We start from the raw sequence: 112,706 nt of genomic DNA, 5'->3' as shown, positions 1-112,706 counted from the left end.
CTCGTCGACCGGGTGGCCCCCATCCTCGTCTTCCTCGTGGCCATCACCCTCGTCGCCGAGATCTGCGACCTCGCCGGGCTCTTCGACGAGGCCGCCCACTGGGCCGCGCGTCTGGCGCGGGGGCGGGTCGAGGTGCTCTGGCTGCTCGTCGTGGTCCTCGCGGTCTGCTCGACCGTCGTGCTCAGTCTCGACACGACGGCGGTGCTGCTGACCCCGGTGGCCGTGACCGTCGCCCGGCAGGTCGGGGCGCCGCCGCTGCCCTTCGCCATGACGACGCTCTGGCTGGCCAACACGGCCTCGCTGCTGCTGCCGGTCTCCAACCTGACCAACCTGCTGTCGTTGCACCCGTTCGCGCACCTCGGCATCTCGACCTGGGGCTACCTGCGCCTGCTCGCCGCCCCGTCGGTCGCGGCCGTCGTGGCCACCGTGGCGGTGCTGTGGCTGCTGCACCGGCGCGAGCTGCGGCTGCGCTACGAGGCCCCGCCCCGGGCTCAGCCCCACGACCACCTGCTCATGGTCATCACGGCCTGGACGTGCGGCGTGCTGGCCGTCGCGTTCGTCGCCGGCGTCCAGCCCGCGCTCGCCTCGGTGCCCGCTGCGCTCTTCCTCCTCGCCGCCACGTACTGGCGCGCCCCGGAGCTGCTGCGCCGCATCCGGATGCCGTGGCTGACCGTCCTGGGCATCTGCGTCCTGTTCGTCGTCGTCGACGCGGCTCTCCGCGCAGGTCTCGAGGGCTGGCTGCGCACGCTCGTCGGGGCCGGCACCGGCGTCACCGACCTGCTCCGGGTGAGCGGCCTGGGCGCGCTGGCCGGGAACGGCATCAACAACCTTCCCGCCTACCTCGCCGTCGAGCCCACGGTCGCCGACTCCCCGGCCCGGCTCGCGGCGCTGCTCGTCGGGGTCAACACCGGCCCGATCGTCACCCTGTGGGGCTCGGTGGCCACCCTGCTGTGGGCCCAGCGGTGCCGCTCGGCGGGGCTGGCCGTCGACGCAGGGCGGGTGGCCCGCACCGGCCTGCTGTGCGCGGTGGTCGTCGTCGCGGTCACGACACTGACGCTCGCCGTCACCGCCTGAGCGGCGCCGCCCAGCTCCCGCCAGCCGGGGCCCGGCAGGCTCCCGTCGGCCGGACGCGGAACCGCAGCCGGCACGCGGGGGTTCAGCCCAGGGCGCGACGCAGGTCGTCGACGAGGTCGCGGACGTCCTCGAGGCCGACCGAGACCCGCAGGACACCGTCGGTGATCCCCACGGCGGCCCGCGCCTCCGGGGCGAGGCGCCGGTGCGTCGTCGTCGCCGGATGCGTCACGAGGGACTTGGAGTCGCCGAGGTTGTTCGAGATGTCGATGACCTCGAGCGCGTTCATGAGCGCGAAGGCCTCGTCCTTGCCGCCGTCGATCTCGAAGGTGACGACGGTGCCCGCCGCGAGCATCTGTCGCTTGGCGAGCTCGTGCTGCGGGTGCGACTCGAGGAAGGGGTGCACGACGCGCGTCACCCGCGGGTGGGACTCGAGGAACCGGGCCACCTCGAGGGCGCTGTCGGCCATCCGCTCGACCCGCAGCGACATCGTCTCCAGGCCCTTGACGAGGACCCAGGCGTTGAACGGCGACATGGACGGTCCGGTGTGCCGCATGAGGTTCTGCACCGGGCCGTCGATGAACTCCTTCGGCCCGAGCACCGCGCCGCCGAGCACGCGGCCCTGGCCGTCGATGTGTTTGGTCGCCGAGTACACGACGATGTCGGCGCCGTGCTCGAGCGGCTTGCTGAAGACCGGCGTGCCGAAGACGTTGTCGACGACGACCTGCGCACCGGCCGCGTGGGCCAGCTCGCTGACGGCGGCGATGTCGACGAGCTCCTGCATGGGGTTGCTCGGCGTCTCGAAGAAGACCGCCGTCGTCGGCTCGGACAGCGCCTCCCGCCACTGGTCGAGGTCGGGGCCGTCGACGAAGACCGCCTCAACACCCCAGCGTGGGAGGATCTCGTCGAGGATGACGAAGCACGAGCCGAACAGCGCCCGCGAGGACACGACGCGGTCGCCCCGGCCGAGCAGGGCCGCGAGCGCGACGAACACCGCCGACATCCCCGACCCGGTGGCGAAGCACGCCTCGGCGCCCTCGATCTGTCGCAGCCGCTCCTCGAACATCGCCACGGTCGGGTTGCCGTAGCGGGAGTAGACGAAGCGGTCGACGTCACCCTTGAACGCCGCCTCGGCGTCCTCGGCGGTGTCGTACACGAAGCCGGAGGTCAGGAACAGGCCCTCCGAGGTCTCCTCGAACCCGCTGCGGGACAGACCCCCTCGCACCGCAAGGGTGTCCGGGCGCCAGTCCTGGCGCACCTCTCCCGCGGTGATCTCGCTCATCCCTGCACCCACGGCAGGCCCGCGACCTTCCACCCCGAGACAGCGCGGTGGCGCTGCTCGTCGTGCGGCCCCTCGAAGCCCTCGAGGACGTTGTAGGAGCTGCTCCATCCGGCCGCGGTCGCCGCCTCGGCCGCCGCGACGGAGCGCACGCCGGAGCGGCACAGGAAGTACACCGGGCGGTCCTTGGCGACCCCCGCCGCCTCGAGCTCGCTCGTGAAGGCGTCGTTGACCCGGCCGTCGGGAAAGCGCTGCCACTCCACGCGGAGCACCTCCTTGTCGAGCTCGCCGAGGTCGGGCAGCCCGACGTAGGTCCACTCGGCCCGGGTCCGCACGTCGACGAGCACGGCCCCCGGCTCGTCACGCAGTGCGTCCCAGGCCTGCTCGGGCGTCACGTCACCGGCATAGCTCATGCGCCGACTATCGCACGCGGTCCGTCAGGCGAGATGGTCGGTCCGATTGGTGAAAGCCACCGACGCCGAGCCGTCCTCCCACACCTCGACCGCCGAGAGGCTGCCGGGCGCGGTCGCCAGGGCCCAGAACCGCTCCGTCGGGGTGGCGAGGACCTCCGCGAGCACCGAAAGGACACCGCGGCGCGAGGTGACGGCGACGACGGTGCCGCCCTCGGCCGCCAGCTCGCGGTAGGCCTCACGGACCTGGGCGTCGGCGCCCTCGCCCGGCGCGGTGCCGTCCCAGGCGGCGGTCACTGCGACCGACGCGTCGAGGGTGGTCGCCACCGCCTCGGCGAGGCGGCGCGCGGTCGGCTCGGCCGAGCCGACGACACGCGCGTCGGCCCCGACGAGCCGCTGCACCGCCCGGAGGACCCGCGGCTCCGCGCCCTCGTCGTGCGGCACCTGGACGAGCAGCAGCCGCAGCGGACGCGTCGCCGCGCCGACCACAGCCCCGGGAGACACGGGAGCCACGGGAGCCACGGTCGAGGCCACCGCCTCGGCCGCGTGGACGGCGTGGTCGAGAAGCTCCGAGCCGTCGGCGCCGTCGCCGCCCGTCTCGCGGACGCGCCGGACGCTCCTGCCGTCCATCGCCTCGTTGCTCAGGGCGTCGGCGGCCTTGTTCCTCTCACGCGGCACCCACTCGAACTCGACCGACCCACCGGCGTCGACGATGCGCCTCACGACGTCGCGGGCCTCGAGGGCGAGCCGGCGCATGTCCTCGTGCTTGATCTTCCAGCGACCCGACATCTGCTCCACGACGAGCTTGGAGTCCATGCGCGCGACGACCCGCGGCCCGCTGGCCAGGTCGGCGGCAGCCGTCAGCCCGGCCACGAGACCGGAGTACTCGGCGACGTTGTTGCTCTGCCTGCCCAGCGGCTCGGCCAGCTCGACGAGGACCGCGCCGGTCTCGACATCGCGGACGAGGGCGCCGTAGCCGGCGACACCGGGGTTGCCCCGCGACCCGCCGTCGGCCTCGACGACGAGGCGGCGCCCGGAGCTCGCGCTCACCGGCGGCTCACCGATCGGCTCACAGGCCCGACTCGGCGGTGCGCACCATGATGCGTCGGCACTCCTCGCAGCGGAGGACCTCATCCTGCGGGGTGCTGCGGATGCGGTCGAGGTCGACCCGGTTGAGCTCGAGCCGGCAGCCACCACACCGGCGGTGCGAGATCGCGGCGGCCGCCAGGCCACCGCTCGAGGCGCGGATCTTCTCGTAGAGGCTGACGAGGTCGTCGCCCACGCCGGCCACGACGTCGGCGCGCCCACCTCCCACCTTCGACGCCTCCGCGTCGAGCTCGGCCAGCGACGCGTCACGCTCCGCCTCGAGCCGTGCCAGCCCCTCGGCCACCTCGGCGTGCCGCCGCTCGAGCTCGGTGACGCGGGCCGCGAGGGACTCGGCGCGCTCCATGACCTCTATCTCGACGTCCTCGAGCTCGGCCTGGCGGCGCGCCAGGGAGGTGAGCTCGTGCTGGAGGGCCTGCAGGTCCTTGGCCGAACCGTGGCCGGCGTCGAGCCGCGACTGGTTGCGGGCCGCCCGGTCGCGCACGAGCTGGACGTCCTGCTCGGACTTGGTCAGCTCGCGCTGGACGTCGTCGGCCGCGGTACGCGCGTTGACGACCTCGGTCTGGAGGGCACCGACCTCCCGCCGTGCCGCGTCGACGGCGGCCAGCTGCGGGAGGTTGGCCTTGGCGTGCGCGATCTGGTCCAGGCGCGTGTCGATCGCCTGCAGGTCGAGCAGGCGCCACTGGCGGGACGGGTCGGCTTTCAGGACGCACCTCCGGGATCGGTCCGGTCGCGGGCGGGGCCCGCGTCCGGGTGGGCTCGGTTGGCACCGACGACGAAGGTCCACGGCTCGGTGCGCAGAGTCGAGAGTCTGCCCACGACCCTAGTCGGTTCGGCACCGGGGGTCGGGTCCTCCCCCAACGCCCGGAGGACCCGCTCCCGGGCGCTCGCCAGCCACAGCGACTCGGTGGCCCAGTGGCCGGCGTCGACGAGGTACGGGGCGCCGTCGCGAGCCTCCTCGCGGGCCTCGAGCACCGGGTGGTGACGCAGGTCGGCCGTGACGTACACGTCGGCGCCCGAGGCGCGGACGGCGTCGAACTGGTCGTCCCCGGAGCCGCCCATGACGGCGACCCGGTGCACGACGGCGTCGGGGTCGCCGCTGACGCGCACGCCCCCGGCGGTCGGGGGCAGGACCTCGACGAGCGACTCGGCGAACGCCCGCAGCGACCGCGCGACGGGCAGCTCGCCGACGCGTCCCGCATCGCGCCCGCCGACCTGGGTCAGGGGCCGCTGGCTCGTCAGCCCGAGGGCGTCGGCGAGCACGGTCGACACCCCCGGGTCGGCGACGTCGGCGTTCGTGTGGGCCACGTAGAGGGCCACGCCACCGGCGAGCAGCGCGGTGACCGAGGCGCCCTTGGCCGTCGTCGTGGCCACCGAGTGGACCCCGCGCAGCAGCAGGGGGTGGTGGGTGACGAGGAGGTCGGTCTCGCACGCGACGGCCTCGTCGATGACGGCGAGCGTCGGGTCGAGCGCGAACATCATCGTGCGCACCGGCTGGTCGAGGTCGCCCGTGACGAGGCCGACCCGGTCCCAGTCGGCGGCGGTGTCCGGCGGGTAGAGCGACTCGAGGATCGCGACGACGTCGCGCAGCGTCACGTCAAGCATGTGGGCCCGGCCGGGATCGAACCGACGACACCCGCGGTGTAAACGCGGTGCTCTACCAGCTGAGCTACAGGCCCCCGCCCGACGCGGACGGTGTCCTGCCGGGCGGCCGTCAGCCTAGCGGGCCGAGGCGCCCGACGTGTCCGACGCACGGGACGTGTCCGACGCCCGGGACGCGTCCGTCGCGCGGGACGCGTCCGTCGCGCGGAGCGCCGCGACCGCCCTGCGGTACTCGCGGAAGTCGCGGCCCTGGCCGATGCCGCGCACCTCGGACCACACGACGCGGCCGGAGCGGTCGAGCAGGAACGTCCCCCGCAGGGCGAACCCGTCCTCCTCGCTGAAGACCCCGTAGCGGCGCGCGACCTCCCCGTGCGGCCAGAAGTCGGACAGGAGCGGGAAGAAGTGGCCCTCGGCGTCGGCCCACGTGCGCAGCGTGTACATCGAGTCGCAGGAGACGGCGAACACCTGGATGTCGTCGGTCTGGAAGTCCTCGAGGCCGTCGCGGATCTCGCGCAGCTCGCCCCGGCAGATGCCCGAGAACGCCGCCGGGTAGAACACGACGGCGGCGTTCTTGACGCCTCGCACCGAGGACAGGCTGATATCGACCCCGTACTGGTCGACGAGCGTGAAGTCGGGGGCGAGGTCGCCGGGGGCCACGGGGGCGGACGCGTGGAGCGATGGCGCGTTCGTCATGCCACCGAGTGTCCCACCTCGTCGTCCCGCCTCGTCGGGGACGCCCACGCAGCACCCTCGCGACAGCCCCTCGCCACCGTCGGAGGCGTGGGCGTCCGGTCGAGCGGGGGCTGCACGCCACAGCCGCCGACACCGACGTTCAGCGGCGCGGGCCCTTCGGCGGCATGAGCCGTGAGGCGGTCCAGTTCGTCGCGACGTTGACCTGCCCTCCCGTGACGAGGCCCGCCGTCGACGCCGCCTCCTCGACGACGCTGGCGTCCGCGTGCCCGGGCCGCCCCGCCTTGGGCGTCAGGAGCACGACGAACCCCTTGTCGAAGAGCTTGGTGAGGGCATCGACCATGAGGTCGACGAGATCCTCGTCGCCGTCGCGGTACCAGACGATGACACCGTCGGCGCCGTCGTTGAAGTCCTCGTCCTCGAGCTCGGTGCCGATGACGTCCTCGATCTCGAACCGCAGGTCGTCGTCGACGTCGTCGTCATAGCCGAACTCCTGGATGATCTGCCCTTTGGCAAATCCGAGCTTGCTGAGGGACGCCGCTCCCGCGGTCGCGCTCACTGTCACCGGTCCTCTCGGTCGTTGGGCCCGTCCAGGTGGCGCGGGCCGGTCGTGCACATGGCGTGCGGGTCGGGCAAAGGTCGAGCAGAGGTCGAGCAGGGTGGGGCGGCAGGCGCTCCCGCACCGGTACCAGTCCATCCGGTCCGACCGTACCGCGCAAGGCGCGGTGGACGCGCACAACGCGGGACAACGCGCCCGTCGGTGGCCCCAGCCGCCGCGTCCCACAGCCGGACCCGGGTGTGACGGCCACCACGGATTGGTGGAGGATGGGTGGGAGCCCCGCTACGGCCGACCGGCCGCGAGCGCGGCGACGCGACGAGAAAGGACCCACGACGTGGCTTCCGAGGCCGGCCCGATCCTCAACGGCATCCCCAGTCAGCTCCCGGACATCGACCCCGAGGAGACCCAGGAGTGGCTCGACTCGCTCGACGCCGTGCTGGACGAGAAGGGCCGTACGCGAGCGCGGTACATCATGCTCAAGCTCATCGAGCGGGCCCGCCAGCAGCAGGTCGGGGTGCCGTCCCTGACCGCGACCGACTACATCAACACCATCCCGCCGGAGCGCGAGCCGTGGTTCCCCGGCGACGAGGACGTCGAGCGCGAGTTCCGCCGCTACATCCGCTGGAACGCCGCGGTCATGGTGCACCGCGCGCAGCGTCCGGGCATCGGTGTCGGCGGCCACATCTCGACGTACGCGAGCGCCGCCACGCTCTACGAGGTGGGCATGAACCACTTCTTCCGCGGCAAGGACCACCCCGGCGGCGGCGACCAGGTGTACTTCCAGGGCCACGCCTCCCCCGGCATGTACGCCCGCAGCTTCCTCGAGGGCCACCTCAGCGAGGCCGACCTCGACGGCTTCCGCCAGGAGAAGAGCCACATCGTCGACGGCAAGATCCGCGCCGTCCCGTCCTACCCCCACCCGCGCCTCATGCCGGACTACTGGGAGTTCCCGACGGTGTCGATGGGCATCGGCCCGATGAACGCGATCTACCAGGCGCAGTTCAACAAGTACCTGCACAACCGCGGGCTCAAGGACACCAGCCAGCAGGACGTCTGGGCCTTCCTCGGCGACGGCGAGATGGACGAGCCCGAGTCCCGCGGCCTGCTCCAGCTCGCGGCCAACGAGGAGCTCGACAACCTCACCTTCGTCATCAACTGCAACCTGCAGCGTCTCGACGGCCCGGTGCGCGGCAACGGCAAGATCATCCAGGAGCTCGAGGCGTTCTTCCGCGGCGCCGGCTGGAACGTCATCAAGGTCGTCTGGGGACGCGGGTGGGACCCGCTGCTGGCCGGCGACCGTGACGGCGCGCTCGTGCACATCATGAACCAGACGAGCGACGGCGACTACCAGACCTTCCGCGCCAACGACGGCAAGTACGTCCGCGACCACTTCTTCGGGCGCGACCCGCGCACCGCCAAGATGGTCGAGGACTGGACCGACGAGCAGGTCTGGTGGGACCTCAAGCGCGGCGGCCACGACTACCGCAAGGTGTACGCGGCCTACAAGGCGGCGCGGGAGCACACCGGGCAGCCGACCGTCATCCTCGCCAAGACGATCAAGGGCTACAGCCTCGGCTCGCACTTCGCCGGCCGCAACGCCACGCACCAGATGAAGAAGATGACGCTGGACGACCTCAAGGCCTTCCGCGACAGCCTCCGCATCCCGATCACCGACGAGCAGCTCGAGGCCAACCCGTACCAGCCGCCGTACTACCACCCCGGTCCCGACAACGAGGTCATCCGGTACTCGGTCGACCGCCGCGCCAAGCTCGGCGGCACCCTGCCGAGCCGACGCGTCCGCTTCGAGACCGTCAAGCTGCCCGGTGACGAGGCCTACGCCCAGGTGAAGAAGGGCTCGGGCAAGCAGGAGGTCGCCACGACGATGGCCTTCGTGCGCCTGCTCAAGGACCTCCTGCGCGACAAGGAGTTCGGCAAGCGGATCGTGCCGATCATCCCCGACGAGGCGCGCACGTTCGGCATGGACGCGTTCTTCCCGACGATCAAGATCTACAACCCCAACGGACAGAACTACACGCCCGTCGACGCCGAGCTCATGCTCGCCTACCGCGAGAACGAGCAGGGCCAGATCCTGCACCTCGGCATCAACGAGGCGGGTTCCCTCGCCGCGTTCACGGCCGCCGGCACGTCGTACGCGACCCACGGCCAGCCGATGATCCCGGTCTACGTCTTCTACTCGATGTTCGGCTTCCAGCGCACCGGCGACTCCATCTGGGCGGCAGCCGACCAGATGACGCGTGGCTTCCTCATCGGCGCCACCGCCGGCCGCACGACGCTGACCGGTGAGGGTCTGCAGCACGCTGACGGCCACAGCCCCCTCCTCGCCTCGACCAACCCGGCGGTCGTGCACTACGACCCGGCCTTCGGCTACGAGATCGCGCACATCGTCCAGGACGGCCTGCATCGGATGTACGGCGAGGGGCGGACTCCCGAGGAGTCCAACCTCATCTACTACCTGACCGTCTACAACGAGCCGATCGTGCAGCCGGCCGAGCCGGAGAACGTCGACGTCGAGGGCATCCTCAAGGGCATGTACCGCCTGTCCGAGGCCGACACCGAGGGCTGGCAGCACACCCCGGCGCGCGCACAGCTCCTCGCCTCGGGCGTCGGGGTGCCGTGGGCGCTCGAGGCCCAGCAGCTGCTCGCCGACGACTGGGGCGTGGCTGCCGACGTCTGGTCGGTGACCTCGTGGAACGAGCTGCGCCGCGACGGCCTGGCCGCCGACGCGCAGGAGTTCCTCGGCCCGGACGGCGCGCCGGTCAAGCCGTGGGTCACCCAGTGCCTCGAGGGCACCGAGGGCCCCGTCATCGCCGTGTCGGACTACATGCGGGCCGTGCAGGACCAGATCCGCGAGTGGGTCCCCGGCACGTACGCCTCGCTCGGCGCCGACGGCTTCGGCTTCTCCGACACCCGCCCGGCCGCGCGCCGCTTCTTCCACATCGACGGCCCCTCGGTCGCGGTGCGGGCGCTGCAGCTGCTGGCCAAGGAGGGCCGGATCGACGCCGACATCCCGGCCAAGGCGGCCGACAAGTACCGGCTCGACGACGTCACGGCCGGCACGTCCGGCAACGCCGGCGGCGAGAGCTGACGCTCCGACTGACCGACGCCGGTGGCCCGGTCCCCATGCGGGGGCCGGGCCACTGCGCGTCCCGGCGTCGTCGACCGTACCGATCGGCCGCGCGCCCCTCCCGACGTGCCGCGCTTTGCGGTACGCACTGCGCGGGCCCACGCCGTCCGTGCCCCGAAGCACAGGCCGTGTTCCGTCAGGCAGCCCGTGCGAGGGCGTCGAGGACTCGCCGGCGCACGCGCTCCGGGTCGTCGAGGTCCGACCAGATCAGCCGGACCACCGTCCAGCCCTCGCGCCGCAGCGCGTCCTCGCGCTGCTTCTCCTCGAACAGGGTCTCGCGGCGGCCGTCGGCGTACTTCACGGCGCCGTCGAACTCGACGAGCACGCGCGACCCGATGATCCGGAAGTCGGCCCGGTAGCGGCGGCCGTCCGCGACGACGTCGACCTGCGGCTCCAGCTCGAACCCGAGTGCCCGCAGCACGTAGGCCGTCCGGCTCTCACCGGGTGACTCGTGCCGCCCGTCCGCCTGCGGCAGGGCCGCGCGCACGGGCCCGACACCCGTGTGGTGGCGCAGGTCGGCGACCGCACCGGCCAGCGCGTCGGGCGTCACCAGGGCGGCGCGCAGGGCGGCGTCGGCCGGGACGAGCGCGCCGAGGGGGCCGCTGAGCAGTCCCGCCTGGACGATCGCGTGCGCGAGCGGCATCGCGACGGGCCGGTTGCCGTCCCGCCCGGGTGAGCCGAGCCGCACCTCGCCCACGGCCCGATGGACCACCAGCCCCGGCCTGCGCACGCTGACGCTGCGTCCCGCCCCCGCAGCATCGCCTCGGCGTCCGCCGACGGCTGACGTGAGGTGCACCGTGCGCAGATCGGCGCCGAACGTCGGGAGGCGTCGACAGAGGAGCAACGAGTGGTGGCTGATGACCGCGCGCGAGCGGAACTGCCGTCCCAGCGCGAGCGCCGTGAGGCGATGCACCTCCTCGGCCGTCGGCGAGGCCTCGGCGACGACGGCGTACCAGCCACGCGTCAGTCGGATGACCTCACCTCGACGGCACAGGCGGGTCAGTGCATGCCGGTCGACACCGATGCGGTCGGCATCGCCGGTGGAGAAGATGCCGTCCCGGGCCACGAGTCGCAGATCCATGCCACGACCGTGGGCCCGGTGCCGGACGGTGACCACCGCGGGGTCCGCCGCTGTGGATCGGGTGTGGACCGGCGCAGGGGGTGTGGACGGCGGGCCGAGCCCGGGTTGGTGTCAGCAGCCGGCCCGCGTGCGACGGGCTGCGTTTCGGGGCAGGTCGCGTCGGTTGCCCAGCAGTGCCTGCCCCGAAGCACAGCGGATGCGACGCAGGCCCAGCCCGCGCCGGCCCGCAAGCGGCATCGCGATTGGATAGGTATGCGCGCCTGTGCATATACTTGCACGCGTGTCCAAGGTACTGACCTCCCTCCCTGTCGGTGAACGCGTCGGCATCGCCTTCTCCGGTGGCCTCGACACCTCGGTGGCCGTCGCGTGGATGCGTGAGAAGGGCGCGGTGCCCTGCACGTACACGGCCGACCTCGGCCAGTACGACGAGCCGGACATCGGGTCGGTCCCGGGCCGCGCCGGCCAGTACGGGGCCGAGATCAGCCGCCTCGTCGACTGCCGCCAGGCGCTCGTCGAGGAGGGGCTGTCGGCCATCGCCTGCGGCGCCTTCCACATCCGCAGCGGTGGCAGGACGTACTTCAACACGACGCCGCTCGGACGCGTCGTCACCGGCACGCTCCTCGTGCGGGCGATGCACGAGGACGGCGTCTCGATCTGGGGCGACGGCTCGACCTTCAAGGGCAACGACATCGAGCGGTTCTACCGCTACGGCCTGATGGCCAACCCGCAGCTGCGCATCTACAAGCCGTGGCTCGACGCCGACTTCGTCACCGAGCTCGGCGGCCGGCACGAGATGTCCCAATGGCTGACGGCCCGAGACCTGCCCTACCGCGCGTCCGCGGAGAAGGCGTACTCGACCGATGCCAACATCTGGGGCGCCACCCACGAGGCCAAGACCCTCGAGTTCCTCGACGAGTCCATGGAGGTCGTCGAGCCGATCATGGGCGTCCGGTTCTGGGACCCCGCGGTCGCCATCGAGCCCGAGGACGTCACGATCCGCTGGGAGCGCGGCCGCCCGGTGGCGGTCAACGGGGTCACCTACGACGACCCCGTCGCGCTCGTCATGGAGGCCAACGCGATCGGTGGCCGCCACGGACTCGGCATGAGCGACCAGATCGAGAACCGCATCATCGAGGCGAAGTCGCGCGGCATCTACGAGGCGCCGGCCATGGCGCTGCTCCACCTCACGTACGAGCGGCTCCTCAACGCGATCCACAACGAGGACACCATCGCCAGCTACCACGCCGAGGGCCGACGCCTCGGTCGCCTGCTCTACGAAGGCCGCTGGCTCGACCCGCAGTCGCTCATGCTGCGCGAGTCGCTCCAGCGCTGGGTCGCCAGCGCCGTGACCGGCGAGGTGACCGTGCGCCTGCGCCGCGGCGACGACTGGTCCGTCGTGAACACGACCGGCCCGGCATTCAGCTACCACCCCGAGAAGCTGTCGATGGAACGCACCGAGGACGCCGCGTTCGGGCCCGTCGACCGCATCGGCCAGCTGACGATGCGCAACCTCGACATCGCCGACTCGCGCGCCAAGCTCGAGCTCTACGCGTCGCAGGGCCTGCTCGGCTCCGATGCCACCGACCTCGTCGGCGAGCTCGCGCCGGGTGGAGCGCAGGCCATCGCCGCCAACCCGGCGGCGGCCGATGTCGACGAGCTGGACGAGGCGCTCGACCGCGCCGCGATGGAGTTCGGCACCGACTGAGTAGGGTCCTCGGTCATGGAGCCGACCGACGCGATGACCGACCGCGACACCGTCGACGCGCAGTACGCCGGCACGGACAACCTGCGCACCCGCCGTGCCGTGTGGGGGCCAGGCCCCGAGGGCGTCTCCCCCGTCGACGTCCTGCTCAGCTCGGTCGTCGCCGCCCGGCCCACGAAGGTCATCGAGATCGGTTGCGGCACAGGTCAGTTCGCCCGCTCGGTGCTCGACGCGCTGCCGGGCGTCGACTACCTGGCCACGGACATCTCGGCGGCCATGGTCGACGCCACGGCGGCGCTCGGCGTGCCCGCCCGCCGGCTGCCCGCCGCCGACCTCCCCTTCGCCGACGACACGTTCGACGCCGCGGTCGCGGCGTGGATGCTCTACCACGTGCCCGACCTCGACGGCACGCTCGCCGAGCTGCGTCGGGTCCTTCGCGACGGTGGCCGGCTCAGCGTGGCGACGAACGGCGAGGAGCATCTCGCCGACCTCCTCCGCGAGGCGGGTGGTGAACCGCTCGTCACCCAGCTCACCGCCGAGAACGCCGAGGAGACGCTGTCGCGCCACTTCCGGCACGTGTCGCGACGCGACGTCGAGACGCGGGCGACCTTCGCGGACCACGCTGCCGCGAGGGCGTACCTGTCCACCTTCGACCCCGACCTGGCGGCCTCGCTGCCACAGTTCGAGGGACCGCGCTCCTACGCCGGGCGCTCCTGCATCCTCACCGCGCGCTGATCCCGCGCCCGGGCGTTTGTGACCGCCGCACAAAGCGCCGGTCCGACGCGTCCTAGGCTGACGCCGTGACCGAGCGACCCGGGCAGCCGAGCGACGCGACGACGCGTACCGTCGAGCGCAGCGCCGGCGAGCTCGCGACCCTCGCGGCGCGCCGGATGGAGGAGAACCTCGGCTGGTACCGACGCCTGTCGGCGCAGGAGCGCTCGCAGGTGGGCCTCGTGGCCCAGGCCGGCATCTCGCAGTTCATCGCCTGGTTCCGTTCCGAGGGGCACGCGCCGTCGGCGATCTCGATCTTCGCCAACGCGCCGCAGGAGCTGACGCGGTCGGTCAGCCTGCGCCAGACCCTCGACCTCGTGCGCACGGTCGTCGACGTCGTCGAGTCGCACGTCGGGACGCTCGCCGGCCCCGGCGACGAGCAGCTGCTGCGCGAGTCGGTCCTGCGCTTCTCGCGCGACATCGCCTTCGCCGCCGCCGAGGTCTACGCCGGCGCGGCCGAGGCTCGCGGCGCGTGGGACGCCCGGCTCGAGGCGCTCGTCGTCGACGCCGTCCTGCGTGGGGAGGCCGACGACTCGATGCAGTCGCGGGCCACGGCCCTCGGGTGGGGCGAGGTGTCGCACGTGACGTTCGTCGCCGGCACGACGCCGGAGGGCCGAGGGGGCACGGTGCCCGCGGTCGACGACCTGCGCCGCGCGGTGCGCAAGGAGGGCGTCGAGGCCCTCGTGCTCGTCCAGCGGACCCGGCTCATCGCCGTCGTGGGCGGCACCCGCGAGCCGCTCTCGGTCGTCGGGGCGGTGGCCGACCGGTTCGGTCCCGGGCCGGTCGTCGTCGGTCCGACCGTGCCGCACCTGTTCGCGGCGGGGCGATCGGCACGCGCCGCCCTGAGCGGGCTGTCGGCCGCCGCGGCCTGGCCCGACGCCCCCCGCGTCGTGGAGTCCGACGCCCTCCTGCCCGAGCGGGCCCTCGCCGGTGACCAGAGCGCTCGCCGCATCCTCGTCGAGCGGATCCACCGACCGCTGCGCGGCGCCCAGCAGGCGCCGCTGCTCGCGACGGCAACGGCCTACCTGGACAACGGCGGCAGCCTCGAGGCCACAGCCCGCACGCTCTTCGTGCACCCGAACACGGTCCGCTACCGCCTGGGGCGCATCGGGGACGCCACGGGGTACGACCTGACGACGCCGCGCGAGGCCTGGGCGGTGCGGATCGCCCTGGCCCTCGGACGGCTCGCCTGACAGGAGCGTGCGAGCCCGCCACCGCGACGCTCGGCGGGCGGCAGGCGCGAGCACGCCGGGCGCCCGTGTCTCCTTGGAGGTATCCTCCAAACATTCGCGGCCGAGTTGGTGACATTCGGTGGCGGGGTCCTGACCGGTAACCGGGAAGTGTTGGACACGTGCTAGCGATCGTCTGCCCAGGACAGGGCTCACAGACCCCCGGCTTCCTCTCCCCCTGGCTCGAGCTGCCGGGCCAGCGCGAGCTGCTCACGGCGCTCGGCGAGGCGGCGGGCACCGACCTCGTCGCCCACGGCACCGCGTCGGACGCCGACACGATCAAGGACACCGCGGTCGCCCAGCCCCTCATCGTCGGAGCCGGCCTCACGACCCTCGCCGCACTGCTCGAGGACACGACGCTGCCGACCGGGACCGTCGTCGCCGGGCACTCGGTCGGCGAGTTCACCGCTGCCGCCGCCGCGGGCGTGCTCGCCCCGACCGAGGCGATGTCGCTCGTCGACGTCCGCGGCCGCGCCATGGCCGAGGCCAGCGCGGTCACGCCGACCGGGATGGCCGCCGTCCTCGGTGGCGATCCCGACGAGGTGCTCACCGTCCTCGAGCGCCACGGCCTGACCCCCGCGAACATGAACGGCGCCGGGCAGGTCGTGGCTGCCGGCACCCTCGAGCAGGTCGCGGCGCTGCGGGACGACCCGCCCGCCAAGGCCCGCGTCATCCCCCTGCAGGTCGCCGGCGCCTTCCACACCCGGCACATGGCGCCGGCCGTCGACGCCCTCGCCGCCCGCGCCGCCGAGGTGACCGCGGCCGACCCGTCCGTGACGCTCCTGTCGAACGCCGACGGCGCCGCCGTCGGCTCCGGCGCCGACGCGCTCGCTCGCCTCGTCGACCAGGTCAGCAACCCGGTCCGCTGGGACCTCTGCATGGAGACGCTGCTGTCCCTCGGCGTCACCGGCCTTCTCGAGCTTCGCCCCCGCGGGGACGCTCGTCGGCCTCGCCAAGCGCGCGATGCGCGGCGTCGAGACCCTCGCCCTCAAGACGCCCGACGACCTCGAGCCGGCGCGCCGGATGATCTCCGAGCACGGCGCCGGCTCCGGCACCGCGGACGCCTCCGCCCACGAGGCCGCGTCCGTCACGCCGACCGCCGACGCCGGCTCCTCCGCGTCCTGACCCCTCGTCCCCCGACCACAGAGAAGGCACCGTGACCACCGCACCCGGCACCGCACCACAGCCCAAGGGGACCGGCACCCTCGTCGACGCCGGCGGCGCCCGCCACTCCCGGATCCTCGGCGTCGGCGCCTACCGCCCGGCCCGCGTCGTCATGAACGCCGAGATCGTCGACAAGATCGACTCGAGCGACGAGTGGATCCGTGAGCGCTCCGGCATCGTCAGCCGGCACTGGGCGGCCGAGGACGAGTCGGTCATCGACATGGCCGAGCACGCCGCGCGCCAGGCCCTCGAGCACGCCGGCGTGTCCGCCGAGCAGATCGGGTTCGTGCTCATGGCCACCGTGACGCACCCGTACCAGACTCCGGCCGCCGCGCCCGAGCTCGCGTCGCGGCTCGGCTCCACCGCTCCGGCCATGGACATCTCGGCCGCGTGCGCCGGCTACTGCTACGGCGTCGCCGTGGGCAGCGACATGGTCAAGGGCGGCTCGGCCGACTACGTCCTCGTCGTCGGCGTCGAGAAGCTGACCGACTTCACCGACCCGTACGACCGCGGCACGGCGTTCATCTTCGGCGACGGCGCCGGCGCCTGCGTCATCGGCCCGAGCGAGACCCCGGGGATCGGCCCCACGGTGTGGGGCTCCGACGGCACCCAGCGCGACGCCATCACCCAGAAGCAGGCGTGGACCGACCTGCGCGAGTCGTGGCAGGACGCCCAGGCCGACAAGAACGCCTGGCCCGCCATCGGCATGGCCGGCCAGACGGTCTTCCGGTGGGCGGTCTGGGGCATGGCGCCCGTGGCACAGCAGGCCATCGACCGCGCCGGCATCAAGGCCGACGACCTCGACGCCTTCATCCCGCACCAGGCGAACATCCGCATCATCGACGCCATGGTCAAGCAGCTCAAGCTGCCCGCCGACATCCCGGTGGCCCGCGACATCGTCACCACGGCCAACACGTCCGCGGCCTCGATCCCGATCGCGACGACGCGCATGCTCGCCGAGCAGGAGATCCCGAGCGGCGGCCTCGCGCTGCAGATCGGCTTCGGCGCGGGCCTCGTCTACGCGGCCCAGGTCGTCGTCCTGCCCTGACCCAGCTCCCGCCGGTCCCGACGGGTCATTCGGGCCAACGGAACGACACACGGATCCCAACCACAAGGAGCAGACAGATGGCTCAGTCCGAGCAGGAGATCCTCGAGGGTCTCGCCGAGATCGTCAACGAGGAGACGGGCCTCGACACCGAGTCCGTCGAGATGGACAAGTCCTTCACCGAGGACCTCGACATCGACTCCCTCTCGATGATGACGATCGTCGTCAACGCCGAGGAGAAGTTCGGCGTGCGCATCCCGGACAGCGAGGTCAAGAACCTCAAGACGGTCCGCGACGCCGTCACGTACATCTCGAGCGCCCAGTCCTGACGCGGACGGCCGGTCGGGAGACCGACGGCCCACCCGCTCCCCGGGAGCCGCGTCGTGGCCGGGCCGACGAGCTCGGCCCGGCCACGACGGCCGGCCGCCACATCCGCACCGCATCCCCGCTGCACCCCAGCACCACGTCCGACCCGAACCCGGGTCCCCGTACCAACCGCAACACCCCGACTCGACAGGAGCACGTCACATGACCTCCAATCGCGACCGACGCGTCGTGGTCACCGGTCTCGGCGCCACGACGCCACTCGGTGGCACGGCCACCGAGACCTGGGAGGCCCTCCTCGCGGGGCGTTCCGGCGCCCGCCCGATGGACTTCGACTGGGTCGCCAAGTACGAGCTTCCGGTCACCTTCGCCGCGACGATCGCCAGGAAGCCCGAGGAGGTCCTGGCCAAGGTCGAGACCCGGCGCCTCGACCCGTCGAGCCAGTACGCCCTCATCGCCGCGCGCGAGGCGTGGGCCGATGCGGGCAAGCCCGAGGTCGACCCCGAGCGGCTCGGTGCCGCCGTCGGCTCCGGCATCGGTGGCGTCTGGACGCTGCTCGACCAGTGGGACAACCTGCGCGAGAAGGGCCCCCGTCGGGTCTACCCGCTCGCCGTCCCGATGCTCATGCCCAACGGGCCCGCGGCCGCCGTCTCGCTCGACCTCGGCGCGCGCGCCGGTGCACACACGACCGTGAGCGCCTGCGCCTCCGGCGCCGAGAGCATGGGCTACGCCATCGACATGATCCGCACGGGTCGCGCCGACGTCGTCGTGGCCGGTGGCACCGAGGCCGCGGTCCACGCGCTGCCCATCGCGGGCTTCGCCGCCATGCAGGCCCTCTCGACCCGCAACGACGAGCCGGAGAAGGCCTCGCGCCCCTACGACACGGGCCGCGACGGCTTCGTGCTCGGTGAGGGTGCGGCCGTCATCGTCCTCGAGTCCGAGGAGCACGCCAGGGCCCGTGGCGCGAGGATCTACGCCGAGCTGGCCAGCGTCGGCATGTCGGCCGACGCGCACCACATCACCGCTCCCGAGCCCAACGGGTCCGGCGCCGCGCGCGCGATGCGCTACGCCGTCGAGCGCGCCGACCTGGCGCTGTCCGACATCATCCACATCAACGCGCACGCGACGTCGACACCCGTCGGCGACGTCGCCGAGTACAACGCCATCAAGCGCGCGTTCGGCGACCACACCGAGAACCTGTCGGTGACCGCGACGAAGTCGATGACCGGACACCTGCTCGGCGCCGCCGGCGCCCTCGAGGCCGTCATCACGATCCAGTCGGTCCACCACCGGCTCGTGCCGCCGACGATCAACCTCGACGACCAGGACCCGGAGATCCCGCTCAACGTCGTCACCGGCGAGGCCCAGCAGCTTCCCGACGGCGACATCGCGGCCCTGAACAACTCGTTCGGGTTCGGCGGCCACAACGTCGCCCTCGCGATCCGCAGCATCTGAGCGGAACCGCTTGCACGAGAAGGCTTGCACGAGAAGGCCCCTCGCCCGTGGTCAGCCACGGACGAGGGGCCTTCCGACGTCACGGCCGGTGGCCGGGGCTCAGCCCTCGACCCGGCCGGGTCAGCCCTTGACGCAGAGCAGCGTCGTCAGGCGGGCGACGACCTCGACGAGCGAGTCCGGGCCGCAGGCCTGGGCCGGCTGATCGTGCGAAGCTGCTCGAGCGCCGCGAGCTCGACCTCGGCGGGGTCGGCCCACATGAGCGTGGAGGCCTGCGCGCCCGGGAGCGCGACAGGGAACGGGGTCATCGTCGTCCTCTCTTGTGCGGGGCGGTGGTGCGAGCGGCGGCGCCGGCGTCCGGGGCGTCGCCACGGCGGGGAGCCGCGGTGAGGGCGCCCTCCATGACGGTCTCGCGCGCGAAGTGCAGCTGGACGCGCGTCGGCACGTACGGCTGCCAGCGCAGCGGCATCCCGGCCTCGTCGGGCGTCCGGTCACCCTTGCGGGCGTTGCACGGCTCACAGGCGGCCACGGCGTTGGCCCATGACGTCGCACCACCGCGGGAGCGAGGCTGGACGTGGTCCATCGTCGTGGCCGTGAACCGTCCGCAGTACGCGCACCGGCCGCGGTCGCGCAGCAGCACGCCGTCGCGCGAGTACGTGGCCCGGGTCCGCGAGTAGAGCCACTTCTGCTCGACGTAGCGGACGAGCCGCACGACGAGGGGCACCCGGTACGGGCCGAAGCGGTCCGTGTCGTGCTCGGTGACCGGCGTCGCGACACCGCGCCAGATCATCGCGATCGCGTGCCGCACGGTGACGCGGTGCAACAGCGTCTCGTCGGCGTTCCACACCTCGACCTGGGTCATGGCGGGGCCTCTCCTTCCGTCTCGTGCCGGTCGTGCTGGGACACAGGCAAAGAGCCGCCTACCGGAACATCCGGTGGCGGCTCGTGGCGCGGGAGCGGTCAGGCTCGTGGCACGTCGGCGAGGACGCTATGGGGATGCTCGTGGTCGGCCTGTGGGCTGCCGTGGCGACGCCCACCCGTGAACGGGTCGGCCACCTCGACGAGGCACCCGTGGTGCTTCGCGTCGGTGGGCAGACCCGTGGCCATGTCCGGTCCTCTCCTCGTGTTCGTGGTGTTGCGGTTGTTGTGTGAATCGTCGCACGACTCACGCGTGCACGTCAGGATTAGACGTGCGGCGCCCGACGATGGCGCCGGGCCGGCGCCTCGGCGCGACAGTGCTTTCAGGCCTGCGGCCGGGCCACGGCAGCCCACGAGCGTGCGCGACGAGGGCGCGACGAGGGCGCCACGAGGGCCCGGGAGCACGAACCTCCCGGGCCCTCGCCGTCCCGCCGTCGCCGCGCTGGAGGCCGCGGCCTGCGAGAGGCACTCGGCGCAGTCTCGGCGTCAGCCGACCTTGTGCAGCCAACGCACGGGCGCCCCGTCCCCGGCGTAGCGGAACGGCTCCAGCTCCTCGTCCCACGGCACACCGAGGAGCAGGTCGATCTCGTCCTGGAGGGCCTCGGCGTCACCACGCGTACGCAGGACCGCCTCACGGAGCCGGTCCTCCTGGACGACCGCGTCCCCGGAGACCGAGGTCATCGCGTGGTGGATCCCGAGTCGGGGTGTGTACGACCACCGGGCGCCGTCGCAGCCCGCCGACGGCTCCTCGGTGACCTCGTACCGGAGCCCGTCCCACCCCCGCAGGGCGCTGGCGAGCGCAGCGCCGGTTCCGGGAGCCGCGGTCCACGACAGCTCGGTGCGGACCATCCGCGGCGCGGCGGGCTGGGCGATCCAGTCCAAGGCGACGCGGTGGTCGAGCACTGCCTCGATGGCCCACTGGATGTGCGGGCACAGCGGAGCGGGCGCACCGTGGATGAACACGACACCGCGCGTGACCGTTCGCGGCATGACGACAGACATCCGAACCTCCTCCAGTTGCAGGGACGTCTTCCCCAACGCCTGCCACCGGGAGCCGGAACCGTCGTGCGCTCGTGCTCAGTGTCCGATATGTCTGATGTGGTGATGCTCAACGCCCCTGCCAGGGGGACTCGCCCATTGTGCCCCAGGAGACCCACCGGCACCAGCACTTCCACGAATCGGACGATTCGGGCACCTGCACCGCTCAGGAGCCGGCCGGCACCCCGGGAAAGAGGATGACGTCCCCGTCGCGGACCTCGATCCGGTGCGTGGCGACCGGCCGCGTCGCCGGCAGGCACATCGGACGCCCGTCCGCGAGGCAGAAGCGCGTGGCGTGCAGGGGGCACTCCACCTCCCCCGCCTCGACCCAGCCCTCGGCGAGCGAGGCGTCCTCGTGCGAGCACGTGTCGTCGAGGGCGTAGTACGTCCCGTCGTCGTCGCGGAACAGCGAGATGGGCTCGTCCGTGCCGGTGAGGTCGGTCCCCAGGAGAAGAGCCTCACCCGGCTCGACGTCCTCGACCGCCGCCACGCGGATGCCCTCACTCATGCGCTCTCGTCCCTCGGTGCTCGCGGGCCGGACGCCGTCGACGCCCGACGGGAGGCCGGACGCCGTCCCGCGAGCGAGCCTAGAGGGTCACCGGTGGCGGCCCGCGCGCGCACCGCGCACGCGCACCAGGGGCCGGGTGGGCGCGGCCGGCTCGCTAGACTCCGACCCGACCCCGGCGCTCCCCCGAGCCCACCGGGTCCCGGGGCAGTAGCTCAGCCGGTCAGAGCAGCGGACTCATAATCCGTCGGTCCAGGGTTCAAGCCCCTGCTGCCCCACGTCGGCGGCTGCAGGACTCCGTGCGGACGACCACGGGCCTGGCCAGGACGTGGCCGTCCGCGCGCCGGTGGTCAGCGGCCGGTGGCGGCGATGTAAACCGACGGGTTGCCGTTCGGGTTGAGCAGGACGGCTGGGGCGAGGCAGCGCGGTGGCAGGCTGACGTGGGCGTCGATGACCGCGTCCCCGGTGGCCGAGAAGGGCACGGTCGCCGTCGGCGGCAACGCGCTGCCGTTGCACGCCACGGTGGCCGACAGCCGTGGCACCGGGTTGACCCCCGTCGTCGGGATGATGAGACCCTCGACCTCGACGTGGAGGTCGCCGTTCGCACGCAGCCGGGCGCTTCCCTCGGAGATGACCCAGGGCGCGCCCCCACGGGTCAGGCCGAACAGGGGCGGGTCGGACAGGATGCTGCCCTGGACCGGCGCGCGGAGGATGTCGCTCCGGGGGACGCCGGAGGTGTCGGCGGTGGCGCTGGAGGTCGCAGCCAGCCCGCTCACCCCGAGGACGAGGCCGGCGACGAAGGAGGCGGTACGGGAGATTCGGTGCATGTCACACTCCTGCCTGGGTCGGTGGGGAGGTGTTCCCCAGACGAGGACGACGCACCGGCGACCGTCGGTTCACGCGAGCACGGCAGGACGTGGAGTGGCTCGGCGTGACGTCAGCCGATGCGGTCGAGGAGCGCCAGCGAGCGCTCGACGACCTGGGCCGTTGCCCCGGCGTCGTAGGAGGCCAGCGACGCGTCGGTGAACAGATGCCGGTCGCCCTCGTAGACGAACAGCTCGGCGGTGTCGGGATCGGCGAGCCGTACCAGCTCGCGCGCTGCGTCGACGTCGCCCTCGAGCCCGAAGAACGGGTCCCTGTCCATGCCGTGCACCTGGACCGGGACACCCTCGGGCCACGGACCGAAGGCCCATTCCCCGGTCACCGGGAAGCAGGCCTCGTAGAGGAGGGCGCCGCGGGCGCCGGCGCGGGTCTGGGCGAGCCGCTGGGCCGGACCGACGCCGAAGGAGATGCCGGCGTAGACGAGGTCCTCGGGAAGTCCCGCCAGCGCCGCGGCGACCCGCTCGGCGATCTCGTCGTCGCCGAGCTCCTGGGTCAGGGCGAACCCGTCGTCGATGCTCGGGGCGAGGACGCCCTCGAAGAGGTCGGGCGTGTGGACGGTGTGCCGCCCGCCGCCGCGGAGAGACTCCGCGAGGGCGCGCACTCCCTCCGTCAGTCCCAGGACGTGGTGGAACAGGACGACCTCGGCCATCGGTGGGCTCCTCGTCGGTCGGGTGCACCGGATGAGCCCCACCGTAGGCCCAACGGAGGCCGCGGGCCCGGCCGGTGCGTAGCGGCGCCGCGTGACACGAGCCCCACGGGCCCCTGTGGTCACACCTCCGGGACGGAGTTGCGCCAAGTCCGCCCGCGGTCCACTCGCCCCACCTATGGTGGACACGGCCGGGACCACAGACTGCGGGGGGCGTAGCACGTGGATACGGTCGAGGCGTGGCCGCAGGGCCCGCCGGACGAACTCAGCCTCCAGGGGGGTGGCCTCAAGGTGCAGGACGAAACACAACGCAGTGGACCTCGCGTCCTCACCGTGCGCATGAGCGGGCGACTGGTGCCGTTCGCTGCGTCCACGGTGGTGTTCGCGCTCCTTCCGTTCCTCAGCGCCAGCGCGCCGGACACCGCTGCCCGGGCGGCCGTGGTGCTCGCCGCCGGTGACCGAGCCGCGGTCGACACGGCGGTCGACGGTGTCGAGAGCGCCCGTGACGCGCTCACCGACGCCGACGGGACCGTCGCGGCCATCGCCGCCGCGGCGATCGGCGGGTCCGGATCGGCCGGCATGGCCGTGTCGAACGCGGTCGGGGGCGGCGTCGTGTTCCCCGAGATCGGGCTGACGCCGCTCGCGGCGATGGCCGTGGTCGCTCCCGTGGCGCCTGGGCTGCCCGGCTTCATCCACCCGGTGCCCGGGGTCGAGGTGTCCGGCTTCGGCCCGCGCATCCACCCGCTGCTGCACCGGCCCATGTTCCACACCGGCATCGACCTGTCGGCGGCCTGCGGTACACCGATCCGGGCCGCCGCAGCCGGCAAGGTCGTCTACGCCCGGATCTCCAGCTCCTGGGGTCTGCGCACGATCATCCAGCACACACCGACGCTCAAGACGGCCTACGGCCACCAGTCGAAGTTCCTCGTCAAGGAGGGTCAGACCGTCCGGCAGGGCCAGGTCATCGGCCTGGTCGGCACCACCGGCTGGTCCACCGGTTGCCACCTGCACTTCGACGTCATCATCAACGACCACTACGTCGACCCGGCACCCTACCTGGGCTTCCCGGCCTCGACGTCGGGCCCGGCGTCCTACGGCACGGTGCCGAACTACTTCCCGGGCGGTGGCACGGTCGTCGCGTCGGCACCCCAGACGGTCCCCGACGGTGACGTGCCGTTCGAGGACGTCGACCCGGCGCCGCTGCCCGGCACGAGCACGCCGAAGGCGACCAACCCGGCGCCGAAGCCGACGACGAGCGCGCCGAAGCCGACGACGGGCACGGGTACCCCGACACCGACGACGACGCAGCCGTCGCCGACGACGAGCACGGCGCCGACGTCGACCACGACGACCACGACGACTGCGGCCCCGACCACGACGACGCCGACGACGACCGCTCCGTCGACGACCGCTCCGACGACCACCCAGCCGCCGAGCGACCCGCCGAGCACGACCTCCGAACCGCCGGCGTCCGACCCGCCGCCCGTCACGACGACGAACGCGCCAGCCGCCCCCGCGGTCGAGCCGACGCCGACGCAGACGGCCGTCGCGACAGCCACGGCGACGGCGACGGCGGTCGCCACGGCGGTCCGGCAGCTGGCCACCAGCGCGGCGGCCGTGAGCGACCCGGTCAAGACGACCGAGGCGGTCAAGACCACTGACGCGGCACCGGCCCGCACGTCGGACACGACGCAGCCCACCGCCCAGTCGACCGCGGCTGCCGAGCAGTCGAGCTGACCGCTCCCGGCTCGCCACCGAGACAACACGACGACGCACCGACGCCCACGCCCGACCCGTGCATCCGACGCGCGGTAGCCGGGCCGGGGCGCGGGGCGCCCGGGGCCCCGTCCACCCGGACGGGGCCCTCGCCGCGTCCGAACTCACGATTCGGGCACGGCCGGGACCCGGTTGGTACCTCCCGGGGGCACGAGCCGATAGGTTGCGGGGATGGACGACGTGAAACCTGCTGCCGAGGCGACCGCCGAACGCGTCTCGGACCACCGCGAGCCCATGGTCGTCATCGAGGGCGTCAACAAGCACTTCGGTGACCTCCACGTGCTGAGGGACATCAACCTCACCGTCGGCAAGGGCGAGGTCGTCGTCGTCCTGGGTCCGTCGGGCTCGGGCAAGTCGACGCTCTGCCGCACCATCAACCGGCTCGAGACCTTCGAGTCGGGCACGATCACCATCGACGGCAAGGCGCTGCCGGAGGAGGGCAAGTCCCTCGCGCAGCTGCGGGCCGACGTCGGCATGGTCTTCCAGTCCTTCAACCTCTTCGCGCACAAGACGATCCGCGACAACGTCACCCTCGGGCCGGTCAAGGTGCGCAAGAAGTCGAAGGCCGACGCCGACCGGCAGGCCACCGACCTGCTCAAGCGCGTCGGGGTCGAGGCCCAGGCCGACAAGTACCCGGCCCAGCTGTCCGGCGGCCAGCAGCAGCGCGTCGCGATCGCCCGGTCCCTGGCCATGGGCCCCAAGGTCATGCTCTTCGACGAGCCCACCTCGGCGCTCGACCCCGAAATGGTCAACGAGGTCCTCGACGTCATGGTCGGTCTGGCCAAGGAGGGCATGACGATGATCGTCGTGACGCACGAGATGGGCTTCGCGCGCAAGGCCGCCGACCGCGTCGTGTTCATGTCCGACGGGCAGATCGTCGAGGTCGGCACGCCGGAGGAGTTCTTCACCCGGCCCAAGAGCGAACGCGCCAAGGACTTCCTCGGCAAGATCCTCACCCACTGACGCCCCACCCGCTGCGGTGGCCCCGGGCGTCGGGCCACCGGCGCACCAGACCAGACTCAGCGAGCGGCATGCACCCCCGCGTGCCAGGAAGCAACCACAGGAGGAACCCACATGAAGGCACGACGCATCGGCGTGGCGTTCGCGGCGACGGCCCTGGCCGTCACGCTCGCCGCCTGCGGCTCGGGGCAGCCCAGCGGCAGCGGCGGAGGCGGTGGAGGCGGCGACAACGGCCTCAAGATCGGCATCAAGTTCGACCAGCCCGGCATGGGCCTGAAGAAGGGCAACGAGTACAGCGGCTTCGACGTCGACGTCGCCAAGTACGTCGCCAAGGAGCTCGGCACGTCCGAGGACAAGATCACCTGGGTGCAGGCGCCGAGCGCCCAGCGCGAGACGCTCATCCAGACGGGCCAGGTCGACTTCGTCGTCGCGACGTACTCGATCACCGACGCCCGCAAGGAGAAGGTCTCCTTCGCCGGACCGTACTTCATCGCCGGCCAGGACCTCCTCGTCCGCTCCGACGACTCGTCGATCACCGGCCCGGACAGCCTCACCGGCAAGAAGCTCTGCTCGGTGACCGGGTCCACCTCGGCCCAGAAGGTCAAGGACAAGTACCCGGGCGTCCAGCTCCAGGAGTTCGGCACGTACTCCGAGTGCCTGCCGGCGCTGCAGACCGGCGCCATCGACGCCCTGACCACCGACGACACCATCCTGGCCGGCTACGCCGCCCAGGAGCAGTACAAGGGCAAGTTCAAGGTCGTCGGCAAGCCGTTCTCCGAGGAGAAGTACGGCATCGGGCTGAAGAAGGGCGACACCCAGCTGTGCACGAAGATCACCGACGCGATCAAGAAGATGATCAGCGACGGCTCGTGGCAGAAGTCGATCGACGCGAACCTGGGTCCGGCCGGCTACAAGCCCGGCGCGGGCAACCCGCCCACCCCGGCCGCCTGCTCCTGACCCGCCCGCCGCGCGGGGGCCACGGCATCGCCGAGGCCGCGGCCCCCGCCGGCCAGATCCCTTGTGCGTGAAGGAGGGACATGCTCGCAATCCTCGAGAAGTACGACATCCTCGCCGCCTTCTGGATGACCATCACGCTGACGTTCTTCTCGGCGATCGGTGCGCTCGTCATCGGGACCGTCGTCGCCGTCATGCGCGTGTCGCCGGTTCCGGTGCTGCGTCGGCTCGGCGCGGTCTACGTCAACATCGTGCGCAACACCCCGCTGACCCTCATCGTCTTCTTCTCACTCGCCGGCGTGGGGATCATCCTGCAGATCAACCTCGTCGACCCCAGCTCGGCGACGTCGGTGCGTGACAACGCCATCCGCTGGGCGATGGTGGCGCTGGCCGTGTACCACGCCGCCTTCGTCTGCGAGGCCCTGCGCAGCGGCGTCAACACCGTGCCGGTCGGCCAGGCCGAGGCGGCGCGCTCCATCGGGCTGACATTCGGCCAGAGCCTGCGCGAGGTGATCCTGCCCCAGGCGTTCCGCGGGGCCATCGCGCCCCTCGGCTCGACGCTCATCGCACTGACGAAGAACACGACGGTGGCCTCGGTCATCGGCGTGGCCGAAGCCTCCGCGCTCATGAAGGTCATCTTCGAGAACGAGACCGCCAGCTTCGGCGTCTTCTTCATCTTCGCCCTCGGCTTCGTCATCCTCACGCTGCCGGTCGGCATCTTCTTCACGTCCCTCTCGCGTCGACTGGCGGTGAAGCGATGAGCACGCAGACCGTCCTGTTCGACGCTCCGGGGCCGCGCGGCCGGCGCCGACACGCCATCCTCACCGGGTTCGGCTTCCTGCTGGCCCTCGTCACGGTCGGTGCCGTCGTGTGGAAGCTCAACGCCCAGGGTCAGCTGACCGGCGACCTGTGGAAGCCGCTCGTCGACCCGGAGGTGTGGACCTCGTACGTCGTCCCCGGCCTCGTCAACACCCTTAAGGCCGCGATCGTGTCGATCATCGCGGCGATGGCCTTCGGCATCATCTTCGGCCTCGGCCGCCTGTCGCACAGCCGTGCGATGCGCTGGGTGAGCAGCATCCTCGTCGAGTTCTTCCGGGCCGTCCCGGTGCTGCTGATGATGTACTTCCTGTTCCAGCTGTTCGCCTTCAACAACATCTTCGTGGCGAGCCTCAACTCGTTCATGGCCGTCGTCATCGCCCTGACGCTCTACAACGGCTCGGTCATCGCCGAGCTCGTGCGCTCCGGCGTCTACGGGCTGCCGGCGGGGCAGCGCGAGGCGGGCCTGTCGATCGGCCTGACGCCGGGCCAGACGCTGCGCTCGATCCAGCTGCCACAGGCCCTGACCGCGATGCTGCCGGCGCTCGTCAGCCAGGTCGTCGTCATTCTCAAGGACAGCGCGCTCGGCACGGCCATCACGTATCCCGAGCTGCTCCAGAGCATGCGCGACATGGGCACCGCCTATGCCACCGTCCTGCCCGCCTACATCCTCGCCGCGGTCATCTTCATCGCGCTGAACTTCGGCCTGACGATCCTGGCCGGACGCGTCGAGCGCCGGCTCAACCGGCGTGGCCGTGGACCGCGTCCGACGGCGCCGACGGCCGTCGGCGTGGTCGACGACGCCCCCGCGATGAGCGCCGTCCAGGGCGCCTGACACCCGCGACAGCAACGATCGGACACCCCCGGGACCCACTGGTGCCGGGGGTGTCCTGCGGCCGCTTCCCGGCCCGACGCAGCAGCCGAGCCGGACGGGACCACACGACGAAGGCCCCGACACCATGGGTGTCGGGGCCTTCGCGCTCGGTGCTCCCCCGGTTGGACTCGAACCAACAACCTGCCGGTTAACAGCCGGCTGCTCTGCCAGTTGAGCTACAGGGGAATGGCTGCTGCGCAACCATAGCAAAGGATCGGGCGGGGACTAAATCGACTCCGCGCGAGGCGCATCCGGCACTTTTCGGCCACCGTCCACCCCCTGGGAAGGCGCGTCTCGCACCCGCGGGGGCGCCCGTTCGGACAGGTCAGAGACCGACCTCGGTGCGCAGCCGCGCGAGCCGCTCGGCCACCTCGCTCGCGACCTCGGGGTCCTCGAGGCTCGCGCCCTTGCCGGGGACGACCTGCTCCACCAGCCGCCCGCTGGCGAGGTCCTTGCGGATCACGACCCGAACGGTGCGGCGGTCCCGGGTGCGGAACTCGTCGCCGATGACGACGCTGGCCTGGATGCGCTCGCGCAGCGTCTGCTGCAGCAGGGACGGCTCCGTGACCCGCCACTGCGCAGGTGACCGGTGGTCGACCCAGAGGACGGTCAGCAGGCCGGTCTCGCCCTTCCACGTCCCTGACTCCGCCTCGTGCCAGGGCCGCTCCCACGCCAGGGTGCGGTCGGCATCGACGAAGGCGAGGTGGTGCGTGGTGGCGACCACGTGGCCGCCGGACTGCTCGTCGCGAGCCCAGGCCAGGATCTTCTCGCCGCCTGCGAGCGCCACGGCGGCGCGGACGTCGGCGGGCAGCGGCACGCGACGACGCCGTTCGAACAGGGGCATCAGACCATTCCCGCCTTGATCGTCGCGAGCTCGCGCTGGAGGGTCTGCAGGTGCAGGCCGAGCGCGCGGCTGCGGTCGGGGGCGGGTTCGTCGGAGTGCTCGAGGCGGCGCATCTCGCTCAGCGCGTCGGCGATCTGGCGGGTCAGCGCGATCGTGCGGACCCGGTTGAAGAGCTCGTCGACGTACCGCGAGGTCGGCAGGCCCGTGACGGCGTCCATCCGCGTGGGGAGGGTGTCGACGGCGAGCTCGCTGACGAGCCCGGCCACCGGCGCGGGCGCGGCCTCGGTGACGGCCGACGTCCACGCCCGGACGCTGGCGGTGTCGGCCGACGCGTGCGCGATGCGGATGCCGTCGAAGACCGCGCGGTGCGCCGGCGCGGAGAACGCGTCGGGCGTCAGCAGGTCGAGCGCTCCCGGAGCGAAGACGGTCGGGAACTGGAGGATGACCTGCAGCAGCTGCCGCTCGGCCATGACGACGGGGTCGCGCCGGTCCGGCTGCGGCATCCCCTGGCCACCCTCGCCCGCCGAGGGCTCGGCATCCTCGCCAGCGGTGTGGCGCCGCTCGCGCGCGTCGCGGGCCTCGCGCGGGTCGTCGTCGACCTTGAGCCGACCGGCGCGCGACACCTCGCGGGCCACCTGCTCGACGTCCAGGCCGAGCATGCCCGACACCTCGCGCGTGTACTCGGGGCGCAGCGACTGGTCGCGGATCGAGGCGACGATGGGCGCCACCGCCCGCGCCGCCTGGACGCGTCCCTCGGCGGTGCCGAGGTCGAAGCGCTTGATCGTCGTGCGGACGGCGAACTCGAACATCGGGACGGCGTCCTCGATGAGCGCCTGGACCGCGGGGTCGCCGCCGGCCTGACGCAGCTCGCACGGGTCCTTGCCGGACTTCTCGACGGCCACGAAGGACTGCGAGGCCCACTTCTGGTCATCGGCGAAGGCGCGCATCGCCGCCTTCTGGCCGGCGGCGTCACCGTCGAACGTGAAGATGACGCGGGCCGGTGCGAGGTCGGCCTCGTCGCGCATCATCCGGCGCAGCACCTTGATGTGGTCCGACCCGAAGGCGGTGCCGCAGGTCGCGACGGCGTTCTCGACCCCGGCGAGGTGACATGCCATGACATCGGTGTAGCCCTCCACGACGACGGCGCGGCGCTCCGTGGAGATCGACTTCTTGGCGAGGTCGAGGCCGTAGAGGACGGTCGACTTCTTGTAGATCGGCGTCTCGCTCGTGTTGAGGTACTTGGCCTCGATGCGGTCGTCGTCGAAGAGGCGCCGGGCGCCGAAGCCGATGGTGTCGCCGGTGATGTCACGGATGGGCCAGACGAGCCGCCCGCGGAAGCGGTCGTAGAGACCCCGCGAGCCACGACCGGCGAGGCCGCCGGCGACGATCTCGTCGTCGGTGAACCCCTTCGAGCGCAGGTGACGCACGAGGTCCTCTCCCCCACGCGGCGCGAACCCGACGCCGAAGTGCTTGGCGACCGCGCCGTCGAAGCCGCGGGCGCGCATGAAGTCGCGACCGGCCCGGGCGGCGGGGAGGTTGATGAGCGCGTCGGCGTAGAACTCCTGCGCGACGCGGTGCGCCTCGACGAGTCGGGCGCGTCGACCGAGGCCCTCCTCGCGGGGGCGGGAGCCGCCGTCCTCGTAGCGCAGCTCCATGCCGAGCTTCTGTGCGAGCCGCTCGACGGCCTCGCCGAAGGTCAGGTGGTCGACCTTCTGGACGAACGAGAGGACGTCGCCGCCCTCGCCGCAGCCGAAGCAGTGCCAGGCGCCGACGGCGGGGCGGATGGTGAAAGAGGGCGTCTTCTCGTCGTGGAAGGGGCACAGGCCCTTGAAGGACCCGGGGCCGGCAGACCGCAGGGTGACGTACTCGCGCACGACGTCCTCGATTGACGTGCGCGCCTTCACCGTCGCGATGTCCTCGCTGTTGATCAGCCCCGCCATCTGCCTCCTGTCGCTGCGGTGATTCTAGGTCGTCGGGCCGATCCCGCCGGTCAGGGGCACCACTGCCTGTGCAGACCGAGGGCCCGGACGTCGGTGAGCGAGGCGACCTGGTCGACGACGACGCGCAACCGTGCCGCGTCGTCGGTGGCGGCCGCATGGTCGGCGCGGAAGGGCGCGTCGAGCCGCTCCTCGGGACGCGCGGCGAACCCGGCCACGAGGTCGCGGACGACGTCGCGCTGTTCGGCCATGACGGCCAGGCGGGCGTCGGTCGCCATGACGAAGTGGTTGGCGATCGCCTTGAGCACCGAGCACTCGGCCCGGAGGTCGTCCGGCACGACGAGGTCGGCCTCATACCGGCACAGGGGCCCGGGCCCGTGCCGTTCGCGGGTCGCCTGCTCGACGACGAGGACGAAGTGCCCGATGAGACGGCTCGTCAGGTCCTTGAGCCGGGCGAGGTCACCGCGGGAGCCGTCGAAGGAGGTCGGCACGGCCCCGGAGGCCAGCAGCCGTTCCAGGGCGGCGCCGAGGACGTCCGCCCCGAGGTCCGGCGCGTAGGTGCGCCCCGCGACCTCGAGCACACCGGCCATGTCCTGCGAGCGCAGCACCCGCGGGTCCAGCCAGCCGGACGCCACGGCGTCCTCGACGTCGTGCACCGAGTACGCCACGTCGTCGGACCAGTCCATGACCTCGGCCTCGAGGCACCGGCGTCGGGCGTCGGCGCCCTCGCGGATCCACTGGTACACAGGCAGGTCCGAGTCATACACGCCGAACTTGGTTGTGGGGTGGGGCCCGTCACCGCGACGCCAGGGGTACTTCGTCGTGGCATCGAGGCTCGCCCGGGTCAGGTTGAGGCCGGCGGGCGTGCCGTCGGCGTGGGACCGCTTGGCCTCGATTCGCGTGAGCAGCCGCAGCGTCTGGGCGTTTCCCTCGAAACCACCGATGGCGGAGGCGATCTCGTCCAGGATGGTCTCACCGTTGTGGCCGAAGGGCGGGTGCCCGAGGTCGTGCGACAGACACGCGGTGTCGACGACGTCAGCGTTGCAGCCGAGGGCGGCCCCGAACTCGCGACCGATCTGCGCGACCTCGAGGGAGTGGGTGAGGCGGTTGCGGACGAAGTCGTCGTGGGCCGGGGCCAGCACCTGGGTCTTGGCCGCGAGGCGCCGCAGCGCCGACGAGTGCACGACGCGCGCCCGGTCGCGGGCGAAGTCGTCGCGGTCCGCGCGCTTCTGGGCAGGGTCCTCCGCCACCCAGCGCTCCCGGTCCCGCCCCTCGTAGCCCACACCGGAACTGTAGGCGCAAGCGCCTCGCCACCAGCAAGGCCGGTGTCGCCGGGCCGGACCTGGCGTGAACCCCGTGCACGGGCCCTCGTCAGTGCGCCGGGGCGACCGGCATACTGGGTGATGGAGCCGATCAGGCTTCAGACCTCAGGAGCGCACCATGGGTGACAAGTCACCGAAGTCCCACATGTCCACGAAGGCCAAGACGCTCAAGGAGAAGCGGGCCGACAAGCACGCCAAGGCCGCGGCCAAGAACCACACCGAGATCATCCCGGCCAAGGGCAAACGCTGAAGGTGTGGCGCTGGCCGGCCCGGTCCGACCAGCGCTACGCCGTCGTCAACCGAGCTCGGCCCGCATCCGGCGCACCCACGCGGGTTCGGTGCCGTAGCGCTGGGACTTGATCAGGCGGCCGTGGGCACAGTCGTCGACGAGCTCGGCCATCCGCTTGTCGCGCGTCGCCTCCTGCTTGGCGGTGACCACCCAGTTCGTCGCGAGCTTGCGGTACGACGGCGTCGCGGCGTCCCAGAAGGCCGAGGCGCGCGGGTCGGCCCGCAGCAGGGCCTCGTAGTGGTCTGGCCAGGTGAGCTCGCGGGTCTCGTAGGCGTAGATGCCGGACCGGTCCTCACGGCGCTTCGCGAACGCAGCCAGCCCGGCCGGACGCATCAGCCCCGCGGCGGTCAGCTCCTCGACCGCGCTGATGTTGATCGTGCTCCAGCTGCTGCCGGGCTTGCGGGGCGTCCACCGCTGGCGCACGGTGTCGTCGTCGATCCGCTGGGACATCGAGTCGATCCAGCCGAAGCACAGGGCCTCTCGGACCGCGTCGGCCCACTGCAGGCCCCGGGGCTCGACGTGCTTCTTGTTCAGACCCATCCACAGCTCCGTGGCGGTCTCGTGGTTGGCCTCGAGCCACGCCCGGAAGTCTGCAGCGTCGTCGAAGAACGTCGCCGGTCGCTCGGCGGTGCCGCCCTGTCGCATGACCCGATCCTGCCAGCCGGCGCCGACACTGGGAGGATCGGTTCATGCGACAGGGCGTGACACACCGGACCGGCGCGACCGAGCGCATCGCCCTCGCAGCCCTCAACAACGCCCTCTGGTGCGACGCCGTCGCCCGCTCCCACGGCGTCGCGACGACGACGGATGCCGAGGCGTGGAGCGCGGCGACGCGGACGCCGCCCTACTACCCGGACGCCGTGACGCTCTCCCCCACCGTCGGCGAGTACGACGTGCTGGCCAGGGTCGACGACTCCGACGGCTGCTCGGTCAAGGACTCGTGGGACCGCCTCGACCTGTCGCTCGAGGACTTCGCGCGCATCGTCGTCGGCCAGTGGGTGTGGCTCGACCCGGACACGACCGTCACGCCGCCCGCCGGTCCGCCCTGGCGGCGGGTCACGACACCGGAGGGCATGGCGTCGTGGGTCCGTGCCTGGGCCACCGACCCCGAGGCGGAGGCGATCCTGCGTCCGTCGCTGTTCGGCGAGCCCGGCGTGCACCTTCTCGCCGCGCACGCGTCCCCGGACCCCGACGCGCCCCTCGTGGCCGGCGCCGTCGTCACCGTCACGGGCCAAGGGGCCGCCGCCGTGGCCGGCCTGGGCACTGTCTTCGCGCGCGACGGCGACGCCGATGCCACGTGGACCGCCGCCGCAGCAGCGGCGCGCCAGGCCGTGGGGCGGCTCCCGCTCGTCGGCTGGGAGGCGGGTGCCGGCGTGGACGCCGCGGTGGCGGCGGGGTGCGAGCTGCTCGGTCCGCTCAGCGTCTGGCTCAGGTGACCGCCGCGCTCAGCCGCCGCTGACCGACAGCTCGGCCTCTGCGAGGGTGCGCTCGTGCTCCTCGGACAGCTCGGGCGAGTCGAGCCACCCGTCGGGCAGGGCCACGCGGCGCGGCGAGCCGGCGCGTCCACGCTGCCCCTCGGCGGCCTCCCCGGGCCAGGGCACGTCGGGGTCGAGCGCGCCGAGCAGCGCGTCGAGGGCCGCGAGCGAGTCGACGAGAGCCAGGGAGTTCCGCACCGTCGAGCCTGCCGGGAAGCCCTTGAGGTACCAGGCGATGTGCTTTCGGATGTCGCGGCAGGCCCGCTCCTCCTCACCGTAGAAGTCGGTGAGGTACTCGGCGTGCGTGCGCAGCGTCCGCGTCACCTCGCCGAGCCTCGGCATGACGCGTGCGGACGAGCCGGCGAAGGCTGCCGCGAGGTCGGTGAACAGCCAGGGCCGACCGAGACAGCCGCGGCCCACGACGACGCCGTCGCAGCCGGTCTCCGCCACCATCCGCAGCGCGTCCTCGGCCGACCAGATGTCGCCGTTGCCGAGGACCGGCACGGAGGTCACGGTCTCCTTGAGGGCCCGGATGGCCGCCCAGTCGGCGGTCCCCGAGTACGCCTGCGAGGCCGTGCGGCCGTGCAGCGCGACGGCCGCGGCGCCCTCCTGCTCGGCGCCGAGCCCGGCGTCGAGGAAGGTCAGGTGCTCGTCGTCGATGCCCTTGCGCATCTTGACGGTCACGGGGACGTCGCGCCGCGCGCCCTCCTCGACCACGGCCGCGACGATCCGGCGGAAGAGGTCCTTCTTCCAGGGCAGGGCCGACCCGCCGCCCTTGCGGGTCACCTTCGGCACCGGACAGCCGAAGTTGAGGTCGAGGTGGTCGGCGCGGTCCTCCTGCACGAGGATCCGCGCCGCGGCGCGCGCCGTGGCCGGGTCGACGCTGTAGAGCTGGATGGACCGCGGGTGCTCCTCCGGGTCGTGCTCGATGAGGCGCATCGTCTCGGGACTGCGCTCGACCAGGGCCCGGGAGGTGATCATCTCGCTGACGTACAGGCTCGTCGCGCCGGAGGCGCCGCGAGCGGAGGCCAGGGCAGCCCCCTCGTCGCCGTACTCGCGGCACAGCCGGCGGAAGGCCCGGTTGGTGATACCGGCCATGGGCGCCAGGACGACGGGCGACTCGATGACGTGGCGGCCGATGCGCAGGGGCGGCAGCACCGGGCCGCCGGCCGCGGGTCCACCCTCGCGCTGCACGCCGGGCGCGCGGGTGGGCGCGGCGGGCGGGGTCATGAGGTCGGTCACGAGCACCGATTGTCCCGCATCACGCGCCATGGGCCGAATCGGCGACCTCGCGGGCGAAGCGCAGCAGCGCGTCGGCGAACGCCTCGGGCTGGTCGAGGTTGGCCAGGTGGCCGGCCCCGCGCAGGATCTCGACCCGGGCTCGGGGCACCTCGCGCCGGAACCCTCGGATGCCGAGCCGGAACTGGTCCCACCGGCCGTCGAGGAGCAGCACCGGGCACCGGAGTCGTGCCAGCGAGGCCGGCCGGCAGGCGTCCATGACCTCGCGCCACGCCGTCGTCGTCGGGGCGAACCAGTACCCCCCGGCGATGACCGGCTCGATGCGCTCGGACGGGTAGAGGCGCCGCAGCACGCGGTCGTTGACCCGCGTCATCCGCTCGGGTCCGAGGCGGTCCGTCAGCCCGGCGACGAGCCGGTACACCGTGGCCCCGGCGCCCACGGGGCTGGCGCTGGCCCCCGCGAGGACGAGCCCGGCGAGGGCGTCACCGTGCCGCGCCGCGTAGTCCATGGCGACGAACCCGCCGAGCGAGTGCCCGACGAGCACGACCGGGCCCCTGACGCCAGCGTGGCGCACGGCCTCGTCGACGACCTCCGCGCACCGACCGAGCGTGAAGGCCTCGTCGGCTCGCCGGCCGTGCCCGGGCAGGTCGACGAGCCACACCCCGACGTGCGGCCGGAGCAGGGACAGCTGCGGCGCCCACTGCGTGCTCGACAGCCGGGACCCGTGGACGAGGACGACCTGCGGTCGGGGCGGCGCGGCGGACACAGGCCGAGAATGCCACGATGGCCCGGTGCGCCACCTCATCACCGCCAGCGACCTCGCCCACGAGATCGAGGACGTCGTCGTCCTCGACGTCCGCTGGGCCCTGACCGCCGGCCGCGACGCCGCCGAGGGACCGGTGGGCCGGCCGGCCTACGCGGCAGGCCACGTGCCCGGCGCGTTCTTCGTCGACCTCGACTCCGAGCTCGCCGCCGCCCCGGGAGACGGGGGCCGGCATCCCCTGCCCGACGCGGCGACGCTGGAGCGGCTCGTCCGTCGCTGCGGCATCTCGGCCGGGACCCGGGTGGTCGTCTACGACGGCCGCGACTCGACGGCGGCCGCCCGCGCCTGGTGGGTGCTGCGCTGGGCCGGGATCCCCGACGTGCGCGTCGTCGACGGTGGCTTCGAGGCGTGGCTCGCCGCCGGCCTGCCGGTGAGCACCGAGGAGCCGGCCGACCGGCACGGCGAGGGCACCGTCCACCTCGGCAGCCTCCCGACGCTGGACGCCGACGGCGCCGCCGCGCTCGCCCGCGAGGGGCTGCTCGTCGACGCCCGGGCCACGGAGCGGTATGCCGGCGAGGTCGAGCCCATCGACCCGGTCGCGGGGCACGTCCCCGGGGCGATCACCTCGCCGACGACGGAGTGGGTCGGGGCAGACGGGCGCTTCCGCGAGGACCTCGCCGAGCACTGGGCGCAGGTCGTCGCAGGCCGGCCGGGTGGCCCGGGCGACGCGGACGTGGCCGGCCGCCCCGTCGGCGTGTACTGCGGCTCGGGCGTCACGGCGGCGCACCACGTCCTCGCGCTCGCCGAGATCGGCGTCGACGCGACGCTCTACCCGGGCTCGTGGAGCGAGTGGATCCGCGACCCCTCGCGGCCGGTCGCGACGGGCCGCGTCCCCGGCTGAGGCCCGCCACGCCGCGTCCGGCACGCCGCAGCACGACGTGCCCCGGCTCCGGAGGGTCACACGTCCCGGTCGAGGCGGACGCGAACCCGGGCCAGGGCGCGTTCGGCGGCCCGGCGCACGGAGGGCTCGGGGTCATCGAGCGCCGAGTGCAGCGCGGGAGCGTGCTCGGCCTCGCCGACTGCCCCCAGGACCCTCGCGGCTGCAGCCCTCACGCGCGTCGTGTCGTCCCGCAGGACCAGCGTCGCGCACGCGTTCCCCGCCGCGCCGACCTCCCACCGCGCGGCCACCTTGGCGCACATCTCGCGCACGCGCCACGCCGGGTCGTCCAGCCCCGCAACGACATCGGCGCCACAGAGGTCGTCCCAGACGTGAAGCAGCGTCCGCGCCGCCCAGACGCGCGACCAGTAGACCGTGTCCTCGCCGAGGCGCTCCGGAGAGCCCCAGCCGTCGACGACTCTCCCACCGACCCAGCCGATGTCGGGCAGGTCGGGGTCACCCCAGGCCGCGCGACCGGCGAGCAGGTCCGCACACCATCGGGTGAGGGCCCGGTCACCGAGGGCCTCGGCCGCCGCACTCGCGCGGTCGCGCGGCGACGCTCTCAGCACCGCATCGTCGACCATCACGCCAGTATGGCCGCCGACCGGTGGGCCCCGCCGGTCGCGTCAGCAGCCGACGAGACGCTGCGCGAGCCAGCCCTCGACCTTGTCCAGGGCGACGCGCTCCTGGGCCATCGTGTCGCGCTCGCGGATCGTCACGGCGTGGTCCTCGAGCGTGTCGAAGTCGACCGTGATGCAGAAGGGCGTGCCGATCTCGTCCTGGCGGCGGTACCGCTTGCCGATGGCGCCGGCGTCGTCGAAGTCGACGTTCCAGTGCTGGCGCAGGGTTGCCGCCAGGTCTCGGGCCTTCGGCGACAGGTCGGCGTTGCGCGACAGCGGGAGCACGGCGGCCTTGACCGGCGCGAGGCGCGGGTCGAGGCGCAGCAGGACGCGCTTGTCGACGCCGCCCTTGGTGTTCGGGGCCTCGTCCTCGGCGTAGGCGTCGACGAGGAAGGTCATGAGGGAGCGAGAGAGTCCGGCCGCGGGCTCGATGACGTACGGGGTGTAGCGCTCGCCGGTCTGCTGGTCGAAGTACACGAGGTCGGTACCCGAGTGCTTCGAGTGCGTGCCGAGGTCGAAGTCGGTCCGGTTGGCGATGCCCTCGAGCTCGCCCCACTCGGAGCCGGCGAACCTGAAGCGGTACTCGATGTCGACGGTGCGCGTCGAGTAGTGCGACAGCTTGTCCTTGGGGTGCTCGAAGTGACGCAGGTTGTCCGGGTTGATGCCGAGGTCGGTGTACCAGCGGGTGCGCTCGTCGATCCAGTACTGGTGCCACTCTTCGTCCTCACCGGGCTTGACGAAGAACTCCATCTCCATCTGCTCGAACTCGCGGGTGCGGAAGATGAAGTTGCCGGGCGTGATCTCGTTGCGGAAGCTCTTGCCGGTCTGGGCGATGCCGAACGGCGGCTTCTTGCGCGAGGCCTGCATGACGTTGAGGAAGTTGACGAAGATGCCCTGCGCCGTCTCCGGCCGCAGGTAGTGCAGGCCGGACTCGTCCTCGATGACGCCGAGGTAGGTCTTGAGCATCATCTGGAAGTCGCGGGGCTCGGTCCACCGGCCCTTGGTGCCGCAGTCGGGGCACACGATGTCGGTCATGGGGACCGAGTCGGGGTCGGCGATGCCCTTCTTCTCCGCGAGAGCCTCCTGCAGGTGGTCCTGACGGCGGCGCCTGTGGCAGTTGAGGCACTCGACGAGCGGGTCGGTGAACGTGCCGACGTGGCCGGAGGCGACCCACGTCTCGCGAGGCAGGATGATCGACGAGTCGAGCCCGACGACGTCGTCGCGACTGGTCACCATCGACTTCCACCACTGGCGCCGGATGTTCTCCTTGAGCTCGACGCCGAGGGGGCCGTAGTCCCAGGCAGACCGGGTGCCTCCGTAGATCTCACCGCTCGGGAAGACGAAGCCCCTGCGCTTGCAGAGGCTGACGACGGTGTCCACGATGGATGTCTGCTTGGCCATGCGGGACAGGTTATCGGGCCGGCGACGCCCGGTTCTCCACGCGTCCGGGCCACCCGCCCGGGTCCCCTAGGCTCGACGGGTGGCCCTGAGTTTCCGCTCCCGAGTCGAGCACGCGTCCTACCCCCTTCTCGAGCGCCTGTCGAGCGTGCCGCGTCCGGCGACCCTCGGCGCCCTGGCCGTCGTGCTGCTGACCGGCGTTCTCGCACCCCGCCCGTGGGGCGGGTTCGCGTTCGTCCTGGTGGCGCTGGTGCTCGGGTGGTTCCTCTTCCTCACGTGGCAGCGCCTGACGCTGCCCGAGCGCCTCATGCGCAGTGCCGTCCTCCTGCTCGCCCTCGCCGTGGCGGTCGTGCGGGTCGTGCCCGCCTGACGAACTGTTTGACAATGATTCTCACATTGAGAATCATTGTCACATGACCTCGCGCGCTCGCGGCCTCGGCCGCCCCTTCGGCCCCCTCCGCCCCGGCGCCGTCCGCTCCGGCCTGACCGCGCTGTCGGTCGCCGCCCTCGTCGGCCTCGGTGCGGCCGCCTGCGGGAGCGGGAGCGGCTCGGCGGCCGACCCCTCCGGCGCGGTCGTCGCGTCCTTCTACCCGCTGCAGTTCGCCACCCAGCAGATCCTCGGCGGCGGCCGGCAGGTCGCGGTCCTGACCAAGCCGGGCACCGAGCCGCACGACCTCGAGCTGGCCCCGCAGGACCTCGGCACCATGACCAAGGCCCGGCTCGTCGTGTACGCCGACGGCTTCCAGCCCGCCGTCGACGACGCCATGGCCCAGGTCGACCCGTCGCACGTCCTCGACGTCGCCGCGGCCGCCCGGCTGACGCTGCCGGCGACCGAGGAGGGCCACGACCACGGCGGGGCCGAGGGCCCCTCGGTCGAGGGCACCGCGCCGCCCACCGACGCTCCACACGCCTCCGGCGACGGGCACGACCACGCTGCCGACGACCCCCACTTCTGGCTGGACCCGCAGCGCTACGCCGCTGTGGCACGCGCCATCGGCGCCCGCCTCGCGAAGGACGACCCCGCCGACGCGGCCACGTACGAGAAGAACACGGCCGCGTTCGTCGCGAGGCTGACGGCCCTGGACCGCTCCTACCGCACCGGCCTGGCGTCCTGCCGGTCGACCGTCGTCGTGACGAGCCACGCGGCCTTCGGCTACCTCGCCCAGCGGTACGGGCTGGACCAGCACGGCATCGCCGGCATCTCCCCCGAGGCCGAGCCGAGCGCGGCCGGCCTCAAGGCGGTCAGCGACCTCGTCCGCTCCGAGGGCGTCACGACGATCTTCCAGGAGACGCTCGTCGAGCCGCAGCTGGCCGACACGATCGCGCGCAGCACGGGCGCCACCGTCGCCACGCTCGACCCGGTGGAGGGGATCACCGACGCCTCCGCCGGCAGGGACTACTTTGAGGTCATGCGCAGCAACCTCGCGGCCCTCCGGAAGGGTCTGGGGTGCCGGTGAGCGCCGACGTGACCCCGACGAGTCGACGGCCGGCCACCGCGACGGGCGACGGCGCGGACGACGTCGTCATCGACGTCCGTGGCGCGGGGTTCGGCTACGGCGAGCGCACCGTCCTGCGCGGTGCCGACCTCACGGTGCGTCGCGGCGAGATCATCGCCGTCGTCGGGCCCAACGGGTCGGGCAAGTCGACCCTGATGAAGGGCATCCTCGGCCTCAACGAGCGCACCCAGGGCTCGGTGACCCTCTTCGGCGTCGCCGCCGACGACTTCCACGACCGTGCCCGCATCGGCTACGTGCCGCAGCGGCACACGCTGTCGGCGTCGGTGAGCGCGACGGCCGAGGAGATCGTCGAGACCGGGCGCCTGCCGCGTCTCGGCTGGTGGGGCCGGCTGCGGGCCACCGACCGGCAGGTCGTCGCACGCGCGCTCGAGGTCGTGGGCCTCGGCGACCGCGCCGCCACGGAGGTGAGCACGCTCTCGGGTGGGCAGCAGCGTCGCGTCCTCATCGCCCGCGCCCTCGCCGGCCAGCCCGACGTCCTCGTCATGGACGAGCCCACCGCGGGCGTCGACGCCGCGAGCCAGCACGTGCTCGCCGACGTGCTCGAGCGGCTCGTCGATCGCGGCGTCACCATGGTCGTCGTCACCCACGAGCTCGGCGCGCTCGAACGGCTCCTGACGCGGATCGTCGTCGTCGACGCCGGCCGCATCGTCTTCGACGGCACACCCGCGGCCTACGCCGCATCACGCGAGGCCGTGCACCACGAGCACGACAGCCACCACCACGACCTCGAGCTCGAGACGACCCGGCCGGTGCTCGGCCGCGGGCCGTTCGACGCCGCCCGAGGAGGCAACGCATGATCAGCGACATCCTCACCGTCGACTTCATGCAGCGCGCCCTCGTCGCAGCGCTGCTCGTCGGAACGGTCGCCCCCCTGGTCGGGATCTTCCTCGTGCAGCGTCGCCTGTCACTCATCGGCGACGGCATGGGGCACGTCGCGCTGGCCGGTGTCGCGATCGGCCTCGTCAGCGGCACGGCGCCGGTACTCACCGCGCTCGTCGCCGCCGTGCTCGCCGCCGTCGTCATCGAGCTGCTGCGCACCCGCGGACGCACCAACGGCGACGTCGCCCTGGCCGTCATCTTCTACGGCGGCATCGCCGGCGGCGTCGTCATCATCAGCAGGTCCCCCGAGGGCACGCCGGCCAACCTCATGAAGTACCTGTTCGGCTCCATCCTCACGACGACGAGGGGTGACCTGTGGGTCTTCGCCGGGCTGGCGCTCGTCATCGCCGGCACGACGTGGCTGCTGCGGCCACGTCTGTTCGCCGTCGCCAACGACGAGGAGTACGCCCGAGCCGTCGGAATCCCGGTGCTGCCCCTGAACATCGTCCTCGCGGTGCTGACGGCCACCACCGTCGTCGTGGCGATGCGGGTCGTCGGGCTGCTGCTCATCAGCGCGCTGATGATCGTGCCCAACGCCGCTGCGCAGCTCGTCGCCCGCTCGTTCGGCAGCGGGGTGCGCTGGGCCGTCGCCTTCGGCCTCGTCGCGAGCGTCGGCGGCGTCGTCGCCTCCTACCCGCTCAACACGCCGTCGGGCGGCTCGATCGTGCTCCTGTCCGTCGCGATCTTCGTCCTCGTCGCGGCCGGCACCGGGCTGCGCGCCCGCGTCCGGGGGCGGCGGCACGCGGTCAGCGAGGTGCACCCGCACGAGCACGGAACCGAGTGCGGGCACCCGGCGGTCCCCCACGGCGACCACGTCGACTACGTGCACGACGGCCACCTGCACGCGGCGCACGAGGGGCACTACGACGAGCACGGCGGCCACGAGCACGAGGGCGTGACCGACCCGAACGGCCCGACCGACGAGGCGATGACGAGGACGACGCGATGAGCAGGATGACGAACCCGGGCCGCGGAACGGCCACGGGCAGCACCCGGCGGCCCACGCGCCAGCAGGCCGCGGTGGCCGAGATGCTCGGCCGTTCAGACGAGTTCACCTCGGCCCAGACCGTCCACGCGCGGCTGCGCGAGGCGGGCGAGGGCGTCGGCCTCGCCACGGTCTACCGCACGCTCCAGTCGATGGTGGAGTCCGGCAGCATCGACGTCCTGCGCACCGACGACGGCGAGGCGGTCTACCGCGCGTGCTCGACGCACCACCACCACCATCTCGTGTGCCGCGCCTGCGGGCGCACCGTCGAGGTGGAGGGACCGGCCGTCGAGAGGTGGGCCGAGAAGGTTGCGGGCGACCACGGCTTCACCGGTGTCACCCACACGCTCGAGATCTTCGGCACCTGCCCCGACTGCAGCCGCTCCTGAGACCCGCGTCGACCCCCGCGACGCCCGCACGGGCGGGCGGCCCCGGGCCCGGGCCAACCGGCCCGGTATGCCCCGACTCGCCATCTTGCCCACCGTGCGGGCGCGGCGGGACGCTTGCGAGACCGCCACCGGCGGTGGTGCGTCACCCGAGTCGTGCGAAGGAGAGTCCCATGGCCGTTCCCGGAAGGCACCGCCTCGTGGCGGTCACCGTCGCTGGCCTGCTGGCCCTGATGGGTCTGAGCGCTCCCGCCCAGGCCGCCCACGAGGAGCCGCCGCCGATCGTGCTTCCGGGCGCGCAGTCCGCGGAAGGCATCGCCAGCGGCAGCGGGACGACGTTCTACGCCGGTGAGCTGTTCACCGGCGACATCTTCCGCGGTGACGTGCGGACCGGCACCGCATCGAGATTCATCGACGCGCCCGCGGGGCGGATGGCCCTCGGGCTGCGGGTCGACCTGGCGCATCGGCTGCTCTTCGTCGCCGGCGGTTTCACCGGGCAGGCCTACGTGTACGACGTGGACACCGGCGCCTCGGTCGCCACGTACCAGCTGAGCACCACCACCTCGGTCATCAACGACGTCGCGTTGACGAAGACAGGTGCCTGGTTCACCGACTCGGCCCAGGCCAGGCTCTACTTCGTCCCGGTCAGCCCGAGCGGAGCCCTCGGCGCGGCTCGGACGCTCGACCTGCACGGTCCGGCCGCCGTCGTGCTCCCGGGCTTCAACAACAACGGCATCCAGGCGACCGCCGACGGCAGGACGCTCGTCGTCGCGCACAGCAACTCCGGAACGCTCATCACCGTGGATCCCGTCACCGGCCGGAGCGCGACGATCGCCGGGGTCAGCGTGCCGAACGTGGACGGCATCCTGCTCGAGGGACGGACCGTCTACGCCGTGCAGAACTTCTCCAACGAGGTCTCCGAGTTCCGCCTCTCCGGCGACCTGTCCTCGGGACGGCTGCTGCGCACGGTGACGAGCGACAGCTTCGAGATCCCGACGACCGTCGCGCGGTTCGGTGACCGGCTCGCGGTCGTCAACGCGAAGTTCGACACCGGGTTCCCGCCCACGGCGAGCACGTACGACGTCGTCCTCGTCGACCGCTGAGGCCCACCCCACCCGGCGCTCCGCTCCCGAGCTGCGCGCCTGTGGTGCGCCGTCGTCAGGACGGGGTGGGGGCGTCGACCGCGCCGCCGTACCGTCGGTCGCGGGCGACGTACTCCTCGATGGCGGCCCACAGATCGCGGCGGTCGTAGTCGGGCCACAGCCGGTTCTGGAACACCATCTCGGCGTACGCCGACTGCCACAGCAGGAAGTTGCTCGTGCGCTGCTCACCCGAGGAGCGCACGAACAGGTCGACGTCGGGCATCGTCGGCTCGTCGAGGTACCTCTTGATCGTCCTCTCGTCGACCGAGCCGGGCCGGAGGCGACCGTCCTTGACGTCGTGGGCGATCCGCTGGACGGCGTCGGCGATCTCGGCGCGACCGCCGTAGTTGACGCAGAAGTAGAGAGTCAGCCCGGTGTTGTGCTGCGTCAGCTCCTGGGCGACCTCGAGCTCCTTGATCACCGAGCGCCACAGTCGCGGCGCGCGCCCGACCCACCGCATCCGCACGCCCCACTCGTGCAGCTGGTCGCGGCGGCGGCGGATGACGTCGCGGTTGAAGCCCATGAGGAAGCGCACCTCCTCGGGCGACCGGCGCCAGTTCTCCGTCGAGAAGGCGTACGCGGACAGGTGGGTGACCCCGACCTCGATGGCGCCCGCGACGACGTCGAGCAGCGACGCCTCTCCCGCCTCGTGGCCCTTGGTGCGCGGCAGCCCGCGCTGGTTGGCCCACCGGCCGTTGCCGTCCATGACGATCGCGACGTGTCCGGGCAGCGCACCGGCCGGGATGACCGGGGCGGTGGCTCCCGAGGGGTGCGGGAAGGGCCGGGCGTACGGGGTGGCGGCGGGCATGGCTCTCCGGTCGGTGGGAGGTGCGGTGGACGGATCGGCTTCGGGCTCAGGCGCGCTCGACGAGCCGTAGGGAGCGTAGCCCCCGCTCGATGTGCCACTGGAGGAACGCCGACACCATGCCGTTGCCCTGCCGGCGGTGGCGCGGGTCGCTCTCGTCGGCGAGGTCCCAGTCGCCCGAGAGCAGGGCAGCGAGCAGTTCGAACGTCTCCGGCGCGGGCGCCGTCGAGCCGGGCGGCCGGCACGAGGAGCACACCGCCCCACCCGCCTGGACGTTGAAGGCGCGGTGCGGTCCGTCGGCGCCGCAGCGCGCACAGTCGACGAAGCTCGGCGCCCAACCGGCGACGGCGAGGGAGCGCAGCAGGTACGCGTCGAGGACGAGGCCGGGCTCGTGGGTGCGCTCGGCGAGGGAGCGCAGCGCCCCGGCGAGGAGGAGGTACTGCTGGGTCTGCGGCTCGTGCTCCTCGGTCAGCTGCAGCGCCGTCTCGAGCATCGACGTCGCGCACGTGTAGGCCGTGTAGTCGCGGGCGATCGCGTCGCCGTACGGCGCGAGGGTCTCGACCTGGGTCACGGTGTCGAGGTTGCGCCCCTCGTAGCACTGGACGTCGACGACCATGCCCGGTTCGAGACGTGAGCCGAACCGAGACTTCGTCCGCCGGACGCCCTTGGCGACGGCCCGCACGCGCCCGCGGGTGCGGGTCAGCATCGTGATGATGCGGTCGGCCTCGCCCAGCTTGTGCGTGCGCAGGACGATCGCCTCGTCGCGGTAGAGGGGCATGGGTCCATTCTCCCCCGCGGGCGGCGTCACGACGCGCGCACGCGCCGCAGGCTCCCACGCCACCGCGCCGGCGCCCGGGAGGACCGCTGCACCGGCCATCGAGATCCGTGCGTCGTCTCGAACACGTGTTCGACCTCGTACGTTACAGTGGCGGCATGGACCTCACCCTTCAGGGGTCGCTGCTCGACCTCACCGACGAGATGACGCTGCGCGACGTCGGCACCGGCCTGCGCCGCCACGCCCTGGCCCACGGGGCGTGGGTGGACGTACGGCCCGGCTGGCTGGCGGCGGGCGACGCGCTGTTCTCGGCCCTCCTGCACGACGTGCCCTGGCACGCCGAGCGGCGGCAGATGTACGACAACGTCGTGGACGTCCCGCGGCTCACGAAGTTCTACGCGGCCGGAGAACGCCTCCCGCACCCCCTGCTCGACCAGGCCCGCGACGCACTGAGCGCGCACTACGCGAGCGAGCTGGGCGAGCCGTTCGTCACGGCGGGGCTGTGCCTGTACCGCGACGGTCACGACAGCGTCGCCTGGCACGGTGACCGCATCGGGCGCTCCAGAGACAGCGACACGATGGTCGCGATCCTGTCGCTCGGGTCGCCGAGGGTGCTCGCCCTGCGCCCGCGCGACGGTGGTGCGATCCCCGGCACGACGCAGAAGAGCTTGCGCTACCCCCTGGGCCATGGTGACCTCGTGGTGATGGGCGGCTCCTGCCAGCGCACGTGGGACCATGCGGTCCCGAAGACCTCCGAGCCGCTGGGGCCCCGCATCTCCGTCCAGTTCCGCGTCGCGGGAGTCCGCTGACCGCTCGCACGACCAAGGAGTCCGCATGCCCTCTGCCCCATCGGGTGCAGACCTTCCCTTCCTCGACCACCTCGCCGCCGAGTCGGCCCGTTTCCGCGAGGTCCTCGCCGGCGTACCGGCCGGGACCACCGTGCCGACGTGCCCGGACTGGGACGCCGACGACCTGCTGTGGCACCTCGCCGACGTCCAGTGGTTCTGGGGTGAGATCGCCGAGAACCGCCTGACGACGGCCGAGCAGGTCGAGGCGCACGGCGACGCGCGGCCGCCGCGACCGGAGGACCGTGCCGCCCTCGTCGAGGCCTTCGACGCGTCGAGCGGCCGGCTGCACGAGCAGCTCTCGCAGCTCCCACCCGACACCGAGCTGTGGATGTGGGCCGACGAGCACACCGCCGGCTACATCCGCCGCAGGCAGGCCCACGAGGCCCTCGTGCACCGCCTCGACGCCGAGGCCACCGCGGGCATCGCCCCGGAGGACCGCGCCGCGATCGACGCCCGGCTCGCGGCCGACGGGGTCGACGAGGCCCTTCGCATCATGCGCGGCTACGAGCCCGAGCCGGGGCTCGAGCACGCGCCGCTCGGGGCGCCGGTCACCGTCGTCACCGTCGACACGATGCACACGTGGACCGTCACCCCGGTACGTGTCACCGGCACCTACGAGGGCCGCGACATCGACCTGCTGCGGTTCCTCGTCGCCGACGGGCCCACCATCGAGGCAGGCACGGACCTCTCGGACGGGTCGGACGCCTCGAAAGCGTCGGCGCCCCAGGTGTGCGGCACCGCCGCCGACCTCGACTGCTGGCTGTGGAACCGGCCGATGGCCGGCGAGCTGGCGCGTACCGGCGACCCGGACGCCCTGTCGGCGGTCGACGCGGTCGTGCGGGGCTCGATCGACTGACCGGACGCGTCAGCCCGCGGCGCACGCGGCGTCGGAACCACGCGGCCGGCGACGCCGCGTCCCGACGCCCGTCCGGGTCATCGCGGCGAGCGCGACGACGAGCGGTGCGAAGGTGAACACGTAGCGGGACCGTCCCTGGAACAGCAGCGTGAACGCCGCGATGCCGAGCACGGCGAGGGCGACGAGCAGCACGTCGCGCCGGTAGGGAGCCCGCAGCAGTCCGACGCCCCCGACCAGCAGCACCGCCAGCCACAGCGCCTGGGTGAGGTCGACTCGCCACCCGTACGCGGTCCCGTGGAAACCGTTGAGCGAGTGGACGACTCCGACGACACCGTCCGCGTCGGCGAGCCTTCCGGGAAGCGAGTCCGCTCCCTCCCCCCAGGCCCAGAACATGCCGTCGCCCCAGTTCCAGGCCGCCTTCTCCGCGTAGAAGGCGAGCGTGCCCCCGGGCCCGCGCTCGGCCCAGCGGTCGGCGATGTAGGCGCGGGCGTAGTCGGTCATCTGCTGCGGGGAGCGCCCCTCGATGGCCTCGACCATCTCGCGCGAGTACGTGCCGTAGCTGACGACGCCGTCCGGGGCGACATGCTCGCTCAGGCCGTTGGCCACCCACCACAGGACCGGAGGTGAGACGCCGGCGCGCATGCGACCGGTCTCGATGCCGGAGGCGGCCGCCGCCACGCCGGGCGCGGCGACGGCGATCCCGAGGAAGACGCCGACGGCGACGAGGCTCGCGGCGAGTGCGGTGACCCGGCCTCGGGGCGCGTGGTCGCCGTCGAACACCGCCACGACGACGGTGAGCACCGTCGCGATGACGGCGACCGCGGGCGTCGTCTTGATCGCGTAGGCGATCCCGTAGCAGACGGCGGCGGCCACCCACGTCAGCGCGCGAGCGGTGCGCGAGCCGGGCGACGCGCGGGGGGCGTCACGCACTCCGGGGAGCAGCGCGCGGCCGGCGAGCGCGACCCCGACCGCGAGGAACGGCATCGCGTAGTAGTCGGTGTAGGGCACGGCGAGCCACGGGCTCGTCCCGACGAGGACGAGCGTGCCCAGCTGGGCGGCGACCGCAGCGGCGGCGCCACGAGCCCGACGCACCATGGCACCCACCGCCAGCAGCGTCACTGCGACGCAGGCCCCGTTCAGGGTGATCAGGACGGCATCGGGCGCGAGCCCGAGGAGCGAGCCGAGCTCGACGCCGCCGCGGTCGATCGCGAGGAGCGGGAGGTTGTTGGGGTAGAGCGAGAGGTAGTCGTAGCCGGCGTCGCCGAGCGGGCGACCGGCGTGCAGGTCGCGCGCGAGGTCGAGGGCGACGCGGGCGTCCCAGCCGTAGTCGTAGCGTCCCGCGAGCCCCACGAGCGTCGCGACGACCCCACCGGCCGCGGAGACGACAGGGACGACCCATCGGCCGTGGACCCACCGCGGCGCGCGGACGAACGTCGCGAGCACCAGCAGCACGACGCAGGCCGGCACGACGACGTACCAGCGGTGCGGGGTGTTGACGGCGCGCGGAGCGAGCAACCCGACGAGGGCGACCGCGAGCAGGCCGGCGCCGACGAGCCGGAGCAGCGTCCGGCCGAGGGCGGAGTCCATGGGCCCAGAACCTACCGGAGCGCCGGGTCGGCGCCGGCCCGGGGCACGGGGCCCCGGGCCGTCGCGGAACGGGCTCGGCAGGTCAGGCGCCGGGGACCGAGGTGGCGGCGGCGGCGTCGCGTTCGGCGCGGTTGACGGCCGACACGATGGCCTTGATGGACGCGGTGACGATCGAGGAGTCGACGCCGACACCCCAGAGGACGCGGTCGCCGACGGCGCACTCGACGTAGGCGGCGGCCCGGGCGTCGCCACCGGCGGACAGCGCGTGCTCGGCGTAGTCGAGGACGCGGACGTCGGGCGTGCCCTCGATGGTGCCCAGGGCCGCGACGAACGCGGCGATGGGTCCGTTGCCGGTGCCGCTCACCGTCACCGGCTCGCCACGGTCGGTGACGGTCGCCTCGATGGTGCTCGCACCGTCGACGGTCGAGTCCGTGACGACGTTGACGAGGTCGAACCGGCCCCACGGAGCAGCCGGGTTCGGCAGGTACTCGTCCTGGAACCGGGCCCACAGCGCCGCCGGCGAGACCTCGCCGCCGTCCTGGTCGACGCCTCGCTGGACGACGCCGGAGAACTCGATCTGCAGGCGCCGCGGCAGGTCCATCTGGTGCTCGGACTTCATGATGTAGGACACGCCGCCCTTGCCGGACTGGCTGTTGACGCGGACGACCGCCTCGTAGGACCGGCCGAGGTCGTGCGGGTCGATCGGCAGGTAGGGGACGCCCCAGACGAGGTCGTCGACGCTCGTGCCCTTCTCCTTCGCCTCGGAGGCCATGGCCTCGAAGCCCTTCTTGATGGCGTCCTGGTGCGACCCGGAGAAGGCCGTGAAGACGAGGTCGCCGCCGTAGGGGTGCCGCTCGCCCACCGGCAGCTGGTTGCAGTACTCGACGGTGCGGCGCACCTCGTCGATGTCGCTGAAGTCGATCTGGGGGTCGATGCCCTGGCTGAACAGGTTCATCCCGAGCGTCACGAGGCAGACGTTGCCGGTGCGCTCACCGTTGCCGAAGAGGCAGCCCTCGATGCGGTCCGCGCCGGCCAGGTAGCCCAGCTCGGCCGCCGCGACGCCGGTGCCCCGGTCGTTGTGGGGATGCAGGCTGACGACGACCGACTCACGCCGCTCGATGTGGCGGATCATCCACTCGATGGAGTCGGCGTACACGTTGGGCGTGGCCATCTCGACGGTCGCCGGAAGGTTGACGATCATCTTGTGGTCCGGCGTCGGGTCGATGACGTCGATGACGGCGTTGCAGATGCGCATCGCGAACTCGAGCTCGGTGCCGGTGTAGGACTCGGGCGAGTACTCGTAGTAGATCGTCGTGTCGGGGACGGTCTCCTCGAGCTTGCGGCACAGGCGTGCGGCCTGGACCGCGATGTCGATGATGCCGTCCTGGTCGAGGCCGAAGACGACGCGACGCTGGAGCACGGACGTCGAGTTGTAGAAGTGGACGATGGCCTGCTTGGCGCCGGCGATGGCGTCGTAGGTGCGCTCGATGAGGTGGTCCCGGCACTGTGTCAGCACCTGGATGGTCACGTCGTCGGGGATGTGGCCGCCCTGGATCAGCTCGCGGACGAAGTCGAAGTCGGTCTGGCTCGCCGACGGGAAGCCGACCTCGATCTCCTTGTAGCCCATCTTCACGAGCAGCTGGAACATGCGCAGCTTGCGCTCGGTGTTCATCGGGTCGATGAGGGCCTGGTTGCCGTCGCGAAGGTCGACGGCGCACCAGCGCGGGGCATGCTCGATGCGTTTGCCGGGCCAAGTGCGGTCCGGGAAGCTCGAAGGGGATCTGCTCGTGGAACGGGACGTACTTCTGGAACGGCATTCCCGACGTCTGCTGGGGGTGGATCATCGCGTCACTCTCTTCGTCTGCGTTTCGCTCGGTGTCCGGCCGGACACGGGAAACTCCGCGACGAGGAGGGCCGGGATCAGGCCTCGTCGCGGCAGAGAAGGAGGAGGCTCACCGCACGCACGGCATCACGGTATGCCGGTCGACGCGCCCGCGTCCACCCCTCGGGAACGCTGCCCGCATCCTGAGACCCGGCTCTCGAGCCAACGACCTCCTCGAGGTCCGGGCTCTCGCCAGGGAGGGCTGGGCTCCCGTGTCATCGGGTCGGTTCGGCGGACGTTGCCTCCGGGCCACGAGTCGGGGCCTCCCTCCGGCGCCCTGACCCGGTCACCGTTCTCGAACGCTGCGACGATCTCTGAGAGAACCGGCGGCAGCGGTGGGAGGTCGGCGTCCGAGACGACCGGTGGGTCGTTGCGACCCCAGGGGTCACTCGACTCGAGCAGTGGGTCCCCGCTCATGACGAGGGTGACGCGGAGTCGTCCTCCTGCTCGCCGGACGGGGCGGGCCGGTCTCGAACATCCGCGATCTGCTCCTCGGGACGTGGCGGGACGTTCTGGTCCTCCTCGAGCACCTCGAGCTCGTGGTCGTGCGCCGGCATCTCGGACATGTCGCCTCCTCGTCACCTCCAGCCTAGGCCCGACGGCGGGGACGTGCCGCGAAACGTCGGCTGGTACCGCTCGCGTCTCCTGGTCAGCGGTGGGCCGCCGACGAGGAGACGCAGCGCTCACGAGGAGACGCCGCGGCGACGATCGACCCCGTCAGAAACCCAGGCGCTGCAGCTGCTTGGGGTCGCGCTGCCAGTCCTTCGCGACCTTGACGTGCAGGTCGAGGAAGACCTTCTGCCCGAGGAGCGCCTCGATCCCCTTGCGGGCGTTGGTGCCGACCTCGCGCAGCCGCGATCCCCCGCGACCGATGACGATCGCCTTCTGGCTCGGCCGCTCGACGAAGACGTTGACGCGCACGTCGAGCAGCGGGTTGTCCTCGGGGCGGTCCTCGCGTGGCACCATCTCCTCCACGACGACGGCCAGTGAGTGCGGCAGCTCGTCGCGGACGCCCTCGAGCGCCGCCTCGCGCACGAGCTCGGCGATCATGACCGCCTCGGGCTCGTCGGTGAGGACACCGTCGGGGTAGAGCTGCGGCGACTCGGGCAGGTAGGACGCGAGGAGGTCACGGACCTCGACCACCTGCTCGCCGGACACCGCGGAGCACGGGATGATGGCGTCCCACTCCCCCAGCCGGTCGATGGCGATGAGGTGCTCGGCCAGGCGGTCGCGGTCGACGGCGTCGGCCTTGGTCGCGATGGCGACGACGGGCCGGCGGCGCACCGAGCGCAGCTCGGTGAGCTCGTTGGCGATGAACGCGTCACCCGGGCCGGGACGCTGGTCCGCCGGAAGGCAGAAGCCGACCACGTCCACCTCGAGGAGCGTCTCGCGGACGAGGTCGTTGAGGCGCTCACCGAGGAGCGTGCGCGGCTTGTGAAGGCCCGGGGTGTCGACGAGGATCAGCTGCGCGTCGGGCGTCGTGGCCACGCCGCGGATCGTGTGCCGCGTCGTCTGCGGCTTCGAGCTCGTGATGGCGACCTTCTGGCCGACGAGCGCGTTGGTCAGCGTGGACTTGCCGGCGTTGGGCCGGCCCACCAGACAGGCGAACCCGGCCCGGTAGGGCGCCTGCCCGCCGGTGCTGTCAGTGCCCGCTCGCGTGGCCATGGGCGTCCTCCGTCTCGCTCGTCTCGCCGTCAGTGTCCTCCACCTGCGCCCGGTGCACGATGACCGACGCGACGCGGTGGCGGCGCCCGGCCATCCGCTCGGCCGTCAGCTCGAGCCCCGCCACCCGGCCGGACGAGCCGACGATCGGGACGCGGCCGATGACCTTGGTGAGCAGGCCGCCCACGGTGTCGACGTCCTCCTCGTCGATGGTGACGTCGAACAGCTCGGCGAGGTCGTCGATGTCCATGGACGCCGGGACGCGCAGCGTCCCGTTCTCCAGCTGCTCCACGCCGGGGGCCTCGCGGTCGTGCTCGTCGGCGATCTCGCCGACGATCTCCTCGATGATGTCCTCGATCGTGACGAGGCCCGCGGTGCCGCCATACTCGTCGACGACGATGGCGAAGTGGTTCTGCTCCTGCTGCATCTCGCGCAGGAGGTCGTCGACCGGCTTGCTCTCGGGCACGAAATGCATGGGTCGCATCACCTCGGTCGCCAGGTGCTTGGCGTCCTCCGGGGCGGCCGTGAGTCGACGGGCGACGTCCTTGAAGTAGAGCAGGCCGCGCACGTCGTCGCTGTCCTCCCCGATCACCGGGATGCGGGAGAAGCCGGAGCGCAGGAACAGCGACATGGCGCCGCGCAGCGTCTTGTCGGCATCGATCGTCACCATGTCGGTGCGCGGGACCATGACCTCGCGGGCCACGGTGTCACCGAGCTCGAAGACCGAGTGGATCATCTCCCGCTCGTCCTCCTCGATGACGTCGGACTCCCCGGCGATGTCGACGAGGTCGCGCAGCTCGGACTCGGTCTGGAAGGGCCCGTCGGAGTACCCCTTGCCCGGGGTCACGGCGTTGCCGAGCACCACGAGCAGCTTGGCGACCGGACCGAGGACCCGGCGCAGGCCGACGGCGAAGGGCGCGCTCCAGAGGGCGACGGTGTCGTAGTTGCGCCGCCCCAGCGTGCGCGGGGACACCCCGACGACGACGAACGAGACGACGGCCATGATGGCGATGCTGATGAGCGCCCGGCTCCACGTCGAGGCGACCTGTCCGGCGACGGCGAGGGTGACGAGCACGGCCGTCGTCGCCTCCGCGACGACGCGCAGGAACGCGATGACGGCCAGGTAGGCGGGCGAGTCGGCGACGACGGTCAGCAGGGACTTGGCACCCGAGCGACCCTCGTCCCAGAGCTCCTGGGCGCGCACCCGGGACATCCGGAAGATCGCGGCCTCGGCGGCGGACAGGACGAACGCGACGACGATGCTGATCAGCGCCGGCAGGACGAGCTGCGGTAGCACGGGGACCTCAGGCGCTGGGACGGTTGCGCGTGGCGAGGAACGTCAGCAGCAGCTGGCGCTGCAGCTCGAACATCTCGCGCTCCTCGTCCGGCTCGGCGTGGTCGTAGCCGAGCAGGTGCAGGATGCCGTGCGTCGTCAGCAGGAGCATCTCCTCGATGGGCGCGTGCCCGGCCTCGACGGCCTGTTTCGTGGCGACCGACGGGCACAGCACGATGTCGCCGAGCGTGCCCTCCTCCGGTTCCTGGCCCTCGCGGCCCGGCCGAAGCTCGTCCATCGGGAAGCTCATGACGTCGGTCGGGCCGGGCAGGTCCATCCACTGCACGTGGAGGACCTCCATGGCGTCCTCGTCGACGAGCTTGATGCACAGGTCGGCCTGCGGGTGCACGCGCATCTGCTCCATGACGTACGTCGCGCACGCGAGCAGCTCGAGCTCGTCGACCGCCGCGTCGGTCTCGTTGAGGACGTCGATGCTCACGCGCCCGCCTCCCGGGCCTCGCCGCCACGCTCCCCCTGGGGGCGCCGGCGGCGCTCCTCACCACGGTGGACGCCGCCGCGGGGTTCGGACCGACGCTGCTCCCGTCGCTCCTGGCGCCGCCGTTCCTCGCGCGAGGCACTGCGGTCGTAGGCGTCGACGATGGCGCTGACGAGCCGGTGGCGCACGACGTCGTGGGAGGTCAGCTCGGCGAAATGGATGTCCTCGACGCCGTCGAGGATGTCGCGCACGACGGTCAGCCCCGACCGCGTGCCGTCGGGCAGGTCGACCTGGGTGATGTCGCCGGTGACGACCATCTTCGAGCCGAAGCCCAGACGCGTGAGGAACATCTTCATCTGCTCGCTCGAGGTGTTCTGGGCCTCGTCGAGGATGATGAACGCGTCGTTGAGCGACCGGCCCCGCATGTAGGCCAGCGGGGCGACCTCGATGGTGCCGGACGCCATGAGCTTGGGGATGGTCTCGGGAGAGACCATGTCGTGCAGCGCGTCGTAGAGCGGCCGCAGGTACGGGTCGATCTTGTCGTTGAGCGTCCCCGGCAGGAAGCCGAGGCGCTCGCCGGCCTCGACGGCCGGGCGGGTCAGGATGATGCGGTTGACCTGCTTGGCCTGCAGGGCCGCGACGGCCTTGGCCATCGCGAGGTAGGTCTTGCCGGTGCCTGCGGGACCGATGCCGAAGACGATGGTGTGCTCGTCGATGGCGTCGACGTAGCGCTTCTGGTTCAGGGTCTTCGGGCGGATGGTGCGGCCGCGGTTGCTGATGATGTTCATCGTCAGGACGTCGGCGGGCCGCTCGGTGGTCTGGCTGCGCAGCATGCCGATCGAGCGCTCGACGGCGTCGCGGTTGAGCGGCTGCCCGGTGGCCACGATGGTGAGCAGCTCGTCGAGCAGGCCGTCGATGATGTCCAGCTCGCCGGCCGGGCCGGTGAAGGTCATCTCGTTGCCGCGGACGTGCGTGTCGACGAGGGGGAACTGCCGCTCCATGGTGCGCAGCAGCTCGTCGCGCGGGCCGAGGAGGGTGACCATCTCGACCGGGGGCGGGATCTCGCGCGTCAGGACCGGACTGTCCGGCGCGCGGCCGCCGTCCGCGGCACCGCTGCTGCGGGCCGGGCCCGTGGGCTCGATGGGGTCTGGGCTGTCGGGCTCGTGGCCGCGTGGCGATGGGTCGTTCATCTTGCCCACGAGTCTACGTGGGACCGCCGGATGACCTCACCACGAAATCGGCGAGGTCCTTGCTCTGCTGCCGCCTCGAGGGCTCGTGCACGTACATCATGTGGCCGGCCTCGTAGTACGCGTGCTCGACGTCGGCGGCGAGCCGCTCCGGCGGCAGCTGGAGGTGGGCGATGACGTCTTCGGCCGCGAAGTGCGGGGTGGCGCCGTCGTAGTAGCCGTACGCGACGTGGACGCGCAGGTGCGGGTTCTGGCGCATCGCGCGCTCGAGCAGCGGCGAGACGTCGACGGGCCGGCCCTCGAACTCCTTGTAGCTCCAGGGGTGCACGAGCCGGCTGATCTGCTCGTAGTGCAGGTCGCTCTCGTAGCCGAGCTCGTCGCGGACGTAGTGGTTCCACACGGCCGAGTACGGGCCGGCGATGGCGTCGTGGGACGGGTCGGCGTCCATGTTCTCGGCGATCGCCGCCGCCGCGGGGCCGGTGAACCGGGCGTCGAGGCGACCGACGGACAGCCGCCGGTCGCGCAGCAGCTCGGTGAAGTACCGCCAGTGCTCGATGCGCAGGTCGGCGCGGTGCACGTAGTCCTCGGACAGCCCGGACAGGCGGGCGACGGTGGCCACGGCGTCGGCCCGCTCGGGCGCGGTCAGGCGCGAGCCGCGGGCGAGCACCCGGGGGTACTCACCCGACGCGTACGCCTCCGCCTCCCCGACGACCGTGCGCAGCGACCGGCGGCCGTGCTTGCCGTGGTAGTGCGCCACCGCCGCATACGTGGGCAGGTAGAGCGCGTGCGCGCGGTCGTTGCGCTGGTTCTCGAAGTCGATCGAGCCGAGGTCGAGGACGCTGGAGATGAGGATCAGCCCGTTGAGGTACATGCCGTAGCGGCTCTGCAGGTGCTCGGCGAGGGCTGCGCCGCGGAGCGTGCCGTACGACTCCCCCGCGACGAACTTCGGCGACATCCACCGCTTGTGGCGCGAGGTCCACAGCCGGATCAGCTCGCCGACGGACTCGATGTCCTTGCGGTAGCCGTGGTACTCACCGGGCTTGCCGCCCTCGACGGCACGCGAGTAGCCGGTCGACATCGGGTCGATGAACACGAGGTCGCTGACGGCAAGGAGCGACTCGGGGTTCTCGACGAGGTCGTACGGCGGCGGGGCCAGCGCGCCGACGTCGCCCATGACGAGCCGGCGGGGCCCGAGCAGGCCCAGGTGCAGCCAGACGCTCGAGCTGCCGGGGCCACCGTTGAACGCGAAGGTGACCGGCCGGGTCCGCGGGTCGGCGTCGTCGAGGGTGTACGTCGTCATCGACAGCTCGGCGCGGGGCGTGTGACCCCCGAACGTTCCGTCCTTGTGCTCCTCCTCGCGCAGGACGACGCGTCCGGTCACCGCCGTGTACCGGAGCCGCCGGCGCCCGACGCGCAGGGTGTGCTGGGTCGTCACGAGGTCGTCGGTCGGCGTGGCCGTCCCGGGGCCCTTGCCCGAGGACGCGTCGGCGCCGGTGGTCGTGTCGGCCGGCGCGGACGCGCCGGCTCTCGGCGCGCGGCTGGCGTCGGCCTCGCCCTCGTCCGTGGCCGGCGACAGGGGCTGGTCGCTCACACCATGCCCTTCTCGGTGAAGGCGGCACCGCCGAGGAGGTGCACGTGCGCGTGGAAGATCGTCTGGCCGGCGCCCCGCCCGGTGTTGGCGATGAGCCGGTGCGCCGCACCGACGCCCTCGGCCTCGGCGACCTGCTGGGCGAGCCGGAAGACGTCGGCGAGGTCGTCGGCGTCGGCGGCCGCGAGCGCACCCACGGTCGGCTCGTGCCGGCGCGGCACGACGAGCACGTGGACCGGCGCCGCGGGGCTGATGTCGCGGAACGCGACGGACCGCTCCGACTCGGCCACCCGGTCGGAGGGGACGTCGCCGGCGACGATCCTGCAGAAGAGGCAGTCGGTCGGGGTCTGCGCGGTCATGAAGGCACCTTAGGTGTGTCAACCCCGGCGTGCACCAGTGCGTCTCCTTGCCGTGAGAACGTTGCGTATGCCGTCGGAACGGGTCGACCGCCCGGCCGGCCCGGGTGACCGGGACGACCGCGTCGGGTCGGCGCCGTGGCGAGCGGGTGGCGGCCCGACGCACCAGACGGCCCAGACGGCCCATACGCACCAGACCGGCCAGCGTGACCTGCCCGTCGACCCCGACGTCGCCGTCACCGAGCTCTACCACGCGCACTGGGACCGGCTGGTACGGCTCGGCTGGCTGCTGCTGCGCGACCAGGCGGCCGCGGAGGACGTCGTCCAGGACGCCTTCGTCGCGACGCACCGGCAGTGGTCCTCGATCCGCGACTCGGGGCGCGTCGTCGCCTACCTGCAGACCGCGGTCGTCAACGGGTGCCGGTCCGTGCAGCGGCACGCGGTCGTCGTCGACCGGCACACCGCGCGCGAGGCCGGCGCCGCCGACGCGCCAGGGCGCGGCTGGGTCGGCAGCGCCGAGTCCCACGCCCTGCACGCCGTCGGACGCGACGCCATGGTCGACGCCCTGCGCGAGCTGCCCGAGCGGCAGCGCGAGGTCCTCGTGCTGCGCTACTACGCCGACCTGTCCGAGGCGCAGATCGCCCGGGCCCTCGAGATCTCCGCCGGCGCCGTCAAGACGCACGCCCACCGCGGGCTGAGCGCGCTGCGCCGCACCATCGACCCCACGGAGCCGTCATGAACACCGACCCGAACCGTCGTCCCGGTGACCCCGCACGCGACCCGTCCGGCGACCCGTCCGGGCGCGCTCGCACCTCCGGGGCCGAGGACGCCGTCGCGATCGGGGGCGCGCTCCGCCCCGTGGAGGACCGGCTGCGCCGCGGCCTGGCGACCGAGTCGCGCACCATCACGCCGCACGACCGGCTCGGGGCGATCCTCGCCGAGGCGCACGGCGAGACCGCCCGCGCGGCCGGCGCCGGGGGCCCGAACCGTCCCGGTCGCCCGCACCGCTGGCTCGTCCCGGTCGCGGCCGCCGCGGCCGCCGTCCTCGTCGCCGGGGGCGTCTGGGCCGCGGTGCGTGGCGCCGACCGGACGCCGCCCGTGGCGGGGCCACCCCCGACGGCCATCGCCTCGACCACCGCGCCGACGCAGCGCAGCACCCCCTCCGCGTCGCAGCCCTCGAGCATCCCGACCCAGACTGCGCAGGGACCGACGTCCCAGCCGGCACCACCGGTCACCACCCGCGCGAGCGTCCCGGTCTACTACGTCGGCCCGATCATCGTCACCGACACCTTGCAGTACCATCCGCCGCGGCTCTTCCGTGAGTTCGTCCGCACCTCCGTCACGACGCCCACCGGGCCCGAGGCGCGCGCGCTCGCGGCGCTGAAGCTCGCCATGGGCAAGGCGCCCTCGTCGTCGGCGTACGTCTCACCGTGGGCCGGCGTGAGCCCGGTGTCGGTGACGCTCGACGGCTCCGGCCGGATCGTCGTGACGCTGTCCGGGGGCCTGCCGAGCGGGTCGGCGGCGTTGGCCGACCTCGCCGTGCAGCAGCTCGTGTGGACGGCTCAGGCCGGCGTCGGCCAGGGCACCAAGCCGGTCGTCCTCGTCGTGGAGGGCGGCGGCGACGTCGCGCCGGGGATGCCCTCGGGCCAAGCGCACCAGCGCCCGGGCGACGCCATGGGCGTGTACGACACCCTCGCCCCGCTGTGGGTCGACGAGCCCGCTCGCGGCGCCACGGTCAAGGCAGGTCAGCCGATCACCGTCAAGGGCGTCGCGAGCACCTTCGAGGCCAACGTCGAGTGGCAGTTGCTCCGTGGAGGCGCGGTCGTCGCCACAGGCAGCACGACGGCGGACGCGGGGGCGCCGCAGCGCGGGTCGTACTCGTTCCGCACCAAGGCCCTGCCGGCGGGCGACTACGTCGTGCGCGTCCTCGAGTCGAGTCCCAAGGACGGGTCGCCCGACGCCGAGCAGCGCATCCCGTTCACCGTCCGCTGACCGTCGAGACGCCACGTTCGGCGGCCTGCCTTACGTCGAGAGGCCAAGAACGTCCCGGTGACTCAGCGCCAGCGGGACCGCGCGAGGAGGACGGCGAGGGCGGCCGGGCCGGCCGACGACGAGCGCAGGATCGTCGGCCCCAGCCGTACCGGCCTCGCCCCGGCGTCGACCAGCGCGTCCAGCTCGCGGCCGGTGATGCCGCCCTCGGGGCCCACGACGACGAGCACGTCCCCGCCGTCCGGCAGGTCGACGCACGCGAGCGGTTCGGTGGCGTCCTCGTGGAGCACGAGGACGAGGGCCGACGCCCGGGCCCGCGCGACGAGTGCGGACAGACCGACGTGCCCGGCGGTCACCGGGATGCGGGCACGCCGGGACTGCTTGGTGGCCCGGGCGACGACCGCGGCCCACTTGGCCTGCGACTTGGCGGCGCGGTCGCCGCGCCAGACGACGACCGACCGTTCGGCCTGCCACGGCACCACCTCGTCGACGCCGAGCTCGGTGGCCGCCTCGATCGCCTGCTCGTCGCGGTCCCCCTTGGCGAGCGCCTGGACGAGGACCAGGCGCGGGTCCGGCGCGGGCTCGTCGACGAGCTCGACGACGGTGCCGGTCACCTCCGACCGGTCGACGTGCGTCACCTCGAGCAGGGCTCGCCGGCCGCGGCCGTCGGCGACGTAGCACCGCTCCCCCGCCCGGAGGCGCACGACGGTCGCCGCGTGCCGACCCTCGTCGCCGGTGAGGGCGAGCCTCGAGCCGGCCACGGCGCGGGCCACCGCGTCGGGGTCGCCGAGGAAGAGCTGGTGCGTCACGGCGCCATCCTGCCGCAGCAGGACGGCGCCGCGCCTCCGGTCACTTCTCCTTGAACGCGTCGCGCAGCTTGCCGAAGAGGCCCTTGTTGACGGGCGCGAGCCGACCCTCGGGGCGCTCCTCGCCGCGGAGCGCCGCGAACTGCCGCAGGAGGTCCTGCTGCTCCTCGGTCAGCTTCGTCGGGGTCTGGACCGTGGCGTGGACGAGCAGGTCGCCGCGTCCGCCGTGGCGCAGGTGGGTGACGCCGAGGCCGCGGAGGGTGAGGACGTCACCGCTCTGGGTGCCGGCCTTGATCTCGAGGTCCTGCATGCCGTCGAAGGTCGACAGCTTGATCGTCGTCCCGAGCGCCGCCGCCGCCATGGGCAGCTCGACGCTGCAGTGCAGGTCGTCCCCGCGCCGGGTGTACGCGTCGTGGTTGAGCACGCGGACCTCGACGTAGAGGTCGGCGCGGGGGCCGTTGCCGGGGCCGACCTCGCCCTCGCCGGTCAGCTGGATGCGCGTGCCGGTGTCGACGCCGGCCGGCACCTTGAGCTTGAGCGTGCGACGGGTGCGGACCCGGCCGTCGCCGGAGCAGTCGTGGCACGGGTCGGTCAGGGTCGAGCCGAAGCCCTGGCAGTTGACGCAGGGGCGCGAGGTCATCACCTGGCCGAGGAAGCTGCGCTGCACCTGCTGGATCTCGCCGGCACCGTGGCAGATCGGGCAGGTCTGCCGGCCGGTCCCCGGCTCGGCGCCGTCACCACCGCAGCGGCTGCAGCCGACCGCGGTGTCGAGGGCGAAGCTCCTCCTCGGACCCGAAGACGGCCTTGGCGAGGTCGATGTCGAGGCGTACGAGGGCGTCCTGCCCGCGCTGGACCCGCGGACGGGGACCGCGGGCACCGGTCGCACCGGCGCCGAAGAACGCGTCCATGACGTCGCTGAACGAGAACCCCGCCCCGGCGCCGTAGCCGGCGCCCCCACCGGTGGCGAAGGGGTCCGAGCCCATGTCGAACTGGCGGCGCTTCTGCGGGTCGGACAGGACGTCGTAGGCCTGCGAGACCCGTTTGAACTCCTCCTCGGCCTCCGGCCCGGGGTTGACGTCGGGGTGCAGCCGGCGCGCGAGCCTGCGGTACGCCTTCTTGATCTCCTCCTGGCTCGCGTCGCGGGAGACGTCGAGGACGGCGTAGTAGTCGTTCAAGCGGGTGTTCCTTCGGTTCCGTGGGTGCGGTCGTCGGGTCGTGGGTGGCGTGGGGTGCGTGGGGTCGCTCAGGCTCGGGTCAGGGTCGGTCGTGGTCGGGTCAGGTGGAGCGGTTGTCGTCGAGGATCTCGGACACGTAGCGCGCCACGGCCCGCACGGACGCCATGGTGGTCGGGTAGTCCATCCGGGTGGGGCCGAGGACGCCGAGGCTCGCGATGCGCTCGGTGCCCGACCCGTACCCCATCGAGACCAGTGAGGTGGTCTGGAGGCCGGAGACCGGGTTCTCCGAGCCGATCCGGACCGACACGAGCTCGGGGTCGTCGCCGAGCTGGCCGAGCAGGCGCAGCAGGGTCACGTGCTCCTCGAGGGCCTCGAGGATCGGGCCGATGGTGCGGGCGAAGTCCGAACCCGCGCGCGCGAGGTTGGCCTGGCCGGCGAGGACGACGCGCTCCTCGCGCTCCTCGGCGAGCAGGTCGGTCAGGGCGGACACGACCGCTTCGGTCGCCTCGCGGTCGGTGTCCGCGGCCTCCTCGACGAGCCGGCGCAGCTGCGTCGCGGCGACGGTGAACGGCACACCGGCGGACACCTCGTTGATGCGCGTGCGCAGGGCCGCCACGAAGACCTCACCGTCGGCGTCCGCCAGCGGGCGACCGGCGTCGACGACGCGCTGCTCGACGCGTCCGGTGTTGACGATGAGCACGGCCATGACGTGCGTCGCACCGACGGGCACGAGCTCGACGTGGCGCACGGTCGAGCGCGTCAGCGACGGGTACTGCATGACGGCGACCTGGCGGGTCAGGCCGGCGAGGAGGCGGACGGTGCGGTCGACGACGTCGTCGAGGTCCACGGCGCCCTCGAGGAACTTGGTGATGGCGCGCCGCTCGCCCGCGCCGAGGGGCTTGATAGCGCTGAGCCGGTCGACGAACAGGCGGTAGCCGGCGTCGGTGGGCACGCGCCCGGCCGATGTGTGCGGCGCGTGGATCAGGCCCTCCTCCTCGAGCTGGGCCATGTCGTTGCGCACGGTTGCGGCGCTGACGCCGAGGTGGTGCCGGTCGACGAGCGCCTTGCTGCCGACGGGCTCGGACGTCTGGACGTAGTCCTGGACGATGGCGCGCAGCACCATGAGCTTGCGCTCCTCGCTCATCCGACCTCCTCGCGTCTCGGTGGTCTCGTCGGTCTCGTCCGGTCTCGTCCCGTCGCGTCCGCCTCGTCAGCGCGGCCCCGGCGATGAGCCCTCGGACCCTTGGCACTCTCGGCGAACGAGTGCCAATTCTACGTCGAGTCGGACCAACCGCCGAACCTCCGTCCCACCGTATGCCGCCCGGAGCGGCGCGCCGGGCGGCATCCGGCGGCCGGAGGGCCTAGCCTCGGACGCCGTGTGCCCCCTCCCCCGATCGACCGATACGGCTCCGACGTCCTCGGCGGCGACTGGCGTGCCCCCCGCGGTGGTCGCTCGACGCCGATGCCCGCCGAACCGGATCTCGTCGTCGAGGAGGTGGAGACCGGCTGGGTGGGCGCCGTCGTCCGCGTCGAGAAGGCGGGCGGCATGCACGTCGTGCACCTCGAGGACCGGCGCGGCCGGACCAAGGGCTTCCCGCTCGGTCCGGGGTTCCTCGTCGACGGACGCCCGGTCACGTTGACGCCCCCGACGGCCGCCGCGACAGCCGCCCTCGCCGACGCCCGCCGCGCCACCGCGCGCACCGCGAGCGGGTCGGTGGCCGTGCAGGGCGCGCGCGCCCGGGTCGCGAGCGGGTCGCGGATCTACGTGGAGGGGCGCCACGACGCCGAGCTCGTGGAGAAGGTGTGGGGTGACGACCTGCGGGTCGAGGGCGTGGTCGTGGAGCTCATGGACGGGGTGGACGACCTCGCCGCGATCATCGCCGAGTTCCGGCCCGGGCCCGGGCGACGGCTCGGGGTGCTCGTCGACCACCTCGTGCCCGGCACCAAGGAGGCGCGCATCGTCGAGCAGGCCCGGTCGCTACCGGGGCTGTCCGGGCACGTCAAGGTCCTCGGCCACCCGTACGTCGACGTGTGGCAGTCGGTGCGGCCGGAACGGCTCGGCTGGCAGCAGTGGCCGGTCATCCCGCGGGGCACGTCGTGGAAGCACGGCATCTGTGCCGAGCTGGGCTGGGCCCACTCGACGCAGGCCGACATCGCCAACGCCTGGAAACGCATCCTCGGCACGGTACGCAGCTACGCCGACCTCGAGCCGGCGCTGCTCGCCAGCGTGGAGGAGCTCATCGACTTCGTCACGGAACCCGGCGCCTGACGCGGCCCGCGCCGGCTCCCGGACCCCCGCGTCACCAGCGCAGGTAACCCTGGACGTCGACCTTGAGGTAGGCGGCCGCGGAGGTCTTGACCCGCACCGAGCCGTCGAGTCCGACCGGCACGAGGACGGTGTTGGTCACGGTCCGACCCGACGCGAACTTGACCGTCGCATAGGGCGTCTCGGCCGAGCCGCTCGGATAGGCGGTGACGTACCCGGCCGCGGTCGGTGACGCGACGGTGACGGTCAGGAGCGCCGCCCGGACGCCGGAGGCGGGGACGCCGGCCTTGCCGACGACGGGTACGAGGGGTGCCTGCCCTGCCGCGACCCGTCCGACGGGGTAGCCGAGGCCGGTCTGGCTGTCCAGGATGCGCGTCGGCCCGAGCGCCACCTGGTCGGCCCCGGTCGGCAGCCAGCCCACGACGTCGACGAGGACGTCGGTCTGGGCGGTGGAGTGGATCGTCACCGCACCGTTGGTGCCGAGGCGTGCCTCGACGAGACCCGTGGCGGCGCCGGCGGCCTCGTACCGCAGCTGGGGCGCGGCAGGGCGCGTCGTGCCGGCGGGCCACGTGGTGAGCCATCCGGCGGTCGTCGGGGTCGCGGCGGACACGTCGAGCAGCACCGCGGCGGCCCCGGTCGCCGGGATCCCGGCCTTGCCCGCGAGCGGCAGCGTCAGCGTGCCGCCGGCGGCCAGCCGGGCCTTGGGGGCGCCGAGGCCGGTGCGGGTGTCGAGGACCCGCGTCGGGGCGCCTCCGGAGACGTAGCCGCCCGTGGGCGACCACCCGACGAGGTCGGCCGACAGGTCCGTGGTCGCCGACGTGTAGAACCGGACACGGCCGTCGGTGCCGACCTTGCTCAGCACGAGGGTGGTCGTCACCCCTCCTGCGGCGTACGAGACCGCCCGGGAGCCGGGCTGGGTCGTGCCGTCGGCGTGCGCCGTGAGGTAGCCGGCGGCGGCCGGGGCGGTGGTGTTGACGTTGAGCAGGACGGCGTCGACGCCGGTCGCAGGGACGCCCGCACGGCCGGTGACCTGGACCGTGACCGCCTTGCCCGCCTGCACCTTGGCCACGGGAGCGCCGGCCCCGGTGCGGGTGTCGAGCAGCCTGGCCGGCGCGGAGACCTGCCAGGCACGGGTGTCGGTGGCCACCGTGGGACCCTGGTCCTTGAGGTGGATGAAGCCCTTGGGCCATCGTCCGCCGGTGAGCGTCACCCGGCGCCAGCGGAAGTCCCCGCCCCAGTTGTCCTCGGAGACGATGATGTCCGAGGCCGACAGGACCTGCTCGACGTAGGCGACGTGGCCGGTGGAGGAGTACGACGTGTCCCACCACGCGACCGACCCGACGGCCGGGCTCGTGTTCGTCTGCGCGGGGAACGAGGGGCCCCAGTTCGAGGCGTTACCGCTCAGGCTCGCCGGCTTCGTGTTCGGCAACCCGTTCTGCACGAGCCGGTAGGCGACGTAGTTGGTGCAGTTGTGGCCGGTGGACTGGCGCCACCAGCTCGTCGCGGCGTTCTCCTTGTAGCCCGCGTTCGGGTACCCGGCGGCCGCGCAGGGGTCGTAGCCCGTGCAGAGGACGATCCACTCGGCCGAGCGGGCCGGGGCCGCCAGCCCGACGCTCGTCAGGGTCGTCGCGAGCGCCGCGACGAGGACGGCCACGCGTCGACGCCACGGGCGCAGGGGTCGTGTCGTCGCCGCCACCGGGTCTCCCGTCCTCGCCGTCATGCTCCACGCAATCTAGGACACAGGGCCCACCGCGTCTCACGAATCCCAGAATTCCCACGCGACACGCGGGCCGGGATGCACGCGTTCCGGACCGTCGCATGCTAGACGGCGGCCGACGTCAGGGCCGGCGGTGGCGGCGCCCCCGCGCGACGACACGGTCGATGACGCGCTGCTTGAACGGCGTGAAAGGTGGGCGGACGACGGCGGTCGTGTCGGGCGTCGTCGGGGTCTCGAGCACGGCCTTGGCGTGCGAGAAGAGCTCGACGGACCGCTCACCGTGGTACGCGCCGTTGCCGCTCGCGCCGACCCCGCCGAAGGGCAGCCCGTGGACCGCCATGTGCGCGAGCGGCAGGTTGACACCGAGGGCGCCGGACGACGTCTCGCGCACGAAGCGTCGGCGCACGTCCGCGTCGGCGGTGAAGACGTAGAGCGCGAGCGGCTTGTCGCGCTCGGTGATCACCTCGATCGCCTCGTCGAGGCCCGACACCTCGACGAGGGGCAGCACCGGCCCGAAGATCTCCTCCTGCATGGCCGGGTCGTCGAGGCAGACGCCGTCGAGGACCGTCGGGGCCAGGTAGCGGCTGGCGGCGTCGGACTCCCCGCCCAGGACGACCCGCTCGGCGTCGACCAACGCGTGGAGCCGCGCGAAGTGCCGGTCGTCGACGATGCGGCCGTACTCCGCGGACCTCGCAGGGTCGGTCCCGAAGGACTCCCGGAGCGCGTCGGCGAGCCGCGGTACGAGCGCGTCGAGCGTGGCCCGGGTGCCGAGGACGTAGTCCGGGGCGACGCACGTCTGCCCCGCGTTCGTGAACTTCCCCCAGACGATGCGTCGGGCCGCGACGAGCAGGTCGGCGTCCTCGTGGACGTAGGTCGGCGACTTGCCGCCGAGCTCGAGCGTCACCGGTGTGAGGTGCCGGGCCGCCGCCTCGAGGACGATGCGGCCGACGGAGCCGTTGCCGGTGTAGAAGATTGTGTCGAAGCGCTCGGCCAGCAGGGCGGTCGTCTCCGGGACCCCGCCCTCGACGACGTGCACGGCCGACGCGTCGAGGTGGCGGGGCAGCAGCCGGGCGAGCACCCGCGAGGTGGCCGGCGCCACCTCGCTCGGCTTGAGCACGGCCGCGTTCCCCGCCGCGAGCACACCGACGAGCGGGGCGAGCAGCAGCTGCACCGGGTAGTTCCAGGGCGCGATGACGAGGACGACGCCGAGCGGCTCTCGCACGACCCGGGCGCGGCCGGGCATGACCGAGAGCGGCACGGGCACGCGGCGCGGCCGCAGCCACGAGCGCAGGTGCCGCAACGTGTGGTCGATCTCCTCGACGACGAACCCGAGCTCGGTGACCCAGGCCTCCGTCGGGTTCTTGGCCAGGTCCTGGCGCAGGGCGTCCGCGAGCTCGTCCTCGTGGTCCACGATCATCGCCCGTAGGGCCCGCAGCTGCTCGACCCGCCAGGCGTACGGCTTGGTCCGACCGCTGCGGAAGGCCGCCCGGGCCGATGCGACGACCCCGCGCACGTCCGCTCCCCCGGCCGGGGCGCCGGGGTCGGACGGGGCGCGGTCGGTGGGCGCGGTCTGCGTCATGGGGTCCATCCTCGTGGGTCGTCGGGTCGTCGGTCGGTGACCTGTCGTGCGGTCCGGGTCCCGGCGTCGACGCTCAGGCCGCGAGCAGCCGGTGCACGACGGTGTCGGCGAGCAGCCGCCCGCGCCGCGTCAGCACGACGCGTCCCCGGGAGACCGCCGCGACGCCGTCGACGAGCCCGTCGGCGACGAGCCCGGCCACGGCGGCGCGTCCCGATCCTCGCAGGTCCGCCACGGGCAGTCCCTCGACGAGACGTGTGCCGAGGAGCACACGCTCGTCATGCCGCTGCTCGTCGTCGAGGACCTCGCGGGCCGCGGCGGGCGACTGCCCGGTGCCGAGCCGCTGGGCGTAGGCGCTCGGGTGCTTGACGTTCCACCACCGGACGCCACCGACGTGGCTGTGGGCCCCGGGGCCGATGCCCCACCAGTTCGTACCGGCCCAGTAGGCGATGTTGTGGCGGCAGCGGTGCTGCTCGTCGCGGGCCCAGTTGCTCACCTCGTACCAGCCGAACCCGGCGGCCGAGAGCAGCTCGTCGGCCAGCTCGTACTTGTCGGCCTCGTCGTCGTCCTCGGGGGCCGGGACGAGGCCGCGACGGACCTGCGCAGCCAGCCGCGTGCCCTCCTCGACGACCAGGGCGTAGGCCGAGACGTGGTCCGGCTCGAGGGCCACGGCGGTCTCCAGGCTCGTGCGCCAGTCGTCGAGGGACTCCCCCGGCGTGCCGTAGATGAGGTCGACGCTGACCTGCAGCCCGGCCGCCCGCGCCCCCGCCACCGCGCGGGCCACGTTGACGGGGTCGTGGGTGCGGTCGAGGGTGCGCAGCACATGGGGAACCGCCGACTGCATGCCGACGGAGACGCGCGTGAAACCGCCGGCGGCGAGCTCGGCGAGCGACTCGGGCGTCACCGAGTCGGGGTTGGCCTCGGTCGTCACCTCGGCGTCCGCGGCCAGGCCGAACCGGTCGCGGATGCCGGCGAGGAGGCGGACGAGGTCGCGGCTGCGCAGCATCGTGGGGGTGCCGCCGCCGACGAAGACCGTCGACACCGGCGGCGCGTCCGGGCCGAGGACGCCCGCCGCGAGGTCGAGCTCGCGCGTCGCGGCATCGGCATAGGAGTCGAGGCCGATGGAGGCCCCGGGACCGCCGAGCTCGGTGAGCGTGTAGGTGTTGAAGTCGCAGTAGCCGCAGCGGACCGAGCAGAACGGCACGTGGACGTAGACGCCGAGGTCGGTCGAGGCGAGCGAGGTGAGGGCGGACGCCGGCAGCTCGCCGGTCGGCGGAGCGGGGTCGCCGTCGGGCAGGGCTGAGGGCGGCACCCGGTCATTCTCGCACCGGCCCGGACGGTCAGGACCGACGCGCCTCGATGCGGTCGAGCTGCTCGGCGAGGAAGCGCCCCTCGTCCTCGACGTCGAAGGTGAACCCCGAGGCGAACGCCTGCTGGGTCCACCAGCCCTCCGGGTGCTCGACGTCGGAGCGGCTGCGCACTGCGGTGACCCGGTGGCCGCGGACGGCCGCGATGAGGTTCTCGTTCCTGGCCGTGTAGGCGTCGGGCCCGAGGACGACGACGTCCTTGGCGTCGCGGCAGAACATGAGGGAGAACAGGCCGCTGCCGGCGAAGCCCGCGACGGTGCGGGCGGCACGGAAGCGCGACACCTGCTCGCACAGGGCGTGGTCCTCGGGGTACATGACCTCGAATCCCCTTGCCCTGAAAAGCTCCTCGACCTGGGCCACGTTGTGGCACGACCTCTTGAGCGCGGGCCTGCGCGACACGAACAGCCGCTCTGCACGGGGACGGTCATCCGCGTCGCGGACGAGGTGGTCGCCGACGCGGTCCCACAGGCGCGCGATGTCCGGGTGGACGAAGCGTGGCAGGGAGAACATGCCCGTCGCCGTGTAGAGGCGCTCGGGCCGGCACGTGGTCGTGAAGACGTGGACGTCCTCGGCCGTGATGCCGAAGGCACCGAGGACCTCGTTCTCGAACGGCTGCAGCGCCATCGGCTCCCGGTCGTGCTGGAGGGTCAGGAGGACCTTGGCCTCCGGCTCGACCGCACGCACCTGCTCGAAGGCCCACAGCCGGCTCACCTGCTCGGTGAGCAGGTGGCCGAAGTGCCCCGGCCACTCCGAGTCGAGGTGGAACCAGGCGCCGGGAAGCGGGTCGGGGCTGCTGACGTCGCGGCGCACGACCCCGAACCGCGGGAACTTCTCGATGACGTAGATGTTGGCCATCCGCGTCATCCAGTTCTGCCGGAACGACTCCGGGTAGAGCAGGTGGTCCCGGGTGACGATCTGCCCACGCGCGCAGACGGCCTCGTCGTAGCGGCGCAGCACCATCTCGGGCACGCGGAACTCGGTCTGGACGTACGGGTCGCCGGCGCGGTTGACGACGTACTCGTTGGTGGCGCTCCACGTCACCGAGGGAAGGGACGCAAGCCGCTCCCCCAGCTCGGGTCGCGCCGCGAGAACCGCGTCGACCTCCTCCTCGCGCAGCTTCGGCGCGACGCGCGTGCTGTTGACGAGGCGGAGCACCTTGCTGTGCACGTGGACCTCCGCGAGACATCCCGCGAGCCCGAAGACGTCGCGCCGCTCCCACCCCTTCGACAGGTCGTCGACGAGGTCACGGGTGCGCGCCGCCTGGGCCTCGGCGACGAGCGACCAGAGGTCGCCCTCGTACGGGGGTTCCTCGGGGATGTTCTCGTTGGGCAGGGCGTCCCGGCCACGCTCGAAGCGCTCGGACCTCTGCGCCGGCTCGGCCGCGTCGCCACCGGGCACGAGTCGACGGGCGACGTACCAGCCGCCCTTGTCCAGGTGCATGAAGACGCGCTGGAAGAGGCGGGCCTGCTCGACGGCGGACGTGTCGGACGCGTCCACGACGACGTCGAACGGCCCCGCCACGGTGAGCCGCACGTGCACCGCGGAGGGTTCGTCATCGACGTGGACGCGGTGCACCGTGAGGTCGGGCCAGGCCCGCTCGAGGACGGAGGACCAGGCCTCCACGTCGGCGGCGCCGGTGACGACGACCCGACCGCCGGGCCGGCGCGACACGGCCTGGAGGACGAGCTGGAGGGCCTCGTAGTGCGGCCGGTTGACCGACCACGCCTCCTCGTCGGCGAGGGTGAGCAGGTCGCGGGCCGTGGGAGGCGTCCAGGCCCGCTCCTCGACGGCCTCCGTCGGGGCCGGCGTCGCGTCGGCAGGCGTCGCGTCCGCGAGCGTCGCGTCGGCCGCCGTCGTTCCGGTCGGCGTCGTGCCGGCCGGCATCGCGTCGCCCACCTGCGGGGCCTCCGTTCCCGAGGCCCGGGACCCTCGCCGGCCGAGCACACGCATCCACTGCACGGGCACATCAAAGCATGGGGCCGGTCACGCGGCCGGGGAGGCCGTCAGCCCGAGTGCGTCGTGACGCCGTACCGCGCCCTGCTGGCGAGGGCCCACCGCGAGGCCGGCACCGACGCCGCCCCGACGAGGAGCATGAACCCGGCGAGCAACAGCCACCCGGTCTGGCCCAGCGTGACGCAGAAGTACGTCACGACGGGTGGCCCCACCACGGACAGGACGCTGAACCCCAGGCCGGCGAAGCCCTGGTACTGGCCCTGGCGCTCGTGCGGCGCGAGACCCATCTGCAGACCCCACTGCCCGCCGGAGCCGATCATCTCGCCGACGACGTGCACGAGCGCTCCCACGACGAGGGCCGCGACAGCGAACCAGGCCGGACCCCGGTCGGCCAGCGCCACGACGGCGAAGCCGCCCGCGATCCAGCACGCGCCGCGGACCAGGGCGCGGGAGCCCGCCTCGACGGAGTCCGCACGCCGCGACAGGCGCACCTGGAAGAGCGCCACCGCCGCGGTGTTGATGACGAGCAGCACGGCGACCATGACCGGCGGGGCCGTGGTGCGCTGGGAGATGAACAGCGCCAGGCCGAGCTCCATGACGAAGAAGTGCAACGAGAACAGTCCGGTGAGGACCGTGACGACGACGAAGGGCCAGTCGCGCAGCACCGCCAGGCGAGGCTCGTCGGCGCCGCGGGCGTAGGGCGGCAGGTCCGGCAGACGCGTCGTGTTCCAGGCGGCGACGGCGGTGAAGACGGCGTTGAGGACGAAGACCGACACGTAGGCCCAGGGACGGTCGACGACGAGCGCGGCGCCGCCGAGGACCGAGCCCAGGCCGAGCGCCGTGTTCGTCACCGCGCGCAGGTACGCCTTGAAGAGGACGCCGCGGCCCCCGGTGGCGAGATGGGCGACGACGCCCTGGTTGACGGCGCCGGCGCCCCGCTCGAAGAGGGTGAGCACGCCGAGGAGCACCGCGAGGGTCCACGGCGTGCGCGCGAACGCCGGCGGCGCGCTGAAGACCGCGGCCCCGGCCATGAGGACGGTGAGCACCCGGCGCGGGCCCCGGACGTCGCCGAGGTGCCCGGCGGGCACCTGCACGAGGATGCCCACGACCGCGGCCACCGACATCGCCAGGGCCACCTCCGTGGCGGTGAAGCCGACCTGACGCGTGAAGTACAGGGCGCTCGTCGTCATCACCGCCCCGGCGCCGAACCGGTTGGCGAACGACCCGGCGGCAAGGATGCGGAGGTCGCGGTCGACCGGAATCCCCTTGCGTGTCAACGGTTCTGCCGCCACCCCTGCCGTCGCCATCATCCCACCCCTCGTCCCGGTTTATCTCGACGTCAAGATATCCGAGGGTGCCGGGGGCGGTGCAACCGGTTTCTCGTGGCCGCGCGGCCGTCCCGTAGGGTCGAGAGCGTGTACCGGCCCAACTGGATCGAGATCGACGGCGTCGTCAACATGCGCGACCTCGGCGGGATGCCGACCACCGACGGCGGCAGCGTCCGCCCCCGACGACTCATCCGCTCCGACAACCTCCAGGACCTGCCGGCGCCCTCGGTGCGCCACCTCGTCGACGTCGTCGGTGTCCGCGACGTCGTCGACCTTCGCACCCATGTGGAGGTGGCCAAGGAGGGCGAGGGCCCGCTGCTCGCCGAACCGGCCATCCGCTACCACCACTTCACGCTCTACCGCGAGGACACGTCCGAGTCGGGCATCCCGGCCGCCGAGCGTGCCCTGCCGTGGGAGACCGACGAGCGACGGGCCCGCGACACCGCGCGGCGAGAGGCCGCGGAGCGCGCCGGGGCCGGGATCGCGAGCGCGGCGGAGGCCGAGCAGGAGGAGGCCCGCCGGCGCAGCCACGACGCGTTCTGGTCGGAGCACTACCTTTCCTACCTGGTCCAGCGGCCCGACTCGGTCGTCGCGGCCCTGCGGGCCGTGGCCGGCAGCGACGGGGCCTCGATCGTGCACTGTGCCGCGGGCAAGGACCGCACCGGCACCGTCGTCGGGCTCGCTCTCACCGTGGTCGGCGTGCCGGCCGACCTCGTCGTCGCCGACTACGCCGCCTCGGCCGAGCGCGTCGCGGCGATCATGGACCGACTGCGCGCCAAGCAGGCGTATGCCGACAACCTGCGGGACAAGACCGTCGCGCAGCAGTCACCGACCACCGACACGATGCGCCTGCTCCTCGAGGCGCTGCAGGTGCGGTACGGCGGCGCCCTCGGCTGGCTCGAGGCCCAGGGGTGGACCGCCGCCGACACCGAGCGGCTGCGCGCCAGGCTGCTCGAGGACTGACGGGCGCCGCCCCGGCTACTTCTTCGGCCTGTCCCCCGCGCCGTCGCTCGACAGGGCCGCGATGAAGGCCTCCTGCGGGACCTCGACCCGGCCGACCATCTTCATCCGCTTCTTGCCCTCCTTCTGCTTCTCGAGCAGCTTGCGCTTTCGGCTGATGTCGCCGCCGTAGCACTTGGCGAGGACGTCCTTGCGGATGGCGCGGATGTTCTCGCGGGCGATGATGCGCGAGCCGATCGCGGCCTGGATCGGCACCTCGAACTGCTGGCGCGGGATGAGGTCCTTGAGCTTGCCGGCCATCATGACGCCGTACGAGTAGGCCTTGTCCTTGTGGACGATGGCGCTGAACGCGTCGACGCTCTCGCCCTGGAGCAGGATCTGCACCTTGACGAGATCGGCCACCTGCTCCCCGTCGGGCTCGTAGTCGAGCGAGGCGTAGCCGCGGGTGCGCGACTTCAGCTGGTCGAAGAAGTCGAAGACGATCTCCGCGAGCGGCAGCGTGTACCGCATCTCGACCCGGTCCTCGGACAGGTAGTCCATCCCCCGGAGCGCGCCGCGCTTCTGCTGGCACAGCTCCATGATGGCCCCGACGAACTCGCTCGGAGCGAGGATCGTGGCGCGCACGACCGGCTCGCTGACCTCGGCGATCTTGCCCTCGGGGAACTCGCTCGGGTTGGTGACGTGGATCTGCTTGCCGTCGTCCATCGTCACGTCGTAGACGACGTTGGGCTGGGTGGAGATGAGGTCGAGGTTGAACTCCCGCTCGAGCCGCTCGCGGACGATCTCGAGGTGCAGCAGCCCGAGGAAACCGCAGCGGAAGCCGAAGCCGAGGGCGGCCGACGTCTCCGGCTCGTAGACGAGCGCCGCGTCGTTGAGCTTGAGCCGGTCGAGGGCGTCGCGCAGGTCCGGGTAGTCCGATCCGTCGATCGGGTACAGCCCGGAGAAGACCATCGGCTTGGGGTCGCGGTAGCCGCCGAGGCTCTGCGTGGCAGGCTTGCTCGCGTTCGTCACGGTGTCGCCGACGCGGGACTGGCGGACGTCCTTGACGCCGGTGATGAGGTAGCCGACCTCGCCCACCCCGAGCCCCTTGCCGGGCACCGGCTCCGGGCTGATGACGCCGATCTCGAGCAGCTCGTGGGTGGCCCGGGTCGACATCATGACGATGCGCTCGCGCGGGTTGAGGTTGCCGTCGACGACCCGGACGTAGGTGACGACGCCGCGGTAGGTGTCGTAGACGGAGTCGAAGATCATCGCGCGGGCCGGCGCCGACGCGTCACCGGTCGGGGCCGGGAGCTGGGTGACGATCTCGTCGAGGAGCGCCTCGACGCCCTCCCCGGTCTTGCCGGACACCTTGAGGCAGTCCTCCGGGTCGCCACCGATGAGCTTGGCGAGCTCCTCGGCGTACTTCTCCGGCTGGGCCGCGGGCAGGTCGATCTTGTTGAGGACCGGGATGATGGTGAGGTCGTTCTCCATCGCCAGGTAGAGGTTCGCTAGGGTCTGGGCCTCGATGCCCTGGGCCGCGTCGACGAGGAGCACCGCGCCCTCGCAGGCAGCCAGGCTGCGCGACACCTCGTACGTGAAGTCGACGTGACCGGGGGTGTCGATCATGTTGAGCGCGTAGGTCTGCCCGCCGACCTCCCACGGCATGCGCACGGCCTGGCTCTTGATCGTGATGCCGCGCTCCCGCTCGATGTCCATGCGGTCGAGGTACTGGGCGCGCATCGCCCGCGCGTCGACGACCCCGGTCAGCTGGAGCATCCGGTCGGCGAGGGTCGACTTGCCGTGGTCGATGTGCGCGATGATGCAGAAGTTGCGGATCAGGTCCGGCGGCGTTGCGTTGGGGGCCAACGCGGAGCGGGCCATGGGCGACACGGTGGGGCGAACCTCGCGAGATGGGCGGCGGGTGGACGGTCGTGCTCGGCCGGGGCCGGCATCGTCCCAGTCTCCCACGTCCGGACGCGTGCCCGCGCACCCGCCGCACACTCCCGAGCACCCGTGGGCGCCCGGCCGCCGAGCGGGGACGCCCGATCGGCGGGACGATGTCGAGCAGCGCCGCCGCCGATCGACGTGGCCGTGCGTGGCCGCCGGCTGCACCAGCACCCCTACGCCGAGACGTTCGTCATCCGGCGCGGGTCGGCGACCTTCACCATCGGCTCCGGGGCGGACGCTCGCGAGGTCGTCGGTCGCGCCGGTCAGGTGCTCGTCGTGCCGGCGAACACGCCGCATCGGTTCCGCACCGGCCCCGGCGGCTACGAGGGCGTCCACATCCACGCGAACGACCACTTCGTCACCGACTGGCTCGAGTGACCTCGCCGCGCCGGCAGAGCGCGGACGGTCAGCGCCGGCGTCAGCGCGTCGACGCGGTGACCGGGCCGTCCGAGGTGTCCGACGCGTCCCACCTGGGCGACGCATCCGGCGTCCCGGTGCGCGCGCCGGCCGTCGGGCGCCGCTCCAGGACGAGGGACGTCGCGGCGATGCCGACGCCGAGGACCGCCAGTACCGCACCGACGAGGCTCGGGGCGCCGTAGCCGAACCCGGCCGCGAGGACGACCGACCCGAGCCAGGCCCCGAGCGCGTTCGCGGTGTTGAGCGTCGAGTGGTTGAGCGCCGCGGCGAGCGACTGTCCCTCGTGCGCGACGTCCATGAGCCGGGTCTGCAGCAGGGGTACGAGCACCGAGGGCAGCAGCCCGAGGAGGAACACCATGCTCACCGCGAGCCACAGGACGTGGGCGGCCGGACCGAAGGCGGCCAGCAGCACGGCGATGAGCGACAGGGACACGACGATGCCGCGCAGGACCCCGAACCGCTTCCCGACGCGCCCGGACAGAGCCATGCCGACGACCATGCCGGTCCCGTACGCAGCGAGGACCCAGGGGATCTGGCGCTCGTCCAGTCCGGCGAGGTCGGTCATCGTCGGGGTGATGAAGGAGTACATGGCGAACATGCCGCCGAAGCCCACGACGCCGACGAGGAGGGCCAGCCAGACCTGCAGCCGGGTCAGGGCCCTCAGCTCACGACGCATCGACTCCTCACCGCTCGAGCTCTGCCGCGGCAGGAACAGGCCGACCGCAACGACCGTGACCGCCGCGATGATCCCGACCGCCAGGTACGGCGCGTGCCACGAGAGCCGCTGGCCGAGGACGGTCGCGAGCGGCACGCCGACGACGTTGGCCACGCCGAGCCCGCCCAGGATGGTCGCCACGGCTGCGGTGCGACGTTCGTGCGAGACCAGTGACGCCGCGACGACCGATCCGATGCCGAAGAACGCGCCGTGCGGCATGCCGGCGAGGAACCGGGCGGCCATGACGGTCGGGTAGGTGTTCGCGACGACGACGGCCAGGTGGGCGACGGCGAAGAAGGCCATGAGACCCATGAGCAGGCCCTTGCGCGGCGCCTTGGCCGCGATGACGGCGATGAGCGGAGCGCCGACGACGACGCCCAGCGCGTAGGCCGACACGTAGTGACCGGCGGTCGCGATGTCGACGCCGGTGCCCGCGGCGATCTGGGGCAGCAGGCCCATGGTCACGAACTCGGTCGTGCCGATGGCGAAGCCGCCCACGGACAGCGCGAGGATGGCAAGGGCGGTGCGGCGACGGGCGGGGCTCAAGGACGACTCCGGGGGTGGATGCGGTCGGCTGGTGCGTGTGGCTCGTGCGGATCGCCGTCGACCCGGGCTCTGACCCACACGATAACGGCGCCGTGGCTACGGTGATTCCCATGTCCGCTCGACCCGCCGGCGTCGTCCGTCGCCTCCTCCACCTCCTGCGCGGCCCGTCCCGGGCGTCGGGATCCGCCCCGTCCGTCCCGTCGCGCACGCCCAGCACGACGTCCAGCACGACGCCCAGCACGACGCGACGGCCAGGGGCCCCCGGCGCCCGGGCGGTCGCGGCGCCCGGCGACTACCCGGGCGATGCGACGCAGCTGCCCGACACGACCTACGCCCCGCGGCCCGACGGCCGTCCCGACCCGGGCGAGATCGTGTGGACGTGGGTGCCGTTCGAGGAGGACCACCGCGAGGGCAAGGACCGGCCCGTCCTGCTCATCGGCCGGGAGGGCCGCTGGCTCGTCGGCCTCCAGCTGACGAGCAGGGACCACGACCTCGACGAGGAGCAGGAACGCCGGGCCGGGCGTGAGTGGGTCGACATCGGCACCGGCGCCTGGGACGGACGGCGTCGCCCGAGCGAGGTGCGCGTCAACCGCCTCATCCGGGTGGACCCGGACGCCGTGCGGCGCGAGGGCGCGGTCCTGCCGCGCGAGCGCTACGAGGAGGTTGTCGCCGCCGTGCGGGCGCACCTCGGCTGAGCGGCGGCTCTGAACAGGAAGCGGGCCCGTCACCGAGGGTGACGGGCCCGTTCAGGCAAGGCGGCCGAGCGTCAGAGGGACGCGGCCTTCTTGGCCATGGCCGACTTGCGGTTGGCGGCCTGGTTCTGGTGGATGACGCCCTTGCTCACGGCCTTGTCCAGCTTGCGGCTGGCGGCCTTGAGGGCGGCGTCGGCGGCGTCCTTGTCACCGGAGGCAGCAGCCTCGCGGAACTTGCGGACCCACGTGCGAAGCTCGGACTTGACGGCCTTGTTGCGCTCGGTGCGCTTCTCGTTCGTCTTGATCCGCTTGAGCTGCGACTTGATGTTTGCCACGAGATGTTCTTTCGTTCGGTCGGATTCTGCCGTTAGAGGGCGGCAAAGCCGTTCGGGACCGGGCGTGGGGCACCCTGCGTGAACGGCTCTGGGTGGAGCCTGCATGCGCGCACGACCTGAGCGCGCACGCAAGGACCAAAGGTACCAGCGCCGCACGCCCCCTCCAAACCGGCGCCGCAACCCCGGATGGGCTGGTCAGGGGCTGGTCAGGGGCTGGTCAGGGCAGGTCAGCCGGCCGTCCCGGGTCGTCGGCGAGCCCGTCGGCCACCGTGCCCCGACCCCGTCGCGACGAGGACCGCTCAGCGTCCGCCACGGGCACCGGCGATCGTCAGGATCGCGCGCTCGACGGCGTAGACGGGGTCGCGGCCACCGCCCTTGACCTCGTGGTCCGCCGCGGCGACCGCCAGGATCGCGGTGGCCAGGCCGTCCGCACTCCAGTGGCCGACCACCCGACGCGCCTTGTCGACCTGCCACGGCGCCATCCCGAGGCTCTTGGCCAGCTGCGCGGAGCTGCCCCGCCCGGCCGCGCCCACCTTGACGAGCTGGCGCAGCTGCGAGGCGATGACCGCGACGATGGGCACGGGGTCGACCCCGCTGGCGATGGCGTGACGCAGCAGCCGCAGCGCCTCCCCGGCCTGCCCGGCCACGGCGGCATCGGCCACGCGGAAGCCGGTGGCCTCGACCTTGCCCCCGTAGTACGTGTCGACGACGCTGTCGTCGACCGTGCCCTCGGTGTCGGAGACGAGCTGGGCGCATGCGGCTGCCAGCTCGCGCACGTCCTTGCCGACGGCCTCGACGAGCGCCCGCACGGCCTCGCCCGTGATGCGACGGCGGGCGGCCGCGAACTCCTTGGTGACGAAGTCGGACTTGTCGCGGTCGGACTTGACGGCCGGGCACTCGACGACCCGGGCTCCCTGCTTCTTCATCGTGTCGAGGACCTTCTTGGCGCGGGGTCCTCCCCCGTGGGCGACGACGAGGCTGACCTCCGGCTCGGGCGCCGCGAGCAGGTCGAGCAGGTCGAGCTGGAGCTCGTCGGGCGCGTCGTGCACGTCGCGCACGACGATGCACGTGGCGCCGCCGAAGAGCGAGGGGCTGGCGTGCACGCGCAGCTGCCCACCCTCGTAGGTGGCGGCGTCGAGGCGGACCACCTCTGCGTCGACCGAGCGCGCGGCCGCGACGAAGGAGGCCACCGCCCGCTCGACGAGGACCTCCTCGGGACCGCTCACGAGCACGAGGGGCGGGACGCCGGTGTCGCTCATGGCCCTAGGGTGCCACGGGCGGCCGACACCTCAGTCAGGGGCGGGCAGGGCGCTGACCGTCCACGATGACGACCACCATCAGGCCACGAAGGCGGGTGTCGTGCCGGTCGCCGTCCACGTCCCGCCTTCGTGGTCGTCGTCCTGCACGCATCGGCCGACGCCTCGGTGCCCCGTCAGTCGAACAGCTGGCCGGTCGCGAGGCTGAGACCGAGCTGCTCGGCACGCGCCGCGATGGTCTCACCGGGCAGCTCGAAGTGCTCGACGAGCTCGTCGAGGAGCATCCCGGACTCGGCGGCGTCGCGCAGCTCGGCGTCCTGCTCGTCGCTCCACGCATGGCCGGACGTCACGGCGCTCCGGCTGCCGGGCGCGGAGGGCGGCGGGGGCGCGACCGGGCGCGGGTGCTCGCTGCCGTCCTCCTCCGAGCGCGTGCCGGTCAGCGATCGCAGCGCCGGCTCCTCGACGGGGAGCGGTTCGGGCGCGGTCTGGTCGAGTCGGCCGAGCGCGGCGAGGACCATCTGCTTGTCCGTCGTCGGGTAGAACGGCGGCAGGGAGCGCTGGAGGAACCCGGCGTACCGGGCCGTCATCATCCGCGAGTCGAGGAACGCGACGACGCCGCGGTCGTCGGAGCGGCGCACGAGGCGTCCGGCGCCCTGGGCCAGGCGGAGCGCGGCGTGCGTCGCCGAGACGGCCATGAAGCCGTTGCCGCCCATCCGGGCGATCGCCTGCGACCGCGCCGAGGCGAGGGGGTCGTCCGGCCGCGGGAACGGGATGCGGTCGATGATGACGAGCTGGCACGAGGAGCCGGGCACGTCGACGCCCTGCCACAGGGTCAGCGTCCCGAAGAGGCAGGTGCGGGGGCTGCGCGCGAACTGCCGCACGAGCGTCGTGATCTGGTCCTCGCCCTGGCACAGGACCGGGTAGTCGTCGCCGAGACGGGCGCGCATGACCTCGGCGGCGTTCTGTGCCGCGCGCGTCGACGAGAAGAGGCCCAGCGTGCGACCACCTGCGGCGCGGACCAGCTCCTCGATCTCGTCCAGGGCGGCATCGCTGGTGCCGTCGCGGCCGGGCGGCGGCAGGTGCGTGGCGACGTAGGCGATCGCCTGCTTGGGGTAGTCGAAGGGGCTGCCGACGTCGAGGCCCCGCCAGGCGGGGGCGCCGTCACCGCGCAGGCCGATGGTGCCGGCGACCGCGTCGAAGCTGCCGCCGAGCTCGAGCGTGGCGGACGTGAGGACCACCGTGCGCGCGTCGAACACCTTGTCGCGCACCAGCATCGCGACGCTCATCGGCGCGACGCGCAGCACCGGGCCCCGGCGCTGGTCGTGGGAGAGCCAGACGACGTCGAGCTCGCGCTCCTCGAGGATCCGCTCGGCGTTCTCGTGGACCTCGTCGACGGCGGCGCGCGCCACCTGGCGCGCACCGTCGACCTCGGTGCCGGGGGGTGGCTTGAGGTCGCTCTGCACCTGGCGCGCGGCGTCGCGGACCCGGGCCAGGGCGAGGCCGACGGCGTCGGGGATCCCGAGCATCCGGCCCTCCTCGACGCGCTCGAGCGACGCGGCGAGCAGCTCGCCGGCCTCGGTCAGGGCGTCGGTGTTGTCGGACATCCGACCGGCTCGCTTGGCGGCCGTGGCCACCATCGAGCCGGTCAGCTCGTCGGTGATGGTGGCCGTGACGCGGTCGACGAGCTCATGCGCCTCGTCGACGACGAGGACGTCGTGCTCGGGCAGCATCTGGCGGCCTTCGAAGGAGTCGATGGCCATGAACGAGTGGTTGGTCACGACGACGTCGACGTCCTTGGCGGCCTCGCGGGCGCGTTCGACGAAGCACTCGGTGACGAAGGGGCACTTGCCGCCGAGACACTCGTGGGCCGACACCGACACCTGGCGCCAGGCCCGCTCCGAGACACCGGGGACGAGCTCGTCGCGGTCACCGGACTCGGTGTGACCGGCCCAGTCCCGCAGGCGAACCACCTCGGCGCCGAGCCGACCGACGCCGGCGTCGACCTGCGACACCGACAGCAGCCCGTCCTCGTCGTCGGGGAAGCCGCCCTCGAGCTTGTTGAGGCAGACGTAGTTGCGGCGGCCCTTGACGAGCGCGTACGTCGGGCGGCGACCGAGGACCGGGGCGAGCGCCTCGGCGACGCGCGGCATGTCGCGGTCGACGATCTGGGCCTGCAGGGCGAGGGTCGCGGTGGCGACGACGGCAGGTTTGCCGGACCGGAAAGCATGGGCCACCGCAGGCACGAGGTAGGCGAGCGACTTGCCGGTGCCGGTGCCGGCCTGCACGAGCAGGTGCTCACCCTTGTCCACGGCGTCGCCGACGGCCCGTGCCATGGCCAGCTGGCCGGGCCGCTCGACACCACCGACCCTCGACACCGCGGCGTGGAGGAGGTCGTCGATCGAAGGTCGAGGGGCCACCGACCCACCCTATGGGGCACCACCGACACGGTGCCGCCCCCGTCCCCAGCCTGCCGGTCCCACTGAGGAGTCGCGACGGACAGCGTGAGGTTCACGGCACTTCGTCGCCGGACGCGTCATAGCGGAGTTTGATCGAGACATGACCACGAGCCAGCCCACCGACCTCGCCATCGCGCGCGCAGCGACCCTGCGGCCGATGCTCGAGGTGGCGGCCGACCTCGGCATCGCCGAGCACCACGTCGTGCCGTACGGCCGCGACGTCGCCAAGGTCGACCTCGCCGTCCTCGACACCCCCGTCCCCGGGCGTCGGGCGACCTATGTCGTCGTCACGGCGATGACCCCGACACCGCTCGGCGAGGGCAAGACCACGACGTCGGTCGGCCTCGCCCAGGCGCTCGAGCGCCTCGGATCGCGCGCCGTCGTGACGCTGCGCCAGCCCTCGATGGGGCCGACGTTCGGCATCAAGGGCGGCGCCGCCGGCGGCGGGTACAGCCAGGTCGTGCCGATGGACCGGCTCAACCTGCACCTGACCGGTGACTTCCACGCCGTGACGGCGGCGCACAACCTCCTCGCCGCGATGGTCGACAACCACCTGCACCACGGCAACCCGCTCGGGATCGACCCGCGCCGCATCACCTGGCGGCGGGTCCTCGACGTCGACGACCGCGCCCTGCGCAACGTCGTCGTCGGCCTCGGCGCCCGCGAGGACGGCGTCCCGCGGGAGACGGGCTTCGACATCACGGCCGCGAGCGAGGTCATGGTGCTGCTCAGCCTCGCGACATCGCTGCAGGACCTGCGCGAGCGTCTCGGGCGCATCGTCGTCGGCTACACCGTCGAGGGCAAGGGTGTCACGGCCGAGGACCTCGGCGCGGCGGGCGCCATGGCGGTGATCCTGCGCGACGCCGTGCAGCCCAACCTCGTGCAGACGCTCGAGGGCGGGCCCGCGCTCGTGCACTGCGGCCCGTTCGGCAACATCGCGACCGGCACCTCGTCGGTGCTCGCGGACCTCGTGGCCATGCGCGGCGCCGACGTCGTCGTCACCGAGGCCGGGTTCGGCGCGGACATGGGCGCCGAGCGCTTCTTCGACGTCAAGTGCCGGGTGGCCGGGCTGTCCCCCGACGCCGCCGTCGTCGTCGCGACGGTGCGGGCCCTCAAGGCGCACTCAGGTCGGTGGCGCATCCGCGCCGGGCGGCCCCTGCCCGAGGACCTGCTCGACGAGGACCCGACGGCCGTCGAGGCAGGTCTGCCCAACCTCCGCGCCCACGTCGACATCGTCCGACGCTTCGGGGTGACGCCGGTCGTGGCCGTCAACGCCTTCCCCACGGACCACGGCTCCGAGCACGATGTCGTGCGCCGGTTCTGCGACGACTCGGCGTCCGCTGCGCCGTGACGCGTCATGTGGCCGAGGGCGGGTCGGGGGCGGAGGACCTCGCCCGACGCGTGCTCGACGCGGCCGCCGAGCGGGCCGAGTTCCGCGTCCTCTACCCGCTGGAGATGCCGCTCGCGGACAAGATCGAGACCGTGGCCCGCGAGGTCTACGGTGCCGACGGCATCGACCTGTCCCCAGGGGCTGCCCGGGCCCTGCGCGACTACGAGCGTCTCGGCTTCGGCGAGCTGCCCGTCGTCATCGCCAAGACGCACCTGTCGCTGTCGTCGGACCCGACGCTGCTCGGGGCGCCGACGGGGTGGCGGATGCCGGTCCGCGAGGTGCGGGCCGCCGTCGGCGCCGGCTACGTGTACGCCGTCTGCGGCGACATGCGCACCATGCCGGGGCTGCCGAGCTCGCCCAACGCCGAGCGCATCGACCTGGACGAGGACGGAAGCATCGTCGGCCTTTCGTGAGGGATCACTCCACCGCGGTGCGACCGAACCACCTCAGGTGAGCGGCGCAGCGTCGACGCGTCGGGCCATCGTGACGTCGTCGCGGTAGTCGGTGTCGGACAGCTTGAGCCCGCGCGGCACACGCCCGACCTCCGTCCAGCCCGCAGAGGCGTAGAACTCGCCGAGGCCGAGCCCGTCGCGGTAGTCGAGCCTGAGCAGCTCGACCGCGGGCAGCGACCGCCGGGCGATGCCGACCATCCCGCCGAGGAGGATGCGCCCGAGGTTGCGACCCTGCGCCGTCGGGTCCACCATGAGCCGCTTGAGGCCGGCGAGGTGCTCGTACGGGAAGCCGCGCGAGTGCTCCCAGAAACCGAGCCCCCGCAGCGTGCCGTCGGGGTCATGCAGGGTGCACAGCAGTGCCGTCTGGGCACCGACGTCCGCCAGGTGCCGGTCGAGAGCGGCGGCGACGGCCTCGCGCGGGGCCCCGGGCAGGAAGCCGACCGAGCCGCCGGCGTCGTTGACGTGCACCCACAGGTCGATGACGGCGTCCCTGAGCCTCGGCGTCGACGCGGGCCGGGTCGACGACCGCGACGACCGGGGCCTCGAAGTACAGCATCGGCTCCGAGCCAGGCGGGTCGTCGCGGTTGAGGCGCGTGCCCTTCTGCACGAGGCCGGCCGCCGTGGCCGTCGCGGCGGAGGCGCCGTTGACCCGGTCGACCATGGCGGTGACGCGCTCGTCGCGGTGCTCCAAGCCCCAGGCGACGATGCCGCGCGACACCTCGCGGCCCAGTCCCTGACCGAGCCGGGAGTACGCGAGCCGGTAGTAGAGGTTGAGCTCGGTCTCGTCGGAGTCCTTGACCCGCAGTCCGGCCCAGCCGACGACCTCACCCGAGGACCGCTCGACGACGGCCGCGTACCCGACGCCGTCGGCCTCCCAGGAGTGGAGGTCGTCCTCGAGCCTCTCGCGGCAGCGTTCCGGGCTCGGTCTGGTGTGCGGCGCGTGCGCGTACGTTCGCGGGTCGCTGTGCAGTCGCACGTAGTCCTCGAGGTCGGCCTCGTCCGGGCGGCGCAGGACGAGACGCCGCGTCACGATCCAGGGGTCACCCGGACGTCCCGGCGCCGGCGGCTGCACCAGCGCCGGCACGCAGGTGCCACGAGCATCCACCGTCACCGCGACGGAGCCGGACGTTCGGGCGCCCGTGTCTCGCAGACAGCCTGTGGCGCGCCGTCGCAGCACGGCTCGATGTACAGGCACCTGGGGCAGCGGTTGTGCGCCTGCTCGGCATACATCTGGGCGCCGCAGTACGGGCAAGGGATCTCGAGGGCCATGCCACCATCCTCACCGACAGCTCCGACAGCAACGACAGCACCGACGCCGCGTCCTCCCGTCGGCGTCGGTCAGCTCGCGACGACGACGTAGTCGGACAGCTCGGCCTCGAGGTCGGGCGTCACCTTGGCCCGCACGCGCGTGCCGTCCGCGACGTGCTCGCTGGCGAGGACCTCGGCGCCCTCGTGGATGCGGGAGACGAGGTCACCGCGCTCGTAGGGCACCAGCACCTCGACCTCGATGTCCGGCCTGGGCAGCTCGTCGGCGATGAGGTCGCGCAGCTCGGCCAGGCCGGCGCCGGTTCGGGCCGACACGGTGATGCAGTGCCTCTCGTGGCGGCGCAGCCGGTCGAGCACCTCCGGGTCGGCGATGTCGGCCTTGTTGACGACGATGACCTCCTTGACCTGGTCACCGCCGACGTCGGCGAGCACCCCGCGCACGGCGCTGATCTGGCCCTCCGGGTCCGGGTGCGAGCCGTCCACGACGTGCAGCAGCAGGTCGGCGTCGGCCACCTCCTCGAGCGTCGACCGGAACGCCTCGACGAGCTGGTGGGGCAGGCTGCGGACGAAGCCGACGGTGTCGGCGAGCGTGTAGACGCGGCCGTCCTCGGTCTCGGCGCGCCGGACGGTCGGGTCGAGGGTGGCGAAGAGCTGGTTCTCGACCAGCACGCCGGCGCCGGTCAGCCGGTTGAGCAGCGAGCTCTTGCCGGCGTTGGTGTAGCCGGCGATCGCGACCGAGGGCACGCCCCCCACGCGTCGGGAGTGGCGCCGGGTGTCGCGGCTGGTCTTCATGCCCTTGATGTCGCGCCGCAGCTTGGCGATCTTGGTGTTGATCCGGCGGCGGTCGAGCTCGATCTTCGTCTCACCGGGTCCGCGCGACCCGATGCCCTCACCGCCGGCGACGCGGCCACCGGCCTGGCGGGACATCGACTCGCCCCAGCCGCGCAGGCGCGGCAGGAGGTACTGCAGCTGCGCCAGCTCGACCTGGGCGCGGCCCTCCCGGCTCTTGGCGTGCTGGGCGAAGATGTCGAGGATCAGGGCGGTGCGGTCGATGACCTTGACCTTGACGACATCCTCGAGGGCACGACGCTGACCCGGGGCCAGCTCGCCGTCGCAGATGACGGTGTCGGCGCCCTCGGCCACGACGATGTCGCGCAGCTCGATCGCCTTGCCCTTACCGAGGTACGTGGCGGGGTCCGGCCGCTGGCGCCGCTGGAGGACGCCGGCGAGAACGGTCGAGCCGGCGGTCTCGGCCAGCGCGGCGAGCTCGCGGATGGAGTTCTCGGCGTCCTCGCTCGTGCCGTCGGTCCAGACACCGGCGAGCACGACGCGCTCGAGACGAAGCTGCCGGTACTCGACCTCGGTGACGTCCTCGAGCTCGGTCGACAACCCCTGGACTCGGCGAAGGGCCGCACGCTCCTCGCGGTCGAGCTGGTCACCGTCGTAGAGCGGAAGGTCCGCCTCGGTGCGCTCGTCGAGGTCGGCGGCCAGTGCCTCGGCGCGGGTCGCGAACAGGTTGGTGCCGCGACTGTGCTGGTTCGTGTGGTTCGTCGTCATGTTCTCCCTATGGTCCCATCCCATTAACGCCACGAGCGACTCGTTTGTGCCCGCACCACCTCACCCGGCGCTCACCCGGCCCATACCCCCTCGCGCGGGGCGCCACCGGTCCGGCCGGTGTCGCCCCGGGACCCTGCCGCTACGGTGGCCGTGATGAGCGAGCGGACCGACCACTACTTCAGCGCCGAGCCGGCCTCCCCCGAGGACCTGCGCACCATCGCGGTGACGTTGGAGGGCAGGCCGTACCGCCTGACCACCGCGCGGGGCGTCTACTCCCCCGAGCGTCTCGACCCGGGCACCGCGGTCCTCCTCGCCGCGGCTCCGGATCCGAGCCCGGCGGGTGCGCTCCTCGACCTCGGCTGCGGCTGGGGGCCCATCGGCCTGACCCTCGCGCTGCGCTCCCCCGGCGCGACCGTGTGGGGGGTCGACGTCAACCGCCGCTCGCTCGACCTCGCACGCCGCAACGCGGCGACCGTCGGCGTCGCGAACGTCACCTTCTGCGAGCCCCACGAGGTCCCGGCCGACCTGCGCTTCGACACGATCTGGTCCAACCCCCCGATCCACGTCGGCAAGGCGGCGCTGCACGACCTCCTCGAGCGCTGGCTGCCTCGGCTCACCGACGACGGCGCGGCCCACCTCGTCGTCCAGAAGCACCTCGGCTCGGACTCGCTGCAGAAGTGGCTCAACGCCCAGGACTGGGGCCTGACGTGCGGCCGCCTGTCGTCGGCCAAGTCGTTCCGCGTCCTCGAGGTGCGTCGCAGCTCAGGACCGCCCGCAGGGCGTCACAACGGGAACTCACCGTCGGCGACGAGCTGAGCGGGTCCCGCGAGCTCGACCCGACTGCCCGGCAGCGGCGTCACGGTGAGGCGACCGCCGGGCACGTCGACGGTCCACGGGGAGTCGTCCTCGACCCCGGACCAGAAGCGCGTGGCGAGGGCCGCCGCGGCCGCGCCGGTTCCGCACGAGCGGGTCTCGCCGACCCCACGCTCGTGGACCCGCATCGCGATGTGGCCCGGACCGACCGCCCTGACGAACTCGACGTTGACGCCCTCGCGCTGCTCCGGGTGGACCTCGGGAGCGGCGGTGAGGTCGAGCTGGTCGAGGTCGATGCCCTCGGGGAGCATGACGACGGCATGCGGGTTGCCGAGGTCGAGCGACAGCGCCGGGACCGGCTTGCCGTGGCGGGGACGGACCATGACGTCGAAACCGTCACGGCGGGCACCCTCCTCGTCGGAGAGCCGCCACGGCCCGAGGTCGACCGCGTAGCCCGTGTCGGTGACGCGGATGGTCTTGGTGCCGGCACGCGTGGCGATGCTCAGCTGCCGGCCGTGGGCGAGTCCCTCGCGGCGCAGGTACTCGGCGAAGACGCGGGTGCCGTTGCCGCACATCTCCGCGAGGGACCCGTCCGAGTTGCGGTAGTCCATGAACCACTCGGCGTCGTCGGCCTGGGAGCGCACCGCGTCGTCGGTGGCGTACCGGGTGCGCACGACACGGATGACGCCGTCGGCGCCGAGCCCCGCGTGACGGTCGGCGATGCGCTGCACCTGCGCCGGGGTGAGCTCGAGGGTGCCGTCGAGGTCGGGAACGAGGACGAAGTCGTTCTCGGTGCCGTGGCCCTTGGTGAAGCGCGTCATGTCAGTCATTCTCCGGTACGGCAGGGACCGACGCGTCGTGGGCCCGGACTGCGGCGAGGGCGCGGTCGAGCAGGTCGGGAGCCTCGGCCTCCAGCCACACGATGCGCGGGTCGGCGCCGAACCAGGACGCCTGCCGGCGCGCGTAACGACGCGTCGCCTGGGCGGTGTCGAGCCGGGCCTGCTCCTCGGACAGGTCGCCGTCGAGAACGGCGATGGCCTGGCTGTACCCGATGGCGCGGCTCGCCGTGAACCCGTCGCGAAGCCCCGCTGCGAGCAGATGTTCGGTCTCCTGGCGCAGGCCCTGGTCCCACATCCGGTCGACGCGACGGCCGATCCGCTCGTCGAGCACGGCGCGGTCGAGGCGAAGCCCGAGAACGACTGCCGGAGTGACGTGCTCGCGCGCCGGCAGCGACGCGCTGAACGGTCGGCCGGTCAGCTCGACGACCTCGAGGGCCCGTACCACGCGGCGGACGTTCCCAGGCAGGATGCGCGCGGCCGCCTGCGGGTCGACGCCGCGGAGGCGGGCATGCATCGCCTCGCCTCCCTCGCGGTCGGCCTCCGCCTCGAGCCGGGCTCGGACGGCGGGGTCGGTGGGCGGGATGTCGAGCCGGTCGAGGGCCGCCCGGACGTAGAGCCCCGAGCCGCCGACGAGGAGGGGACGACGGCCTCGGGCACGGATGGCCGCGATGTCGGCCCGCGAGTTCCGTTGGTAGGCAGCGACACTCGCCTCCTCGGTCACATCGAGGACGTCGAGCTGGTGATGGGCGATGCCGCGACGCTCGGCGGGCGCGAGCTTCGCCGTACCGATGTCCATGCCGCGGTAGAGCTGCATGGCGTCCGCGTTGACAACCTCCCCCTCGAGCCGCTCGGCCAGGTCGAGCGCGAGGTCGGACTTGCCGGTCGCGGTGGCCCCCACGACGGCGACGACGGCGGGCAGCGCGGCGAGGGCACCGTCGGGACCGGCCGCGTCCGCCGGCCGGGTCACCCCGCCAGCTCGTCGTGCTCGCCGTGGCGGCCTGCGTGCACCTCGTGGCCCTCGTGGCCCTCGTGGCCCTCGGCGTCGAGGTCGGCCTCGTCGTGGCCGAAGGGGTCGGCGTCGACACCGGGCATCCACGAGTGCCCCGGCGTGCCCCAGCCGTTGCGGCGCACGGCCTTCTTCGCCTTCTTGGACTGGCGCTCGTCCAGGCGGTCGACGTACAGCGTGCCGTTGAGGTGGTCGTACTCGTGCTGCATGCAGCGGGCGAACCAGCCCGTGGCGTCGAACTCGACGCGGTTGCCCTCGACGTCGAACCCGACGACGTGGGCTCGCTCGGCCCGCCGCAGCGGGAACGACTCACCCGGCACCGACAGGCAGCCCTCGGTCTCCTCGTGCGGGTCGGGGCGGCCCGGCGGCACCTTCGAGGTGGTCACCGTCGGGTTGACGACGTGGCCCGACTCGGGGACCCCGTCGTCGTTCGGCATCTTCCAGACGAACACCCGCAGACCGACGCCGACCTGCGGGGCGGCAAGGCCCACACCGTTGGCCGCGACGTTCGTCTCGTGCATGTCCTCGACCAGCGTCCGCAGGTCGTCGTCGAACTCGGTCACGAGGGCGGCAGAGCGGTGGAGCACGGGCTCGCCGCTGATGACGATCGGGCGCACGGTCATGGGCCCAAGTCAAGCACGCCGACCGGCTCGCGCCCGAACCGGCCGGAGGTCAGGGGGCGGCGCAGGCGGGAGCGCTCGGAGCGGTCGCGGCGGGGCGTCCGATGCCCGGCATCCCGAGGGTCACAGCCGGCTTGCGCGGGCCGGTCGGCGCGTCCTGGAGCGCGGCCCACGCGTCGCCACCCGGCGTGCGGCGCACCCGGTACGCGCCACCCGTGACGGCCGAGTCGGCGACGAGGTGGTGGGGCGCCCCGTACGTGACCCCGACCGTGACGAGGTCGCCCGGGCGCGGCACCTCGGCCCCACCGGCGAGGGCGAAGTGGACCAGACGGTTGTCGCGGGCCCGGCCGGACAGGCGCTTGGTCGCGGAGTCCTTGCGCCCCTCGGACGGCGCGACGAGGACCTCGACCTCCCGTCCCTCCAGGCGGCGGTTCTCCGCCCACGACACCTCCTCCTGGAGGGCGATGAGCCGGTCGAAGCGCTCCTGCACGACCTCCTTGGGCACCTGGCCCTCCATCGTCGCCGCCGGGGTCCCGGGCCGGATCGAGTACTGGAAGGTGAAGGCGCTGGAGAACCGCGCCTCGCGCACGACGTCGAGGGTGCCCTGGAAGTCTGCCTCGGTCTCGCCGGGAAAGCCGACGATGATGTCGGTGGTGATCGCGGCGTCGGGGATCCGGTCACGCACCTGGTCGAGGATGCCGAGGAACCTGGCGCTGCGGTAGGAGCGACGCATCCGGCGCAGCACGTCGTCGCAGCCCGACTGCAGCGGCATGTGCAGGCTCGGCATGACGTTCGGCGTCTCGGCCATGGCCGAGATGACGTCGTCGGTGAAGGCGGCCGGGTGCGGGCTGGTGAACCGCACGCGTTCGAGGCCCTCGATGTCACCGCACGCGCGCAGCAGCTTGCCGAACGCGAGCCGGTCCCCGAACTCGACGCCGTAGGTGTTGACGTTCTGCCCGAGCAGGGTCACCTCCACGACGCCCTGGGCCACGAGTGCCTCGATCTCGGCGAGGATCTCACCGGGACGCCGGTCCTGCTCCTTGCCCCGCAGGCTCGGCACGATGCAGAAGGTGCAGGTGTTGTTGCACCCGACCGAGATCGACACCCAACCGCTGTAGGCGGAGTCGCGGCGCGTGGGGAGGGTGGACGGGAACACCTCGAGGCTCTCGAGGATCTCGACCTGGGCCTTGCGGTTGTGGGCTGCCCGGTCGAGCAGTGCCGGCAGCGAGCCGATGTTGTGGGTCCCGAAGACCACGTCGACCCACGGGGCGCGTTCGACGATGGCGCCTCGGTCCTTCTGGGCCATGCACCCGCCGACGGCGATCTGCAGGTCAGGGTTCTTCTGCTTGGCGGGGCGCAGCTGCCCGAGGTTGCCGTAGAGCTTGTTGTCGGCGTTCTCGCGGACGGCACACGTGTTGAAGACGACGACGTCGGCCACCTCCGGCCGCTCCCCCGCGGGAAGGCTGGCGAGGTCGACGTAGCCCGCGGTCTCGAGGAGGCCCGCGAGGCGCTCGCTGTCGTGGACATTCATCTGGCACCCGTGGGTGCGCACGTCATAGGTCTTCGGCATCGTCCTTCTCCGTCAGTCCGCCGGGCGCGCGGTGGCGTGCGGGCCGCGTCTAGGGTACGGCGTCCCGCGCCCCCGTCCGACGGCTCAACAGGACGTCGGCCTCCCATCACCCTACGGCGGAATAACCGGACCACGGTCCGAGTTTGAACCAATGCTTGACAGTTCAACGAGATCAGTGCAGACTGTCGTTGAACATTCAATCATCTACTCCGAAGGACTCATCATGGGACTGTTCAACCGCACCGCCGAGGCCCCCGCGGCCGAGACCACCTCCGTCGCCGTCGCCGACATCACCGGCGACTACACGCTGGACCCGAGCCACACGCGCATCGGCTTCTCGGCGCGCCACGCCATGGTCACCAAGGTGCGCGGCCAGTTCGAGGAGTTCGAGGGCAGCGCCCACGTCGACACCGCCACCACGTCCAACTCGTCGGTCAACGTCACCATCAAGGCGGCGAGCGTGACCACCGGCAACGAGCAGCGCGACGGCCACCTGCGCACCCCTGACTTCTTCGACATCGAGAACCACCCCGAGATCACCTTCGTCTCGACGCGCGTCGAGCGCGACGGCGCCGAGTGGGAGATCACCGGTGACCTCACCATCAACGGGGTGACGAAGTCCGTCACGATCCCCTTCGAGGAGACGGGCTCGGCCAAGGACCCGTTCGGCAACACCCGCGTCGGCTTCGAGGGCGGCGTCACCATCGACCGCACCGAGTGGAACCTGTCGTTCAACGCGGCGCTCGAGACCGGTGGCGTCCTCGTCAGCGAGAAGGTCAAGCTCGAGTTCGACATCTCGGCGATCGCCGTGGTGCCGTCGCAGGCGTGACCTGCACCTGAACCCGGCCGCACCGGCCACCCCACGAAGGGCGAGGACCGCAGGGTCCCCGCCCTTCGTCGTGCCCTCGGGTCCATCCCGTCGGCACCGGGACCTTCCTGCTGCCGGTCCGCGGCCGGCGTGACGGGGCGGGTCAGTCTCGCTGGTGCTCCTCGGCGAGGTTGACCGCATCGCGCACGACCGGCCACGCGATCTCCCCGGAGTAGCCCTTGCGGGCCAGCATGGCTGCCAGCCGGCGGGCCTGCACGTCGGGCGCGAGCCCGTGCATGGTGCGCAGCTTCTTGGCCACGAGGTCCTCGGCCCTGGCCCGCTCGTCGTCGGCGTCGACCTGGCCGAGCGCCTCCTCGGCGACGTCCTGGTCGATGCCCTGCTTGCGCAGCTCGTGGGCGAGGGCCTTGCGGGCCAGACCTCGTGCCGCCTGCTTGGAGCGAACGAGCATCTCGGCGTAGGCCTCGTCGTCCACGAGCCCCACCTCGGTCATGCGGTCGAGGACCCGGGTCGCCACCGAGTCGGCGCAGCCGCGGTCCCGCAGCTTTCGCTCCAGCTGGGCCCGGCTGCGGGGCGCCATGCTCAGCTGTCGCAGGACGATCGCGCGCGCGACCGACTCGGGGTCGGCCTCGGGCGCGTGCGTCGTCGGGTCGGGCGGGGGTGGTGGCGTGCCACGCCTCCCCCGTCGAGAGGGACCGGGCGCGCGGCGGCCTCCCGGCTCGAGCTCGGGATCTCGGCGGGGCGACCCGTCGTCCCAGGGTCCCGGCTCGCCCCAGAGCCTGGGGTTGCCCGAGCCGGCCGGAGCAGGCGCCCCGGACAGGCCCTCGGCCTCGGCCAGGATCCGCGCGGCCCGGGCCAGCCGTTCCTCGACCGACGGGTCGAGGCCGGCTGACGACCGGTCCGGACGGCGAGCTCCGGGAGCTCACGATCAGAAGTCGACCGGGACGTCCGCGACCTCGGCCGGCTGGTCCACACGCGGCCCGACGCCGAGCTTCTCCTTGACCTTCTTCTCGATCTCGTCGGCGAGGTCGGGGTTGTCCTTGAGGAAGTTGCGAGCGTTCTCCTTGCCCTGGCCGAGCTGGTCGCCCTCGTAGGTGTACCAGGCCCCGGCCTTGCGGATGAAGCCGTGCTCGACCCCCATGTCGATGAGTCCACCCTCGCGCGAGATGCCCAGGCCGTAGAGGATGTCGAACTCCGCCTGCTTGAACGGCGGCGACACCTTGTTCTTGACGACCTTGACACGGGTGCGGTTGCCGACCGGCTCGGTGCCGTCCTTGAGGGTCTCGATGCGACGCACGTCGAGACGTACGGACGCGTAGAACTTCAGCGCCTTTCCACCGGTGGTCGTCTCGGGCGAACCGAACATGACGCCGATCTTCTCGCGCAGCTGGTTGATGAAGATCGCGGTCGTGCCCGTCGAGTTCAGCGCACCGGTGAGCTTGCGCAGCGCCTGGCTCATGAGGCGGGCCTGCAGGCCGACGTGGCTGTCGCCCATCTCACCCTCGATCTCGGCGCGCGGCACGAGGGCGGCGACGGAGTCGATGACGATGATGTCGAGCGCGCCGGAGCGGATGAGCATGTCGGCGATCTCGAGCGCCTGCTCACCGGTGTCGGGCTGGGAGACGAGCAGGGCGTCGGTGTCGACGCCGAGCTTCTTGGCGTACTCGGGGTCGAGCGCGTGCTCGGCGTCGATGAAGGCCGCGATGCCGCCGGCGCGCTGCGCGTTGGCGACCGCGTGCAGGGCCACGGTCGTCTTGCCGGAGGACTCCGGGCCGTAGATCTCGACGATGCGCCCACGCGGGAGGCCGCCGATGCCGAGCGCGACGTCGAGGGCGATCGACCCCGTGGGGATGATCTCGATCGGCGGTCGGACGTCGTCGCCGAGGCGCATCACCGCACCCTTGCCGTAGCTCTTCTCGATCTGACCCATCACCGAGGCGAGGGCCTTGTCCTTGTCCATCACCGATGCCATGTGGTGGCCACCTATCTGCCGTCTGCGCTGCGGTCGTCTGCCTTCGACCCTGAACGACGGCGTTCGTGAGTTCCGTTGTCGGGTCAGACGTTAGGTGCCGGCGCCGACATCGGAGTTCACCACGAGACGGCCTGTGGACGATGCCATGGACGACACCGGACCTGTGGACAACACTACCGAACACGTGTTCGAGACCGGGCAGCGACACGCCGCCGCCGTGGCCGACCGCTCGATCAGCGCACCCGCCGAGGGTCAGGCCTCCCCGGCCTCGGCGAGCGCCGCCTCGAAGGCGGCGTGGACCTGGTCCGAGAAGAGCCAGAAGCGCGCCTCCCGGACGGCCGGGAACGCGGCGAGAGCGTCCGCGAGCGTCGTCACGGCGACGCGGGCCGCCGCGTCGGGGGAGTAGCCGTAGACGCCGCACGAGATGGCCGGGAACGCGACGACGGCGCACGACGCCTGGGCCGCGAGCTCCACCGACCGGCGGTAGCAGGACGCGAGCAGCTCCGGCTCCCCCGCCCCGCCGCCGCGCCACACCGGACCCACGGTGTGGATGACGTGGCGGACCGGCAGCCGCCCCGCACCGGTGATCTTGGCGTCGCCGGTCGCGCACCCGCCGAGGAGCCGGCACTCGGCGAGCAGGTCAGGACCGGCTGCGCGGTGGATCGCGCCGTCGACGCCCCCACCGCCGAGGAGCGAGGAGTTCGCCGCGTTGACGATGGCGTCGGCTCCGGCGTCGGTCGTGATGTCCCCGCGCCTCAGGGTGATCCGGCCGCGCGGGGCGCTCACGGGCCGGCCACCTGGCCGCCCTGCGCGCCACGGGCCACGCGGTCGTCGCGGCCGAGGCGTCGGGACTCGGGCACGTCCATGTCGTCGCAGATCGCCTCCCAGACGCGGCGTGGCGGTTCGCCGTCGGCGAGCGCCTCGTCGACGGACCGGCCGCCGAGCGAGCCGATGACGTGGTCGCGGGCGAGCGACCTCGCGTACCCCTCGCCGAACTCGTCCTCCATCAGGGTCCAGAAGTGACTCATCCGCACGCCTGCCAGTCTGCCACCCGGCGCAGCCGTGCCCGACCCGCTGCGGTCGTCCCTCGTCGCCGACGCCTCCACGCGGCGTCGGGAGCCGGCCCGGGACGCCTCCGGTCACGACCGCGTCGCAGGATCGCCGAACCGGACATGGCCGTCCTCACCAGGCGATATCGTCGCTGCGCGGCGCCAGTGCCGGCACACCATCCTCAGGGGGAGCACTTCACATGTCCGACTCGACGTACCGACCTTCGGGAGACACGCAGGTCACCCAGCCCTACACGTATCCCGTCGCCGGCGACCTGGTCGGGTCCACGGCCACCGAGGGCGTCGCCCTCTCGGACGAGCCGGCGGCGCCGGGCGTCGCTCGCCGCAGGCGTACCGGTCTGCTCGCCGGCGGCCTCGCCGCGGTGGTGCTGCTCGGCGGCGCCGGGGTCTTCGCGGCCCAGCAGCTGGGCGGGGGCGGCTCGCAGCCCGCGGACGTGCTGCCCGGTGACGCGTACGCCTACCTCCGCCTCGACATCGACCCCTCCGCAGGGCAGAAGGTCGCCGCGGTCCGCTTCCTCGGCAAGGTCCCGCAGATCCAGAACACCCTCGGGAGCGGCGACCCCCGCAAGAAGCTCTGGGACCTCGCCGCCCACGACTCGCGCGACGCGTGCATGAAGACGTTCCGCTACGACACCGACATCGCGCCGTGGCTCGGCGACCGCGTCGGCCTGGCGCTGCGGCCCGGTGGCACGAAGGACAAGCCGAACCTCGCCGTGGCGATCCAGGTCAGGGACGAGGATGCCGCGCGCACGACGCTGGACCGGCTCCGGACCTGCGGCGCCAGCGGGGCCGACACCGACCTGCGCGTCAAGGACGGCTACGCCATCCTCACCCCGGGTGGCCTCGGCGACGCGACGCTCGCGGCGACCGCGAAGGGCAGTCTCGCGCAGAACGCGACCTTCGCCGGCGACATGTCGGCGCTCGGCGAGCAGGGCGTGGCGTCGGCGTGGGTCGACATGGGCCTCGGCCTGCCCGAGCTGCAGAAGCTCGGCGGCAGCCTCGGGCCCACCGCCGTGCCGGGTGGCAAGGGCCGCTTGGCCGCCGCCCTGCGCTTCGACGCCGACTACGTCGAGCTGGCCGGTGTCGTCCGGGGCGCCGACGCGTCGGGGACGGCCAAGGGCGATGGCACGGAGCTGGCCAACCTGCCGGCCAACACGATGGCCGCCCTGCAGGTGTCCGGCGCGGACCAGTCGATCGACGCCGCGTGGCCGAACCTGAAGAAGCAGCTCGACGGTGCCGCACGCGGCCAGGGCGACGTCCTCGCGATGGTGCAGCAGGGGCTCGGCGTCAAGCTACCCGCCGACCTCAAGGCGCTCCTCGGTCGCTCCTTCACGCTCTCGGTCCCCGGCCAGGACCTCACCTCGGCAGCCCCGACGATCGGCGCCAAGATCATCTCGAGCGACGCCAAGCGGGCCGACGCGGTCATCACCCGCCTGCTCCGCTCCGCGGGCGGGGCCCCCGCCCTGACCCACCGGGTCGTCGGCGACAAGGTGTACGTGGCGACGACGTCCGACTACGCCGACGACCTCCAGGCCGGTGGGCGCCTCGGCGACAGCGAGGCCTTCACGCAGGCCGTCGGTGACGTCAGCGGGTCCAACGTCGCCGTGTTCCTCGACCTCGACAAGCTCGAGAAGCTCTACCTCAGCGGCGTCCACGGTCAGGAGAAGACCTTCCTCGAGTCGCTCAAGGCAGTCGGTCTGAACGCCAGGCAGACCGGCGCCGGTGAGGGCGCGTTCACGTTCCGCGTCGTCGGCAACTGAACGACGCCGCCCGGCACGTCCCACGGGGCGGCACGGCTGCAGGACGGGCACGGCCGGCACGACCGGCACGACCGCTGCGACGCCAGCGGTCGCCCGTCCGGACGAACGAGGGACCCCGCCCCGGCGGGGTCCCTCGTCGCACGGGCTCAGGCGCGGGCGAGCCCCGTCACGCCGGACCCGGGCGCGTCGGGCAGGCGGATCTCGTTGCCGCAGTACCGGATACCGCCCTCGACCGGCGAGGCGACCGACCACCAGGCGGCATCGAGGTCGCTGACCTCCGTCGTCGGCTCGGCAGCGACGAGCGAGGCCGCCGCACCGACACCGACATGCGACTCCATCATCGAACCGACGATGGTGCGCAGCCCGGCGTCGTGCGCCCGGCGCAGCATGTCGCGGCCGACCGAGAGCGACCCGCACTTGGCGAGCTTGACGTTGACGAGGTCTGCGGCGCCGAGCCGGATGATGCGCTCGAGGTCGTAGGGGCCGAAGCACGACTCGTCGGCCATGACCGGCAGGCCGACGCGCTCGCGGACCCACGCCAGTCCCTCGACGTCGTCCGCCACGATCGGCTGCTCGACGAACTCGACGCCGAGGTCTGCCACCTCGAGGGCGCGGATGACCCGCACGGCCTCCTCGCGCGTCCAGCCCTGGTTGGCGTCCAGACGGATCGCGACGTCGGGCCCGACCGCGTCGCGCACCGAGGCCACTCGCTGGACGTCGGTGTCGGCGTCCGTCCCGACCTTCATCTTCAGCGTGCGGAAGCCATCCGCGACCCGGGCCCGGGCGGTGTCGGCGAGGTCGGCCGCGCCCCCGGCCGACAGCGTGACGTCGGTGACGAGCACGGGCTCCGGGACGCGTCCACCCTCGGCGAGCAGCGCCGCCACCGAGACGCCCTCGGCCCGCGCGAGGACGTCGTGCAGGGCGGAGTCCAAGGCCGCCTTCGCGCCGAAGTTGCGCGCCACCGTGCGCGCGACGGTCCGGCCGAGCGCGGCGAGGTCGCCGCGGTCGTCGAGCGGTCGGCCCGTGACCGCAGGCGCGAGCATCTGCTCGAGGCAGGCCGTCGCGCCGGCGAGGGACTCACCGGTCACCTGCCACACCTGTGGGGCCTCACCCCAGCCGACCCTGCCGTCGCTGTCGGTGACGCGCACGAGAACGGTGTCGACGGTCTCGGTCCGGCGCAGTGCCGTGACGAAGGGCGTGTGCAGCGGCACCGACGACGTGGTCGTCTCGACGCGGACGACGGTGGTCATGCGGTGACCTCCGTGACATCGGTGGCCGCCGTCCTCCCGGTCGCCGCGGGGCGGTCCGGGGACGTGACGTCGGCCGCGGGGTGGGTGGTCGCCCACAGGGCGCGGGCGATGTCGGCGACGAGCGCGGCGGCCTCGGACTCGCCGAGGTCGACCGTCGTGCAGACGGCCAGCACGAACGGCGCCTCGCCCACGGGCCGCACGAGGGCGACGTCGTGCGAGACCCCCGGGACCCACCCCGACTTGCTTGCAGTGGGCGTGCCGGGCGGCAGTCCGGCCGGTACCTGGTCGAGGTGGTGCTGGCGAGACAGCATCGCCTCGACCGGCGCCAGGACGGCCTCGCCGCCGAGCGCGGGCTCCCGCCGCCCGACGGCCGCCATCAGGGCTCCGAGGTCGGCCGCCGTGACGGTGTTCGTGATGCCGGCCGCGCGGGCGGCCGCGTCCTCGATGCCGCGCGCGACGACGGTCGAGGGCGAGCAACCGGTCAGGCTCAGCACCTCGGCCACCTCGTCGAGGCCGACGACGTCGAGGAGCAGGTTGGTCGCGAGGTTCCCCGAGTGGGTGATCGCGTGCTCGGCGAGCTCGCGCAGCGTCCGGGTCCCGCCGAGCGCCGCCCACGTGTCCCGGTCCTGGTCGTCCGACTCGTCCATGGTGAAGGGGGATCCGTCGAGGACGGAGGCGAACGAGCTGTGCACCGCGTGCGGGTCCTCGAGGTCGAGCTCACCCCGCACGACGCGTCGCAGGGCCGCCACGACGAGCGGCAGCTTCATCGTCGAGGCCGCATAGTGCGGCACGTCGGCGTCGTGCGACCAGCGTCGGCGACCGTCGAGGTCGCCCAGCCACACGGACACGGCCGCGCCGTCGGGAGCCGCGAGCCGGGTCAGCCGTGACTCGAGGTCCGTGAACGTCGTGGGCACCCTCGCACGGTAGACGATCAGGCCGCGGAGGCCGACACCACCTCGCCGGCGGGGACGGGCAGGCGGACGGTCGTGGCCAGGCCCTCGCTCTCGGCCATCCGCGCGGACACGTCGATGAGCACCTGGGACAGCGGCGTGTCGAGCGCACCGCAGATGGACGCGAGCAGCTCGGAGGACGCCTCCTTCTCACCGCGCTCCACCTCGGAGAGGTAGCCGAGCGACACCGATGCCGTGGCCGAGACCTCCCGGAGCGTGCGGCCCTGGGCGCGGCGGCGCTCGCGCAGGACGTCACCGAGCTCGCGTCGCAACAGTGTCGTCATGCCGCCCTCCTCCAAGGTCGTCGTGTCGTCGGTGTCGAGTGCTCAGTCGTCGGCGGCAGGAGCTCCGGGTGCCGACAGGCCTACCGTACCGCGAGGGTCGGTCACCGGTGCAGCGGTTCCCCGCGTGGCGCGAGTCTCCTCCAGGGCCAGGGCGAGGACCCCGGCCACCGTGCCGGAGCGCACCTGCGCCCTGGTCCCCTTCAACCGCAGCGACCGCGTCGCTGTTCCCGCGGGGCCCGCCACCGCCACGTGGACCGTGCCGGCGGGCTTGCCCTCGGCGGGTCCGGGACCGGCCACCCCGGTGGTGGCCACACCCCACGTGGCGCCCAGCCGCTCACGTACGCCCCGGGCCATCGCGGCCGCGACGTCGGCGTCGACGGTGCCGACCCGGTCCAGCAGGTCGTGCGGGACGCCGAGCAGCGCCGTCTTGAGGTCGGCCGCGTAGGCGACGACGCCACCACGGAGCACGTTCGAGGCGCCCGGGGTGTCGGCCACCGTCGCCGCGACGAGTCCCGCAGTGAGGGACTCCGCGCAGGCCAGGGTCTGCCGCGCCTCGGTCAGCTCGGCGACGAGTGCCGCACCGGCGGCCCCGGTGTCGGCGGCATCAGCGGTGCCAGCCGGGACGGCGTCGGCGTCGTCACTCACGGTGCGGGGTCCGCTCCTCCGGGCGGCCCGGTGCAGCGGCCGCTCCGGCGGCACCCGCACCCCCCGCACCACCGGCCGCCTCGGCGCGACGCGCCGCGCGGGCCTCGCGCCGCAGCCGGGTGCGCTCGCTCGTCTCGCGCAGGCGCGCGGCCTTGAACACGTAGTCCACACCGGACAGCACCGTCATGACGGTGGCCGCGCCGAGCACGACGTAGGCGACGGTGGTCCAGACCTCGCCGAGCGGGAGCACCCAGAGCGGGAAGGTCAACGCACCGAGCGACAGCGTCTGGAGCATCGTCTTGAGCTTGCCCCCACGCCCGGCCGGCATGACGCCGTGACGGATGACGACGAAGCGCAGGACCGTGATGCCGATCTCGCGGACGAGGATGACGACGGTGACCCACCACCACACGACGCCGAGCAGCGACAGCCCGATGAAGGCCGTGCCCGTGAGCGCCTTGTCGGCGATGGGGTCGGCGACCTTGCCGAAGTTGGTGATCTCACCACGGCGTCTGGCCAGCTTGCCGTCGACGCCGTCGGTGACAGCCGCGACCGCGAAGACGACCCAGGCCCAGAACCGCCACCACGGTTCGTGGCCACCGTCCTGGAACAGGGCGAAGGCGTAGACCGGCACGAGGAGGAACCGGAGCACCGTCAGGGCGTTCGGCAGGTTCCAGTCGGTCGGACGAGGGTTCGGACCCTCCCCTCGGTGGAAGGTGGTCGGCGTCATCGCGGCTCCGCGACGAGGTCGATCCCCTCGGTGTCGACGACGACGGCCGGCACCAGGTCGCCGACGGCGGGCACGGGGGCCCCGTCGGCGAGGCGGAGGACGGTGACGCCGTCGACGTCCGGTCCCTGGAACGCGGCCCGGCCGACCGGCGCGCCGTCGTCGTCGAGCTCCTCGACGAGCACGTCGACGACCTCGCCGACCCGCTCCTCGGCCCGCTGGGCGTTGAGCTCCTCGACGAGGCGGGTGACGCGGTCGAGGCGCTCGGCGACGACGGCCGGGTCGACCTTGTCGCCGTACCCCTCGGCCTCGGTGCCGTCCTCGTCGGAGTAGCCGAAGACGCCGACGACGTCGAGGCGCGCCTCGACGAGGAAGGCCTCGAGCTCCGCGAGGTCCGTCTCGGTCTCGCCGGGGAACCCGACGATGACGTTGCACCGGATGCCGGCCTCCGGGGCGTCCGCGCGGATCCGCGCGAGCAGGTCGAGGAAGGCCTCGCGCGATCCGAACCGCCGCATCCGCCGCAGCAGCGGCTCGGACGCATGCTGGAAGGAGATGTCGTAGTACGGGACGACGCCTGGTGTCTCGGCCATGGCGCGCAGGAGTCCCGGGCGGATCTCGGCCGGCTGGAGGTAGGAGACGCGGACCCGCTCGATGCCCTCGATCGCCGTCAGCTCCGGCAGCAGCTTCTCGAGCAGGCCGAGGTCGCCGAGGTCCTTGCCGTAGGAGGTCGAGTTCTCGGAGACGAGGAACAGCTCGCGGACGCCACGAGCCGCGAGCCAGCGCGCCTCGGTGACGGCGTCCGTGGGGCGACGGGAGACGAACGCGCCGCGGAACATCGGGATGGCGCAGAAGGAGCAGCGTCGGTCGCAGCCGGAGGCGATCTTGAGCGGCGCCCAGGGGCGGCCGTCGAGCCGGGCGCGTACGACGCGCGGCCCGCTGGCCGGCACGGGGACGGCGTCCTCGGTCGGGAGCGGCTGCGTCGACCCGGCGGGCGCTGACGCAGCAGGGACGGACGCGTCGCCGTGGCCCGGCAGCGCGACCGTCGTGACGCCCGCCTGGCGTGCGACGGGCGACAGCGGCAGGAGGGCACGCCGGTCGCCCGGCGCGTGGCTCTCGACGTGGCCACCCGCGAGCAGGGTGCGCAGGTGCACGCTCATGTCGCGGTAGGAGTCGAAGCCGAGCACCGCGTCGGCCTCGGGCAGCTGGTCGGCCAGCTGCTTGCCGTACCGCTCGGCGAGGCAGCCGACCGCGACGACCTTCTGGGTGCGCCCGTGCTCCTTGAGGTCGCTGGCCTCGAGGAGCGCGTCGATGGAGTCCTTCTTGGCCTGCTCGACGAACCCGCACGTGTTGACGACCGCGACGTCGGCCTGCGACGCGTCGTCGACGAGCCGCCACCCCTCCGCGAGCAGGCGCCCCGCAAGCTCCTCGCTGTCGACCTCGTTGCGGGTGCAGCCGAGGGTCACGAGGGCGACGCTGCGCTCGGTGGGATGGGGAGGGGCCATGCGTCCACTCTAGATGGCGGGGTGTTCAATGTCGGACATGCTCGGAGCCGACGGCCAGCGCCCCACGACCGGCGACCCCGACATCGCCGACACCCCCGACAGCCGCGCCGGGACGCATGAGGAGGCGCTCGCCCGGGCACGTCGGCTGCTCGCCGAGCATCCCCTCCTCGACGGCCACAACGACCTGCCCTGGGCCGCCCGGGAGCTGACGCGGTACGACTTCGAGGCGCTCGACCTGTCGGCTCGGGTGACGAGCACCCGGACCGACATCCCGCGGCTGCGCGAGGGCGGTGTCGGGGCACAGTTCTGGTCCGTCTTCGTGCCGAGCACCCTGCAGGGCGACGCCGCCGTCGTCGCGACCCTCGAGCAGGTTGACGCCGTGCACCGCATGGTGGCCACGTGGCCGGGTGAGCTCGCCCTGGCCCTGACCGCCGACGACGTCGACGCCGCCCGCGCCAGTGGCCACATCGCCTCCCTGCTCGGTGCCGAGGGCGGGCACTCCATCGGCTCGTCCCTCGCGGCCCTGCGCGCCCTCCACACGCTCGGCGTCCGGTACCTGACGCTGACCCACAACGACAACACGCCCTGGGCCGACTCGGCGACCGACGAGCCGGCCGTCGGCGGACTCACCGCCTTCGGCCGCGAGGTGGTCCGCGAGATGAACCGGCTCGGCATGCTCGTCGACCTGAGCCACGTCGCCGCCACGACGATGCGCGCCGCCCTGGCCACCACGGAGGCGCCCGTCGTCTTCAGCCACTCCTCGGCGCTCGCGCTCTGCGACACGCCCCGCAACGTTCCGGACGACGTCCTCGCGACGCTGCCGGCCAACGGCGGGGTCTGCATGGTGACCTTCGTGCCCGAGTTCGTCTCCCCCGACACCGCTGCCTGGCGGGTCGAGGCCGCGGCGGCCGCCGCGGAGGTCGGGGTGGACGCGAAGGACTGGGAGGCGTTCGGCCGCTTCACGGCCACCTGGGTCCGCGAGCACCCCAAGCCGGACGCCACGGTGGCCCAGGTCGCCGACCACGTCGAGCACGTCCGCGAGGTGGCCGGGATCGAGCACGTCGGGATCGGGGGCGACTACGACGGCACGGACACCTTCCCGCTCGGGCTCGAGGACGTCAGCGGCTACCCGACGCTCGTCGCCGAGCTCCTGCAGCGGCGGTGGTCCGAGGACGAGGTGGCCCGGCTGGTGCGTGGCAACGCGCTGCGGGTGCTCCGGGACGCCGAGGCGGTCGCCCGCGACCTGCAGGCGGCTCGCCCGCCCGCCATCGCCACCATCGAGGAGCTCGACGGGCCGCCGGCATCCTGACCCGGCGCGCCGGGTCAGGACGGGCGAGCGTCAGCGGCGGAAGCGGGCGATGGTGAGCCCGACCAGGCGGGCGACGACGAGCGCGACGTAGAGCATCCCGGTGATCTGCTGGAGCAGGACGAACGCGCGCGCGTGCGGCTCCACGGCGTAGATGTCCGACAGGCCCGTCGAGGTCATCGTCGTGATGGACAGGTAGAGCAGCTCGAACCACGTGCGGGTCCCGGGCACGCCGGTCTCGCCGTAGATCGTGAACGAGTGCGGCCAGACGATCTGGATCGCCAGGTAGAGGTACGCGAAGCCCCACGCGACGACGGTGAAGGTCGCCCCGGTGGCGTAGAGCTCGTCGCGGGTCACCCAGTTGTCGGCGAACATGTACCGCAGCAGGCCGTAGCCGGTGTACAGGTAGAAGAGCGCATGCAGCATGCTGCTCCAGAGGGCGACGGCCTGGTTGTCGGGCCAGATCGCCTCGCCGACCGTCAAGAAGACGACCGGGCCACCGAGGAGCAGGGCCACCCACGTCAGCGCCGGCGTCGCCCGCACCGCGCGCACGGCGAGGAAGAGCACGACGAGGCCGATGAGACCGAAGACCGCGCGCGCCGCCTCCTGGACGTCGCCCGACCGCGTCTCGATGAAGGGATAGGCGAGCAGCGCGGCCAGCTGCGCGAAGAGCAGGAGCGCGCACGGCAGGTCGGACAGCTTGCGGCGGAAGCGGTCCCACCGGTTCGGTGGACCGACGCGACGCGGCGTCGACGGCCAGAGCTCGAGCGAGGCACTCACCTCCCGGAGCCTAGTCGCGACGACGTCCCGACGGCGGCAGGCCGCAGTGGGCAGGCGGCAGGCGCGGTCGGCGGGCTCCAGACGCGTCTCGACGCGTTCCGACGCGCCCCGACGCGCCCCGACGTGCCCCGACGCGTCGGCGGTCAGTAGCGCTCGCGGCCGCCGCGGTCGGTCAGCTGCCAGGCGTCCTCCGACTCCTCGTCGTCCTCGTCGACGGTCGGCGTCAGGTCACCGGGCGTCCATGCCGCCGTCGGCACGGCCGTCGTCTCCTCCTCCGCCTGACGCCGCTCGCCGCGCTCGGCGACGATCGCGGCCGTGCGCTGTGGGGCGACGTCGTCCGGCAGGCCGGCCGTCAGGTCCGACGTGTCGAGCTCGACCGGCGGCGGGGCGTAGGGCTGGTCGTCCTCCGGGACGAGGTCCTCGTCGTCGACCGCGACGGCAGCGGGCACGTCCTCACCGCGCAGCAGCGCGAGCGTCTGCGGCAGGTCGTCGGGACGCACGAGCACGTCGCGCGCCTTGGACCCCTCGCTCGGGCCGACGATGCCGCGGGACTCGAGCAGGTCCATGAGCCGGCCGGCCTTGGCGAAGCCAACGCGCAGCTTGCGCTGCAGCATCGAGGTGGACCCGAACTGCGTCGTGATGACGAGCTCGGCAGCCTGGAGCAGGACGTCGAGGTCGTCGCCGATGTCGTCGTCGATCTGCTTCTTGGGCGCCGCGACGGTGACGTCCTCGACGTAGTTCGGCTTGAGCTGGGTCGTGACGAACTTGACGACCTCGTGGATCTCCGACTCGTTGACCCACGCACCCTGCACCCGCATCGGCTTGCTGGCGCCCATCGGCAGGAAGAGGGCGTCGCCCTGGCCGATGAGCTTCTCGGCGCCCGGCTGGTCGAGCACGACGCGCGAGTCCGCGAGCGAGGACGTGGCGAAGGCCATGCGGCTCGGCACGTTGGCCTTGATGAGGCCGGTGACGACGTCGACCGACGGGCGCTGCGTGGCGAGGACGAGGTGGATGCCGGCGGCCCGCGCCAGCTGCGTGATGCGCACGACCGACTCCTCGACGTCGCGCGGGGCGACCATCATGAGGTCGGCGAGCTCGTCGACGACGACGAGCAGGTACGGGTAGGTGGTGATCTGCCGCTCCGAGCCGGGCAGCGGCTTGACCTTGCCGGCCCGGACCGCCTTGTTGAAGTCGTCGACGTGCTTGAACCCGAACGCCGCGAGGTCGTCGTAGCGCTGGTCCATCTCCTTGACGACCCACTGGAGGGCCTCCGCGGCCTTCTTCGGGTTGGTGATGATCGGCGTGATGAGGTGCGGGATGCCTTCGTACGCGGTCAGCTCCACGCGCTTGGGGTCGACGAGGATGAGACGGACCTCCTCCGGCGTCGAGCGCATGAGGATCGAGGTGATCATCGAGTTGACGAAGCTCGACTTGCCCGAGCCGGTGGCGCCGGCCACGAGCAGGTGGGGCATCTTGGCGAGGTTGGCGATGACGTAGGCGCCCTCGACGTCCTTGCCGACGCCCATGACCATGGGGTGCTCGTTGCTGCGCGCGGTCTGGCTGCGCAGGACGTCGCCGAGCGCGACGTTCTCGCGGTCGGTGTTGGGGATCTCGATGCCGATGGCCGACTTGCCGGGGATCGGGCTGAGGATGCGCACGTCGGCCGAGGCGACGGCGTACGCGATGTTCTTGCTCAGCGCTGTGACGCGCTCGACCTTGGTGCCCGAGCCGAGCTCGACCTCGTAGCGGGTCACCGTCGGGCCGCGGGTGAAGCCGGTGACCGCGGCGTCGATGTCGAACTGCTCGAAGACGTTCGTCAGGGACTCGACGACGGCGTCGTTCGTCTCGCTGCGCGTCTTGTGCGGCGACCCCGGCTTGAGCATCGCCTGGTCGGGCAGGCGGTAGGTGATGTCCCCACCGAGGCTCAGCTGCTCGACGCGCGACGGCATCTCGGACATCGGCGGCGGCACGAGCTCGGCCTTGGGTCCGACCTTGCTCGTGTCGGGGGCCCCGTGGGTCTTCGGGTCCGTGGCGTCGATCACCTTCTCGCCGCTCGGTCGCGGTGCGAGGACGCCGGGCGCGGTCGGACGTTTCTCGCCCGGGCGCAGCCGCTTGGTGGGGGCGTCGTCGGCCTCCTTCTGCGCCGCCTGGCGGAAGGCCTCGTCGCCGTCGCGCTCGGACAGGTCGACGGGCTTGCGGCGGGCCCGCTTGAGCGCGGCCGCCGGGGCGTCGGCCTCCGCCCCGTCCCCGGCGTCGGCCCCGTGGGGATGCGTGCCGCGGTCGATGACGAGCGCCTTGAGCTGGCGCAGGCGGGTCGGGACCATGTTGACCGGCGTCGCCGTGATGACAAGCAGGCCGAAGACGCCGAGGAGCACGAGCAGGACGGTCGCCCCGTAGGTGGAGACGGCCGCGGCGAGCGGGCTCGAGGCGAGGAAGCCGATGATGCCCCCGGCGGCGCGCATGCCGTCGGCCCCGTCGGGCGGGTTGGGGATGCCGTCGGCGAGGTGCGACAGGCCGCACGCGGCGAACGTCAGGGTGATCGTGCCGACGACGATGCGGTTGGTCGCGGCCTCGTCCTGGGGGGCGCGGAGCATCCGCAGGCCGAGGGCCAGCAGCACGAGCGGGACGGCGTACGCGACCCGCCCGAAGGTGCCGGCGAAGACGGCGTGGACGACCTGGCCGAACGTGCCCGAGACGCCCCACCACTCGCGGGCCGCGACGACGACGGCGAGGGCGATGAGGGCGAAGCCGATGCCGTCGCGCTTGTGCTCGGGCTCGAGGTCGGCCGCGCTGTGCCCGACCCGGCGCACCGCGCCACCGGCCAGGTGCGAGACGCCCATCCACGTGTTGCGCACCGCGTTGAGGGGGAACGGCAGGCCGCCGCCCCGCGTCTTCGTCGGCCCCTTGGACTGGCCCCTGCGGGCAGCGGCCGGCTTGCGCTGTGCGGGGCGGGTCGAGCGGGCCGCCGGCGGGCGCGACGACGAGCCCTTCGCGCGCGCGGCCGCGGCGGGGCTCGTTCGCTGGCTGGTGGACGGACGTGTCGCCATGGTCGCACCGTACGCCAGCGTCCCTCTCAACTCACGCGTCACACGCGCACCACGACCGATTCGCCGGACCGTGGCCGCGGGCGCGAGTCGGTGCCGTCTCAGATTCCGACACCGTGGGCCCGCTGGGTGGACACCCGGACAGGCCGGCGCCTATGGTCTTCGCCAGGTCAAGAGTGTCAGCGACAAGCCCCGGCTCGCTGGCCAGCAACCCTCCTCCGCGGTGGGGTGCTCCGGGTGACGACCAGGCCGTCCTCGGCTGGTTTCTCCTCGAGGTCGGCAAGCGCGGACCTGCACCGGGTGGGTCCCTGGACTCGCGAGGAGCACTGCCATGTCGGCCCTTCCCACCACGACGACCCTCTGCGGCGGCGGCCCCGCCCCGGTCGTCCGCACCCGAGCCCTCCGCGTCGTCGCCGAGGGCGAGGCCCTGCCGCGTGTCGTCGGCGCGGACCTGCGCGTGCCCACGACCCGGGGCGAGGTGGCCTACGCCAACCTCGACCACGCGGCGTCGACCCCCGCCCTCCAGACCGTGAAGGACGCCGTCGACCGCGCCCTCGAGACGTACTCGTCGGTGCACCGCGGTGCCGGGTTCGCCTCGCGGCTGACGAGCGCCTGGTACGAGCAGGCGCGTGAGGAGGTGGCCCGGTTCGTCGGCGCCCGCGAGGACGACCAGGTCGTCTTCACCCGCACGACCACCGACTCGTGGTCGGTGCTCGCCCACGCCCTGCCGAGCCGCGCCGTGGTCTTCGTCTTCGGCAGCGAGCACCACTCGACGCTGTTGCCCTGGGGCCGTTCGCGCACGGTGCGCCTGCCGATCCCCCAGAGCACCGACGACGCGCTCGACCTGCTCGACGAGGCCCTCGCCGAGCACCCGGGCCGGCACCGCCTCGTGGTGCTGACGGCGGCGTCCAACGTCACCGGTGAGGTGTGGCCGGTGGAGCGCTTCGCCCGTCTCGCCCACGAGCACGGCGCCCGGATCGCCGTCGACGCCGCGCAGCTGTCCGCGCACCGCCGCATCGACCTCGCCGCGTGGGACGCCGACTGGGTGGCCTTCTCCGGCCATAAGACCTACGCCCCCTTCGGTGCCGGCGTGCTCGCCGGGCGTCGTGACTGGCTCGACGCCGGCGCACCCTACCTGCCCGGCGGCGGCGCGACCCGGACGGTCACCGAGACGGCCACGGAGTGGGCCACGGGCCCGGCGCGCCACGAGGGCGGCAGCCCCAACGTCATCGGCGCCATCGCCCTCGCGGCGGCCTGTTCGACGATCGAACGCCACCGCGCCGCCATCGAGGCCCACGAGGAGGCGCTGCTCGAGCGACTGCGCACCGGCCTCGAGGCGGTCCTGGGCGTCGAGGTGCTCTCGATCTTCGGCGACGACCACGACCGGGTCGGTGTCGTCGCCTTCACGGTGTCCGGCTTCGACCCCTCGCTCGTGTCGCAGGTGCTCTCGGTCGAGCACGGCATCGGTGTGCGCGACGGCAAGTTCTGTGCGCACCTGCTCGTCGACGAGCTGCTCGAGGACCCGTGGGGCGAGCGTCCCCAGACCGCGGTGCGCGCCAGCGTCGGGCTCGGCAGCACGGCCGAGGGCGTGGAGCGTCTCGTCTCGGCCGTGGCCGCGCTCGTGGGCGAAGGACCGTCGCGGACGTGGACCCGGACGGCCGCCGGGTGGACGGTCGAGGGCACGGACCCCCGCGACGTCGAGGTCGAGCGCCCCTGGTGAACCGGACCGGGTCTCTCGCCGCCTGACCCCCGTCACCCCGCAACACACCGAACAGCTGCCAGGTGGGTCCGGGAATACCAGGGACCACCTGGCAGCTGCTCGGTGTGTTTGCGATCCCGCGGCGAGACGGGTGGCGGCGGTCGGGCGGGGTCGGGCGGTCCGTCGGGGGGTCAGCGCTCGGCGCGCAGGGCGTAGGACGCCCAGACGGCGGCGTGGTCGGTCCGGTTGACCGCGACCTGACCCGCGTCCACGACGGCCAGTCCGCGGCTCAGCTGATGGTCCAGGTCGACGTACGGCGGGATGCGCCGCCCCTCGAACGGCCAGGTGCGCACCCAGCCTCGGCCCGCAGCCGCCTGGGCGTCGGTCAGCCCGGTCGCGAGCCGCCGGAACACCGGGTGGCCCGACGAGGCGTTGAAGTCGCCGGCGAGGACGAGCGGTCGGTCGGTCGGCTGCGCGTGCACCCACGTCGCGAGCGAGACCAGGGCCGCGTGCCAGTCGTCGGTGCGGTCGGGCAACGGCGGCGGCGGGTGCACGGCCCGAAGCCGCACGGTGCCGGCCGGCGTCGTGACGTCGACGTCCGGCTGGAGGCTGTCACCGGCCGGGCTGACGCCGTCGGCACGCTCGCTCAGGGGGTACCTCGAGAGCACGAGCGTCCCGACGACACCATCGCGCGCCCGACCGACGCGTTGCGGGAAGAATGCGCGCGCACCGGCGTCGTCGAGGTCGGTCTCGGACTCCGGCGTCGCCTCGACCAGGACGAGCACGTCGACCGAGTGCAGCCGCACGGCGTCCATCAGCTGACGCGAGTTGGCTTGTCCCTCATGGAGGTTCGCCGACATGACGGTCAGGTCGGTGTCGACCGTGGCGTGCACGCTCGAGGACCACGCCGGGGCCGCGACGACGAGCCCCACGACCGCGACCGCGACGATCGGCACCGACACGGACCAGCGACGCAGGAGGAGCGCGGCCGCCGCGAGCAGCAGGAGAGCGACGACGGCGAGGGGACCCGCCGTCTGGAGCACGACGACCGGGTAGAACGTCGAGTCCAGCCCGCGCAGGGCCACGACGGCGAGCAGAAGCACCAGGACCGCCAGCAGCGCCCGGTCCGCGACACGCTCCCACCGCCGGCGGGACCCAGCGTCCTGCGGCGGGTCGGCGCTCTCCTCCGAGGGATCGGCGGCGACCTCCGCCGGGTCGGCGGCGACCTCCGCCGGGTCGGCGGCGACCTCCGCCGGGTCGCGGGCGACCTCCGCCGGGTCCTCGACGTGTTCGGCCACGCCGCGTCAGGCCTGCAGGACGACGGGGATGATCATCGGGCGACGGCGGATCTTGCCGCCGACCCACGAACCCACCGCACGCCGGACGATCTGCTGCAGCTGCTGGTCGTCGCGCACCCCGTTGGCGACGGCCTCCTCGATCGCGCGCTCGACCTTCGGGATGACCTGCTGGAAGATCTCGTCGTCCTCGACGAAGCCGCGCGCCGTGATCTGGGGGCCGCTCGCGATCTTGCCGGTGGCCGAGTCGATGACGACGATGCAGGAGATGAAGCCCTCGTCGCGCAGGATCCGGCGGTCCTTGAGCAGCGCCTCGTCGGCCCCACCGACGCTGCTGCCGTCGACGTAGACGTACCCGCAGTCGACGACGCCGACGACGGACGCCTTGCCCTCCACGAGGTCGACGACGACGCCGTCCTCGGCGAGGACGACGTGGTCCTCGGGGACTCCGGTCTGCATCGCGAGCCGCGAGTTGGCCCACATGTGTCGCCACTCGCCGTGGACCGGCATGACGTTGCGCGGCTTGACGATGTTGTAGCAGTAGAGCAGCTCGCCGGCGCTGGCGTGGCCCGAGACGTGCACCTTGGCGTTGCCCTTGTGCACGACGTGGGCGCCGAGACGCATGAGGCCGTTGATGATGCGGTAGACGGCGTTCTCGTTGCCGGGGATGAGGCTGCTGGCGAGCAGCACGGTGTCGCCGGGGCCCACGTCGATGCGGTGCTCGCGGTTGGCCATCCGGGACAGGGCCGCCATCGGCTCGCCCTGCGAGCCGGTGCAGATGAGGACGACCTCGTCGTCGGGCAGGTTGTCGAGCTTCTTGAGGTCGACGAGGATGCCGTCGGGCACCTTGAGGTAGCCGAGCTCGGCCGCGATGCCCATGTTGCGGATCATCGACCGCCCCACCATGGCGACCTTGCGGCCGGCCTTCTCCGCGGCGTCGAGCACCTGCTGGACGCGGTGCACGTGGCTGCTGAAGCAGGCGACGATGATGCGCCGCTCGGCGTGACGGAACACCTTGTCGATGGCGGGGGCGATCTCCAGCTCGGGCGTGGTGAACCCCGGCACGTCGGCGTTGGTCGAGTCGGTGAGGAAGAGGTCGACGCCCTCCTCGCCGAGCCGGGCGAAGGCGCGCAGGTCCGTGAGCCGGCCGTCCAGCGGCAGCTGGTCCATCTTGAAGTCACCGGTGTGCAGGAGCGTGCCAGCCTCGGTCCGCACGAAGACGGCGAGCGCGTCGGGGATCGAGTGGTTGACGGCGACGAACTCGAGGTCGAACACGCCGAGCTGCTCGCGCTGCCCCTCCCGGACCGCCATCGTGAACGGCTTGATGCGGTGCTCCCTCAGCTTGGCCTCGACGAGCGCGAGGGTGAGCGTGGAGCCGATGAGCGGGATGTCGCCCTTGAGCTTGAGAAGGTAGGGGACGGCGCCGATGTGGTCCTCGTGGCCGTGCGTGAGGACGATGGCCTCGATGTCGTCGAGCCGGTCCTCGATGTAGGTGAAGTCCGGGAGGATGAGGTCGACGCCCGGGTGGTGGTCCTCGGGGAAGAGGACGCCGCAGTCGATGACGAGCAGGCGGCCCTTCGTCTCCAGGACGGCCATGTTGCGGCCGACCTCGCCGAGACCACCGAGCGCGACGACCCGCAGGCCGTTGTCGGGGAGGGCGGGGGGTGCGGTCAGCTCGGGGTGAGGGTGGCTCACAGGTGTCCTGTCGGGTCGTGGGTGCTGCCGAGGCAGCCGGTACCCCGCCGCAGCCGGCGTGACCGGTGCAGCGGGCAGGGGCTTCAGGGGGTCGTCATCGGGCGACCGCCGCGAGCGCCTCGCGCAGCAGCGTGGTCTGCTCCTCGTCGGCCGCGACGAGCGGCAGGCGGACGGTGGGTGTCTCGATGACGCCCTGCAGGGCCAGGGCGGCCTTGGCCATGATGGCGCCCTGCGTGACGTTCATGACGGCGTCGACGAGGGGGGTCAGGCGCCGGTGGACGCGGCGGGCGTCGTCCCAGCGCCCGTCCACGACGGCGTCGGCCAGCTCCCGGTAGGCCGCGGGCGCCACCTGCGAGGTGACGCCGACGAAGCCGACGGCACCGTTGAGGAAGTGGAACAGGTCCATCCCGTCGTCGCCGGAGTACCAGGCCAGCCCGGTGCGCTCGATGAGGTCGCCGGCGAACCACAGGTCGGCGCGGGCGTCCTTGACCGCGACGATGCGCTCGTGCTCGGCGATGCGCAGGTAGGTGTCGCGGGCGATCGAGACGATGGACCGGCCCGGGATGTCGTAGAGCATGACCGGCAGGTCGCTCGCGTCGGCGAGGGCCGTGAAGTGTGCGACGAGCCCGGCCTGCGGCGGCTTGTTGTAGTACGGGGTCACGGCGAGCACGGCGTCGGCGCCCGCCTTCGCCGCCGCCTGCACCGACTCGATGCTCTTGGCCGTGTCGTTGCTGCCCGCCCCGGCGATGACGACGGCGCGGTCACCGACCGCGTCGATGACCGCGCGCAGGAGCTCGTCCTTCTCGGCGGCGGAGGTGGTGGGCGACTCGCCGGTGGTGCCCGAGATGACGAGGCCGTCGTGACCGGCGTCGACCAGGTGGGTGGCGAGACGCTGCGCCGCGTCGAGGTCGACGGAACCGTCGGCCCGCATGGGCGTGACCATCGCCGAGAGAACACGTCCGAGTGGGGGTGCGGCAGCCATGGGCCAAGGTTAGCGCCCGCTCCCGCGGGCGACCGACCGGCGCCCACCCGGGAGCCCCGGGCACGAGGCGAGGCGCTACTCGCTCGGGGGTCCGAGTAGCGCCTCGCACCCGGTACATCGCAGCCGCTCCCCCGCCGTTACAGCGGGCCGGCCGGGATCCGGGCGGAACACCGTGGCGGTGGCGGAACACCGTGGCGGTGAGGAGCGCCTGGTGTCAGGACGTGGCAGCGGCGCCGCGCCCGGAGCCGCGACGCTCGTAGGTCACCCACGCGAACCCGTCGTGGGGCTCGCGCGTGGTCTCGGCCCAGTCGGTGCGGTCGACCTCGGGGAAGGTGACCGCTCCCTCGGGCGCCTGGTCGACCTCGGTGACGAGCAGCCGCTGCGCGAACGGCATCGCGAGCCGGTAGACCTCTCCCCCGCCGACGACGAACACCTCGTCGGCCGGCCCGGCGAGCGCGAGCGCCTCCTCGAGCGAGTGCGCCACCTCGACGCCGGGATGGCTCCAGTCCTCCTGCCGGGTGACGACGATGCTGCGACGGCCCGGTAGGACGCCCATGGACTCGAAGGTGCGCCGTCCCATGACCATGGGGTGGCCCATCGTCATGCGCTTGAAGTACTTGAGGTCCTCGCCGATGTGCCAGGGCATCGTGCGGCCGTCACCGATGACCCCGTTGCGCCCCACGGCGACGATCATCGTCACGTTCGTCATGGCTCCAGCGTCGCAGACGCCGCCCCACGGAGGCTGCTGCGGCATGCACGCCGTTCAGACGGCGATGGGGGCCTTGATGCCCGGCTCGGCCACGTAGTCGACGAGCTCGAAGTCGTCGAGGTCGAACTCGTCGATCGAGGTCTTGCCGGGCGTGATGCGCATCGTCGGC

At 72.7% G+C, this 112,706-nt stretch carries 103 protein-coding genes, 3 tRNA genes, 4 pseudogenes and 1 riboswitch (2 of these 111 cut by a window edge); of the genes and pseudogenes, 38 read left to right on the top strand and 72 right to left on the bottom strand.

The window, feature by feature from the left end:
• Positions 1–1,074, top strand: partial view of an ArsB/NhaD family transporter gene (locus tag AC1VM9_RS15790; RefSeq protein WP_483123301.1) — the 3' portion only. 18 nt of this gene lie to the left of the window's left edge; only the last 1,074 of its 1,092 coding nucleotides appear in the window; the start codon falls outside the window, past its left edge; its stop codon occupies positions 1,072–1,074.
• Positions 1,075–1,156: 82 nt separating this feature from the next.
• Here the strand turns inward: AC1VM9_RS15790 and AC1VM9_RS15785 are convergent, their stop codons facing one another.
• The 8 genes from AC1VM9_RS15785 to AC1VM9_RS15750 form a co-directional block, all read right to left on the bottom strand.
• Positions 1,157–2,353, bottom strand: coding sequence for an O-succinylhomoserine sulfhydrylase (locus tag AC1VM9_RS15785; protein ID WP_481339953.1), 1,197 nt, complete (start codon positions 2,351–2,353; stop codon positions 1,157–1,159).
• Positions 2,350–2,763 (bottom strand): rhodanese-like domain-containing protein, encoded by a 414-nt coding sequence (locus AC1VM9_RS15780; protein ID WP_483123299.1) that lies wholly within the window; start codon positions 2,761–2,763, stop codon positions 2,350–2,352. Before AC1VM9_RS15780 ends, AC1VM9_RS15785 begins: the two co-directional genes overlap by 4 nt.
• 24 nt (positions 2,764–2,787) lie before the next feature.
• On the bottom strand, positions 2,788–3,810 hold the full coding sequence (locus AC1VM9_RS15775) for a reverse transcriptase-like protein (RefSeq protein ID WP_483123298.1): 1,023 nt from the start codon (positions 3,808–3,810) through the stop codon (positions 2,788–2,790).
• Positions 3,811–3,829: 19 nt separating this feature from the next.
• Positions 3,830–4,651 carry a zinc ribbon domain-containing protein gene (locus AC1VM9_RS15770; protein WP_483123296.1) on the bottom strand — a complete coding sequence of 274 codons (822 nt, stop codon included), beginning with the start codon at positions 4,649–4,651 and terminating at the stop codon, positions 3,830–3,832.
• Entirely contained in the window at positions 4,567–5,469 is a 903-nt protein-coding gene (locus AC1VM9_RS15765) for a Nif3-like dinuclear metal center hexameric protein (RefSeq protein ID WP_483123294.1), read from the bottom strand. The genes AC1VM9_RS15770 and AC1VM9_RS15765 overlap by 85 nt, the downstream gene beginning before the upstream one ends.
• Position 5,470: 1 nt before the next feature.
• A tRNA-Val gene (locus AC1VM9_RS15760) sits at positions 5,471–5,543 on the bottom strand.
• Positions 5,544–5,583: 40 nt separating this feature from the next.
• A complete protein-coding gene (locus AC1VM9_RS15755; RefSeq protein ID WP_481345726.1) occupies positions 5,584–6,159 on the bottom strand; it encodes a peroxiredoxin in 576 nt (191 codons plus the stop codon).
• A gap of 139 nt (positions 6,160–6,298) precedes the next feature.
• Positions 6,299–6,715: a DUF3052 domain-containing protein gene (locus AC1VM9_RS15750; RefSeq protein WP_481339941.1), complete on the bottom strand. Its 417-nt coding sequence runs from the start codon at positions 6,713–6,715 to the stop codon at positions 6,299–6,301.
• A gap of 334 nt (positions 6,716–7,049) precedes the next feature.
• Here AC1VM9_RS15750 and aceE point away from each other — a divergent pair, with 334 nt between their 5' ends.
• On the top strand, positions 7,050–9,821 hold the full coding sequence (gene aceE / locus AC1VM9_RS15745; RefSeq protein WP_483123293.1) for a pyruvate dehydrogenase (acetyl-transferring), homodimeric type: 2,772 nt from the start codon (positions 7,050–7,052) through the stop codon (positions 9,819–9,821).
• A 175-nt stretch (positions 9,822–9,996) separates the two neighbouring features.
• On the opposite strand, the gene AC1VM9_RS15740 is transcribed toward aceE, so the two are convergent.
• The gene (locus tag AC1VM9_RS15740) at positions 9,997–10,941 is read right to left on the bottom strand and encodes a type IV toxin-antitoxin system AbiEi family antitoxin domain-containing protein (protein WP_483123291.1); all 945 of its coding nucleotides are present in this window, start codon (positions 10,939–10,941) and stop codon (positions 9,997–9,999) included.
• Between the two features lie 280 nt (positions 10,942–11,221).
• Between AC1VM9_RS15740 and argG the strand changes: the two genes are divergently transcribed.
• The 7 genes and pseudogenes from argG to fabF all read left to right on the top strand — a co-directional run bounded on the left by argG (position 11,222) and on the right by fabF (position 18,631).
• Positions 11,222–12,646, top strand: coding sequence for an argininosuccinate synthase (gene argG / locus AC1VM9_RS15735; protein WP_481345723.1), 1,425 nt, complete (start codon positions 11,222–11,224; stop codon positions 12,644–12,646).
• Between the two features lie 15 nt (positions 12,647–12,661).
• Positions 12,662–13,378, top strand: coding sequence for a class I SAM-dependent methyltransferase (locus AC1VM9_RS15730; RefSeq protein WP_483123290.1), 717 nt, complete (start codon positions 12,662–12,664; stop codon positions 13,376–13,378).
• 65 nt (positions 13,379–13,443) lie between these two features.
• Entirely contained in the window at positions 13,444–14,607 is a 1,164-nt protein-coding gene (locus AC1VM9_RS15725) for a PucR family transcriptional regulator (protein ID WP_481343864.1), read from the top strand.
• Positions 14,608–14,765: 158 nt separating this feature from the next.
• A pseudogene (locus AC1VM9_RS15720) lies at positions 14,766–15,768 on the top strand (ACP S-malonyltransferase).
• A 31-nt stretch (positions 15,769–15,799) separates the two neighbouring features.
• The gene (locus AC1VM9_RS15715; protein WP_481343862.1) at positions 15,800–16,855 is read left to right on the top strand and encodes a beta-ketoacyl-ACP synthase III; all 1,056 of its coding nucleotides are present in this window, start codon (positions 15,800–15,802) and stop codon (positions 16,853–16,855) included.
• 77 nt (positions 16,856–16,932) lie between these two features.
• Positions 16,933–17,181 carry an acyl carrier protein gene (locus tag AC1VM9_RS15710; RefSeq protein WP_481343861.1) on the top strand — a complete coding sequence of 83 codons (249 nt, stop codon included), beginning with the start codon at positions 16,933–16,935 and terminating at the stop codon, positions 17,179–17,181.
• 199 nt (positions 17,182–17,380) lie between these two features.
• Complete coding sequence (fabF, locus tag AC1VM9_RS15705; RefSeq protein WP_483123288.1) at positions 17,381–18,631, top strand: beta-ketoacyl-ACP synthase II; 1,251 nt, start codon at positions 17,381–17,383, stop codon at positions 18,629–18,631.
• Positions 18,632–18,777: 146 nt separating this feature from the next.
• Here fabF and AC1VM9_RS15700 read toward each other — a convergent pair whose 3' ends face one another.
• The 5 genes from AC1VM9_RS15700 to AC1VM9_RS15680 all read right to left on the bottom strand — a co-directional run bounded on the left by AC1VM9_RS15700 (position 18,778) and on the right by AC1VM9_RS15680 (position 21,092).
• Positions 18,778–18,936, bottom strand: a complete 159-nt coding sequence (locus AC1VM9_RS15700; RefSeq protein ID WP_483123287.1) for a hypothetical protein — start codon at positions 18,934–18,936, stop codon at positions 18,778–18,780.
• Positions 18,933–19,490, bottom strand: coding sequence for an HNH endonuclease (locus tag AC1VM9_RS15695; protein ID WP_483123285.1), 558 nt, complete (start codon positions 19,488–19,490; stop codon positions 18,933–18,935). Before AC1VM9_RS15695 ends, AC1VM9_RS15700 begins: the two co-directional genes overlap by 4 nt.
• 98 nt (positions 19,491–19,588) lie before the next feature.
• Positions 19,589–19,735: a hypothetical protein gene (locus AC1VM9_RS15690; protein WP_481347096.1), complete on the bottom strand. Its 147-nt coding sequence runs from the start codon at positions 19,733–19,735 to the stop codon at positions 19,589–19,591.
• 297 nt (positions 19,736–20,032) lie between these two features.
• Positions 20,033–20,548, bottom strand: a complete 516-nt coding sequence (locus tag AC1VM9_RS15685) for a DUF3145 domain-containing protein (protein ID WP_481347097.1) — start codon at positions 20,546–20,548, stop codon at positions 20,033–20,035.
• Positions 20,549–20,750: 202 nt separating this feature from the next.
• Positions 20,751–21,092, bottom strand: a complete 342-nt coding sequence (locus AC1VM9_RS15680; protein WP_481343618.1) for a non-heme iron oxygenase ferredoxin subunit — start codon at positions 21,090–21,092, stop codon at positions 20,751–20,753.
• A gap of 201 nt (positions 21,093–21,293) precedes the next feature.
• Here AC1VM9_RS15680 and AC1VM9_RS15675 point away from each other — a divergent pair.
• Positions 21,294–21,367, top strand: a tRNA-Ile gene (locus AC1VM9_RS15675).
• Positions 21,368–21,439: 72 nt separating this feature from the next.
• On the opposite strand, the gene AC1VM9_RS15670 is transcribed toward AC1VM9_RS15675, so the two are convergent.
• Both AC1VM9_RS15670 and AC1VM9_RS15665 read right to left on the bottom strand, forming a co-directional pair.
• Positions 21,440–21,916 (bottom strand): hypothetical protein, encoded by a 477-nt coding sequence (locus AC1VM9_RS15670; protein ID WP_483123284.1) that lies wholly within the window; start codon positions 21,914–21,916, stop codon positions 21,440–21,442.
• A gap of 110 nt (positions 21,917–22,026) precedes the next feature.
• On the bottom strand, positions 22,027–22,620 hold the full coding sequence (locus AC1VM9_RS15665) for a dienelactone hydrolase family protein (protein WP_483123283.1): 594 nt from the start codon (positions 22,618–22,620) through the stop codon (positions 22,027–22,029).
• 336 nt (positions 22,621–22,956) lie between these two features.
• Here AC1VM9_RS15665 and AC1VM9_RS15660 point away from each other — a divergent pair, with 336 nt between their 5' ends.
• The 5 genes from AC1VM9_RS15660 to AC1VM9_RS15640 all read left to right on the top strand — a co-directional run bounded on the left by AC1VM9_RS15660 (position 22,957) and on the right by AC1VM9_RS15640 (position 27,958).
• Positions 22,957–24,354, top strand: a complete 1,398-nt coding sequence (locus tag AC1VM9_RS15660; protein ID WP_483123282.1) for a M23 family metallopeptidase — start codon at positions 22,957–22,959, stop codon at positions 24,352–24,354.
• A 273-nt stretch (positions 24,355–24,627) separates the two neighbouring features.
• Positions 24,628–25,356, top strand: coding sequence for an amino acid ABC transporter ATP-binding protein (locus AC1VM9_RS15655; RefSeq protein WP_481343620.1), 729 nt, complete (start codon positions 24,628–24,630; stop codon positions 25,354–25,356).
• A 111-nt stretch (positions 25,357–25,467) separates the two neighbouring features.
• The gene (locus AC1VM9_RS15650; RefSeq protein ID WP_481343614.1) at positions 25,468–26,310 is read left to right on the top strand and encodes a glutamate ABC transporter substrate-binding protein; all 843 of its coding nucleotides are present in this window, start codon (positions 25,468–25,470) and stop codon (positions 26,308–26,310) included.
• A gap of 80 nt (positions 26,311–26,390) precedes the next feature.
• A complete protein-coding gene (locus AC1VM9_RS15645; RefSeq protein WP_481343613.1) occupies positions 26,391–27,068 on the top strand; it encodes an amino acid ABC transporter permease in 678 nt (225 codons plus the stop codon).
• Positions 27,065–27,958, top strand: a complete 894-nt coding sequence (locus tag AC1VM9_RS15640) for an amino acid ABC transporter permease (RefSeq protein ID WP_483123280.1) — start codon at positions 27,065–27,067, stop codon at positions 27,956–27,958. The genes AC1VM9_RS15645 and AC1VM9_RS15640 overlap by 4 nt, the downstream gene beginning before the upstream one ends.
• A 152-nt stretch (positions 27,959–28,110) precedes the next feature.
• On the opposite strand, the gene AC1VM9_RS15635 is transcribed toward AC1VM9_RS15640, so the two are convergent.
• From AC1VM9_RS15635 to AC1VM9_RS15620, 4 genes are all read right to left on the bottom strand, one after another.
• Positions 28,111–28,183 (bottom strand) — tRNA-Asn (locus AC1VM9_RS15635).
• A 139-nt stretch (positions 28,184–28,322) separates the two neighbouring features.
• Positions 28,323–28,841, bottom strand: coding sequence for a hypothetical protein (locus AC1VM9_RS15630; RefSeq protein WP_483123279.1), 519 nt, complete (start codon positions 28,839–28,841; stop codon positions 28,323–28,325).
• Complete coding sequence (gene dnaG, locus AC1VM9_RS15625; protein ID WP_483123278.1) at positions 28,841–30,781, bottom strand: DNA primase; 1,941 nt, start codon at positions 30,779–30,781, stop codon at positions 28,841–28,843. Before dnaG ends, AC1VM9_RS15630 begins: the two co-directional genes overlap by 1 nt.
• 50 nt (positions 30,782–30,831) lie before the next feature.
• Complete coding sequence (locus tag AC1VM9_RS15620) at positions 30,832–32,061, bottom strand: deoxyguanosinetriphosphate triphosphohydrolase (RefSeq protein WP_483123277.1); 1,230 nt, start codon at positions 32,059–32,061, stop codon at positions 30,832–30,834.
• Positions 32,062–32,218: 157 nt separating this feature from the next.
• Between AC1VM9_RS15620 and AC1VM9_RS15615 the strand changes: the two genes are divergently transcribed.
• The gene (locus tag AC1VM9_RS15615) at positions 32,219–32,350 is read left to right on the top strand and encodes a hypothetical protein (RefSeq protein WP_481343957.1); all 132 of its coding nucleotides are present in this window, start codon (positions 32,219–32,221) and stop codon (positions 32,348–32,350) included.
• Between the two features lie 45 nt (positions 32,351–32,395).
• Here AC1VM9_RS15615 and AC1VM9_RS15610 read toward each other — a convergent pair whose 3' ends face one another.
• On the bottom strand, positions 32,396–33,034 hold the full coding sequence (locus AC1VM9_RS15610) for a YdeI/OmpD-associated family protein (RefSeq protein WP_483123275.1): 639 nt from the start codon (positions 33,032–33,034) through the stop codon (positions 32,396–32,398).
• Positions 33,035–33,078: 44 nt separating this feature from the next.
• On the opposite strand from AC1VM9_RS15610, the gene AC1VM9_RS15605 reads away from it, so the two are divergent.
• Positions 33,079–33,825, top strand: coding sequence for a hypothetical protein (locus AC1VM9_RS15605; RefSeq protein ID WP_483123274.1), 747 nt, complete (start codon positions 33,079–33,081; stop codon positions 33,823–33,825).
• Positions 33,826–33,834: 9 nt separating this feature from the next.
• Here AC1VM9_RS15605 and dusB read toward each other — a convergent pair whose 3' ends face one another.
• Together dusB and AC1VM9_RS15595 are read right to left on the bottom strand one after the other, a co-directional pair.
• Entirely contained in the window at positions 33,835–35,094 is a 1,260-nt protein-coding gene (gene dusB, locus AC1VM9_RS15600; protein WP_483124033.1) for a tRNA dihydrouridine synthase DusB, read from the bottom strand.
• A 31-nt stretch (positions 35,095–35,125) separates the two neighbouring features.
• Positions 35,126–35,869 carry an alpha/beta fold hydrolase gene (locus AC1VM9_RS15595; RefSeq protein WP_483123272.1) on the bottom strand — a complete coding sequence of 248 codons (744 nt, stop codon included), beginning with the start codon at positions 35,867–35,869 and terminating at the stop codon, positions 35,126–35,128.
• Positions 35,870–35,894: 25 nt separating this feature from the next.
• On the opposite strand from AC1VM9_RS15595, the gene AC1VM9_RS15590 reads away from it, so the two are divergent.
• The gene (locus AC1VM9_RS15590) at positions 35,895–36,767 is read left to right on the top strand and encodes a sulfurtransferase (RefSeq protein ID WP_481345970.1); all 873 of its coding nucleotides are present in this window, start codon (positions 35,895–35,897) and stop codon (positions 36,765–36,767) included.
• Positions 36,768–36,823: 56 nt separating this feature from the next.
• Here the strand turns inward: AC1VM9_RS15590 and AC1VM9_RS15585 are convergent, their stop codons facing one another.
• Positions 36,824–37,387 (bottom strand): HEAT repeat domain-containing protein, encoded by a 564-nt coding sequence (locus tag AC1VM9_RS15585; RefSeq protein ID WP_483123271.1) that lies wholly within the window; start codon positions 37,385–37,387, stop codon positions 36,824–36,826.
• Positions 37,388–37,429: 42 nt separating this feature from the next.
• Complete coding sequence (locus AC1VM9_RS15580; RefSeq protein ID WP_481343445.1) at positions 37,430–38,824, bottom strand: glycine--tRNA ligase; 1,395 nt, start codon at positions 38,822–38,824, stop codon at positions 37,430–37,432.
• A 79-nt stretch (positions 38,825–38,903) separates the two neighbouring features.
• On the opposite strand from AC1VM9_RS15580, the gene AC1VM9_RS15575 reads away from it, so the two are divergent.
• The 6 genes from AC1VM9_RS15575 to AC1VM9_RS15550 all read left to right on the top strand — a co-directional run bounded on the left by AC1VM9_RS15575 (position 38,904) and on the right by AC1VM9_RS15550 (position 43,691).
• A complete protein-coding gene (locus tag AC1VM9_RS15575) occupies positions 38,904–39,191 on the top strand; it encodes a DUF6703 family protein (protein ID WP_483123269.1) in 288 nt (95 codons plus the stop codon).
• Positions 39,192–39,234: 43 nt separating this feature from the next.
• On the top strand, positions 39,235–40,278 hold the full coding sequence (locus AC1VM9_RS15570) for a metal ABC transporter substrate-binding protein (protein WP_483123268.1): 1,044 nt from the start codon (positions 39,235–39,237) through the stop codon (positions 40,276–40,278).
• A complete protein-coding gene (locus AC1VM9_RS15565; protein ID WP_481343448.1) occupies positions 40,275–41,135 on the top strand; it encodes a metal ABC transporter ATP-binding protein in 861 nt (286 codons plus the stop codon). The genes AC1VM9_RS15570 and AC1VM9_RS15565 overlap by 4 nt, the downstream gene beginning before the upstream one ends.
• Entirely contained in the window at positions 41,135–42,166 is a 1,032-nt protein-coding gene (locus AC1VM9_RS15560; RefSeq protein WP_481343451.1) for a metal ABC transporter permease, read from the top strand. The genes AC1VM9_RS15565 and AC1VM9_RS15560 overlap by 1 nt, the downstream gene beginning before the upstream one ends.
• A complete protein-coding gene (locus tag AC1VM9_RS15555; RefSeq protein WP_483123266.1) occupies positions 42,163–42,591 on the top strand; it encodes a Fur family transcriptional regulator in 429 nt (142 codons plus the stop codon). The genes AC1VM9_RS15560 and AC1VM9_RS15555 overlap by 4 nt, the downstream gene beginning before the upstream one ends.
• A 170-nt stretch (positions 42,592–42,761) precedes the next feature.
• The gene (locus AC1VM9_RS15550) at positions 42,762–43,691 is read left to right on the top strand and encodes an SMP-30/gluconolactonase/LRE family protein (protein ID WP_483123264.1); all 930 of its coding nucleotides are present in this window, start codon (positions 42,762–42,764) and stop codon (positions 43,689–43,691) included.
• A gap of 55 nt (positions 43,692–43,746) precedes the next feature.
• Here the strand turns inward: AC1VM9_RS15550 and AC1VM9_RS15545 are convergent, their stop codons facing one another.
• Together AC1VM9_RS15545 and recO are read right to left on the bottom strand one after the other, a co-directional pair.
• Entirely contained in the window at positions 43,747–44,538 is a 792-nt protein-coding gene (locus AC1VM9_RS15545) for an isoprenyl transferase (protein ID WP_483123263.1), read from the bottom strand.
• 46 nt (positions 44,539–44,584) lie between these two features.
• The gene (gene recO, locus AC1VM9_RS15540) at positions 44,585–45,313 is read right to left on the bottom strand and encodes a DNA repair protein RecO (protein ID WP_481342814.1); all 729 of its coding nucleotides are present in this window, start codon (positions 45,311–45,313) and stop codon (positions 44,585–44,587) included.
• A 155-nt stretch (positions 45,314–45,468) separates the two neighbouring features.
• Between recO and AC1VM9_RS15535 the strand changes: the two genes are divergently transcribed.
• Entirely contained in the window at positions 45,469–46,119 is a 651-nt protein-coding gene (locus AC1VM9_RS15535) for an alpha-ketoglutarate-dependent dioxygenase AlkB (RefSeq protein WP_483123261.1), read from the top strand.
• Positions 46,120–46,144: 25 nt separating this feature from the next.
• The gene (locus AC1VM9_RS15530; RefSeq protein WP_483123259.1) at positions 46,145–47,014 is read left to right on the top strand and encodes a maleylpyruvate isomerase family mycothiol-dependent enzyme; all 870 of its coding nucleotides are present in this window, start codon (positions 46,145–46,147) and stop codon (positions 47,012–47,014) included.
• A gap of 9 nt (positions 47,015–47,023) precedes the next feature.
• Here AC1VM9_RS15530 and AC1VM9_RS15525 read toward each other — a convergent pair whose 3' ends face one another.
• From AC1VM9_RS15525 to AC1VM9_RS15485, 9 genes and pseudogenes are all read right to left on the bottom strand, one after another.
• Positions 47,024–48,601 carry a hypothetical protein gene (locus tag AC1VM9_RS15525; RefSeq protein WP_483123257.1) on the bottom strand — a complete coding sequence of 526 codons (1,578 nt, stop codon included), beginning with the start codon at positions 48,599–48,601 and terminating at the stop codon, positions 47,024–47,026.
• Positions 48,602–48,683: 82 nt separating this feature from the next.
• Positions 48,684–50,445, bottom strand: a pseudogene (leuA, locus tag AC1VM9_RS15520) (2-isopropylmalate synthase).
• Positions 50,446–50,896: 451 nt separating this feature from the next.
• On the bottom strand, positions 50,897–51,049 hold the full coding sequence (locus AC1VM9_RS15515) for a hypothetical protein (RefSeq protein WP_481342821.1): 153 nt from the start codon (positions 51,047–51,049) through the stop codon (positions 50,897–50,899).
• 151 nt (positions 51,050–51,200) lie between these two features.
• Positions 51,201–52,148, bottom strand: a complete 948-nt coding sequence (gene era / locus AC1VM9_RS15510) for a GTPase Era (protein WP_483123256.1) — start codon at positions 52,146–52,148, stop codon at positions 51,201–51,203.
• Entirely contained in the window at positions 52,126–53,442 is a 1,317-nt protein-coding gene (locus AC1VM9_RS15505; RefSeq protein ID WP_481342823.1) for a hemolysin family protein, read from the bottom strand. The genes era and AC1VM9_RS15505 overlap by 23 nt, the downstream gene beginning before the upstream one ends.
• A gap of 7 nt (positions 53,443–53,449) precedes the next feature.
• On the bottom strand, positions 53,450–53,917 hold the full coding sequence (ybeY, locus tag AC1VM9_RS15500) for an rRNA maturation RNase YbeY (RefSeq protein ID WP_481342824.1): 468 nt from the start codon (positions 53,915–53,917) through the stop codon (positions 53,450–53,452).
• Positions 53,914–55,104, bottom strand: a complete 1,191-nt coding sequence (locus AC1VM9_RS15495) for a PhoH family protein (RefSeq protein ID WP_481342825.1) — start codon at positions 55,102–55,104, stop codon at positions 53,914–53,916. The genes ybeY and AC1VM9_RS15495 overlap by 4 nt, the downstream gene beginning before the upstream one ends.
• A 13-nt stretch (positions 55,105–55,117) precedes the next feature.
• Positions 55,118–56,692 (bottom strand): S10 family peptidase, encoded by a 1,575-nt coding sequence (locus AC1VM9_RS15490; RefSeq protein ID WP_483123255.1) that lies wholly within the window; start codon positions 56,690–56,692, stop codon positions 55,118–55,120.
• The gene (locus tag AC1VM9_RS15485) at positions 56,689–57,048 is read right to left on the bottom strand and encodes an HIT domain-containing protein (RefSeq protein ID WP_483123253.1); all 360 of its coding nucleotides are present in this window, start codon (positions 57,046–57,048) and stop codon (positions 56,689–56,691) included. Before AC1VM9_RS15485 ends, AC1VM9_RS15490 begins: the two co-directional genes overlap by 4 nt.
• A gap of 67 nt (positions 57,049–57,115) precedes the next feature.
• On the opposite strand from AC1VM9_RS15485, the gene AC1VM9_RS15480 reads away from it, so the two are divergent.
• Together AC1VM9_RS15480 and AC1VM9_RS15475 are read left to right on the top strand one after the other, a co-directional pair.
• On the top strand, positions 57,116–57,784 hold the full coding sequence (locus AC1VM9_RS15480) for a SigE family RNA polymerase sigma factor (protein ID WP_481345957.1): 669 nt from the start codon (positions 57,116–57,118) through the stop codon (positions 57,782–57,784).
• A complete protein-coding gene (locus tag AC1VM9_RS15475; RefSeq protein WP_483123252.1) occupies positions 57,781–59,037 on the top strand; it encodes a Gmad2 immunoglobulin-like domain-containing protein in 1,257 nt (418 codons plus the stop codon). The genes AC1VM9_RS15480 and AC1VM9_RS15475 overlap by 4 nt, the downstream gene beginning before the upstream one ends.
• Positions 59,038–59,099: 62 nt before the next feature.
• On the opposite strand, the gene AC1VM9_RS15470 is transcribed toward AC1VM9_RS15475, so the two are convergent.
• The 3 genes and pseudogenes from AC1VM9_RS15470 to hrcA all read right to left on the bottom strand — a co-directional run bounded on the left by AC1VM9_RS15470 (position 59,100) and on the right by hrcA (position 62,159).
• Positions 59,100–59,843 (bottom strand): 16S rRNA (uracil(1498)-N(3))-methyltransferase, encoded by a 744-nt coding sequence (locus tag AC1VM9_RS15470; RefSeq protein WP_483123250.1) that lies wholly within the window; start codon positions 59,841–59,843, stop codon positions 59,100–59,102.
• Between the two features lie 40 nt (positions 59,844–59,883).
• Positions 59,884–61,015 (bottom strand): annotated as a pseudogene (dnaJ, locus tag AC1VM9_RS15465) (molecular chaperone DnaJ).
• Positions 61,016–61,115: 100 nt separating this feature from the next.
• On the bottom strand, positions 61,116–62,159 hold the full coding sequence (gene hrcA, locus AC1VM9_RS15460; protein ID WP_483123249.1) for a heat-inducible transcriptional repressor HrcA: 1,044 nt from the start codon (positions 62,157–62,159) through the stop codon (positions 61,116–61,118).
• 234 nt (positions 62,160–62,393) lie between these two features.
• Here hrcA and AC1VM9_RS15455 point away from each other — a divergent pair, with 234 nt between their 5' ends.
• A complete protein-coding gene (locus AC1VM9_RS15455; RefSeq protein WP_483123248.1) occupies positions 62,394–63,284 on the top strand; it encodes a DUF3097 domain-containing protein in 891 nt (296 codons plus the stop codon).
• A 31-nt stretch (positions 63,285–63,315) separates the two neighbouring features.
• Here AC1VM9_RS15455 and AC1VM9_RS15450 read toward each other — a convergent pair whose 3' ends face one another.
• The 5 genes from AC1VM9_RS15450 to AC1VM9_RS15430 form a co-directional block, all read right to left on the bottom strand.
• Entirely contained in the window at positions 63,316–65,001 is a 1,686-nt protein-coding gene (locus AC1VM9_RS15450) for a CHAP domain-containing protein (protein ID WP_483123247.1), read from the bottom strand.
• A 118-nt stretch (positions 65,002–65,119) separates the two neighbouring features.
• Positions 65,120–66,577: an aldehyde dehydrogenase family protein gene (locus AC1VM9_RS15445; protein WP_483123245.1), complete on the bottom strand. Its 1,458-nt coding sequence runs from the start codon at positions 66,575–66,577 to the stop codon at positions 65,120–65,122.
• Between the two features lie 73 nt (positions 66,578–66,650).
• Positions 66,651–67,886: a radical SAM family heme chaperone HemW gene (gene hemW, locus AC1VM9_RS15440; protein WP_481346965.1), complete on the bottom strand. Its 1,236-nt coding sequence runs from the start codon at positions 67,884–67,886 to the stop codon at positions 66,651–66,653.
• Between the two features lie 28 nt (positions 67,887–67,914).
• Positions 67,915–69,891 carry a glycosyltransferase family 61 protein gene (locus AC1VM9_RS15435; RefSeq protein WP_483124032.1) on the bottom strand — a complete coding sequence of 659 codons (1,977 nt, stop codon included), beginning with the start codon at positions 69,889–69,891 and terminating at the stop codon, positions 67,915–67,917.
• 53 nt (positions 69,892–69,944) lie between these two features.
• Positions 69,945–71,201 (bottom strand): MFS transporter, encoded by a 1,257-nt coding sequence (locus tag AC1VM9_RS15430; RefSeq protein ID WP_483123244.1) that lies wholly within the window; start codon positions 71,199–71,201, stop codon positions 69,945–69,947.
• A gap of 108 nt (positions 71,202–71,309) precedes the next feature.
• Here AC1VM9_RS15430 and AC1VM9_RS15425 point away from each other — a divergent pair, with 108 nt between their 5' ends.
• On the top strand, positions 71,310–72,185 hold the full coding sequence (locus tag AC1VM9_RS15425; protein WP_481346963.1) for a tyrosine-protein phosphatase: 876 nt from the start codon (positions 71,310–71,312) through the stop codon (positions 72,183–72,185).
• Between the two features lie 15 nt (positions 72,186–72,200).
• Here AC1VM9_RS15425 and lepA read toward each other — a convergent pair whose 3' ends face one another.
• A complete protein-coding gene (gene lepA, locus AC1VM9_RS15420) occupies positions 72,201–74,045 on the bottom strand; it encodes a translation elongation factor 4 (protein WP_483123243.1) in 1,845 nt (614 codons plus the stop codon).
• A 210-nt stretch (positions 74,046–74,255) separates the two neighbouring features.
• Here lepA and AC1VM9_RS15415 point away from each other — a divergent pair, with 210 nt between their 5' ends.
• Entirely contained in the window at positions 74,256–74,489 is a 234-nt protein-coding gene (locus tag AC1VM9_RS15415) for a cupin domain-containing protein (RefSeq protein ID WP_481346961.1), read from the top strand.
• A 40-nt stretch (positions 74,490–74,529) separates the two neighbouring features.
• On the opposite strand, the gene AC1VM9_RS15410 is transcribed toward AC1VM9_RS15415, so the two are convergent.
• A complete protein-coding gene (locus AC1VM9_RS15410) occupies positions 74,530–75,789 on the bottom strand; it encodes an MFS transporter (protein ID WP_483123241.1) in 1,260 nt (419 codons plus the stop codon).
• A gap of 110 nt (positions 75,790–75,899) precedes the next feature.
• Between AC1VM9_RS15410 and AC1VM9_RS15405 the strand changes: the two genes are divergently transcribed.
• Positions 75,900–76,484 (top strand): type II toxin-antitoxin system PemK/MazF family toxin, encoded by a 585-nt coding sequence (locus tag AC1VM9_RS15405; RefSeq protein ID WP_483123239.1) that lies wholly within the window; start codon positions 75,900–75,902, stop codon positions 76,482–76,484.
• Between the two features lie 71 nt (positions 76,485–76,555).
• Here AC1VM9_RS15405 and rpsT read toward each other — a convergent pair whose 3' ends face one another.
• From rpsT to AC1VM9_RS15390, 3 genes are all read right to left on the bottom strand, one after another.
• On the bottom strand, positions 76,556–76,816 hold the full coding sequence (gene rpsT / locus AC1VM9_RS15400; protein WP_076261025.1) for a 30S ribosomal protein S20: 261 nt from the start codon (positions 76,814–76,816) through the stop codon (positions 76,556–76,558).
• Positions 76,817–77,115: 299 nt separating this feature from the next.
• Positions 77,116–78,075 carry a DNA polymerase III subunit delta gene (gene holA / locus AC1VM9_RS15395; RefSeq protein ID WP_481341641.1) on the bottom strand — a complete coding sequence of 320 codons (960 nt, stop codon included), beginning with the start codon at positions 78,073–78,075 and terminating at the stop codon, positions 77,116–77,118.
• A 173-nt stretch (positions 78,076–78,248) separates the two neighbouring features.
• Positions 78,249–80,489, bottom strand: a complete 2,241-nt coding sequence (locus AC1VM9_RS15390) for an ATP-dependent DNA helicase (protein ID WP_481347363.1) — start codon at positions 80,487–80,489, stop codon at positions 78,249–78,251.
• A 139-nt stretch (positions 80,490–80,628) separates the two neighbouring features.
• Between AC1VM9_RS15390 and AC1VM9_RS15385 the strand changes: the two are divergent.
• Positions 80,629–82,331 (top strand): annotated as a pseudogene (locus AC1VM9_RS15385) (formate--tetrahydrofolate ligase).
• Between the two features lie 376 nt (positions 82,332–82,707).
• On the opposite strand, the gene AC1VM9_RS15380 reads toward AC1VM9_RS15385, so the two are convergent.
• Both AC1VM9_RS15380 and hflX read right to left on the bottom strand, forming a co-directional pair.
• The gene (locus AC1VM9_RS15380) at positions 82,708–83,400 is read right to left on the bottom strand and encodes a GNAT family N-acetyltransferase (RefSeq protein ID WP_483123237.1); all 693 of its coding nucleotides are present in this window, start codon (positions 83,398–83,400) and stop codon (positions 82,708–82,710) included.
• A gap of 308 nt (positions 83,401–83,708) precedes the next feature.
• Positions 83,709–85,193 carry a GTPase HflX gene (hflX, locus tag AC1VM9_RS15375; RefSeq protein WP_481341645.1) on the bottom strand — a complete coding sequence of 495 codons (1,485 nt, stop codon included), beginning with the start codon at positions 85,191–85,193 and terminating at the stop codon, positions 83,709–83,711.
• 153 nt (positions 85,194–85,346) lie between these two features.
• On the opposite strand from hflX, the gene AC1VM9_RS15370 reads away from it, so the two are divergent.
• Positions 85,347–86,009: a class I SAM-dependent methyltransferase gene (locus AC1VM9_RS15370; RefSeq protein WP_481341646.1), complete on the top strand. Its 663-nt coding sequence runs from the start codon at positions 85,347–85,349 to the stop codon at positions 86,007–86,009.
• On the opposite strand, the gene dapF is transcribed toward AC1VM9_RS15370, so the two are convergent.
• The 4 genes from dapF to miaB are packed head-to-tail and all read right to left on the bottom strand — an operon-like array spanning position 85,976 to position 90,041.
• The gene (dapF, locus tag AC1VM9_RS15365; RefSeq protein ID WP_483123235.1) at positions 85,976–86,827 is read right to left on the bottom strand and encodes a diaminopimelate epimerase; all 852 of its coding nucleotides are present in this window, start codon (positions 86,825–86,827) and stop codon (positions 85,976–85,978) included. The two genes, AC1VM9_RS15370 and dapF, sit on opposite strands and share 34 nt — an antisense overlap.
• Position 86,828: 1 nt before the next feature.
• Positions 86,829–87,812, bottom strand: coding sequence for a tRNA (adenosine(37)-N6)-dimethylallyltransferase MiaA (miaA, locus tag AC1VM9_RS15360; RefSeq protein ID WP_481342002.1), 984 nt, complete (start codon positions 87,810–87,812; stop codon positions 86,829–86,831).
• Positions 87,809–88,474: a peptide deformylase gene (def, locus tag AC1VM9_RS15355; RefSeq protein ID WP_481346333.1), complete on the bottom strand. Its 666-nt coding sequence runs from the start codon at positions 88,472–88,474 to the stop codon at positions 87,809–87,811. The genes miaA and def overlap by 4 nt, the downstream gene beginning before the upstream one ends.
• Positions 88,475–88,523: 49 nt before the next feature.
• Positions 88,524–90,041 carry a tRNA (N6-isopentenyl adenosine(37)-C2)-methylthiotransferase MiaB gene (gene miaB / locus AC1VM9_RS15350; protein WP_483123234.1) on the bottom strand — a complete coding sequence of 506 codons (1,518 nt, stop codon included), beginning with the start codon at positions 90,039–90,041 and terminating at the stop codon, positions 88,524–88,526.
• A 223-nt stretch (positions 90,042–90,264) separates the two neighbouring features.
• Between miaB and AC1VM9_RS15345 the strand changes: the two genes are divergently transcribed.
• On the top strand, positions 90,265–90,870 hold the full coding sequence (locus AC1VM9_RS15345; RefSeq protein ID WP_483123232.1) for a YceI family protein: 606 nt from the start codon (positions 90,265–90,267) through the stop codon (positions 90,868–90,870).
• Positions 90,871–91,012: 142 nt separating this feature from the next.
• Here AC1VM9_RS15345 and AC1VM9_RS15340 read toward each other — a convergent pair whose 3' ends face one another.
• The 4 genes from AC1VM9_RS15340 to AC1VM9_RS15325 form a co-directional block, all read right to left on the bottom strand.
• Positions 91,013–91,468: a regulatory protein RecX gene (locus AC1VM9_RS15340; protein ID WP_483124031.1), complete on the bottom strand. Its 456-nt coding sequence runs from the start codon at positions 91,466–91,468 to the stop codon at positions 91,013–91,015.
• A 327-nt stretch (positions 91,469–91,795) separates the two neighbouring features.
• A complete protein-coding gene (gene recA, locus AC1VM9_RS15335) occupies positions 91,796–92,839 on the bottom strand; it encodes a recombinase RecA (protein WP_481341996.1) in 1,044 nt (347 codons plus the stop codon).
• A 252-nt stretch (positions 92,840–93,091) separates the two neighbouring features.
• The gene (locus AC1VM9_RS15330; RefSeq protein WP_483123231.1) at positions 93,092–93,625 is read right to left on the bottom strand and encodes an O-acetyl-ADP-ribose deacetylase; all 534 of its coding nucleotides are present in this window, start codon (positions 93,623–93,625) and stop codon (positions 93,092–93,094) included.
• Positions 93,622–93,873 carry a DUF3046 domain-containing protein gene (locus tag AC1VM9_RS15325; protein ID WP_481341994.1) on the bottom strand — a complete coding sequence of 84 codons (252 nt, stop codon included), beginning with the start codon at positions 93,871–93,873 and terminating at the stop codon, positions 93,622–93,624. Before AC1VM9_RS15325 ends, AC1VM9_RS15330 begins: the two co-directional genes overlap by 4 nt.
• A gap of 215 nt (positions 93,874–94,088) precedes the next feature.
• Between AC1VM9_RS15325 and AC1VM9_RS15320 the strand changes: the two genes are divergently transcribed.
• Complete coding sequence (locus AC1VM9_RS15320; RefSeq protein WP_483123229.1) at positions 94,089–95,669, top strand: DUF3352 domain-containing protein; 1,581 nt, start codon at positions 94,089–94,091, stop codon at positions 95,667–95,669.
• Between the two features lie 146 nt (positions 95,670–95,815).
• On the opposite strand, the gene AC1VM9_RS15315 is transcribed toward AC1VM9_RS15320, so the two are convergent.
• Genes AC1VM9_RS15315 through rimO form a run of 6 tightly spaced genes read right to left on the bottom strand, consistent with a single transcriptional unit; the run spans position 95,816 to position 101,027 of the window.
• A complete protein-coding gene (locus AC1VM9_RS15315; RefSeq protein WP_483123228.1) occupies positions 95,816–96,919 on the bottom strand; it encodes a mandelate racemase/muconate lactonizing enzyme family protein in 1,104 nt (367 codons plus the stop codon).
• Positions 96,916–97,833, bottom strand: coding sequence for a serine hydrolase (locus tag AC1VM9_RS15310; protein WP_483123227.1), 918 nt, complete (start codon positions 97,831–97,833; stop codon positions 96,916–96,918). Before AC1VM9_RS15310 ends, AC1VM9_RS15315 begins: the two co-directional genes overlap by 4 nt.
• A gap of 17 nt (positions 97,834–97,850) precedes the next feature.
• On the bottom strand, positions 97,851–98,153 hold the full coding sequence (locus tag AC1VM9_RS15305; RefSeq protein WP_481341990.1) for a helix-turn-helix domain-containing protein: 303 nt from the start codon (positions 98,151–98,153) through the stop codon (positions 97,851–97,853).
• Between the two features lie 42 nt (positions 98,154–98,195).
• Positions 98,196–98,798, bottom strand: coding sequence for a CinA family protein (locus tag AC1VM9_RS15300; RefSeq protein ID WP_483123225.1), 603 nt, complete (start codon positions 98,796–98,798; stop codon positions 98,196–98,198).
• Positions 98,791–99,528, bottom strand: a complete 738-nt coding sequence (gene pgsA / locus AC1VM9_RS15295; RefSeq protein WP_481346341.1) for a CDP-diacylglycerol--glycerol-3-phosphate 3-phosphatidyltransferase — start codon at positions 99,526–99,528, stop codon at positions 98,791–98,793. The genes AC1VM9_RS15300 and pgsA overlap by 8 nt, the downstream gene beginning before the upstream one ends.
• A complete protein-coding gene (gene rimO, locus AC1VM9_RS15290) occupies positions 99,525–101,027 on the bottom strand; it encodes a 30S ribosomal protein S12 methylthiotransferase RimO (protein ID WP_483123224.1) in 1,503 nt (500 codons plus the stop codon). The genes pgsA and rimO overlap by 4 nt, the downstream gene beginning before the upstream one ends.
• Positions 101,028–101,064: 37 nt before the next feature.
• Between rimO and AC1VM9_RS15285 the strand changes: the two genes are divergently transcribed.
• Complete coding sequence (locus AC1VM9_RS15285; RefSeq protein ID WP_483123223.1) at positions 101,065–102,336, top strand: dipeptidase; 1,272 nt, start codon at positions 101,065–101,067, stop codon at positions 102,334–102,336.
• A 30-nt stretch (positions 102,337–102,366) separates the two neighbouring features.
• Here the strand turns inward: AC1VM9_RS15285 and AC1VM9_RS15280 are convergent, their stop codons facing one another.
• Both AC1VM9_RS15280 and AC1VM9_RS15275 read right to left on the bottom strand, forming a co-directional pair.
• A complete protein-coding gene (locus AC1VM9_RS15280; protein ID WP_483123221.1) occupies positions 102,367–103,113 on the bottom strand; it encodes an ion channel in 747 nt (248 codons plus the stop codon).
• Between the two features lie 143 nt (positions 103,114–103,256).
• Positions 103,257–106,160 carry an FtsK/SpoIIIE family DNA translocase gene (locus tag AC1VM9_RS15275; RefSeq protein ID WP_481345033.1) on the bottom strand — a complete coding sequence of 968 codons (2,904 nt, stop codon included), beginning with the start codon at positions 106,158–106,160 and terminating at the stop codon, positions 103,257–103,259.
• 165 nt (positions 106,161–106,325) lie between these two features.
• Positions 106,326–106,449, top strand: a riboswitch (SAM riboswitch).
• A 39-nt stretch (positions 106,450–106,488) separates the two neighbouring features.
• Between AC1VM9_RS15275 and AC1VM9_RS15270 the strand changes: the two genes are divergently transcribed.
• Positions 106,489–107,877 carry an aminotransferase class V-fold PLP-dependent enzyme gene (locus AC1VM9_RS15270; RefSeq protein WP_483123219.1) on the top strand — a complete coding sequence of 463 codons (1,389 nt, stop codon included), beginning with the start codon at positions 106,489–106,491 and terminating at the stop codon, positions 107,875–107,877.
• Positions 107,878–108,047: 170 nt separating this feature from the next.
• Here AC1VM9_RS15270 and AC1VM9_RS15265 read toward each other — a convergent pair whose 3' ends face one another.
• The 5 genes from AC1VM9_RS15265 to AC1VM9_RS15245 form a co-directional block, all read right to left on the bottom strand.
• On the bottom strand, positions 108,048–109,154 hold the full coding sequence (locus AC1VM9_RS15265; RefSeq protein WP_483123218.1) for an endonuclease/exonuclease/phosphatase family protein: 1,107 nt from the start codon (positions 109,152–109,154) through the stop codon (positions 108,048–108,050).
• Between the two features lie 6 nt (positions 109,155–109,160).
• Entirely contained in the window at positions 109,161–110,846 is a 1,686-nt protein-coding gene (locus AC1VM9_RS15260; protein ID WP_483123216.1) for a ribonuclease J, read from the bottom strand.
• 94 nt (positions 110,847–110,940) lie between these two features.
• Complete coding sequence (gene dapA, locus AC1VM9_RS15255) at positions 110,941–111,828, bottom strand: 4-hydroxy-tetrahydrodipicolinate synthase (protein WP_481340512.1); 888 nt, start codon at positions 111,826–111,828, stop codon at positions 110,941–110,943.
• Positions 111,829–112,042: 214 nt separating this feature from the next.
• On the bottom strand, positions 112,043–112,537 hold the full coding sequence (locus AC1VM9_RS15250; protein ID WP_481340514.1) for a dihydrofolate reductase: 495 nt from the start codon (positions 112,535–112,537) through the stop codon (positions 112,043–112,045).
• Between the two features lie 54 nt (positions 112,538–112,591).
• Positions 112,592–112,706: the final stretch of a thymidylate synthase gene (locus tag AC1VM9_RS15245; protein ID WP_483123215.1), read on the bottom strand. The gene runs 698 nt beyond the window's last position; 115 of the gene's 813 nt are visible here — the last part of the coding sequence; its start codon lies off the right edge, out of view; the stop codon is at positions 112,592–112,594.

It is taken from the genome of Monashia sp. HAY1-11D, assembly GCF_056868035.1.
Note: the sequence above shows the minus strand (reverse complement) of the source record. Positions and strands in the feature narration are given on the sequence as shown.

Coding starts and splice junctions, on each gene's coding strand:
- AC1VM9_RS15785 (WP_481339953.1), bottom strand. CDS start 2,353: ATGAGCGAGATCACCGCGGGAGAGGTGCGCCAGGACTGGCGCCCGGAC.
- AC1VM9_RS15780 (WP_483123299.1), bottom strand. CDS start 2,763: ATGAGCTATGCCGGTGACGTGACGCCCGAGCAGGCCTGGGACGCACTG.
- AC1VM9_RS15765 (WP_483123294.1), bottom strand. CDS start 5,469: ATGCTTGACGTGACGCTGCGCGACGTCGTCGCGATCCTCGAGTCGCTC.
- AC1VM9_RS15755 (WP_481345726.1), bottom strand. CDS start 6,159: ATGACGAACGCGCCATCGCTCCACGCGTCCGCCCCCGTGGCCCCCGGC.
- AC1VM9_RS15740 (WP_483123291.1), bottom strand. CDS start 10,941: ATGGATCTGCGACTCGTGGCCCGGGACGGCATCTTCTCCACCGGCGAT.
- AC1VM9_RS15730 (WP_483123290.1), top strand. CDS start 12,662: ATGGAGCCGACCGACGCGATGACCGACCGCGACACCGTCGACGCGCAG.
- AC1VM9_RS15710 (WP_481343861.1), top strand. CDS start 16,933: ATGGCTCAGTCCGAGCAGGAGATCCTCGAGGGTCTCGCCGAGATCGTC.
- fabF (WP_483123288.1), top strand. CDS start 17,381: ATGACCTCCAATCGCGACCGACGCGTCGTGGTCACCGGTCTCGGCGCC.
- AC1VM9_RS15700 (WP_483123287.1), bottom strand. CDS start 18,936: ATGACCCCGTTCCCTGTCGCGCTCCCGGGCGCGCAGGCCTCCACGCTC.
- AC1VM9_RS15695 (WP_483123285.1), bottom strand. CDS start 19,490: ATGACCCAGGTCGAGGTGTGGAACGCCGACGAGACGCTGTTGCACCGC.
- AC1VM9_RS15690 (WP_481347096.1), bottom strand. CDS start 19,735: ATGGCCACGGGTCTGCCCACCGACGCGAAGCACCACGGGTGCCTCGTC.
- AC1VM9_RS15685 (WP_481347097.1), bottom strand. CDS start 20,548: ATGTCTGTCGTCATGCCGCGAACGGTCACGCGCGGTGTCGTGTTCATC.
- AC1VM9_RS15680 (WP_481343618.1), bottom strand. CDS start 21,092: ATGAGTGAGGGCATCCGCGTGGCGGCGGTCGAGGACGTCGAGCCGGGT.
- AC1VM9_RS15670 (WP_483123284.1), bottom strand. CDS start 21,916: ATGCACCGAATCTCCCGTACCGCCTCCTTCGTCGCCGGCCTCGTCCTC.
- AC1VM9_RS15665 (WP_483123283.1), bottom strand. CDS start 22,620: ATGGCCGAGGTCGTCCTGTTCCACCACGTCCTGGGACTGACGGAGGGA.
- AC1VM9_RS15660 (WP_483123282.1), top strand. CDS start 22,957: ATGAGCGGGCGACTGGTGCCGTTCGCTGCGTCCACGGTGGTGTTCGCG.
- AC1VM9_RS15655 (WP_481343620.1), top strand. CDS start 24,628: ATGGTCGTCATCGAGGGCGTCAACAAGCACTTCGGTGACCTCCACGTG.
- AC1VM9_RS15650 (WP_481343614.1), top strand. CDS start 25,468: ATGAAGGCACGACGCATCGGCGTGGCGTTCGCGGCGACGGCCCTGGCC.
- AC1VM9_RS15645 (WP_481343613.1), top strand. CDS start 26,391: ATGCTCGCAATCCTCGAGAAGTACGACATCCTCGCCGCCTTCTGGATG.
- AC1VM9_RS15640 (WP_483123280.1), top strand. CDS start 27,065: ATGAGCACGCAGACCGTCCTGTTCGACGCTCCGGGGCCGCGCGGCCGG.
- AC1VM9_RS15630 (WP_483123279.1), bottom strand. CDS start 28,841: ATGCCCCTGTTCGAACGGCGTCGTCGCGTGCCGCTGCCCGCCGACGTC.
- dnaG (WP_483123278.1), bottom strand. CDS start 30,781: ATGGCGGGGCTGATCAACAGCGAGGACATCGCGACGGTGAAGGCGCGC.
- AC1VM9_RS15615 (WP_481343957.1), top strand. CDS start 32,219: ATGGGTGACAAGTCACCGAAGTCCCACATGTCCACGAAGGCCAAGACG.
- AC1VM9_RS15610 (WP_483123275.1), bottom strand. CDS start 33,034: ATGCGACAGGGCGGCACCGCCGAGCGACCGGCGACGTTCTTCGACGAC.
- AC1VM9_RS15605 (WP_483123274.1), top strand. CDS start 33,079: ATGCGACAGGGCGTGACACACCGGACCGGCGCGACCGAGCGCATCGCC.
- dusB (WP_483124033.1), bottom strand. CDS start 35,094: ATGACCCCGCCCGCCGCGCCCACCCGCGCGCCCGGCGTGCAGCGCGAG.
- AC1VM9_RS15585 (WP_483123271.1), bottom strand. CDS start 37,387: ATGGTCGACGATGCGGTGCTGAGAGCGTCGCCGCGCGACCGCGCGAGT.
- AC1VM9_RS15580 (WP_481343445.1), bottom strand. CDS start 38,824: ATGGCCAAGCAGACATCCATCGTGGACACCGTCGTCAGCCTCTGCAAG.
- AC1VM9_RS15570 (WP_483123268.1), top strand. CDS start 39,235: ATGACCTCGCGCGCTCGCGGCCTCGGCCGCCCCTTCGGCCCCCTCCGC.
- AC1VM9_RS15555 (WP_483123266.1), top strand. CDS start 42,163: ATGAGCAGGATGACGAACCCGGGCCGCGGAACGGCCACGGGCAGCACC.
- AC1VM9_RS15550 (WP_483123264.1), top strand. CDS start 42,762: ATGGCCGTTCCCGGAAGGCACCGCCTCGTGGCGGTCACCGTCGCTGGC.
- AC1VM9_RS15545 (WP_483123263.1), bottom strand. CDS start 44,538: ATGCCCGCCGCCACCCCGTACGCCCGGCCCTTCCCGCACCCCTCGGGA.
- recO (WP_481342814.1), bottom strand. CDS start 45,313: ATGCCCCTCTACCGCGACGAGGCGATCGTCCTGCGCACGCACAAGCTG.
- AC1VM9_RS15535 (WP_483123261.1), top strand. CDS start 45,469: ATGGACCTCACCCTTCAGGGGTCGCTGCTCGACCTCACCGACGAGATG.
- AC1VM9_RS15530 (WP_483123259.1), top strand. CDS start 46,145: ATGCCCTCTGCCCCATCGGGTGCAGACCTTCCCTTCCTCGACCACCTC.
- AC1VM9_RS15525 (WP_483123257.1), bottom strand. CDS start 48,601: ATGGACTCCGCCCTCGGCCGGACGCTGCTCCGGCTCGTCGGCGCCGGC.
- AC1VM9_RS15515 (WP_481342821.1), bottom strand. CDS start 51,049: ATGTCCGAGATGCCGGCGCACGACCACGAGCTCGAGGTGCTCGAGGAG.
- era (WP_483123256.1), bottom strand. CDS start 52,148: ATGGCCACGCGAGCGGGCACTGACAGCACCGGCGGGCAGGCGCCCTAC.
- AC1VM9_RS15495 (WP_481342825.1), bottom strand. CDS start 55,104: ATGAACGACCCATCGCCACGCGGCCACGAGCCCGACAGCCCAGACCCC.
- AC1VM9_RS15485 (WP_483123253.1), bottom strand. CDS start 57,048: ATGACCGCGCAGACCCCGACCGACTGCCTCTTCTGCAGGATCGTCGCC.
- AC1VM9_RS15480 (WP_481345957.1), top strand. CDS start 57,116: ATGCCGTCGGAACGGGTCGACCGCCCGGCCGGCCCGGGTGACCGGGAC.
- AC1VM9_RS15475 (WP_483123252.1), top strand. CDS start 57,781: ATGAACACCGACCCGAACCGTCGTCCCGGTGACCCCGCACGCGACCCG.
- hrcA (WP_483123249.1), bottom strand. CDS start 62,159: ATGAGCGAGGAGCGCAAGCTCATGGTGCTGCGCGCCATCGTCCAGGAC.
- AC1VM9_RS15450 (WP_483123247.1), bottom strand. CDS start 65,001: ATGACGGCGAGGACGGGAGACCCGGTGGCGGCGACGACACGACCCCTG.
- AC1VM9_RS15445 (WP_483123245.1), bottom strand. CDS start 66,577: ATGACGCAGACCGCGCCCACCGACCGCGCCCCGTCCGACCCCGGCGCC.
- AC1VM9_RS15435 (WP_483124032.1), bottom strand. CDS start 69,891: ATGCGTGTGCTCGGCCGGCGAGGGTCCCGGGCCTCGGGAACGGAGGCC.
- AC1VM9_RS15430 (WP_483123244.1), bottom strand. CDS start 71,201: ATGGCGACGGCAGGGGTGGCGGCAGAACCGTTGACACGCAAGGGGATT.
- lepA (WP_483123243.1), bottom strand. CDS start 74,045: ATGGCCCGCTCCGCGTTGGCCCCCAACGCAACGCCGCCGGACCTGATC.
- AC1VM9_RS15405 (WP_483123239.1), top strand. CDS start 75,900: ATGTCCGCTCGACCCGCCGGCGTCGTCCGTCGCCTCCTCCACCTCCTG.
- holA (WP_481341641.1), bottom strand. CDS start 78,075: ATGAGCGACACCGGCGTCCCGCCCCTCGTGCTCGTGAGCGGTCCCGAG.
- hflX (WP_481341645.1), bottom strand. CDS start 85,193: ATGACGACGAACCACACGAACCAGCACAGTCGCGGCACCAACCTGTTC.
- AC1VM9_RS15370 (WP_481341646.1), top strand. CDS start 85,347: ATGAGCGAGCGGACCGACCACTACTTCAGCGCCGAGCCGGCCTCCCCC.
- dapF (WP_483123235.1), bottom strand. CDS start 86,827: ATGACGCGCTTCACCAAGGGCCACGGCACCGAGAACGACTTCGTCCTC.
- def (WP_481346333.1), bottom strand. CDS start 88,474: ATGACCGTGCGCCCGATCGTCATCAGCGGCGAGCCCGTGCTCCACCGC.
- miaB (WP_483123234.1), bottom strand. CDS start 90,041: ATGCCGAAGACCTATGACGTGCGCACCCACGGGTGCCAGATGAATGTC.
- AC1VM9_RS15345 (WP_483123232.1), top strand. CDS start 90,265: ATGGGACTGTTCAACCGCACCGCCGAGGCCCCCGCGGCCGAGACCACC.
- recA (WP_481341996.1), bottom strand. CDS start 92,839: ATGGCATCGGTGATGGACAAGGACAAGGCCCTCGCCTCGGTGATGGGT.
- AC1VM9_RS15320 (WP_483123229.1), top strand. CDS start 94,089: ATGTCCGACTCGACGTACCGACCTTCGGGAGACACGCAGGTCACCCAG.
- AC1VM9_RS15315 (WP_483123228.1), bottom strand. CDS start 96,919: ATGACCACCGTCGTCCGCGTCGAGACGACCACGTCGTCGGTGCCGCTG.
- AC1VM9_RS15305 (WP_481341990.1), bottom strand. CDS start 98,153: ATGACGACACTGTTGCGACGCGAGCTCGGTGACGTCCTGCGCGAGCGC.
- pgsA (WP_481346341.1), bottom strand. CDS start 99,528: ATGACGCCGACCACCTTCCACCGAGGGGAGGGTCCGAACCCTCGTCCG.
- rimO (WP_483123224.1), bottom strand. CDS start 101,027: ATGGCCCCTCCCCATCCCACCGAGCGCAGCGTCGCCCTCGTGACCCTC.
- AC1VM9_RS15285 (WP_483123223.1), top strand. CDS start 101,065: ATGCTCGGAGCCGACGGCCAGCGCCCCACGACCGGCGACCCCGACATC.
- AC1VM9_RS15275 (WP_481345033.1), bottom strand. CDS start 106,160: ATGGCGACACGTCCGTCCACCAGCCAGCGAACGAGCCCCGCCGCGGCC.
- AC1VM9_RS15270 (WP_483123219.1), top strand. CDS start 106,489: ATGTCGGCCCTTCCCACCACGACGACCCTCTGCGGCGGCGGCCCCGCC.
- dapA (WP_481340512.1), bottom strand. CDS start 111,828: ATGGCTGCCGCACCCCCACTCGGACGTGTTCTCTCGGCGATGGTCACG.
- AC1VM9_RS15250 (WP_481340514.1), bottom strand. CDS start 112,537: ATGACGAACGTGACGATGATCGTCGCCGTGGGGCGCAACGGGGTCATC.